Source organism: Catalinimonas locisalis, from assembly GCF_038039535.1.
Taxonomy (GTDB): domain Bacteria; phylum Bacteroidota; class Bacteroidia; order Cytophagales; family Cyclobacteriaceae; genus Catalinimonas.
Genome location: NZ_JBBPHP010000004.1, coordinates 57,672 through 173,014, shown reverse-complemented (window position 1 = coordinate 173,014; position 115,343 = coordinate 57,672). Strand labels below are relative to the sequence as shown.

At 44.1% G+C, this 115,343-nt stretch carries 86 protein-coding genes (2 of these 86 cut by a window edge); 50 read left to right on the top strand and 36 right to left on the bottom strand.

Translation table 11 applies throughout. The features are described from left to right. From nagB to WJR50_RS07955, 4 genes are all read right to left on the bottom strand, one after another. Positions 1-1,498: the 5' portion of a glucosamine-6-phosphate deaminase gene (gene nagB, locus WJR50_RS07970; RefSeq protein ID WP_341292721.1), read on the bottom strand. The gene continues 416 nt to the left of window position 1, outside the view; only the first 1,498 of its 1,914 coding nucleotides appear in the window; the start codon lies at positions 1,496-1,498; its stop codon lies off the left edge, out of view. A 239-nt stretch (positions 1,499-1,737) separates the two neighbouring features. After that, the gene (locus WJR50_RS07965; protein WP_341292720.1) at positions 1,738-2,406 is read right to left on the bottom strand and encodes a 3-keto-disaccharide hydrolase; all 669 of its coding nucleotides are present in this window, start codon (positions 2,404-2,406) and stop codon (positions 1,738-1,740) included. Between the two features lie 216 nt (positions 2,407-2,622). Next, complete coding sequence (locus WJR50_RS07960) at positions 2,623-3,195, bottom strand: hypothetical protein (RefSeq protein WP_341292719.1); 573 nt, start codon at positions 3,193-3,195, stop codon at positions 2,623-2,625. Between the two features lie 48 nt (positions 3,196-3,243). Next, a complete protein-coding gene (locus tag WJR50_RS07955; protein WP_341292718.1) occupies positions 3,244-3,444 on the bottom strand; it encodes a hypothetical protein in 201 nt (66 codons plus the stop codon). A gap of 352 nt (positions 3,445-3,796) precedes the next feature. Between WJR50_RS07955 and WJR50_RS07950 the strand changes: the two genes are divergently transcribed. After that, on the top strand, positions 3,797-6,364 hold the full coding sequence (locus tag WJR50_RS07950) for a PIG-L deacetylase family protein (RefSeq protein ID WP_341292717.1): 2,568 nt from the start codon (positions 3,797-3,799) through the stop codon (positions 6,362-6,364). 137 nt (positions 6,365-6,501) lie between these two features. On the opposite strand, the gene WJR50_RS07945 is transcribed toward WJR50_RS07950, so the two are convergent. The 5 genes from WJR50_RS07945 to WJR50_RS07925 all read right to left on the bottom strand — a co-directional run bounded on the left by WJR50_RS07945 (position 6,502) and on the right by WJR50_RS07925 (position 11,446). Continuing rightward, the gene (locus WJR50_RS07945; RefSeq protein ID WP_341292716.1) at positions 6,502-8,532 is read right to left on the bottom strand and encodes an alginate lyase family protein; all 2,031 of its coding nucleotides are present in this window, start codon (positions 8,530-8,532) and stop codon (positions 6,502-6,504) included. A 184-nt stretch (positions 8,533-8,716) separates the two neighbouring features. Beyond that, positions 8,717-9,112, bottom strand: coding sequence for a protease inhibitor I42 family protein (locus WJR50_RS07940; protein WP_341292715.1), 396 nt, complete (start codon positions 9,110-9,112; stop codon positions 8,717-8,719). Between the two features lie 9 nt (positions 9,113-9,121). Then, positions 9,122-9,325, bottom strand: coding sequence for a hypothetical protein (locus WJR50_RS07935; protein WP_341292714.1), 204 nt, complete (start codon positions 9,323-9,325; stop codon positions 9,122-9,124). A gap of 171 nt (positions 9,326-9,496) precedes the next feature. Further along, positions 9,497-10,384, bottom strand: a complete 888-nt coding sequence (locus WJR50_RS07930) for a carbon-nitrogen hydrolase (RefSeq protein ID WP_341292713.1) — start codon at positions 10,382-10,384, stop codon at positions 9,497-9,499. Between the two features lie 21 nt (positions 10,385-10,405). After that, complete coding sequence (locus WJR50_RS07925; protein WP_341292712.1) at positions 10,406-11,446, bottom strand: agmatine deiminase family protein; 1,041 nt, start codon at positions 11,444-11,446, stop codon at positions 10,406-10,408. A gap of 114 nt (positions 11,447-11,560) precedes the next feature. Here WJR50_RS07925 and WJR50_RS07920 point away from each other — a divergent pair, with 114 nt between their 5' ends. Next, positions 11,561-13,435: a DUF4139 domain-containing protein gene (locus WJR50_RS07920; RefSeq protein ID WP_341292711.1), complete on the top strand. Its 1,875-nt coding sequence runs from the start codon at positions 11,561-11,563 to the stop codon at positions 13,433-13,435. A 4-nt stretch (positions 13,436-13,439) separates the two neighbouring features. Here the strand turns inward: WJR50_RS07920 and WJR50_RS07915 are convergent, their stop codons facing one another. Continuing rightward, positions 13,440-14,276, bottom strand: coding sequence for an AraC family transcriptional regulator (locus WJR50_RS07915; protein WP_341292710.1), 837 nt, complete (start codon positions 14,274-14,276; stop codon positions 13,440-13,442). A gap of 62 nt (positions 14,277-14,338) precedes the next feature. Between WJR50_RS07915 and WJR50_RS07910 the strand changes: the two genes are divergently transcribed. From WJR50_RS07910 to WJR50_RS07885, 6 genes are all read left to right on the top strand, one after another. After that, positions 14,339-14,755 (top strand): DoxX family membrane protein, encoded by a 417-nt coding sequence (locus WJR50_RS07910; RefSeq protein WP_341292709.1) that lies wholly within the window; start codon positions 14,339-14,341, stop codon positions 14,753-14,755. Between the two features lie 5 nt (positions 14,756-14,760). Continuing rightward, entirely contained in the window at positions 14,761-15,555 is a 795-nt protein-coding gene (locus WJR50_RS07905; protein WP_341292708.1) for an SDR family NAD(P)-dependent oxidoreductase, read from the top strand. An 80-nt stretch (positions 15,556-15,635) separates the two neighbouring features. After that, a complete protein-coding gene (locus tag WJR50_RS07900) occupies positions 15,636-16,805 on the top strand; it encodes an MFS transporter (RefSeq protein ID WP_341292707.1) in 1,170 nt (389 codons plus the stop codon). A 7-nt stretch (positions 16,806-16,812) separates the two neighbouring features. Next, a complete protein-coding gene (locus WJR50_RS07895; protein WP_341292706.1) occupies positions 16,813-17,775 on the top strand; it encodes an aldo/keto reductase in 963 nt (320 codons plus the stop codon). Positions 17,776-17,989: 214 nt separating this feature from the next. Next, positions 17,990-20,224: an FUSC family protein gene (locus tag WJR50_RS07890; RefSeq protein WP_341292705.1), complete on the top strand. Its 2,235-nt coding sequence runs from the start codon at positions 17,990-17,992 to the stop codon at positions 20,222-20,224. A 205-nt stretch (positions 20,225-20,429) separates the two neighbouring features. Continuing rightward, positions 20,430-21,806, top strand: a complete 1,377-nt coding sequence (locus WJR50_RS07885; RefSeq protein WP_341292704.1) for an SPW repeat domain-containing protein — start codon at positions 20,430-20,432, stop codon at positions 21,804-21,806. A gap of 123 nt (positions 21,807-21,929) precedes the next feature. On the opposite strand, the gene WJR50_RS07880 is transcribed toward WJR50_RS07885, so the two are convergent. Continuing rightward, a complete protein-coding gene (locus tag WJR50_RS07880) occupies positions 21,930-23,579 on the bottom strand; it encodes an alpha-amylase family protein (protein WP_341292703.1) in 1,650 nt (549 codons plus the stop codon). A 297-nt stretch (positions 23,580-23,876) separates the two neighbouring features. Here WJR50_RS07880 and WJR50_RS07875 point away from each other — a divergent pair, with 297 nt between their 5' ends. Continuing rightward, a complete protein-coding gene (locus tag WJR50_RS07875) occupies positions 23,877-25,721 on the top strand; it encodes a restriction endonuclease (RefSeq protein WP_341292702.1) in 1,845 nt (614 codons plus the stop codon). A 62-nt stretch (positions 25,722-25,783) separates the two neighbouring features. Here WJR50_RS07875 and WJR50_RS07870 read toward each other — a convergent pair whose 3' ends face one another. From WJR50_RS07870 to WJR50_RS07855, 4 genes are all read right to left on the bottom strand, one after another. Continuing rightward, complete coding sequence (locus WJR50_RS07870; protein WP_341292701.1) at positions 25,784-26,899, bottom strand: endo-1,4-beta-xylanase; 1,116 nt, start codon at positions 26,897-26,899, stop codon at positions 25,784-25,786. A 98-nt stretch (positions 26,900-26,997) separates the two neighbouring features. After that, positions 26,998-29,169 (bottom strand): alpha-glucuronidase family glycosyl hydrolase, encoded by a 2,172-nt coding sequence (locus tag WJR50_RS07865; RefSeq protein WP_341292700.1) that lies wholly within the window; start codon positions 29,167-29,169, stop codon positions 26,998-27,000. 18 nt (positions 29,170-29,187) lie between these two features. Then, entirely contained in the window at positions 29,188-30,219 is a 1,032-nt protein-coding gene (locus WJR50_RS07860; RefSeq protein WP_341292699.1) for a LacI family DNA-binding transcriptional regulator, read from the bottom strand. 185 nt (positions 30,220-30,404) lie between these two features. Then, positions 30,405-31,454 carry a LacI family DNA-binding transcriptional regulator gene (locus WJR50_RS07855; RefSeq protein ID WP_341292698.1) on the bottom strand — a complete coding sequence of 350 codons (1,050 nt, stop codon included), beginning with the start codon at positions 31,452-31,454 and terminating at the stop codon, positions 30,405-30,407. Positions 31,455-32,116: 662 nt separating this feature from the next. On the opposite strand from WJR50_RS07855, the gene WJR50_RS07850 reads away from it, so the two are divergent. The 9 genes from WJR50_RS07850 (at position 32,117) to WJR50_RS07810 (ending at position 46,107) form a co-directional block, all read left to right on the top strand. Further along, positions 32,117-35,200 carry a SusC/RagA family TonB-linked outer membrane protein gene (locus WJR50_RS07850; protein ID WP_341292697.1) on the top strand — a complete coding sequence of 1,028 codons (3,084 nt, stop codon included), beginning with the start codon at positions 32,117-32,119 and terminating at the stop codon, positions 35,198-35,200. Between the two features lie 5 nt (positions 35,201-35,205). Further along, positions 35,206-37,017, top strand: a complete 1,812-nt coding sequence (locus WJR50_RS07845) for a RagB/SusD family nutrient uptake outer membrane protein (protein ID WP_341292696.1) — start codon at positions 35,206-35,208, stop codon at positions 37,015-37,017. Between the two features lie 380 nt (positions 37,018-37,397). Next, positions 37,398-39,326, top strand: a complete 1,929-nt coding sequence (locus tag WJR50_RS07840) for a ThuA domain-containing protein (protein WP_341292695.1) — start codon at positions 37,398-37,400, stop codon at positions 39,324-39,326. Between the two features lie 56 nt (positions 39,327-39,382). Then, complete coding sequence (locus WJR50_RS07835) at positions 39,383-40,831, top strand: Gfo/Idh/MocA family protein (protein ID WP_341292694.1); 1,449 nt, start codon at positions 39,383-39,385, stop codon at positions 40,829-40,831. A 74-nt stretch (positions 40,832-40,905) separates the two neighbouring features. Then, positions 40,906-42,336: a putative oxidoreductase C-terminal domain-containing protein gene (locus tag WJR50_RS07830; protein WP_341292693.1), complete on the top strand. Its 1,431-nt coding sequence runs from the start codon at positions 40,906-40,908 to the stop codon at positions 42,334-42,336. Between the two features lie 71 nt (positions 42,337-42,407). Continuing rightward, positions 42,408-43,394, top strand: coding sequence for a TRAP transporter substrate-binding protein (locus WJR50_RS07825; RefSeq protein ID WP_341292692.1), 987 nt, complete (start codon positions 42,408-42,410; stop codon positions 43,392-43,394). Between the two features lie 6 nt (positions 43,395-43,400). Further along, positions 43,401-43,877, top strand: coding sequence for a TRAP transporter small permease (locus WJR50_RS07820; RefSeq protein WP_341292691.1), 477 nt, complete (start codon positions 43,401-43,403; stop codon positions 43,875-43,877). Further along, entirely contained in the window at positions 43,877-45,175 is a 1,299-nt protein-coding gene (locus WJR50_RS07815; protein WP_341292690.1) for a TRAP transporter large permease, read from the top strand. The genes WJR50_RS07820 and WJR50_RS07815 overlap by 1 nt, the downstream gene beginning before the upstream one ends. 113 nt (positions 45,176-45,288) lie before the next feature. Further along, complete coding sequence (locus tag WJR50_RS07810) at positions 45,289-46,107, top strand: SDR family oxidoreductase (RefSeq protein ID WP_341292689.1); 819 nt, start codon at positions 45,289-45,291, stop codon at positions 46,105-46,107. Between the two features lie 26 nt (positions 46,108-46,133). On the opposite strand, the gene WJR50_RS07805 is transcribed toward WJR50_RS07810, so the two are convergent. Beyond that, positions 46,134-46,292 carry a hypothetical protein gene (locus WJR50_RS07805; protein ID WP_341292688.1) on the bottom strand — a complete coding sequence of 53 codons (159 nt, stop codon included), beginning with the start codon at positions 46,290-46,292 and terminating at the stop codon, positions 46,134-46,136. Between the two features lie 170 nt (positions 46,293-46,462). Continuing rightward, entirely contained in the window at positions 46,463-49,174 is a 2,712-nt protein-coding gene (gene cphA / locus WJR50_RS07800; protein ID WP_341292687.1) for a cyanophycin synthetase, read from the bottom strand. A gap of 90 nt (positions 49,175-49,264) precedes the next feature. Here cphA and WJR50_RS07795 point away from each other — a divergent pair, with 90 nt between their 5' ends. Continuing rightward, positions 49,265-50,182, top strand: coding sequence for a cyanophycinase (locus tag WJR50_RS07795; protein ID WP_341292686.1), 918 nt, complete (start codon positions 49,265-49,267; stop codon positions 50,180-50,182). Here the strand turns inward: WJR50_RS07795 and WJR50_RS07790 are convergent. Then, on the bottom strand, positions 50,157-51,098 hold the full coding sequence (locus tag WJR50_RS07790; RefSeq protein ID WP_341292685.1) for an isoaspartyl peptidase/L-asparaginase family protein: 942 nt from the start codon (positions 51,096-51,098) through the stop codon (positions 50,157-50,159). The genes WJR50_RS07795 and WJR50_RS07790 overlap by 26 nt on opposite strands. Before the next feature lie 285 nt (positions 51,099-51,383). Between WJR50_RS07790 and uxuA the strand changes: the two genes are divergently transcribed. Further along, complete coding sequence (gene uxuA, locus WJR50_RS07785; protein ID WP_341292684.1) at positions 51,384-52,607, top strand: mannonate dehydratase; 1,224 nt, start codon at positions 51,384-51,386, stop codon at positions 52,605-52,607. 197 nt (positions 52,608-52,804) lie between these two features. Here the strand turns inward: uxuA and WJR50_RS07780 are convergent, their stop codons facing one another. After that, positions 52,805-54,220: a sulfatase family protein gene (locus tag WJR50_RS07780; RefSeq protein WP_341292683.1), complete on the bottom strand. Its 1,416-nt coding sequence runs from the start codon at positions 54,218-54,220 to the stop codon at positions 52,805-52,807. A 78-nt stretch (positions 54,221-54,298) separates the two neighbouring features. Next, positions 54,299-57,058: a family 78 glycoside hydrolase catalytic domain gene (locus tag WJR50_RS07775; protein WP_341292682.1), complete on the bottom strand. Its 2,760-nt coding sequence runs from the start codon at positions 57,056-57,058 to the stop codon at positions 54,299-54,301. A 370-nt stretch (positions 57,059-57,428) separates the two neighbouring features. Here WJR50_RS07775 and WJR50_RS07770 point away from each other — a divergent pair, with 370 nt between their 5' ends. Genes WJR50_RS07770 through WJR50_RS07755 form a run of 4 tightly spaced genes read left to right on the top strand, consistent with a single transcriptional unit; the run spans position 57,429 to position 65,118 of the window. Then, a complete protein-coding gene (locus WJR50_RS07770; RefSeq protein ID WP_341292681.1) occupies positions 57,429-58,466 on the top strand; it encodes a FecR family protein in 1,038 nt (345 codons plus the stop codon). Between the two features lie 57 nt (positions 58,467-58,523). Continuing rightward, complete coding sequence (locus WJR50_RS07765) at positions 58,524-62,069, top strand: SusC/RagA family TonB-linked outer membrane protein (RefSeq protein WP_341292680.1); 3,546 nt, start codon at positions 58,524-58,526, stop codon at positions 62,067-62,069. Between the two features lie 19 nt (positions 62,070-62,088). Beyond that, on the top strand, positions 62,089-63,582 hold the full coding sequence (locus WJR50_RS07760) for a RagB/SusD family nutrient uptake outer membrane protein (RefSeq protein ID WP_341292679.1): 1,494 nt from the start codon (positions 62,089-62,091) through the stop codon (positions 63,580-63,582). Positions 63,583-63,642: 60 nt separating this feature from the next. Further along, positions 63,643-65,118, top strand: a complete 1,476-nt coding sequence (locus WJR50_RS07755) for a gluconokinase (RefSeq protein ID WP_341292678.1) — start codon at positions 63,643-63,645, stop codon at positions 65,116-65,118. Positions 65,119-65,151: 33 nt separating this feature from the next. Here WJR50_RS07755 and WJR50_RS07750 read toward each other — a convergent pair whose 3' ends face one another. From WJR50_RS07750 to WJR50_RS07730, 5 genes are all read right to left on the bottom strand, one after another. Next, a complete protein-coding gene (locus tag WJR50_RS07750; RefSeq protein WP_341292677.1) occupies positions 65,152-69,258 on the bottom strand; it encodes a chemotaxis protein CheB in 4,107 nt (1,368 codons plus the stop codon). An 84-nt stretch (positions 69,259-69,342) separates the two neighbouring features. Further along, positions 69,343-70,941, bottom strand: a complete 1,599-nt coding sequence (locus WJR50_RS07745) for a GAF domain-containing protein (protein ID WP_341292676.1) — start codon at positions 70,939-70,941, stop codon at positions 69,343-69,345. A 5-nt stretch (positions 70,942-70,946) separates the two neighbouring features. Next, the gene (locus tag WJR50_RS07740; RefSeq protein WP_341292675.1) at positions 70,947-71,519 is read right to left on the bottom strand and encodes a biliverdin-producing heme oxygenase; all 573 of its coding nucleotides are present in this window, start codon (positions 71,517-71,519) and stop codon (positions 70,947-70,949) included. Positions 71,520-71,959: 440 nt separating this feature from the next. After that, positions 71,960-73,327 (bottom strand): Gfo/Idh/MocA family protein, encoded by a 1,368-nt coding sequence (locus WJR50_RS07735; RefSeq protein WP_341292674.1) that lies wholly within the window; start codon positions 73,325-73,327, stop codon positions 71,960-71,962. A 146-nt stretch (positions 73,328-73,473) separates the two neighbouring features. Continuing rightward, positions 73,474-75,273, bottom strand: a complete 1,800-nt coding sequence (locus WJR50_RS07730; RefSeq protein WP_341292673.1) for an alpha-L-rhamnosidase-related protein — start codon at positions 75,271-75,273, stop codon at positions 73,474-73,476. A gap of 153 nt (positions 75,274-75,426) precedes the next feature. On the opposite strand from WJR50_RS07730, the gene WJR50_RS07725 reads away from it, so the two are divergent. The 3 genes from WJR50_RS07725 to WJR50_RS07715 all read left to right on the top strand — a co-directional run bounded on the left by WJR50_RS07725 (position 75,427) and on the right by WJR50_RS07715 (position 78,576). Beyond that, a complete protein-coding gene (locus tag WJR50_RS07725) occupies positions 75,427-75,654 on the top strand; it encodes a DUF3820 family protein (protein ID WP_341292672.1) in 228 nt (75 codons plus the stop codon). A 64-nt stretch (positions 75,655-75,718) separates the two neighbouring features. Further along, on the top strand, positions 75,719-77,827 hold the full coding sequence (gene recQ, locus WJR50_RS07720; protein ID WP_341292671.1) for a DNA helicase RecQ: 2,109 nt from the start codon (positions 75,719-75,721) through the stop codon (positions 77,825-77,827). Positions 77,828-78,057: 230 nt separating this feature from the next. Next, positions 78,058-78,576: a hypothetical protein gene (locus WJR50_RS07715; protein ID WP_341292670.1), complete on the top strand. Its 519-nt coding sequence runs from the start codon at positions 78,058-78,060 to the stop codon at positions 78,574-78,576. 29 nt (positions 78,577-78,605) lie between these two features. On the opposite strand, the gene WJR50_RS07710 is transcribed toward WJR50_RS07715, so the two are convergent. After that, positions 78,606-78,788 carry a hypothetical protein gene (locus WJR50_RS07710; RefSeq protein ID WP_341292669.1) on the bottom strand — a complete coding sequence of 61 codons (183 nt, stop codon included), beginning with the start codon at positions 78,786-78,788 and terminating at the stop codon, positions 78,606-78,608. Between the two features lie 243 nt (positions 78,789-79,031). Between WJR50_RS07710 and WJR50_RS07705 the strand changes: the two genes are divergently transcribed. From WJR50_RS07705 to WJR50_RS07685, 5 genes are all read left to right on the top strand, one after another. Further along, positions 79,032-81,479 (top strand): TonB-dependent receptor, encoded by a 2,448-nt coding sequence (locus tag WJR50_RS07705; RefSeq protein WP_341292668.1) that lies wholly within the window; start codon positions 79,032-79,034, stop codon positions 81,477-81,479. Between the two features lie 267 nt (positions 81,480-81,746). Next, a complete protein-coding gene (locus WJR50_RS07700) occupies positions 81,747-82,325 on the top strand; it encodes a fasciclin domain-containing protein (RefSeq protein ID WP_445223457.1) in 579 nt (192 codons plus the stop codon). 88 nt (positions 82,326-82,413) lie between these two features. Beyond that, complete coding sequence (locus WJR50_RS07695) at positions 82,414-83,316, top strand: DMT family transporter (RefSeq protein ID WP_341292667.1); 903 nt, start codon at positions 82,414-82,416, stop codon at positions 83,314-83,316. Positions 83,317-83,441: 125 nt separating this feature from the next. Further along, positions 83,442-84,401 (top strand): fasciclin domain-containing protein, encoded by a 960-nt coding sequence (locus tag WJR50_RS07690; RefSeq protein ID WP_341292666.1) that lies wholly within the window; start codon positions 83,442-83,444, stop codon positions 84,399-84,401. Between the two features lie 145 nt (positions 84,402-84,546). Beyond that, positions 84,547-85,248 (top strand): head GIN domain-containing protein, encoded by a 702-nt coding sequence (locus tag WJR50_RS07685; RefSeq protein ID WP_341292665.1) that lies wholly within the window; start codon positions 84,547-84,549, stop codon positions 85,246-85,248. 79 nt (positions 85,249-85,327) lie between these two features. Here the strand turns inward: WJR50_RS07685 and WJR50_RS07680 are convergent, their stop codons facing one another. The 3 genes from WJR50_RS07680 to WJR50_RS07670 form a co-directional block, all read right to left on the bottom strand. After that, positions 85,328-87,196: a cytochrome c peroxidase gene (locus WJR50_RS07680; RefSeq protein WP_341292664.1), complete on the bottom strand. Its 1,869-nt coding sequence runs from the start codon at positions 87,194-87,196 to the stop codon at positions 85,328-85,330. A 112-nt stretch (positions 87,197-87,308) separates the two neighbouring features. Beyond that, positions 87,309-88,799 carry a hypothetical protein gene (locus WJR50_RS07675; RefSeq protein WP_341292663.1) on the bottom strand — a complete coding sequence of 497 codons (1,491 nt, stop codon included), beginning with the start codon at positions 88,797-88,799 and terminating at the stop codon, positions 87,309-87,311. 341 nt (positions 88,800-89,140) lie between these two features. After that, positions 89,141-90,034: a Nif3-like dinuclear metal center hexameric protein gene (locus tag WJR50_RS07670; RefSeq protein WP_341292662.1), complete on the bottom strand. Its 894-nt coding sequence runs from the start codon at positions 90,032-90,034 to the stop codon at positions 89,141-89,143. Positions 90,035-90,489: 455 nt separating this feature from the next. Between WJR50_RS07670 and WJR50_RS07665 the strand changes: the two genes are divergently transcribed. The 8 genes from WJR50_RS07665 to WJR50_RS07630 all read left to right on the top strand — a co-directional run bounded on the left by WJR50_RS07665 (position 90,490) and on the right by WJR50_RS07630 (position 96,730). Beyond that, the gene (locus tag WJR50_RS07665; protein ID WP_341292661.1) at positions 90,490-90,756 is read left to right on the top strand and encodes a hypothetical protein; all 267 of its coding nucleotides are present in this window, start codon (positions 90,490-90,492) and stop codon (positions 90,754-90,756) included. Positions 90,757-90,829: 73 nt separating this feature from the next. After that, complete coding sequence (locus WJR50_RS07660) at positions 90,830-91,861, top strand: APC family permease (RefSeq protein ID WP_341292660.1); 1,032 nt, start codon at positions 90,830-90,832, stop codon at positions 91,859-91,861. Positions 91,862-91,895: 34 nt separating this feature from the next. Next, positions 91,896-92,516 carry a hypothetical protein gene (locus WJR50_RS07655; protein WP_341292659.1) on the top strand — a complete coding sequence of 207 codons (621 nt, stop codon included), beginning with the start codon at positions 91,896-91,898 and terminating at the stop codon, positions 92,514-92,516. Positions 92,517-92,548: 32 nt separating this feature from the next. Then, on the top strand, positions 92,549-92,965 hold the full coding sequence (locus WJR50_RS07650; protein ID WP_341292658.1) for a DUF3052 family protein: 417 nt from the start codon (positions 92,549-92,551) through the stop codon (positions 92,963-92,965). Positions 92,966-93,033: 68 nt separating this feature from the next. Beyond that, positions 93,034-93,609, top strand: coding sequence for a uracil-DNA glycosylase family protein (locus WJR50_RS07645; RefSeq protein ID WP_445223456.1), 576 nt, complete (start codon positions 93,034-93,036; stop codon positions 93,607-93,609). A 43-nt stretch (positions 93,610-93,652) separates the two neighbouring features. Next, positions 93,653-94,519 (top strand): sialate O-acetylesterase, encoded by an 867-nt coding sequence (locus tag WJR50_RS07640; RefSeq protein ID WP_341292656.1) that lies wholly within the window; start codon positions 93,653-93,655, stop codon positions 94,517-94,519. A gap of 19 nt (positions 94,520-94,538) precedes the next feature. Then, positions 94,539-95,318 (top strand): AAC(3) family N-acetyltransferase, encoded by a 780-nt coding sequence (locus tag WJR50_RS07635; RefSeq protein WP_341292655.1) that lies wholly within the window; start codon positions 94,539-94,541, stop codon positions 95,316-95,318. A 116-nt stretch (positions 95,319-95,434) separates the two neighbouring features. After that, complete coding sequence (locus WJR50_RS07630) at positions 95,435-96,730, top strand: enolase C-terminal domain-like protein (protein WP_341292654.1); 1,296 nt, start codon at positions 95,435-95,437, stop codon at positions 96,728-96,730. A 2-nt stretch (positions 96,731-96,732) separates the two neighbouring features. Here the strand turns inward: WJR50_RS07630 and WJR50_RS07625 are convergent, their stop codons facing one another. Next, positions 96,733-98,349, bottom strand: coding sequence for a glycoside hydrolase family 32 protein (locus WJR50_RS07625; protein ID WP_341292653.1), 1,617 nt, complete (start codon positions 98,347-98,349; stop codon positions 96,733-96,735). 190 nt (positions 98,350-98,539) lie between these two features. On the opposite strand from WJR50_RS07625, the gene WJR50_RS07620 reads away from it, so the two are divergent. From WJR50_RS07620 to WJR50_RS07610, 3 genes are all read left to right on the top strand, one after another. Further along, entirely contained in the window at positions 98,540-99,049 is a 510-nt protein-coding gene (locus tag WJR50_RS07620; RefSeq protein ID WP_341292652.1) for a hypothetical protein, read from the top strand. A gap of 21 nt (positions 99,050-99,070) precedes the next feature. Then, positions 99,071-99,955 carry a carboxylating nicotinate-nucleotide diphosphorylase gene (gene nadC / locus WJR50_RS07615; RefSeq protein ID WP_445223455.1) on the top strand — a complete coding sequence of 295 codons (885 nt, stop codon included), beginning with the start codon at positions 99,071-99,073 and terminating at the stop codon, positions 99,953-99,955. Between the two features lie 138 nt (positions 99,956-100,093). Next, on the top strand, positions 100,094-100,570 hold the full coding sequence (locus WJR50_RS07610) for a YcxB family protein (RefSeq protein ID WP_341292651.1): 477 nt from the start codon (positions 100,094-100,096) through the stop codon (positions 100,568-100,570). 147 nt (positions 100,571-100,717) lie between these two features. On the opposite strand, the gene secDF is transcribed toward WJR50_RS07610, so the two are convergent. After that, complete coding sequence (gene secDF / locus WJR50_RS07605) at positions 100,718-103,774, bottom strand: protein translocase subunit SecDF (protein ID WP_341292650.1); 3,057 nt, start codon at positions 103,772-103,774, stop codon at positions 100,718-100,720. 112 nt (positions 103,775-103,886) lie between these two features. Beyond that, positions 103,887-104,258 (bottom strand): hypothetical protein, encoded by a 372-nt coding sequence (locus tag WJR50_RS07600; RefSeq protein WP_341292649.1) that lies wholly within the window; start codon positions 104,256-104,258, stop codon positions 103,887-103,889. A gap of 253 nt (positions 104,259-104,511) precedes the next feature. On the opposite strand from WJR50_RS07600, the gene WJR50_RS07595 reads away from it, so the two are divergent. The 5 genes from WJR50_RS07595 to WJR50_RS07575 all read left to right on the top strand — a co-directional run bounded on the left by WJR50_RS07595 (position 104,512) and on the right by WJR50_RS07575 (position 112,242). Then, entirely contained in the window at positions 104,512-106,938 is a 2,427-nt protein-coding gene (locus WJR50_RS07595) for an alpha-ketoacid dehydrogenase subunit alpha/beta (RefSeq protein WP_341292648.1), read from the top strand. Positions 106,939-107,218: 280 nt separating this feature from the next. Beyond that, a complete protein-coding gene (locus WJR50_RS07590; RefSeq protein ID WP_341292647.1) occupies positions 107,219-108,358 on the top strand; it encodes a glycosyltransferase family 4 protein in 1,140 nt (379 codons plus the stop codon). A gap of 117 nt (positions 108,359-108,475) precedes the next feature. Then, positions 108,476-109,027: a dTDP-4-dehydrorhamnose 3,5-epimerase gene (gene rfbC / locus WJR50_RS07585; RefSeq protein WP_341292646.1), complete on the top strand. Its 552-nt coding sequence runs from the start codon at positions 108,476-108,478 to the stop codon at positions 109,025-109,027. A gap of 15 nt (positions 109,028-109,042) precedes the next feature. Then, entirely contained in the window at positions 109,043-109,858 is an 816-nt protein-coding gene (locus tag WJR50_RS07580) for a polysaccharide biosynthesis/export family protein (RefSeq protein ID WP_341292645.1), read from the top strand. Positions 109,859-109,860: 2 nt separating this feature from the next. Continuing rightward, the gene (locus tag WJR50_RS07575) at positions 109,861-112,242 is read left to right on the top strand and encodes a polysaccharide biosynthesis tyrosine autokinase (protein ID WP_341292644.1); all 2,382 of its coding nucleotides are present in this window, start codon (positions 109,861-109,863) and stop codon (positions 112,240-112,242) included. Here the strand turns inward: WJR50_RS07575 and WJR50_RS07570 are convergent. Further along, positions 112,239-112,841: a hypothetical protein gene (locus tag WJR50_RS07570; RefSeq protein WP_341292643.1), complete on the bottom strand. Its 603-nt coding sequence runs from the start codon at positions 112,839-112,841 to the stop codon at positions 112,239-112,241. The two genes, WJR50_RS07575 and WJR50_RS07570, sit on opposite strands and share 4 nt — an antisense overlap. 116 nt (positions 112,842-112,957) lie before the next feature. Between WJR50_RS07570 and kdsB the strand changes: the two genes are divergently transcribed. Beyond that, positions 112,958-113,701, top strand: a complete 744-nt coding sequence (gene kdsB / locus WJR50_RS07565; RefSeq protein WP_341292642.1) for a 3-deoxy-manno-octulosonate cytidylyltransferase — start codon at positions 112,958-112,960, stop codon at positions 113,699-113,701. Between the two features lie 81 nt (positions 113,702-113,782). After that, positions 113,783-114,259, top strand: coding sequence for a DinB family protein (locus tag WJR50_RS07560; protein ID WP_341292641.1), 477 nt, complete (start codon positions 113,783-113,785; stop codon positions 114,257-114,259). A 151-nt stretch (positions 114,260-114,410) separates the two neighbouring features. Here WJR50_RS07560 and WJR50_RS07555 read toward each other — a convergent pair whose 3' ends face one another. From WJR50_RS07555 to WJR50_RS07545, 3 genes are all read right to left on the bottom strand, one after another. Next, on the bottom strand, positions 114,411-114,743 hold the full coding sequence (locus tag WJR50_RS07555) for a DUF5615 family PIN-like protein (RefSeq protein WP_341292640.1): 333 nt from the start codon (positions 114,741-114,743) through the stop codon (positions 114,411-114,413). Next, complete coding sequence (locus WJR50_RS07550; protein ID WP_341292639.1) at positions 114,740-114,967, bottom strand: DUF433 domain-containing protein; 228 nt, start codon at positions 114,965-114,967, stop codon at positions 114,740-114,742. The genes WJR50_RS07555 and WJR50_RS07550 overlap by 4 nt, the downstream gene beginning before the upstream one ends. Positions 114,968-115,321: 354 nt before the next feature. Next, positions 115,322-115,343: the end of a ligand-binding sensor domain-containing protein gene (locus WJR50_RS07545; protein WP_341292638.1), read on the bottom strand. 1,070 nt of this gene lie beyond the right edge of the window; the window shows 22 of its 1,092 coding nt (coding positions 1,071-1,092); its start codon lies off the right edge, out of view; its stop codon occupies positions 115,322-115,324.

Genomic DNA, 115,343 nt, shown 5'->3' with positions numbered 1-115,343 from the left:
TAATCTGAATATCTTCTTCACCTAGCGGCTTCTTACGTACCTTTCCAGTCTCGTAAAAAGGCATGTCCATGAAATAATAATTGTCTTCAGGGATACCACAGTAGCGGCAAGCCGCTTTCGCTTCTCCACGACGAATCAAGCCCTTAATCAACTGTACAGGGCGAGGATCTACCTCACCAGGAAGCTTACTCTCAGTAGCTTTGAAAACTTCGTTAAATAAAGCATCTACTTTTTCATCTTTCAGGTCAAATACCTCTTTGAAATCTTTGGCAAAGTCGGCAAAACGAAGAGCGTCCTCATCAAATACCGCAATATTTCCTGACGTCTGATAAGCTACATGCACATCATGTCCCTGATCAACCAGGCGAAGCAAAGTACCTCCCATAGAGATAACGTCGTCATCAGGGTGTGGGCTGAAAATTAGTACGCGCTTAGGGAAAGGCTGTGCTCTTTCGGGGCGCTGGCTATCATCGGCATTGGGCTTACCACCTGGCCAGCCAGTAATGGTATGCTGCAATTCGTTAAAGATGCGAATGTTGATGTCATAAGCCGGACCATGATCAGCAATGAGATCACTCATACCATTCTCATTGTAATCCTCAGGAGTCAGTTTCAGTACGGGTTTGTCTACTTTTTCACACAGCCAGACTACTGCTTTGCGGGTAAGTTTCTTGTCCCAATGGCATGGCCCTACCAGCCAGGGCGTTTTGGCCCGGGTAAGCTCGGCAGCAGCAGCTTCGTCAACAATCACTTGGGCATTAGCATGATCCTGTAAGAAAGTAGCGGGAATCTGATCGGTAACAGGACCTTCTACTGCCTTTTGGATCACGGAAGCTTTTCCCTCTCCCCAGGCCATCAGGATGATCTGGCGAGACTCCATAATAGTTTGTACACCCATGGTAATGGCTCTGCGAGGGACAAATTCCTCTCCGAAGAAGTCGCTGGCAGCGGCAGTACGTGTGATTTTATCCAGGGTGATCAAACGGGTGCGGGACATTTCTCTGGATCCTGGTTCGTTGAAACCAATGTGTCCGGTGCCACCGATACCCAAAAGCTGGATATCAATACCTCCCGCTTCTTTGATCTTGTTTTCATAAGACACACAGTACTCACTGATTTTCTCAATGGGTACGGTACCGTCCGGAATATTGTAATTTTCCGGATCTATGTCTACATGATCAAAGAGGTACTCTTTCATGAAGCGCACATAGCTTTGCAGCTTGTCCGGTTCAATAGGATAGTATTCATCCAGGTTAAAAGTGATTACATTTTTGAAGCTAAGTCCTTCTTCCTTATGCATCCTGACCAGCTCTTCGTACACTCGGGTAGGAGAGGAACCGGTAGCCAAACCCAGAACGGCTTTTTTACCTTGCTGTTGTTTTTCAACAATCAGGTCTCGTATGGTCTTGGCAATTTCTTTAGATGCAAGATCGGAATCCTCAAAAATAGCCGTAGGGATTTTCTCAAATTGCTTTTCTAATGCAGTAGCTTGGTCCATTTTTCTGATCGATTAGATTGAGTGAATTGCAAAATTAGCCACTTTTTTTGATAAAGCGGTATAGAATAAAAAGAATCAGAATACTACTCAAAATGAATTTTGAACTAAGTGTTAAGAATAATATTCTGAAATAATTTAAATTATAGTATTTTATTTTCCTTTATTTTTGAAATAAAGGTTGAATTTGGAATTTGGTAGTTATTTTCCCGAAGAAAAATTGGGTCTTCAGGAGTGAGCCTCTACATTTCTTTCACCTGTAAATCTCTCCACCTTACCTTGATTCCGCCTCCATCATGGATTTGTAGTGCGATAGAACCATTAGCTTCGCCAATTTTTTCATCTTCCAGCACTACCATTTCCTCACCGTTCAGATAAGTACTCACTTTGCCGCCAATTACTTCAATGCGCATCTTATTCCATTCGCCCATCTTCAATATATCCTCTTTCTCTTCAGGAATCTGCTCCAGCCAACCCCGGCCATACGACTCATAAATGCCTCCGGTATCGTTACCGGGAGGGGCTACTTCAACTTGCCAGCCACTTATTTTAGTCCCATCCAGAGAAGAGCGAAAGAATACCCCACTATTACCATCAGCTTCCTGTTTAAACTCCAACTCCAGGATAAAGTCTTTGTAAGATTTGTCAGTTGCCAGGTAACCGTAAGCTGCATCCGGGCCGCTTTCACAAATGATTTGTCCGTCTTCTACATACCACTTTTCAGTACCATGAATTTTCCATCCATCAAGGTTCTCACCATTAAAGATCGGTTGAAACTCAGCTTCTTCGGCAGTAGTGCTCACTGCTTCTGTACTGCTGCTTTCATTTTCTGAGGTGTTGTCGTTGGAAGGCTGCTGGCAGGCAAACATACTGGCTGCCAAAGTGAATGCTAAATAGCTTGTTTTTGTCATGCTTAGTTCAAATGAATTTGAAAAGATAATTTTGTACTGCCGAGCAAACATTGAAATTCAGACTGTTGACTGAAATAACAATCAAAAACGATAAGCTATAAGCTTATTCATCTGGATCTGAGCAGTGCTCATACAATGTTTGACTCATAAGTGGGGGTAAATTAAAGATTTTGCTACTGATTAGAAAACAAAATCGCTGCGAGTATGCGTCCGGGCTTACTGAGAAGAAAAACTAAACCAGTTTTGAGTAAGGGCTTTGGTATGTTTGACCGGGTATCCAAAAAGACGTTCGGGCATTTTTCCATCAAGAAGAAAAATAAACCCATCCCTTTGCTCCGGCATGCGGTCTATCCAGTAAGCAATGTAATTTTCTCCTTTTTCATAATTTCTCACGTCTATGGCTGCCAATTGATTATACAGTCTTTCTTCGTTGAATGAGGTAGCTTTATCTAGTGTTTGTTGGGTGAGTTGCTCAAAATAAATATAGCGCTGCTGGAAAAAATACTGTTCTGCCCGCGCTGTAAAAGCCTTATGCACAAAAGGGTAAGGGGCCAGTAAGAGCAAAGACAGTATACCGGCCAGCAACCTGAAGCGTGTAGCAGAAAAACTACTGACCACCAATACCAGAATCAGTAATAGCATAAACCATAAGACCAGCTGAAGGTGAAAAAAGAGAAAGGCGTCGTGGTAACTGTGGGTAAGCGGTCGGGAGTATAACTTAAATAGGGCAAAAAGCAAGAGAGCACTTCCTGAGATACGAATCAGCCACTCTGTCTTTTTACCCATCATGATACTCTGAAAATAAATTTGTAATGCTTAACTGTATGTTTGACCCGGTCACCGCGACCCGGTCACCATGAAGTGATCGCCATCATGCACATCCTCCTGTAGTGGCAAGGCCTTACCATGGGCATTGGTCACCATTTTTCTTTTGGATAAGATGTCTCGGAAAATGGACTCTGAGTATTTCATGATCGCATCGCCTACATTCGCCCCTCTGAATAAACGAAGAGGCTGTTCATTTACAAAAACAGTCATAATATCGCTGTGATTTTAAGCGTATTAGAAATATTAATGATAAAAGAATACTGATGATTAAGGAAGATAAGCATTGAGAAGTTCCCTTTGTATTGCATCTTTCAGCAGAGGTAGGTAAGCTTGTAGATTGGATGAAGCGCTTGGCCGATAATCTGCTCTGAATGTAGATTTTACTAACACAAAATCTATCATAATCGTAAGAAAGCTAAAGATTAATACTCTGTTTGTGTGCTTATTGCGCTGCAATTATCCAAAAAAAAGAAACTTCAGGCAAACGTATAAGTAGAATTTCTCTTCTGAGATTAATTCTTAAATTTGTTAATCTCCCGAATTAGCTAAAAAATCATTTTGTATGAGTACAAAGTATCGTGCTAGTCTCCTGACTTTACTATTTTTCCTGACATATCATTTTGCGGCCATTGCCCAGGCTCCTGAAAAACTCTCGGCAGCTGAGATTCAGTTGGCGTTGAAAAAGTTGAATACTCTCGGCACCGCCCTCTATGTAGCCGCTCATCCCGATGATGAGAACCAGGTGGTGATCGGTTACCTCTCTCAAACCAAACTCATGAACACCGGCTATCTCGCGCTTACCCGTGGTGATGGAGGGCAAAACCTCATCGGTCCGGAGATCAGAGAGAAGCTAGGCGTATTGCGTACGCAGGAGCTGATTCAGGCGCGTAGTGTGGATGGTAGCAAACAATTCTTCAGCAGAGCTATTGACTTTGGTTACTCCAAAACTGCTGAGGAAACACTGGAACTGTGGGATAAAGACAAAATCCTTTCTGATGTAGTTTGGGTGATACGCAAATTTCAGCCGGATGTAATGATTACCCGCTTTCCTCCCGATGAGAGAGCAGGGCACGGTCACCATACTACTTCCGGTATATTGGCGGAAGAGGCTTTTGACCTGGCTGCTGATCCGGAGGCTTTTCCTGAGCAGCTTGAGTATGTGGATGTCTGGCAACCAACACGTCTGGTATTCAATGAAAGCAGCTGGATGACCGAAGATATTGAGAAAAAAAGTGTAGGCAACGATTCTATCCTGAGCATAGACCTGGGCGTATACAATCCTCTACTAGGCAAGTCCGTAACTGAAATAGCTGCTGAAAGCCGCAGTAAGCATCAGAGTCAGGGCTTTGGGGCTACCGGCTCCAGAGGGGCAGACGTTGAGTACTTCAGGCATGTAAAAGGTGAGATGGCAAATGATGAGCTTTTTGATGGGATCAATACCAGCTGGTCCAGAGTAGAAGGGGGAGAGAAGGTTGGTCAGCTATTGGCCCAGGCTTATACGGCTTTTCGTCCTGAAAACCCTGCGGCGGCAGTACCCAAACTGATGGAAGCTTCTGAAGCACTAAACCAACTGGAAGATGGCTACTGGAAAGAGGTGAAAAGAAAAGAACTGGACCGGGTCATCAAAGCCTGCCTGGGCCTGTATCTGGAAGTACGCAGCGGTACCAATGCGCTGAGCCGACGTTTTCGTTCTAATTCACGTTCAGGTATAGCTGAGTACTCCACCACACCCGGAGATTCAGTAGTATTCAATGTAGAAGCCATCAATCGTTCGGATATATCAGTACAGTTAAAAGAAGTATCTTTTACCAGCATCAACAAAGACACCACAGTCAATACAGCACTTGAGAATAATAAGTCGCTGGAATACAAGACAGATGTGCTGATTCCTGATAATCTGCCATATTCCGGTCCTTACTGGCTACGCAAGCCTCATGACGGATTCAGCTTTACGGTAGACGATCAGCAGTTGATTGGCCTGGACGATACCCCTCCGGCGGTAGAGGCTATCTTTGAACTCACGGTTGCAGGTAAGCCACTGGATATAAAAGTACCGGTGGTATACAAAAGAAATGACGCCCGTTCGGGTGAAACCTATCGCCCCTTTGTCATTACACCACCCGTCTATGTGGAAATAGAAGGTGATGTGCATGTGTTTGCCGAGCAGGAAGCCAAAACAATCAATGTAACTGTAAAGGCAGGTAAATCAGGAATTGAAGGAAAAGTATCACTGGACCTTCCTGATGGCTGGGCATCTGCTCCTTCTTCTTTTGATTATAGTATCGGCTTGAAAGGGCAGGAAGAAGAGTTTATATTCAGCGTGCTTCCTCCGCAAGGACAGAGTGTAGGAGAAGTAAAAGCTGTGGCTGAGCAAAATGGAAAAACGTACGACCAGAGTATGCTTACCATTGCTTACGAACATATCCCTACTCAAACGCTTTTTCCAACCGCCTCAGCACAATTGGTAAAACTGGACATCCGCAAAGAAGGTGAAACCATAGGCTACATCATGGGTGCCGGAGATGAAGTGCCTAAGGCATTGGAAGAAATTGGCTACAGCGTATCCATTCTGGGAAGTGAGGATATGGATGTAAACCAGCTAAGTAATTATGATGCGATTATGATCGGTATACGAGCTTACAATACTGTTGGCTGGTTAAGGTATCAGAACAATAAACTGCTGCAGTATGTAGAAAACGGAGGTACACTGATTACCCAATACAATACCGGGCATATGCTGCTGACGCAGGATTTCTCACCTTACAAACTCAATATCTCCCGTGATCGGGTAGCCGATGAAAAGGCTGAAGTACGTTTCTTGCAGGAAGATCATCCGCTGCTGAATACGCCTAATAAAATTACCAAACAGGACTTTGAAAACTGGGTGCAGGAGCGAGGCTTGTACTTCCCTGATGAATGGGACGAAGATAAGTTTGAAGCGGTACTCTCTATGAATGATCCAGGAGAAGATCCCAAGCAGGGTTCGCTACTGGTAGCCAAATATGGAAAAGGTTACTATATCTACTCCGGTTTATCCTTTTTCAGAGAACTACCTGCCGGTGTACCGGGAGCATATCGCCTGCTTACCAATATGATTTCCATTGGCAAAAGTCCGGAAACCGGAAGGTAGTCATTCATAAATAATATCTAGGATTATTCTATTCCGGGCGTACCATCGCTTAAAGGTACATTTACAGTAAGGGGATTCGTCCCCTCTTCTGTTATTTGTACCTGTACACCTTCTTCTGTGATGTTGATGATTTCTGCTTATACTTTTGGTACTTTACCTTTAGCGGGAATAAGAACCCAGGCAAAGGTAGAAGATTCATCAATATTGGCAGTATATACCATTGTAGGGTTGGGTACTTTCTTGCCATAGTCAGCGCTGTACCAGCCTTGCTTGTAGGGTTCTTCCTTTCCCTGAACCATTTCTACCTTCCACTCAGGAACTCCAATCGGTACAATGCGTAAATTACCCTCTCCTTCATCTGTACTCACCACTTCTTTGCCCTCTATGCTGACTGTACAATGGGGGGCATAGTGCCAGAGAGCTTCCAACTGATGGGGACCATCCGTATCAATATGGTCTACCACTACCCAGTATTTGCCTTTCACATAGAGCACTGCACGGCTATGTGCCACCTCACCTTCCACACCATAGTAGCCCGAAGAGAAAGTACCTCGTGCATAGTCAAACTCAGGCGTAATTACGTAGTCTGTGCCTTCTTTAAGCGGATTTTCTACCATTGTTGGCCCTCCGTTTTGTGCTTTACCATCTACCAGGATAGTGTTATGAGAGAATGTACTACGGAAGTACCCTCTCCACATGCTGGGGTCAAAACTGAAGTAATCTTTATGCGTAAAGCGGCCGCCATCCACCAAGAGGTCTCTGCCATATGCAGCTATGGATATATGCAGCTTATCACTGTGCTGATGCCCTGTACCGAAAGGACCGACATCGAAGAAAGCCCAGTGGGCATCACCATCCCAGCTATTGCGCATCACGTTGATGCCTGCCCAGGGAAACACTGTGGTAGCCAAACCCTCAGGTTGTACACCTTCCGCCCCATTGGTTGCGATCCACTGCCAGTCAGGACGGTCGTAAGTCTGAGCTGCCGTAAGTACCCGGGGCCGCAAGTCTTCGCGATCTGAGTCATTGTTGAGCGGTTGATGCCCATCGGGACGCATGGCATAAGCCATATAATTGTACATCTCCTCAATCCTGCGGAGGTAGCTCTCAGGTACTTCACGTCCCGCATGATTGAAATTCTGGGCAACGGATTCAAATCTACTCAGAGCTACCCATTGAGTTTTGGTAGACAACTCAGTTTGTACACCATCAGGATAAACCTGGCGGTTAATTTCTTTTTGCATGACTTCCAATGCATATGCTGCCCAGGCATCAGCATCTTTGAACTCAGGAAAAGCTAATCCAGCCAGGGCGAGGCCATTCATTTCCATGGTAGTCCAGTTGTGACCCTGCTTATGATAATTTCTGAGGTAATAAGTCTGCTCAGGTATACTGGCCAGCATGAGCAGACGTACTGCCGGTGTGAACGCTTCCGCCTGCTGAAAACCGTAAAAGGTCTGCGGCCAGGAAGCACCTAACCTTTGTCCAGCTTCCAGGTCACGCCACTGCACCTCTCCTATATCTCTCCAGTCCAATTCGTCTCCAGAGTTAAGCACCAAGTAGATAGAATCTCCTTTGGGAGGGAGTGGATGGTGAACCACCCAGTCTTTTAATAACTGATCGTACTTTTCAGCATACTCTGCTTCTCCGCTTTTTTGCCAGGCTTCCAGCAGTATGGGAAGGTATTTCTGTCCATTGAGTGAATAGCCAAACTCATCATCTTGTTCTGGACCACGATAGTCCCAGTCCCAGCCGCCGCTTTCTTTCAGTCGCACTGCTGCTGTTACTCCACTGAAGCTGACCGTATCATGGATAAGCTGGATAGCTTCTTTGTTTACCTCAGTAGCAGCCATATCAACAGAACCATTTCTCAGCCAGGAGCCTGAGTCAGCATTTCGGTAATAATTTACGATTGCTTCTCCTGCTACCACCGTATCACCCGCCTGCAATGCTTTTTCCACCTCTTGCATTCCCGGATAACTAAGATCCAGCGCTTCAATGAGGGTGCGCATTCTGTCAGGATAGGCTTCCCAGAAATCTTCTACTGACTTTAGCTTCTGCCAGTTGGAAGGATGGTCACTAAAGTTTTTGGCATCAGAGGGTTGAATAAAAGTATTGAATAATAAAAAGGTGATAAGTGTGGAAAAAAACCGGAAAGGTATTCGCATATTCAAATTATTTAGGTTGTTGCGTAGCATTGTCTTCTGCTTTCTGGACTTGACAAAAACACGTAAGTCCTTGAGCATATCGTAAAAAATAGAAAAAAGCTGGATGAATGGGAAATCAGTCTGGAAAAAAGGTGGCTAAGCGAATATGATCTGGGAGATTTACAATAGATTAGGAGATGAGGGACTATTCAATGACCTGCAGTTTGAGTTCATAATGACGGATTGCCTCATTTTCCCAGGGACGTTTGAACTCAAACTTGACAGTATGGCTACCCTGAGCAGACGCCTGCATTTTAAAAATCTGAAGCTGTCTGCCCCCGGGCAGAGGTTTCTCATCTACCATGCTATGGCCAAGTATCTTTATTGCAGGAAACTCTTCTTCATTTATAGTCCACTGGTAACCGTTTCCTATATGGGTAGGTAATTGGATAGAAAATATCCTCGTATTTACGATCTCAACTTCTTTCTGATGATCGGCTTCTGTAAAGGTAACAGGAGCTGTTACGGGAGAGGAATGATCAAAACTCAGATTGATCATGATGGTAAGGACAACATACATGAAAAAAAAGATCTTGAGCATAGGAGTTCTTTATTTATGGTTTTGGTCTGACAGTTGGGGTGTAATCTGCTGTACATGTTTTTTGGGATGAGTAACATAGGCATAGCCCTCACCAGTGGTTTTCTGTACTGATGGTATTTCCTCATGCCTGCCCCAACAGGAGAGTAAGGCGATAATACCAATCGCTATCAGTTTAGTCGTAAAGCTTTTGTAAAAGTTAGTCTCGCGTGTCATCACTAAAAAGTTTAAGGTTGATAGTCTAGTGAAAACCTAAGCGCTTAGCGTTTACTGTTTAGTAGACATGCGAGGAAAGGTGTAACCTGAATAGAGAAGAATTTTTTTGGAGTAAAAAAAATCCGGACCTTATAAGTCCGGATGTATTCTTCGTAGATATTTTGATCTGGATTAATCCAGAAATCTTTGGGTAAGGCCGGAGAAGGCATCTATCCGGCGGTCGCGGAAGAAGGGCCAGATACGGCGAACATCTTCCGAGCGGCGCATATCTACCTCTACCACCAGATTTTCTTCAACTTGATTACCTGCCTGTATCAGAAACTCGCCTTGTGGGCCGGCTACAAAGCTATTGCCCCAGAATTGGATACCATTGGTATGTCCTGATGGATCAGCCTCATGCCCGATACGGTTGACAGAGATCACCGGCAGGCCATTGGCTACGGCATGTCCGCGCTGGGAGATCACCCAGGCATCCTTCTGTCGCTGCTTTTCATCATCAGGATCAGTAGATTCCCAACCGATGGCAGTAGGGTAGATCAACATATCTGCTCCGGCCATCGCCATGAGGCGGGCAGCTTCCGGATACCACTGATCCCAGCAGACCAGTACACCTAGTTTACCAACAGAAGTGTTGATCGGCTGAAAGCCTAGGTCACCGGGCGTAAAGTAAAACTTTTCGTAATAAGCCGGATCATCAGGAATGTGCATCTTGCGGTACTTGCCCGCAATGGAGCCATCCTTCTCAAACACTACAGCAGTGTTATGATAAATGCCAGGAGCTCTTTTTTCAAAGAGAGAAGTTACCAGCACGATGCCCAGTCGACGCGCTACTTCTCCAAAACGCTCAGTAGAAGGACCGGGAATTGGCTCAGCCAGTTCAAAGACATCCGTCTCTTCTGTCTGGCAAAAGTACAGACTGTTATGTAATTCCTGCAAGACCACCAGTTGTGCTCCCTGGGTAGCGCAGGCTTCAATATTATGAATTAATTTGTTGACGTTGGCTTCTACCTCCGCCTGATTGGACTGTTGTACAAGGCCTACTTTAATGGTTTTGGTCATTGGATGTTAGGTATTAGACTTTTACTCATTAGCAATCATTCCTGCCGGATACTGCATGCTAATGCAATGCAAAGAACCGTGTTGCTGAATTAATGGTTCGCAGTTGATACCAATAATTTCATGTTGAGGAAAAGCTTTTTCCAACGCCTCTTTTGCCTGCTGATTCTTGACTGCATTGGCATAAAAAGGTAACAATACGGCTCCATTGATAATCAAAAAATTAGCATAAGTAGCTGGCAGCCGATGCCCCTCTTCATCCAGAGCAATATCTGCCATAGGCAGAGGAATGAGGCGATAAGGCTCACCTTCCAGCGTGTTGAATTTCAGCAGTTCCTGCTCCATTTTTTGCAACGCTTCAAAGTGCGGATCATCCTGCTCCTGGCACTGTACATAGACAATGGTCTGCGGATCGCAGAAGCGGGCCAGCGTATCCACATGGCTGTCGGTATCATCTCCTTCCAGGTATCCGTAGTGCAGCCACAGTACCCGTTTGAGGTGGAATATTTTTTTGAGTTCAGCTTCAATTTCCTCTTTGTTGAGGTGATCGTTGCGGTTAGGTGCCATCAGGCAGTCTACCGTCGTGAGCAGCGTCCCTTCACCATCTGACTCCAAAGCGCCACCTTCCAGCACCATATGCTGACAATTGCGATAATGGACTTCTGCTGTAAACAGCCCATTGGTATACATCCGCCGGGTAAGCAGATTATCATGGTTGGCAGCAAACTTTAGGCCCCAGCCGTTGAAGCGAAAATCCAGTATCACAGGCTTGCCATCTTCTATCAAAGTAATCGCCCCATGATCTCTGGCCCAGGTATCATTGGTCGGCAGGCTGTGCAGGTAAATATTTTCCTGCTTACAATTATGCAATTCTGCTTTTACTGCATCTATATCATGACAGATAATCAGCAATGGCTGGCGCTCGGCTATGGCCCGGGCAATTTCTACGTAACAGCGTGTCACTTCGCTCAGAGAAGCCTGCCAGTCGGTAGCTTCATGGGGCCAGGTAAGTTGCACGGCACTCTGTGGATACCACTCCGCCGGAAAAAATGTGCTTGTGTTCATGGGGTGAAATTAAAGATTACAAATTTCAGAATAAAAATTAAAAGACATGGAGCATAGGGAATTTGTTTTCAATGATCATTTTATAATATTGTAAAGAAATACTTTAATAAAATCATGAAAAAGCTTCTAATATTAGGAATTATCGTACTGAGTATTTTTGGAGAAAGCGTTGCCCAGGAGCTTAACGAAAAGAAGACAGACTCCGACTTAGATTCGGTAAAAGTATTCTTACAGGGAGCACAGATACACCGGAGTGCTCAGACAAGGATTGCCGCAGGAAAATCTACTATTGTGCTTCAGGCGCTTTCTCCTTATATCAATCCGCAAAGCATACAGGTCAAAACTACGAGTGATCTGCTGGTGCTCTCTGTTAATCATCGGCTGGATTATCTGGGAGAAGAAGCAAAAAGTGCGCTTCAGGATAGTGTGGATGCAGTAGAGGATAGCATCAATGTGGAAACGGCTATGCAGGGGGTATTGGATGAAGAACTGGAGTTTTTGAAAAAGAATAATGAGATCGCGGGGACAGAAAATGGACTTTCGCTGAGTAATCTGAAAGAGGTAAGCGATTATTACCAGCAGCGGATGAAAGCGATCAGGTTGGAGAAACTGGCTATTAAAAACCACATACAGGAGCTTCAGGAAAAACTTGATAAGCTAAAAAGGCAACTTGCACAATGGAATGATAATCAATCCGCCCGGGGAGAAATTGTCATTACAGTAGACAGTGAAAGTGCCCAGACAGTAAATTTGGTTTGTTCCTATATGGTGGCGAATGCAAGCTGGTTTCCTGTCTATGACCTGAGAGCTAAAGATGTGCAGAGTCCGGTAGAGCTGATGTACAAAGCCCGTGTGCAGCAAAATACCGGAGAGGACTGGAAAGATGTAAAGCTTGCTTTCTCCAATGCCAATCCCACCGCAAGCGGAGATATACCGGAACTGACACCCTGGTATCTGGATTTCAATACATCATATCCTCAGAATTTACAGATGCTCTACACTCGTGTGAATCCCGGTATAAGGCAGGTAAGTGGTACGGTTAGTGATATGGAAACGGGAGAAGCCCTCCCGGGAGTGAATATTTTGATTAAGGGTACATCGGTGGGAACGGTCACGGATGTCAATGGAGAGTATAGTATTTCCATTCCTCAGGGAGCTACTACTTTATCCATTAGCTACATTGGTTACAAGACGCAGGAAGTACCCATTGCCAATGAAAGCATGAATTTCATGCTGGAACCTGATGTGCAGCATTTGAATGAAGTCGTGGTTACGGGATATGATGTTTCTGAACAACTTCAGGGAAGAGTTGCTGGCGTTCAAATCCGAGGTAAATCCACAGCTGAAGCCGAGCCTGTCCCTACTACTCAAATAGAAAATCAGACCAGCGTAGAATTTAGCTTAGATATTCCGTACACTGTAAAATCAGATGGAAAGAGCTACACGGTAGACCTGGCAAAACTGGAAATACCTGCCGAATATGAGTACCAGTGCGTACCTAAATTAGACAAAGATGCTTTTCTCATAGCTCGCATTACGGATTGGGAACAATACAATTTGCTGGAAGGAGAAGTAAGCCTCTTTTTTGAGCATACCTATGTAGGCAAGTCCCTGCTGGATGTACGCTTTGTCAAAGACACGCTGGATGTTTCGCTTGGCAGAGACAGGAATGTAGGCGTAGAGCGAATCAAAGTGCATGATTATACCAAAAAGCGTTTTATAGGTTCCAGACAGGAAGAGAGCCGGGGCTGGCGCCTGGAAGCCAAAAATAGCAAAGCTCAGGATATCCAACTTATCGTGTATGATCAAATTCCAGTTTCCAGAGTAAGCGATATTGAAGTAGAAGCCGAAGAACTTAGCGGAGGGAAACTTAAGGAAGAAACAGGCATTGTACAATGGGATTTGTCACTCCCTGCAAAATCTTCAGAGAGCAAAGTATTAAGGTATAGTGTGAAATATCCAAAAGACAGAAATTTGGTATTGGAATAGCTACCTACTCCCTTAGCTCGCTCATGCTTTTGCCGGCTTTGCTTTTGATAAATTTGTGGAGATGGCTTTCGTCTACAAAGCCAAACTCTGAAGCAATCTGCTTCATGCCGGTCTGGCTGTATTTTAGTCGTTGCTCAATGAGTTTGTAACGGTAATGGCTGACATAGTCACGAAGGGTGGTGCCTACTTTCTCTTTGAAAAGCATGCCTATGTAATTGGGGGAGTAATGAAAATGATCTGCCAGGTTTTTCAGGGTGAGCTTTTTGGGATCATAGATGTTCATTTCAACATAGCCCATAATCTCTTCAGCTATGCCGGTGGCAGGCTGAGCAGGTTTTTGCAACGTATAAGCCTGGCTGTTACGCTTGATAATGAGCATCACTACCGAAAAAAGCTGGAAAATAATCTTCTGGTTCAAGACATTTTTCTGATGGTACTCCTCTACAATGATCAGCAGCAGACTCTTTATGAGTGTCTGATCCGAGGCTGAGCTTAATAAATTACCCTTTTTTCTTTCAGGGCTATACAATAGCTGGTCAAGATCGCGATTCCATAGCTCAGGCACAGGTAAGTCATGGTGATGATGAAGGTACGACTTGGTAAATTTGAAATAGATAAAACGGGTACGATCAACTACTTTAAACTTATGCGCGTCTTCTGGTCCCAAAAGAAAAAGGTGCCCTGGTGCATAAGTAGACTCTACACCATTCAGGTGATGAGTGCCTTTTCCGCTGACGATAAAGATCAACTCAAAATGGTTATGATTGTGCAAAGGGTGGGACCATTTGTCTACTTCAAAATCGTGGACCTGTAAGCTGTCAAACTGCTTGTAGCGCTTCATGATACATATTTACATAATTACCTTAGATATTTACAAGAACTGTTGGAGCTTACTGGAGTTTAATGAACAAAGAATTAATCATTATGCAGCAAGAAAATATAGCCTATGCCCTGGCTCGTTTACCCATCGGTTTCAGTTTTTTCGGACACGGACTGGTACGCATTCCTAAGCTCACCACTTTTGCTGAAGGGATGGCGGAGTCTTTTACCGAAACCTGGCTTCCCTATGGTTTTGTATTAGCCTTTGCTTATGTGCTGCCCTGGGTAGAACTGCTGCTGGGCATAGGCTTGTTGCTGGGTTTTGCCATGCGTAAATTTACTTTTGCAGGTGTTATGCTCATCTGCATTTTAATTTTTGGTTCCAGCTTGCAGGAGAGTTGGTCGTCAGTGGCTACTCAGATGTTCTACGGGCTGTACCTGTCTCTGCTCTATCTTTTTGCTGACTACAATGCTTATTCAATTTTTAAAGCACAAAACTGACACTTATGGACTTACAACTCATAGATAAAAAAGCGCTGGTTACCGGCTCTACCGCGAGTATTGGCTTTGCCATCGCTAAACTGCTGGCTGCCGAAGGTGCGGAAGTAATCATCAATGGCAGAAAACAGGAAGATGTGGATGAAATCGTGTCGTCTATCCGCAAAGATACCGGAAACGAAAAAGCAAGTGGTATCGCGGCGGATTTCTCCAAAGCTGATGAAGTCAAAAATCTTATCGCTCAACTTCCCGATCTGGATATTCTGATCAATAACGTGGGCATCTTCAATCAGGTAGATTTTGAAGAAATCTCTGACGAAGAGTGGTTTGAAGTATTTGAGGTAAATGTGATGAGTGGTGTCCGTCTCGCGCGTCACTATTTTCCACGTATGCTAGAAAAAAATGAGGGGAGAATCATTTTTATTTCCAGCGAATCTGCCCTGAACATCCCTACAGAGATGATACACTATGGCATGACCAAAACCGCTCAGCTTTCAGTTTCCAGAGGACTTGCCCGTTTATCCAAAGGAAGTAACGTTACTGTCAATGCGGTACTTCCCGGTCCTACGCTGAGCCGTGCCAATGTAGCAGGGCTGAAAGAAGAAGCTGAAGCATCAGGCAAAAGTCTGGAGGAGGTGAAGAAAGCATTTTTTGAAGAAAGAAGACCTACTTCGTTGATTCAGCGCTTTGCTGATATTGAGGAAGTAGCTAGTATGGTGGCCTATGTGGCAAGTCCACTTTCTTCGGCAACAAATGGCGCAGCTTTGAGAGTAGATGGAGGAGTTGTCAACGCTATTTTTTAGCTTTGCCAATAGAATATAGAATAGCCCAACAGAGGCTTAGAAGAATAAGAGTAATATAAACCAACAAAAAGAGTAAAAAGATGAACAAAGCACTAATAGCCCTGGCTATTGGCGGGTTTGGTATTGGTATGACCGAATTCGTAATTATGGGAATTCTCCCGGATGTGGCAAAAGCACTGGAAATCACCATCCCTCAGTCTGGACATTTTATCTCTGCCTATGCGCTAGGAGTGGTGGTAGGCGCACCATTATTGACAGGTTTGGGGAGTAAGTGGCCCGCACACAGGATGTTGTTTTACCTCATGGTATGGTTCACCATTTTCAACACATTATCCGCTTTTGCCAACAATTATGAGTCCCTCTTAGTTTTTAGATTTCTGTCAGGCTTACCGCATGGCGCATTTTTTGGCATTGGGGCTGTGGTGGCAGGAAAGCTTTCCAAGCCTGGCAAGGAAGCACAGGCTATTGCCATCATGTTTACCGGCTTAACGATTGCCAATGTGATAGGCGTGCCATTAGGCACTTACTTTGGACATGAGTTTAGCTGGAGTGTGGCTTTTCTGATGGTAGGTGTAGTAGGAATTATGGCGATGCTGGGCATTAAATTTTGGATGCCGGAGCTGCCGCAATCTTCCTCAGGAGGCTTTCGTAACGACCTGAAGGTACTCAAGCGTCTGGAGTTATGGATGGTAATCCTGCTGACTACCATAGGTACGGGAGGATTTTTTGCCTGGTATAGCTACATCGCACCCCTCATTACCGAAGTCGCCGGTCATCCGGAGCGAATGGTAAGTTATGCGATGATACTGGCGGGCGTAGGCATGGCTATTGGTAACCTTTTGGGAGCCAAAATGGCCGAAAAGTTTTCGCCTATTCATGCGGTAGTCTTTGCGCTCATGCTGATGGCAAGCGTACTGATAGCCAATACATTTTTGGCGGGGGATCGCATTGCCGTGCTGGTCATGACATTTATCATAGGAGTAGTAGCGTTTTGTATTTCTGCCCCTATACAGATCACGATGATCAAAACAGCGAAAGGCTCAGAAATGCTGGGCTCGTCTATGAACCAGAGTGCTTTTAACATGGGTAATGCTTCTGGAGCTTATCTGGCAGGTCTACCCATTGCGCTGGGCTATGGTTTTACTTCCGCTGATCTGGTGGGCGCTACCCTGGCAGGGGCTGGTGTGTTCATAGCCCTGGCCATTATTCTGATCAGAAAAAAGAAAATGAATTTAGTACCTGTAAACTGAAAATATTATGAAAAAGAGAAGATTAGGGAATACCGATTTATATACTGCACCCATCGTATTTGGGGGAAATGTGTTCGGCTGGACACTCAACGAAAAAGAGTCTTTTGAAATGCTGGATGAGGTACTGGCATTAGGCTTTAACACCATTGATACTGCCGATGTATATTCTCGCTGGGCTGAAGGTAATCAGGGAGGAGAATCTGAAACCATCATTGGTAAGTGGATGAAAGATCGTGGTAATCGCGATCAGGTCAATATCATTACCAAAGTAGGAGCAGACATGGGACAGGGCCATAAAGACCTGACGGAAGAATATATCCTGAAAGCCGCTAATGCTTCTCTCAAAAGATTGCAGGTAGAACAGATTGATCTCTATCTTACGCACTGGGATGATAACCGAACTCCGGTAGAGGAAACATTAGGAGCTTATCAGAAGCTCATTGAAATGGGTAAGGTTAAATACATCGGAGCTTCCAACCTTACGCCCGAAAGGTTAACCGCATCGCTGAAAGCCAGTGAACAGCATGGATTGCCTCGCTACGAAGTTTTTCAGCCAGAGTACAACCTCTATGCCCGTCAGGGATTTGAAGAAGGTGTAGCGTCTATCTGCAAAGAAGAAGGTTTGGGCGTGATCTCTTATTTTTCACTAGCCAGTGGGTTCCTGTCGGGTAAGTATAGAAGTAAAGAAGACTTTGAAGGAAAAGCCCGGGCCATGTTTGCCGAAAAATATCTGGACGAAAGAGGAGAAAATATTCTTGAAGCGCTGGATGATGTAGCTGCCAGGCATAACGTAAGCCAGGCAGGAGTGGCTTTGGCATGGCTGGTCAATAAGCCTATCGTTACTGCGCCTATCGCCAGTGCTACCAAAAGCAAGCATCTGCAGGCTTTCATAGAAGCCAGCCAACTTGAGTTAAGCGAAGCAGATATGGAGCAGTTGGATGAAGCTTCAGCCTATGCAGAAAAAGCATGATCCTTAAAAATATCTGAATCATACTATTCCTCGGCCTTAGGTCGGTGAATATTTTTTTGGCGCAAATAGTTGTGAAGTAAATCAAAGCACCAACTGCTCCATCTTTTTCTTATCTTAAATTCACGCCAGGTTTTATCGTTGATATTTTCAACAACCAAATTCTCCCTCATAAGTATCATAAAAGAAGTTAGCGGCTATAGTATCATGAGCAGATATGGTTAAAGCAGTTCAGGGCTTTGTCAAAAGCATTGATTTTTTTAAAAGTGTTACCCTTCTTTTTGCCATCCTTGTCCCATTAGGTGTTTTCAATATTCTGGATGAGATAGGGCTGGCGGTGAGCGTGGTGATGGGTGTTTTTATGTGTTCGCCCAGCGATGTACCCGGGAGCATGCGACATATGGCTTTAGGTATTTTGGTAAGCAGTATTATCGCTACTTTAACCACCCTCATTATCCATCTTTCATTTGGCTGGACATGGACGGTACTGCCGGTACTGGGCTTCATGGTTTTCGCTAACTCTATGATAGCTGTGTATGGGTTCAGAGCTTCTCTGGTGAGCTTTTCAGGTTTGTTAGCGATCATACTGGCCTATGCCCGCCCTACATCGGGTACAGCGCTTTTAATCCATGCCGGACTAATCTTGTCAGGAGGCATGTGGTATCTGGGCGTGACTTTGCTGGCCCATGCATTGGTACACCGAAGACATAATCAACTGATTCTGGCTGAGTGCATGTCACTTACCGCTAAGTATTTAAAAACGAGAGGCAAACTGTTAGAAGCGTCAGCGCAGAATACTGAGCTTCAGGATGAGCTATTTGTGCTACAGACTGACATTAATGAAAAGCATGAAAAGCTGAGGGAGCTCTTTGTGGAGGATAGAGTAAGATCCGGAGCCTCGTACTCTGCCAATAAATATATCCTCATCCTGATTGAGCTGATTGATATTTTGGAGCTGGCTATCTCCAATCCTGCAAACTATCAGATCATCAACAAGCACTTTCAGGGGCAGCAGAGAACGCTGAAGCCTTTTGTGGAGATTATTAATGTCATATCGCAGCGGCTTGATGTAATAGCCGGGATTATATCGGGAAGCAAACGTAAGTTTACCGAGTCTGATATGGATGAGCTTTATGAGCGTGCGGAGGAAATGATTACGACATATCTTAAAGAAAATCCTGCTTCCCAAGCCACCGAGGGGGCTGTAATCCTGAGAAACTTACTGGATTACGAGCAAAAGCAGCAGCAGAAAGTAGAGAGTATTGAGAGAGTGTTACAGGACCTGGTAGACCAAGAGCAACTGATGCGCAGAAGCAAGGATGTAGAAAAATTTATCACCCATCAGGATTATGACCTGAGTGTGATTCGGCAAAACCTTAATGCCCGGTCCACTATCTTCCGACATGCAATACGACTAACTTTTACCGTGCTTTTTGGCTATACACTGGGCACAGTCCTGCCCATTCAAATGCCCTACTGGATCATGTTGACCATTATCGTGATCATGAGGCCCAGCTATGGACTGACCAAGAGCCGCTCTATCAAACGTGTCTACGGTACTTTGATCGGGGGAGCTATTGCGCTGGCTATAGTTTTGCTTACTCAGAATACCTACGTTTATGGCGTGCTGGCAGCGGTTTCCCTGGTTTTTGCTTTCTCACTGGTACAAAAAAACTATGGAGGTTCAGCTATTTTCATCACATTGATTGTGGTTTTCCTCTATGCACTCATCAAGCCAGATGCACTTAACGTGATTCAATACCGGGTGGTAGACACGGCTCTTGGAGCTGGTTTATCCTTTCTGGCAAGCCTGTTCTTCTGGCCGAGCTGGGAGTTTATGAATATTCATACTGTGATTGCAGACAGCATCAAAGCCAACCGCCAGTACTTTCAGGAAATAAGTACATTTTACCAAAAGAAAGGAGATGTACCTACATCCTATAAGCTGGCTCGCAAAGAAGCTTTTCTGGCCATCGGTAACCTGAGCGCTGCCTTTCAGCGGATGAGCCAGGAGCCAAAGTCCAAAAGGTTGAATCATGCTAAAATTTACGATATGGTGGTGCTTAATCATACCTTTCTTACGGCAGCAGCGGCTATGGGCACTTTTATTCAGAATCATGTTACCACTGAAAAATCCCAGTATGTACAGGCATTTATTGATAGTACTGACGACCATCTTGAGCGTGCGCAGGCTAGCCTGAATACTGACAAGCCCAAAGAAGATTCGCTTCAATTTAACCTGGAAGAAGCCAAATCTTATCTGGAGCATCAGTTTGATGAACTGATCAGGAAAGATGAAATGGTTTTTTCAGATAATACTGCTACTAAAACCTTGGAAAAACATGATCAATTGCAGGAAGCTGGCCTGATCAGTACCCAGCTTCACTGGCTGAATTCGCTTTCGGAAAGCATACAAAACATAGCAGAAGAGCTTACAAAGCCTAAGCTTTAGCTTTCACTTTCTGTGTATAAAAGTAGCTTCTGATATTCTGTATTTTTACGTTGATCAGCTTTATGCGATGGCCACTACTTTACCGGATTATAAGTAAAAAGCAGCTTCAACAGTCTCCCACTTCTGATAGAGATACCAAACAAAGTGTGTTTGATTTTGTAATTATGACTACTGCTTAAGCTCTTGAACATAAATTTTTTAAACTATGGATCTTACTTTTCGCCACCTATTTTTTGTCAATAAGAGCATGTTTCCTCAGGAAAAGCAGGAAACTTATGAGGAACATCACAGGAAAACAAGCTGGGTTTATTATGCGACTATGGCCTTGGGCTTTTGGCTGATTGCCGCGCCTCCTACCTTTGGGTACACAGTACCAGCAATGATATGGAATGATATCCTGGTTGGATTCCTTATGGTATTGCTTAGTTATTTTGCAATCAAACCCTATAAGTTATGGGCCCAATGGGGAATTATTTTTTTGGGAATCGGACTGTTTGTGGCTCCCATGGTTTTTTGGGCAGAAGAAGGCGCTGCTTTACTTAATGATTATCTGATAGGTACGTTAGTCATAAGTTTTAGCCTTCTTATTCCTCGCCAGCCAGGAATCAAGTTATTTGCACCTCCTGGTCCTAATGTGCCTCCTGGCTGGAGTTATAATCCATCGGCCTGGAGTGAGCGCGTGCCAGTCATCTTTTTCGCCTGGGTAGGTTTTTTTGTCGCCCGCTATATGGGAGCTTTTCAGCTGGAATTTATCAGCTCGGTTTGGGATCCTTTCTTTGGAGATGGCACACGCAAAGTGCTGACCTCAAATGTGTCAGAGTCCTTTCCTGTTTCAGATGCTATGTTGGGTGCTTTTTCCTACATTCTGGATATACTCATGGGCTATGCAGGTGGGATTCACCGTTGGCGTACTATGCCCTGGGTTGTTATCATTTTCGGTATTCTGATTATCCCCCTGGGAGTGGTCAGCATTACGTTGGTGATCCTTCAGCCCGTAGCAGTAGGAAGCTGGTGTACCCTCTGCCTGACAAGTGCCACAGTTTCTCTCCTCATGATCCCTTTTACCCTGGATGAGGTGTTGGCTTCTGCACAACTACTGAGATATGAGAAGAAAAGAGGGAAATCTTTCTGGCAGGTATTCTGGTTTGGTGGCACCATGGAAGGAGGGGAAATCAAAGAAAAGATGAATCCTGTGGTACTGTTAGACAAGACCGTGAAAACCATGATCCACGACCTATTGCTCAAACCCTGGAACTTGTTTCTGGCAGTGGCAGTGGGTATCTGGGTAATGGCTTCTCCGGGAGTACTAGGTTTCACTGGCTCAGTGGCAGATAGCAATCATCTGGCAGGGGCAATTATCGTAACTTTTGCTGTCATCAGTATGTCAGAGGTAGCCCGTACCCTCAGGTTCTTAAACATTCTTTTTGGCCTCTGGCTCATCGTCTCTCCCTGGATTTTGGGTGCTGATCAAGATATTGTGACGTGGAATGGTGTGATCAGTGGTCTTGTGCTGATGGCCCTGGCTTTTTATAAGGGTATCATTGAAGATGAAAGAGGAGGCTTTGGTAAATATATCAAGTGATGAATAATGAGTAATGGATGATGAAGAGTGTGTAATGATTATACATTTATCATTCTTCATCAATCACTCATCATTAATCATAAAAGCTAGGAAAACTTTGAAGGTAGAAAAGAATTAAGCGGCTTACAATGAGGTAGAACCTTTATACCTGTCTTTCTTTACCCTGCCCTGAAACCAGCGATAGCCCAGAGGGTTTATTTTGACTTCTCTGCTACCGTTGAGCAAATCATAATTGGCATCACCAAAAATATCTACTAGTCTTTTTACTTCATCTTCTCCCAGATCAATATTGATGACCGCTGCTTCATCAGTCAGGTTGTGAACTGCCAGTGCAATCTCGTCTTCCAGCTTGCTATAATGGCACAAAACTCCTGAATGGGAAGTAGGGATAATGGCGTATTCCCCTCTTCCAAATTCAAGGCATTTGGTACGCATCCTGATCAATTTGATCATCCAGTTAAGGAAGCTGTCGTTATCCTTGTATTGTTGTTCCACGTTTACTTTATCCTTTCCATATTCGCCTTCGGTGATCAATGGCTTAATAAATTGATCTTCCGGTACTGCTGAAAATCCTGCACCTTCTTCTTTTGACCATTGCATGATAGTCCGGACACTATCTCTTCCTTTTTGTGACAAATCATCACCCATGCCTATTTCATCTCCATAACGAATGATGGGTGAGCCCGGCATGGTAAACAGCAGACTGTAGGCCAGCTCAATCCTTCTCCTGTCATTGTCAAACATAGAAACCAGTCTTCTGCGTATGCCTCTGCCAAATACCCGCATATTCTCATGGGGAGCAAATGCCTCAAATACGGTTTGCTTCTCTTCTTCACTAAGCTGACCCAGGTCAAGTTCATCGTGGTTGCGCAGAAAGTTGGCATACTGCTGAAAATTGTTGGCACGGGGAAGCATGTTTAAACCATGCTCTATGGGAGCTTTCTGCTGCCTGGCAAGTGCCAAGAAGATGTAGTTGGCGGAATAAAAATTGAGCAGCATCTGAAATTTGTCATCATTCCCAAAAAAATCATTGTATCTATCTGGCTTTACATCGGTTTCTCCCAGCAGTACTGCTTCGCAGCTAACCTCTTCGGCATACTGCCGAAATTCTCTGATAATCTGGTCGGGGTCTTCCAACTCTATGTCTCCCTTATTTCTGGCAATGTGAGAAAGCGCATCTACCCGAAAGCCTGAGACGCCTAGCCGTAACCAGAAGTGCATGATGCGCCTTACTTCTCTTCTTACCTCAGGGTTGGTAAAGTTGAGATCCGGTTGAAAATCGTAAAAAGTATGATAATAATATGCCTCTGCTTCTTCATCGTATTTCCAGTTGCTCTCCTGCTGTTTGCCAAAGACAATATTATCACTGTGTTGCTCAGGTTTTACTTTAGACCATATATAATAATCTCTGTATTTAGAATCAGGATTTTTTCGGCTTTTCTGAAACCAGTGATGTTGATTGGAGGTATGGTTAATAGGCAAATCCAGGATAACTCTCAGGCTATGTTCCCCTACCAGATCCAGGAAATCCATAAAGTCGCCCATATTTCCCAACCGGCTGTCTATGGCAAAGTGATCTGTCACATCATAGCCATTGTCTCTGTGGGGACTTTGGTAGATAGGTAAGAGCCAGATTGTTTTTACCCCCAGTGAAGCAATATATTCCAGCCTGTCTCTCAGCCCTATAAAATCTCCGCAGCCATCCGCATTATTGTCCTGAAAAGCATCAACACTTAGAGAATAGATGATTGTGTTTTTGAACCAGTAGCGCATAAGTTAAAAAAGTATAAATAGGTTAACATGGAAAAGTACTTTTTATACAATGTGGAACAAGAATTGTTCGTATATTACTTACAGGTATCGGCAAAACCTTAAGTCATCTCAAAGTATAGCTTTGATCATCATTTTTTTAAAGTAATCGTACAGTGTTATTTTTTTAAGAGGTTTTGATAGGATGCCTATTAGCGTTGATGCCTTGCTTTTAATGAATACTTAGTGAACCATTATTCGTTCATTAGCAGAAATAATCCTATTTTAGAAGAATTTTTAATGCTTAAACTTCCCCATCCAATGTCTCAGCAGCAGGGTAATGAACTTATAAGAGTCAAACAGTACACCTCTCCAAGTGAAGAAGGCACAGTCTTTACAATAGAACTGGTGCATATAGGTTTGCATGCCCACAAAATATTTTCATCTGTTGACCATCCAAAGATAGTCCACGAGGTGAGAGACCAGCTGGATGCATGGGAGGAGCAGTGGCATAAGTTACAACATGAACCAAATGATCGAGCAGATTTACTGTCACTTTCTGAAACAGATAACTTATGGAAAGAAGGATCAAATAAGAGCAAGGAAGAATCCGCTGCATTAGAAAACCAAGGGGAGACCAACAAAGGGCAAGTGGAAAGCTCTCAGAGAGAGATAGATATTCAAGAACCCGAGGCTTTGACCGAGGTAAGCCGAGATAGGGTAGATAGCATACATGATATTCTGCCCCTAGCCCTTGCGCAAGAAATCAGAGTGGATTGGGAAAGCTTAAAAACGTTTGGAGATTTTATAGAACTTCCCCCAGTAAGACCGTCAGGCTCTATTCCCACCGAATATCCTAAGGAACCTGATTTTTATGATTATGAATTCAGGCCAAAATTAAATTTGATAGATAAGACGATCTCTCCCCTAAAGACAAAAAAAAGAGATAAGGCCTACAGAAACTTTCAGGTCGCTTATAAAAAATGGAGGGAAATGTGTGCTATGATTGACAAAGAAAATGAAGAGCGGAAAGAGAGATATGCACAGGAAGAGCAGGAGTGGGAAAAAGAGGTGAAGGCCTGGGAAGCTAAAAAAGAAGCTTTTTTAAATAAACAACAGCAAGAGCACGCCCAGATTGATAAGTTAAGGCAAGCTTATGAGCATAAAGATTCAGCCGCTATCATTGAATACTGTACGATGGTATTGGAAAAAATGTCTTATCCTGCCGGGTTTCCTAGAGATTACAAGCTGGAATACAGCCGTCATGAACAATGCCTGATGCTGGAACATGCCATGCCTTCTCTTGAGGAGGTTATCATGCAAAATGAAGGGGAACAATCATCTTCAGCCATGGGAGGTGCGAAAGTTCATTTGAATAATAGCCAGCTAGTGGCATTGTACAACACTGCTTTGTGTGGTTTTTCATTGGGTATCCTGCATACTTTGTTACAGGCAGATGAGGCGGAAGCTCTTCATCGGATCAAGTTTAATGGTTGGCTGGCATCCATAGAGGAGGAGGGAGATGAAGCGTTCAAAGAATGCGTCATTTCACTGCATACCTCCAAAGCTGAATTTATGGAGGTTAAACTGGGAGATGAAGATCCTGAAACTTACTTTGAGCAATTGGGAGGGCTTACCCATACGCAACTACATGCGCTAAACTCTGAAAAGGCATCTGATCCGGAACCTGATTCAGAGGAAAATCAAATAGATGCATCTCAGCAAGAAATTTCTGAAGAGGATGAATCTAATAATCTTTTGGTTATACCCTGGGAAGAGTTTAAGGGGCTAATTATGAATGTTTTTGAGCAGGAATTTAATGTGCCGGGAGGAGAAGTAAAACTTATTCAGGAAGCAGATAACAGTGTTTTGAAAGCCATAGCTTTTGATCCCGATCCTATCAGAGGAGGTAAAATTGTTATTTATGCGCAAAGAGAGAGAGAAGCAATAGGTATATCAATTATACAGACTCTATTCAAGCATGTGATGGATATCAAGGCCACAAAAGGGATATTGATTACTACTACTGAATATGAGGAAGATGCTAAAGCTTATGCCAGAGATAAGCCGGTTTCTTTATTGAATGGGAAGCATCTGATTTCTCTGCTCGATAAACATGGACATGATTATCAGATTAATTTCCATGAGATCAGAAAAGTAGACTGATGACTTCCGTTTGTATTTCACATTATTTCAGATGAGTAGCGGTGGCTTAAACAAAACGGGCTTTATTTTTCTTTTCCAGCATTAATTACTGCCTCAAAGGCTGCTTTAGGCTGGTAATCTCGGCCAAAAAGCAGGGGGTAGTTGGTCCTGCCGCGAATGGGCCAGTTGTTGAGCCATGAATGATGGTCTGCCACTCCCCAAAAAGTGACTCTGCTGATTTTATCCCTATGCTTGTGAAAAAGCGCGAAGAGATCAGCATAACGATCCGCTAACTGTTCTTGTACAGCATCTGGTAGTCCATCGGGATAGGGATTATGCTCTGACTTTTCGCCAAAATTTTCGTTCAGGTCAGCTCCCTGATTTCCCGGCCGAGGAAGTACCTCAATATCCAATTCAGTGACCATTACTTTTACGCCTAATTCGGAGAAGGCAAGTATACTGGCTTCAATCTCATCTATAGAAGGTAAAGTAAGGCTATAATGTCCCTGCATGCCGATGCCATCTACCTGAACACCTTCTTCCTGTAGTTTCCTGACAAGGCGAATGGCTCCTTCTCTTTTTGAAGGTTTCCATAGATTATAATCGTTGTAATACAATTCCGCATCAGGAGCGGCTTCATGAGCAAATGTAAAAGCCTTAGAAAGATAATCTTCTCCAATAATTTCCAACCATTTTGTTTGCCTCAGGCTGCCATCCTCATTCAGTGCTTCGTTTACCACGTCCCAACCGTCAATTTTGTCTTCGTACCTTCCTGCCACAGTAGAAATATGCTGTTGCATACGAGCTAGCAGCTTTTCTTTGCTTAGCTCACTTCCTTTTTCACCTTCAAATACCCAGCCGGGGGTCTGTTGATGCCAGACCAAGGTGTGGCCAATGATGAACATATCGTGTTTTTCACCCAATGCAACATAGTTATCTGCGGCGCTAAAGTTGTATTCATTTGGCTTGGGATGTACAGGCCCCCACTTCAGCATATTTTCGGGAGTGGTGCTGTTAAAATGTAAAGCAATAAGGTTGAGTGCCTTGGTATCTTCCCCCGCTGCCTGCTGATAGTTGATGGCTGCTCCTATAAGAAAGTCATCCTCAAAAGCCTCTTTTAGGGAGCGACTTGCCAGGAAAAATCCTGCAGTAAGTACGGCAAGGACAAGCAGGATCATGTTCTTGAAAGAAAAATTCATAATCAAGATGTTTAAAAATGAGTGAATTACTTCATAGCGCCTTAAGTCTGCTTAGATAGGCTTTTCCTTTTTCTGTTATGCGAAACTACCACCTCGGATTACCATCGGGGTCTTATCCCCGGGGCAAAAGGAAAACTTAGGTTCTGATAGTATTCCAGCGATTCTTCCGGTTTTTCTACCCCTTCAGGAATGGGTAGTTTAGAGAAAGTCTGAAAGTAGCTCAGGCAGGCATCTTTCCACCAGTCTGCTTCCTTCTCCTGTATTTCCAGAAAAGCTTTCACATGCTGAAAGCGCTCCTGGTCAATCTCACTTTCCAGACTGTTCCATTTCTCCTGCATCTGACGAACAGTATCTACTCCTGCCTGATAGTGAAAAGCAATTTCATCCCACAAAATGTTGTTGGACTTCATGGTATAATCCCAGTCCAGATGATGAAACCAAAGCAGGTACATGTTGGGACAGAGTTCCGGATCACCAAACTTCTTCGCTACCGGAGGAAAATACTGGTCTACCGCATTACTGCCGGTTTCGGTACGGTCAAAGCCTATTCCTTCTTCATCGGCCTGATGGTAATATACCGAAGTCCAGTCAGCACGTGGCATTTCCGAGACCCAGGGGCCGGGGCCGTAATGATGCCCTGCCCCCATGATATGGTGTAGTCCCAGGGGTGTCATATAATTGACAACGGCTTCATGAGAGTTGAGCATCATTGCGCGTATGCTTCTCATAGCACCCACCTCATTGGAGAAAGTCATGCCTATCCATTCATTGGCAATATCTCTTGAAGATATATTGATGTCCCAGGCCATTCTGCCAAAGGCATACCAGTTTGCCTGACCAAAATGATGGCCAGTCCAGTTACGGTCAGTACCTATGTTGGCTACTCCGGCCATGCCGGTAAGCTGATAGTCATGCAGGCTTCCATCTATTACTTTGGCTACGGTAGAACCTTCCCCTTTAGCATAAGTATCGGATTGAAGCACCTCTTCAAACAAGGGGGCTAAAAAGACGAGATGTGTTCCCTGCCCCAGGTATTCCTGCGTAATCTGAAATTCCATCATCAGTGGAGTCTCAGGCATAGCTCCGAAAAGCGGGTGGAAAGGCTCTCGGGGCTGAAAATCTATGGCTCCGTTTTTAACCTGAACCATTACATTGTCCCGGAACTCACCATCCAAAGGTTTGAATTCGTTATAAGCCTGCTTGGCCCGATCTTCAGGCTCTTCCTCGCTATACACAAAGGCTCGCCACATCACGATGCCTCCGTGTTCGGCTACGGCATCGGCCAGCATATTGGCGCCATCGGCGTGCGTTCTGCCGTAGTTTTGCGGTCCAGGCTGGCCTTCGGAATTGGCTTTGACCAGAAATCCTCCGAAGTCAGGAATGTATTCATAGATTTCATCTGTTTTTTCGTTCCACCACTTCTGCACCTGTGGGTCCAGCGGATCAGCGGTTTCCAGTCCGCCGATCTCTACCGGAGCACTGAAGCGGGCAGTAAGGTATACTTTGAGTCCATAGGGGCGAAATACATCCGCCAGAGCAGCGGCTTTTTCCAGATAATGAGGGGTGAGTACCAGTGCATTGGCATTGACATTGGTCAGCACAGTACCATTGATGCCGATAGATGCATTGGCACGGGCATAATCAATGTAGCGGGGAGCGATGTACTCAGGAAGTCTGTGCCAGTCCCAGATGGAGAAGCCGGCATAACCTCTCTCTACTGTTCTGTCCAGATTGTCCCAGTGGTTGAGTACCCGATGCATTACATCCGGTGAGCTTTGGATAGACAGGTTATCAATGGATTGATGCGTTTGCAACAGACGTAAATAGTGGAATACACCGTATAACACACCTACTTCACTTTTTGCGGTGATAATAGTGGCAGAATGACCATTGACGCTCTTTTGTGTAATGATAAAGCCTTCATCGGCCAGTTCATCCAATTGGGAATTAAGATTGAGCGAGGCAATGAGGGGAGAAGAGTCGGGAGTGCCAGCCAGCAAAATGCCATCCTGCTCTACTGCTTCTACCGCCGGCGTGTATTCTCCCAGCAGACCGCTCAAGCCCATCTGCATTTCATTTCGGATTACCTCCAGCGTAGGAGACTCACCCTCAACTAACCATCCGTTAATGGCCTCATTGTAGGAAGCCAGCAGTTGGGTGTCCTTAATCTGATCATATCTAAGCCAAAGGCGATAGCCATCCTCAGCCTGTAAATCAGTGAAAGAAAAAAGTGAAAAAATCAGGATAAAAAAAAGTGAACTTACTCTCATTGTTTTGGTAGATAAAAGTCAATGAATGATTTTTCTAAGCGATGATTCCCTTACTACTACTTCATGCCGTAAGACAATGGTATTCAGGTTAGTGGCTGGTAGTTTGTTGAGCCGGTTGATCAGCGTGCTGGCAGCCAACTCGCCCATCTCATACCCAGGATAATGTACAGTGGATAAAAGCGGATCCACCAACCTGGAAATAGGATCATCATTAAAGCCTATCACGGCAATGTCTTGAGGCACGCGGATACCTGCTCTTTTTAGCTCACTCATGCAGGCCACTGCAGAAGTATCGTTAGCAGTAAAAATACCGTCAGGAAGTGTCTCCATATCAAGTATTTGCTGAGCGGCTTTGATGCCCAACTGACCTCCCCGGATGTCAATAATGACCAGGTCCGGGTCATAGCCTATCTGTTGATCTTCCAGTGCTTTTCTGTAACCCTCGTGGCGATCAGCATATACATTAGACTTTAGGTTACCGCTGATGTGCACTATTCTTCGGCAGCCCTGATCCAGCAGATGTTTAGTAGCATCGTAGCCTGCCTGAAAGTTGTCTATGATAATACTGGTACAATTCGGGTCATCAAATACCCGGTCAAAGAAAATAAGCGGAATCTCTTTTTTGAACAGGAAATCAAAGTGCTTGATGTTTTGTGTATCCCCTGCCAGCGAGACCAGCAGGCCATCTACCCGACTGTTGTACATGGTAGTAACATTGGCCAGCTCTTTCTGAACGGATTCCAGCGATTGGCTGATAAGCAGATTATAGCCTGCCTGATTAGCTACTTTTTCAATGCCAGCGATCACGGAAGACATAAAATAACTATTGAGGTGAGGCACCACTACGCCAATGGTATTGGTTCTTCTTTTTCTCAGGCTACTGGCAAAAATATTATGCTGATAGCCCATTTTCTGAGCGGCTTCTACGATTTTCTTTTTGGTTTCTTTTTTGATTGCCGGGTGGTCTTTCAACCCCCTGCTTACTGTAGCTGCAGAAATATTCAGGGCTTTGGCTATATCATAAATAGTGATTTCTTTCTTAGTATTCATTTTAACTTAGAGTATCTGGAGGAAGAGGGTTACAACAGCATATTTTCAATAAATATAAAAATCGTAAAAATATCCATTAATACTACATCTTTTTTGCAATCGGTTTAATTTTGTAGCGTTACCTATGCTTTAGCAATAAGTGTAAGTTGTTTACAGTGCATAATCCACTTTATATTGTCAATATACTAAGTAACTTTTTTAACAGCTGCTTTATTCTTCAGAGAAGAAGCGCGCTGTATGAGTTCAGTCTTGAGCACAATCGTTTGTGACTGGACGATATCTGTGTGCTCTCTGTTCTTAAGAACCTGTTGCGCTGCAATTCTTCCCATATCAAAAGCAGGGTGGGAGATGGTGGTCAAGCCAGGTTCTATAATAGATGAAATAGGATCATCATTAAACCCGACAACAGCCAACTCTTGCGGTAAACGCACTCCTTTTTGCTTGGCATATTGTATAGCACCTACCGCAGCCGAGTCGTTGGCAGAAAATATACCATCAGGCGGTTCAGCCAAACATAGTAGGTATTCAGTACTTTTTTGTCCTTCTTCCATGCTCAGTTTACTATGTACAATTAGATGCTCATCAATGGGAAGATTGTGGGCTTTCAGAGCATCGATATAGCCTCTCTGTCTTCCATCGTAGATATTGCGATGTTGTGCACCTCCAAAGTGAGCAATACGTTTGCAACCCATGCTGATCAGATGCTCGGTAGCTTTGAAGCCCGCTGCATAATTGTCAATAATCACCCGATCCGTCTGTAACTCGGTAGTAATTCTGTCTATGGACACCATCGGGATATCATTCTGAAGAAAAGGGTAAAAATGGTCGTATTCTCTGGTTTCCATAGCGAGAGAAACGATTAGCCCGGCTACCCTGCTGGAGTAAAGCGTTTGTGCATTGGCTACTTCTTTCTCATAAGAATCATGGGTCTGCGAAATAATCACATTATAACCTTGCTTATTGGCACTGTCTTCTATACCGCTGATCAGGGAAGCAATGAAAGGTCGGTTAATCAAAGGCATGAGTACGCCTATAATGTTGGTCTTGTTTTTTCTTAGGCTGGAGGCTACTGAATTAGGTTGATACCCCAGTTGGCGTGCTAATTTCTTTACAGCCTGAGTAGTCTCCTTACTGATGCTGTAATGGTTATTCAAGGCGCGGGAGACAGTAGTAGGGGAAACCTCAAGTTTTTGGGCTATATCGTATATAGTTACTTGCTTATTGGTTTTTTTCATCGCTTAAGATTTGTTGGTTGTTGTCATGCTATGCATACCGTTAAAGTCCTCACTTCTCTGTCACCAGCTAAGTCTTTTTCATCTAACATACAAAAACTTATCTCAACAAAATAAAATTTTCACTTTCCTTAAGCTGGGTAAACCTCATAGATAAACGGATTAATAATCAAATGTAGAGGATTATTTAAAAAATATACACAATCGTTTGTGTTAATAATAATTATTTATTTATGTTTATGATTAAAATCACATAAATAGCTATATATATTCATTTATTTTGTAATGATTTAATCAATAAGTATAAATAGTAATTAATAATTTAAAACAATGGATTTCTAATTATGCGTTAATTTTTATCTATCGATAAACTAAGTATCTATGACTACTCGCTTTTGCCTCATTTTTAGGGGTGTAACCACAGATTTTTCATTGGAAAGCATAGTATTTAAGTGCTATTCAAGCTTGTTAGGAGGTCTGAATCCTCATTCTTTGTCCGCTGACACTCCAATTTTTACTTTTTACGCAACCGATAATCTTTTAGTGAATAAGCTTGCGGATTAAAGTCAACAGGTACTGAAGAGTCTGTTTATCATTAGCTTGATGAATAGCTTTCAATACAGGACTTAAGCACAAGCTTTATGCAACTACTTAAAATTTACTATATGAAAAGCTTATTACTTTCTTGCCTCTTATGGGTAGGGCTGATACCCTTGGTCATAGCCCAGCAGCAGGTTTCTGGAACAGTGACCGATGCTTCAAGTGAAGAAGCTTTGCCCGGTGTAAATATACTGGTCAAAGGCACTTCCAATGGCACCATCACTGATGTAAACGGAAACTTCAGTTTACAAGTACCAGATAGCGATGCTACACTGGTTTTTTCTTCTATTGGTTATGAAGGACAGGAAGTTATTGTGGGAAATCAATCTAACTTCAACATAGCGCTTACACCTGATTTGCAGACACTCTCCGAAGTAGTAGTAGTGGGTTATGGTACTCAGGAAAAAAGCGATGTAACCGGAGCCATTACCCAGGTTTCCGGTGAGTCTCTAAGAGAAGTGCCTGCGGCCAACTTTACCCAGGCTTTGCAGGGACGCGCTGCGGGTGTGGAGATCACTTCCACCTCGCCCCGACCCGGCGGCGATGCACGGATCCGTATTCGGGGCAGCCGATCGCTTACCGGCTCCAACGATCCTCTCATCGTGTTGGACGGGATTCCCTTCAACGGCTCCATCAATGACATCAATGTCAATGACATTGCCTCCATCAACGTACTGAAAGATGCTTCTTCCACCGCCATCTACGGGTCCAGAGGGTCCAACGGGGTGATTATCATTACGACCAAAAGGGGACAGACCGGTGAGCCTCAGTTGTTTTATGACGGATATTACGGTCCTACTTCTGCCATTGACAAGTATGATCTGATGAACGGTCAGCAGTTTGCTGATTTTCGGGCAGCAGCGGCAGAGGGTGGTTCTTCCTTTACATTCACACCCGACGAAGAGGCCAACCTTGCCGCCGGAAGGAGCACTGACTGGCAGGATCTGCTCTACCAGAATGGCTTCATGACCGATCATAATATTGGAGCCAGGGGAGGAACCGAAAACACGCAGTATTATCTTTCCGCCGGATACTTCAAGCAGACTACCGTTCTGCCAGGACAGGCATTCACGCGTTTTTCGGTGACGGGTACCATTGACCAGCAGATTAATGACCGTGTGAAGATTGGACTTAATACCATGAACCAGTTCAACATCAACGATGGGGAGAATATTTCCCTCATGTTTCCACTGCTCACCCTGAGTCCCTTATACAATGCTTACAATGAGGATGGCACCATCAAAACCTATCCTGCCGAATTTAGTGCCAATCCGGAAACTATCAACCCTCTGCTGATCAACCGGGAAAATGAGTGGAAGCAACAGCGCAGGAGACTGCGGACTTTCAACAGCCTGTATGGCGAAGTAAACATCACAGAGGGCTTGAAATATCGCCTCAATGTAGGGCTTGACTTGTTCCAGGATAATTTCGGCACCTATTCAGGTTCAAACACTCCCTTCAGAAATGGATCAGTCAATGCAGCCGATATTGAAAATACCAACAGTTGGAGTTATACCATTGAGAACCTGCTGACCTATGACAAGACTTTTGCCAACGATCATCAGCTGAACTTAACGGCACTCTATAGTATACAGGAAATAGAGCAGTACAGAAGTGGTGCCAATGCCCAGGACCTTCCGGCTGACTATACTTACTACTATAATCTGGGACTGGCTAATACTTCCTCAGTTCCGGCCAATGTATCTTACTACTCCAAATCAGCCATCCTTTCCTACATGGGCCGTGTGAACTACAGCTATGCAGACCGCTACCTGCTGACAGTGAGCTATCGTGCCGATGGTTCTTCAAGACTGGCCCCAGGAAACAAATGGTACTATTATCCTGCTGCCGCATTGGGCTGGAACATTAGCAACGAATCGTTCATGAGTGGATTAAATGCCATCTCCAGCCTGAAGCTGCGCCTTGGCTACGGAATTACATCAAACCAGGCAGTAGATCCCTATGCTTCGCTGGGTTCGCTGACCTCTGAACCCTACAATTTCGGAGAAAGAGGTTTGTACGGCTATTATGTAAACCAGCTACCCAATTCTTCCCTTTCATGGGAATTTACTACCACCACCAACCTGGGTCTTGACTTTGGCTTATTAAGAGACAGAATCACAGGTAGTCTTGAGCTTTATAGGCAACAAACTGAGGATATCCTGCAAAGTGTTTCCTTGCCGCCTACCTCAGGGGTGAGTAGTGTGGTAAAAAATGTGGGTGAGTCTGAAAACAGAGGGGTTGAGTTCTCCCTCAGTTCGGTAAACATTACCGATAATACCACAAATGGTACCGGATTACGGTGGACTACCGATTTTAACTTTTATCTGAACAGAGGAGAAATTACCTATCTGGCAGGTGGCGTAGACCGGAACATCAACAACGGTTGGTTTGTAGGTCAGCCCATTGATGTAATTTATGATTTTGAAAAAATAGGTATCGTACAAACCGGCGAAACAGAGCTGCCGGATGGTTTTGAGCCGGGAGAAATCAAAGTCAGGGATCAGATTACGGTAGATACTGACGGAGATGGTGTAGCGGACGCGACTGATGGTGTCATCAATGCCGACGACCGGATCATTCTGGGAAGCCCTCAGTCCGATTGGGCTGGCGGTATGTCCAACAGTTTCTCTTACAAAGGATTTGACCTTTCGTTTGTGCTCTTCTGGAAAGTGGGGGGTACGCTGGTTAGCACGGTGTATCAGGCGAACCAGTCCAACCCGATCAACAGCCTGGAAGGAAGACGTAACGGTCCCCGGGTAGACTACTGGACTCCGGATAATCCTACCAATGCCTTCCCGCAACCCGGCACCGGTCAGCAGCCTGATTATGGTTCTACTTTGGGATATTATGACGCCTCTTTCATGAAGGTCAGGAGTATCAATCTGGGATATAATCTGCCACAGCGTTGGTTTGGAAACAGCGGAATCAATTCATTGCGCGTGTATGTACGGGCGCAGAATCCCTTCCAGGCTTTCTTCTCTGACTATGTGAAAATGGGTGGTATTGACCCTGAACCCACACAGTCTATTAACGCTGGTGATAATACTACCACCAATACTCCGGGCTTTGGAGCAGGCAGTCTGGTAGTAGGGCTTAATACCCCTCCAACCCGGGCTATTTTGTTTGGTGTCAACCTGAAATTCTAATTCTTATGAAATTAACAACAAAAATATATACAAGCCTGGCCATCGTACTGGCGGTAATGATGACCAGCAGTTGCGAAGACCGTCTTGACGAGCAACCTCGTTCCGTACTTACGCCTGATTACTTCAGAACATCGGCCGGATTGCAGGCAGGGGTCACAGCCGCCTACGCACGTTTCAGGTATTTTTATGCCAACGAAGGGGGAATGAACATGACGGTGTACGGCACCGATGAGTATACCCATGCTCAACAGACCACTAATCCACCCCTCAATGTGTATGATGATCAGTTGAACCCTATTCTGGGAGATCTTGGAGCGGCCTGGAACAATGCTTATCCGGCGATCAATACCTGCAACGGTATCATTGAACTGGGTTCCGAAGCCACTGATCTGGAACCAGCAGAGCGCAATGCGCTCATTGCCGAGGCCAAGTTTATTCGGGCACAGTGGTATTTCATACTGGTGCAGCTCTTTGGCGGTGTTACCCTTGACCTGGGATCGGGACCTTTGCGGTTCAATACCAGCACGGAGAACCTTGCTACACGGGCTACACTGGCAGAAAGTTATGATGCTATCGTAGATGACCTGGTATCCATCACCGATGGAGGAGAAGATGATTTGCCGGATGCCAGACCCACCGATCCCGGTCGTGCCTGGAAAGCCAGTGCCTTGCACTTATTGTCTAAAGTATACCTGACCAGAGGCTGGTCGGATGCTGCTCAATCGGACGATTTCCAGAAGGCGTATGATACGGCGATAGAACTGATTAACAATAAAGCTACTTATGGAGTAGATTTGCTGCCCGACTTTGCCCAGGTGCATGAGCAGGGAAATGAGTGGAGTTCCGAAATCTTATGGCAAGTCAACTGGATTGACAATGTTATCTTCAATAACAACACTGCTTTTGGTGGACCAGGCTATCAGAACAGGAGTAATTTCTTTTTCAACCCTTTCTACGAACAGAATACACCTGGTGTCGCGCGAGATGTGGGGTATGGCCGGGTGTGGGTGAGATACTGCCCAACCTCTTACACCACCAACATTGCTTTTGCCGACAAGATCAATGATACCCGTTATGACAAGAGCTTTAGGACGGTCTGGTACGTAAACGATCCATCCCGCAACAATCCAAAGGGCCTTGAGCTAGGAGATACCGCCATCTGGATGGTGCCGGATTATCTGGCCGACGAAGTGGAGCCCACCATCAATGACAGAAGATACGTGGTTTTCACGCCTACCGAAGCCACCGATCCGGTTGCCTATTTCGGTGAAGGCACCAATTACGAGGATTACGATGGGTACAATGAGCAAAACAAGTACTACCCGGCACTGCTTAAGTTCCTCTCCACGCAACCGCGCGAAGGTAATGATCCCAATGTGACTTCGGTCCGCCCCTTCATTGTCTACCGCTTTGCCGAGACCTATCTGATTGCGGCTGAGGCTGCGCTCCGACTGGGAGATACGCAGGAAGCAGCAGATTTGATCAATGTGATCCGGACAAGGGCAGCGGCTCCCGGTGCCGAGGCCATCATGACCGCCAACACCCTGGCCGATCTGCAAAGTGAGGGCATAGACTATATCCTTGACGAACGCACCAGAGAGTTGGTAGGCGAGCAGATGCGATGGTTTGATCTGGTACGGACCGATAAATTGATTGAGCGCGTCAATCGCTACAATGACTATCCTGCACGACCTGGGGCCATCATTCCTGATCCTCAGCCCTTTCATACGCTGAGACCTATACCACAGGGACAGATTGATGCCTCAGTAAATCCAGAAGCTGAAAATGGACAGTATCCTCAAAATCCTGGGTATTGATAAAGAGTCTCTTGTTGTACAGTAAAGCTGAAGAAAAAAGATTGAGTAATAGAGCACGTTGTTTATCCGCCAGAAAAATGTCTGGCGGCTATTCTTTTTTTAGCCTATCTGATACTACAACAAATGGTTTTCATGCTCCAAAAGATAAATTTGCATCTTGAATAATGGAGGTGAATACAGGCTCTAAATTTTGCTATGAAATGCAGACAGAAATGGGCAATCGTTTGCATTCCAAAATAAGCATGCTATATTCAGATTTTTATGGTGCTTTAGCACTAACTTGTAAGATACACAACAACCTCAACATACGGATCATGTTTCATTCAGGAAAAATCGCGTTCCAGTTTTTTATTCTCTGCTTATTATGGAGCTTTTCAGGTATGTGCGCTTTACTTCAAGCGCAATCCCTTCCCGACATGTACATTACGGTGGATGCCGGTAAATATCATCGTCTGAATACCCCTGTTTCAGCTTCTTTAAATGACTTTCCACTGCATCTGGCAGATTATGATCTGCAACTGGTAGAAATTACCAATGGGCAGGAAAAGCCGATGGCTTCTCAACTGGAAACCGGCTATCAACCTCAACTGTACTGGGTACTGACAGGAGAAACACTACCCGGAAGCAGCAGAACTTTTAAGCTCAGCTTTATCTCCAAAAATACGAGCGAAAACGAAATCGGCTCCAAAGTGACTACCGAAGATACGGGTGAATCAGTGAAGCTAAAAGTAGAAGGCAAGGAAGTGCTGGCCTATCATTATGGGCTTACCCCCGAACCGGAAGGTGCTTCGCCTCTTTATCGCCGTGGGGGATATATTCATCCGCTGAAGTCTCCCGAAGGTGGCGTGCTTACCCGCGTACAGCCTCCCGACCATTATCATCATTACGGCATTTGGAACCCCTGGACCCATACCGAATACAAAGGTGAAGAAATTGACTTCTGGAATATCTACAAAGGCCAGGGTACAGTGCAGGTGAAAGATGTGCCTTTCGTAACAGAAGGTGATGTATACGGAAAAGTAACTGCCCTGCACGAGCACGTAGTTTTAGATACCCTCAATGCGGAAAATAACGAAGTTGCCCTGAATGAAGAATGGGACATACGGGTATGGAATACCGCTCCCGGGGCAGAAGTATTTCTGGTAGATTTTGTTTCTACCATGAATGCTCCTAACAGTCCGCTCACCATCAAAGAGTATCGCTACCAGGGATTTGGCTTCCGCGCCAATGCGCAGTGGGATGATCAAACGGCTACGCTGGTCACCTCTGAAGGTTATGGCAAATCCGATGGCAATGGTACCCGTGCCCGCTGGTGTTACATTTATGGACCTACTGATGCAGGTAAAGCAGGCGTTTTGTTTATGACTTCTCCGGTCAACTACAACTATCCTGAGCAACTGCGTATCTGGCCGACGGGTGCTAATGATGGTAAGGAGAATGTATTTTTCAACTTCAATCCTGCTCAGGATAGAGACTGGACACTGCAGCCCGGCAAAGAATACAGCCTTAAGTACCGTATGATGGTCTATGACGGAGAAATTGACAGTGCTACTGCCGAACGCTACTGGAATGATTTTGCTAACCCGCCCAAAGTTGAGCTAAGCGTAGTGCCTTCACTGGAAGGTAAAAAAGTGCTGGTCTACACCAAAAATGGTGAAGGCTTTGTGCATGATAATATTCCTGCTAGTATTGAAGCCCTCAAAAAGCTGGGTAAGGAAAATGGCTTTGAAGTGGTAGCTTCTGATGATCCCACGCTGTTCACTGAAGAAGATTTGCAGCAGTATGATGCGATGATCTTTTCCAATACCAATAATGATGTTTTTGACACCCAAGCCCAGGAGAAAGCTTTTCAGGAGTATATTCGTTCCGGAGGGGGCTTCGTAGGCATACATTCTGCCAGCGGTTCAGAGCGCGACTGGCCCTGGTTTGCCCAGATGCTGGGTGGTCGCTTCCTTCGTCATCCTCCCCGTCAGGATTTTGATGTGCATGTACTGGATAAAAACCATCCTTCTACTTCCTTTCTGCCCGATGTCTGGAAAGTAGAGATGGACGAATGTTATTACCTGAAGCATCTGAACCCTAGCAATCATGTGCTGCTGGCCGCCGACCTGACTACCGTAGAAGATGAAAAGAGAGGAGAATACCCTGATATTATTTTCGGAGATCAGTTTCCGCTGGCCTGGTACCATGAGTTTGATGGTGGACGCCAGTGGTACACAGCATTAGGTCACCGGATTGAACACTACTCCGACCCTACCTTTATGCGCCATATTCTGGGAGGTATCCAATGGGCAGTAGGAAGTGATTAACCCTGTAAAAATTCAAACTGAATACTAATAAGATTGATAGCCTAAACCTATACAACATGCAACAGAAGAATAAAAAAAATCATATCAGTAGAAGAGACTATCTCAAGAAGTCTGCGATTGGGGTAGCCGGAGCATTTGCAGTGCCTACCATCGTACCTTCTACGGTTTTTGGAAAAAATGCGCCCAGCAATAAGATCAACATTGGTCAGATTGGCTTCGGTAGAATTGCCCGGGGACACGACCTACCGGAAACGCTAAAATATGATGTAGCCAGAGTTATTGCGGTGAGTGATGTGGACAGCAAACGTAAAGAAGATGGTAAGCGCTTCATAGAAGGATGGTACGAAGAAAACAAGGGCAAGAAAAACTATGTGGATGTACAGATGTATGACGATTACCGTGAGATGCTTGCCAACTCTGACATTGATGCAGTCATCATCAGTACGCCTGACCACTGGCATGCACAGCCCGCCATTGAAGCAGCACTTGCCGGCAAAGACATTTATCTACAGAAGCCTACTTCTCTCACCATAGAAGAGGGTAGGGCAATGAGTAATATTATGCACCGCACCGGACAGGTATTTCAATTAGGTAGCCAGCAGCGCTCCATGGATCCCTGGCCTCAGTTTAAGAGGGCCTGCGAACTGGTGCGCAATGGCAGAATCGGAGAAGTACATACCGTAAAGGTAGGCTTGCCCGGAGATCCCGGAGGAGAGGAAGAGCCGCAAATGCCGATTCCTGAGAACCTGAACTATGACATGTGGCTGGGTTCTACGCCTTATGTTTACTACACTGAGAAGCGGGTACATCCGCAGGCACCTTATGGTGAAAATAAGTCTCCTTATTCACGTCCGGGTTGGTTACGCTGTGAGCAGTTTGGTGCCGGTATGATCACCGGCTGGGGCGTTCACCACATTGATATTGCACATTGGGGTATGGGCACTGAGTATACCGGTCCGGTAGAGGTGGAAGCTACGGCTAGCTTCCCTAAGTCTGGCTTGTGGAATGTGCACGGAGATTTTAACGTGACAGCGAAGTATGACAATGGGGTCACCATGCTGGTGAGTGGTGATTATCCCAATGGTGTACGCTTTGAAGGCTCCGAAGGCTGGATATTTGTGTCCCGGGGTAATGTGGCGGTCACTTCTTCTGATCCTAACTTTGGCACCTCCGAGGCCTTTGCTGCCAGCGACAGAAAAATCCTGGAATCTGAAATCGGAGAGGATGAAATCCATCTGTACGAAAGCCCTGAGCAGCATGGCAACTGGCTGGACTGCATCAAGAGTCGTAAGGAGACGATTTCTCCGGCTGAAGTAGCGCATCGTTCATGCAGTGCCTGCCTGGTGTCACACATTGCGATGAAAATACCCCGTAAGCTCTACTGGGACCCGGTGAATGAGCGTTTCAAAAATGATGATGAGGCTAACTCTATGCTGGCCCGCTCACAGAGATACCCCTGGGGCTACAAACATATTGATGCGCTGAAAGCTACTTACGCAAAATAAGTCTTTGATTTTACGATGGCCTGTATAGGTTTGTGAATTCTTACCTGTACAGACTATTTTGTAAAGAAAAAAACATGAACCTACGACAACCATTCCTTGCACTTGCTATAGCTATGATGTTACTGGCAGGATGCGCTGGCCCACAGGAAAACGAAAATTCTTCCGAAGAAACTAGTCCGATGAACAACTTTACAGGAGCCCCCGGAGAAGTGAAACTGATGACCCTGGACCCTGGCCATTTTCATGCGGCCCTGGTGCAGAAGTTTATGTACGAGCAGGTAGACTCAGTAGTACATGTGTATGCACCGGAAGGGGAAGATCTGCAAATGCACCTCCAACGTATTGAAGGCTTTAATACCCGCGAGGAAAATCCTACCACCTGGGTGGAAGAGGTATACACCGGACCGGACTTCTTTGAAAAAATGATGGAAGAGCAGCCCGGCAATGTGGTGGTACTTTCCGGAAACAACGCCAAGAAAACCGAATATATCAAAGCTTCGGTAGAGGCAGGGCTCAATGTGTTGGCAGATAAACCTATGGTTATTAAGCCCTCAGAATATCCCGCATTAAAATCTGCACTGGAGACTGCGCAGGAAAATGGTGTGCTGCTGTATGATATCATGACCGAGCGTTATGAGATCACGACCATGCTGCAGAAAGAACTGGCGCAGGTGGCTGAAGTCTTTGGCGAACTGGAAAAAGGTACCCCTGAAAACCCTGCCATCTCTAAAGAAAGCGTGCACCACTTTTTTAAATATGTGGCTGGTAGCCCACTCATTCGTCCCGCCTGGTTTTTTGATACTGATCAGCAGGGTGAAGGTATTGTAGATGTATCAACCCACCTGGTAGACCTGATCCTCTGGGAATGTTTTCCCGAAGAAGTCATTGATACCGCCAATACTGAAGTGGTAAGTGCCCGCCATTGGCCCACAAAACTAACACCTTCACAGTTCAATAGAGTAACCGGCCTCAATGAATATCCCGATTACCTGCAAAAAGACATAGAAGATGATTCGGTGCTGAATACTTATGCCAATGGTGAGTTTGTGTTTACCACTCGCGGTGTACATGGCAAGGTATCGGTCATGTGGAATTTTGAGGCCCCTGAGGGTGCTCTGGATACTCACTATTCTATGATGCGGGGCAGCCTGGCTAATCTGGTCATCCGTCAGGACGAGCCGCAGAATTATAAGCCTACGCTCTATGTTGAGCCTACCGCTGCCGTGGAGGATCAGCAGGAATTTGAGCAGAAACTGCAATCGGCAATGGAAACACTTGGTGACAAATATCCGGGACTGAGCATGCAAAAAGCTGAAACGGGCTGGGAGGTCATCATTCCTGAAGAATACAAAGTAGGACATGAGGCGCACTTCTCTCAGGTAACCCAAAAATACCTGGATTATCTGGTAGAAGGTGAACTGCCGGAATGGGAAGTAGCCAATATGATCGCCAAGTACTACATCACCATGAAGGCTTATGAAATGAGCAGAGCGCAGGTGAAGTAAAAACCTTTTCATAGTAGCTGACCTGGAATTTCTCTTGAGTAGATTATTGTGTGTATGAAAATTATATGTAGATGAGTAAAAAATTCGTGATACAAAAAAACTGTTGGCTTTTCGTACTGCTAATATTTTTTGGCTGTAAGGACAATGAGGACGTGCGGGTACTAAGACTAGGTCATGGCTTGTCAGCCGACCATTCTGTGCATAAGGCAATGGTATTCATGGCCGAACGTCTGGAAGAAAAATCTCAGGGTAAAATGCAACTTAAGATTTATCCGAGTGAGCAGCTGGGGGCGGAGAGAGAATGTCTGGAGATGCTGCAGTTTGGTAGTCTCGCCATGACCAAAGTATCAGCTGCTGTAATGGAAAGCTTTGCGGAAGAATATAAAGTGCTGGGATTACCCTACTTATTTGAAAGTAAAGCGCATGCCTTCAAAGTACTGGACGGAGAAATTGGCCAAGAAATACTCCAGTCAGGGGAAAAATATTGGCTTAAAGGTTTAGGCTTTTACGATTCCGGCTATCGTAGCTTTTATACCAAAGAACGTCCTATCAACACGCCTTCAGATCTGGAAGGCATGAAGGTGAGGGTGATGAAAAGTAATACTGCTATTGAGATGGTGCAGGCCATGGGAGGTTCACCTACCCCTATCTCCTGGGGTGAACTGTATACCGCCTTACAAAGTGGTGTAGTAGATGCTGCTGAAAATAACCCGCCCAGCTTTTACCTTTCGCGTCATTACGAAGTCTGCAAATACTATTCTATTGATCAACATACACAGGTGCCGGATGTGTTTCTCATCAGCCAGATTGTCTGGAACAAACTGAGTGAAGAAGAGCAGCAGTGGGTGCTGGAAGCAGCGCAGGAATCAGTAGAACGGCAGCGGGTATTGTGGGAAGAATCAGAGCAGGAAGCGATGGAAGCCGTAAAGGCTGCCGGAGTGGAAATCAACTATCCCGAAAAAGCCCCTTTCCAGCAAGAGGTGCAAACTGTGTACGAAGATTTTAGAAATAACGAAAAACTATACTCCCTTATCCAAAGAATCAGAGCGGTACAATAATACACTATGAGATTTAGATACATAATAGACCAGATTGTAAGATGGATATTGATCATATTGATGACGGTGATCGTCTTGGATGTGAGCTTACAGGTAGTGAGCCGTTATTTGTTCCAATCACCCCTGGGCTTTACCGATGAGCTGGCGGGCTTCCTTCTTGTTTGGGTAGGACTTTTAGGCTCAGCTTATGCCACCGGAGAAAAACAGCACCTCGCCATTGACCTTATTTCAGGCAGCTTGACTCCCAAAACCAAAAGGTATATGGATCTGCTGATCAACTTTTTCGTAGTGGCTTTCGCCCTGGGCGTACTAGGCGTAGGCGGAGTATGGTTGGTATATACCAGCTTCATCTTCGGACAGGTATCCGCTTCTCTGCAGGTTTCCCTGGGTTATGTCTATCTGGTAGTACCCATTTCCGGGCTGCTCATCGCCTACTATTCAATTGATAATACATACAACGAACTACACACAGCAACGCAATAATGGAGGTTTTTGAAGTCTTAGTACTGGTCATCACTTTTGTCTTTTTTATCGCTATCGGAGTACCTATCGCCTACTGCATCGGTCTGGCGGGTATCATCACAATGTTATTGTCCATAGATTATTTGCCTGCTGTTACCACTTTTGCTCAGCGAATGGCGACCGGTTTGGATAGCTTTACGCTTTTGGCAATTCCCTTATTCATACTGGCAGGACAGTTGATGAATACCGGAGGAATCGCCACCCGCCTGATAGAGTTTGCCAAAGTAATCGTTGGCCGTCTGCCGGGAGGTCTGGCAGTGGTAAATATTCTGGCAAATATGCTTTTCGGAGCCATATCCGGTTCTGCCGGAGCTGCGGCATCTGCTATCGGTACCATTATGCATCCTCGTATGAAGAAGGAAGGCTATAATGAAAATTTCAGTGCAGCAGTCAATATTTCATCGGCCACTACGGGCTTAGTCATTCCTCCCAGCAATATTCTGATTATTTATTCGCTGGCGAGTGGTGGAGTTTCTATCGCAGCCTTATTCCTGGCTGGATACATTCCCGGCGTTTTAACAGGTATTGCCCTCATTGGCTTTGCGGCCGCGCATGCCTACCGGCATAATTATCCAACCGGTGATAAAGTGCCCTTGAAAGAAGGTATCTACAAATTACTGGCGGCTTTGCCTAGCTTATTGCTGCTGGTGATCATTTTGGGTGGTATCGTAGCAGGAGTATTTACCGCAACTGAAGCATCAGGTGTGGCGGTGATTTATTGTCTGGTACTGGCTTTTATCTATCGGGAAATTAGCTGGAGTGATCTGCCGGGAATTCTGATCCGAACCACCCTGACTACCTGTATTGTACTGCTGATGGTGGCTGCTTCCATTGGCTTATCCTGGGTAATGGCTTTTGAAGAAATTCCTCAGAACGTAAGCGAAGCACTTCTACAGCTTAGCGACAGCCCTTTTCTCATTCTGCTCATCATTAACATTATACTACTCTTTGTGGGGGTATTTATGGATATGACGCCAGCGGTACTGATCTTTACACCTATCTTTTTACCGGTAGTAACGCAACAGTTGGGCATAGACCCGGTACATTTCGGTATCGTGCTGATCATGAACCTTTGTGTAGGCTTATGTACGCCACCGGTAGGAACAGTACTGTTCATCGGTTGTAGCGTAGCCAATATCAAAATACAATCAGTCGTCCGGCCATTGTTGCCCTTTTTTATTGCCATGATCATCGTACTGATGCTGGTAACCTACATACCGGAGATCAGTCTTTGGCTACCCAGACAATTTGGATTTTAGAAGTAGAGAGGAGGAAGTAGGGGGCTGGAAGCTTGAAGTTTTGATTTATTTTCCTCTTCGGACTTCCTACTTCCATCTTCCAGCCAAATCATTAAAACTTAAATAAAAGAAGCATGAACAATAACCTATTTGACGTAAAAGGAAAAGTCATCGTGATTCCCGGCGGCGGAGGTGTACTGGGAGGCGCTATGGCGAAAGCATTACTGGAACAGGGGGCCAAGATCGCGATTCTGAGCTTGCATGAGTCTTCTGCCAGTAAAAGAGTAGAAGAGCTGAAAGCCTTGGGAGACGATGTAGTTGGATTTGCCTGTGATGTGACCTCCAGAGAAAGTCTGGAAGAAGTCAATCAGAAAATTTTAGAGAAATGGGGAAGAATAGATGTACTGATCAATGCGGCCGGGGGCAATATGCCGGGGGCTACCGTATCTCCTGAGCAAACCGTCTTTGATGTATCGGTTGATGCACTGAAGAAAGTCCTGGACCTCAACCTGATGGGTTCGGTATTGCCTACGCTGGTCTTTGGGAAGGCTATGGCCGAGCAAAAATCCGGCAGTATCATCAATATTTCTTCTATGGCGGCTACCCATTCCATTACCAGAGTGCTGGGCTACTCTATCGCCAAGGCAGGAATAGACATGTTTACCAAATGGATGGCGATGGAAATGTCCATGAAATTTGGAGATGGCATACGGGTGAACGCAATAGCTCCCGGCTTTTTTATTGGTAAGCAAAATGAAAGACTATTGACCAATGAAGACGGTTCATTGACCCAGCGGGGAGAAACCATCATCAAAAATACGCCCATGCAGCGTTTTGGAGAGGCGGAAGAACTAAATGGTGCAGTGCTCTACCTGTGCAGTGATGCTTCCAAATTTGTGACGGGTACCATTATTCCGGTAGACGGAGGGTTTAGCTCTTTCAGTGGAGTTTAGAAAAGACTTTTCAAGATCATGATGTACTAAAAAGGGGTTTTAAAGCTGTCTTTCATATGATGGGTGCTTTGAATAGCTTCCAAAGCACCGGCTATATTCTTCTCATAACTGGCTTTGATTTCTGATAACGTACGAATATGATGCTGAATGGCAATATGAGCAGGTCTTTCCAAAACTTTTTCCATAACATAGATTTTACACAACTTACGTAAGTGAGGTCTGGATTGGATTTCACTTGAAAAATAAATTAAGAGGTGTTGGTCTTAGGAAAACCAGCCTAAACTTTAGAACGATTCCTTAATGTTTGTGATGTATATCATCCATAAATCAATTCATATGGTTAAGTATCACTACATTACGGGATTGGAGGCTCCGGTTTTAATTCAGTAGTACTGAATGCTTCATCACTTATTCCCATGACATTCTGAAGCTCTTGGGCTGAAATCTGATATAGTCTTTGGGCTTCTTCTTCTTTATACTCCATTACCTTTGCCACGGCTTCTGCAATGGCATCAGTACAAAGTACAATCAGTGAACCCGGCTTGGCATTATGAATAGCATGGTCAATTGCTTCAGCCTCGCTGGGAATTATGCTTATTTTTTTGTGCTTGTCTATCTTATGAATGCCTGCAATCAGCATCTCAGAAATTTCATCCTGGGTTTTGCCCCGCAGATCCCGATCTATCCGAATGATGATTTCGTCAAACATTTCAGAAGCTATACGGCCAACTTCCTCGGTATCCTCTCTGCGCCGGTCTCCAATGCCTGTAATGATGCCTACTTTATGATTACTCTCCAGCTTGTTGATCAAACCTTGCAGAGCCCTGAGACCGGCAGGGTTGTGGGCATAGTCCAGCAGAAAGCGAAAGTTTTTGAAGGTAAACATATTGAGTCTGCCGGGAGTCTGTGAAGGAGAAGGTGCAAAAGATTCCAGCGCTGACCGAATGTCTTCAATAGTAAGCTTATTGATGATACCTGTGAGTACGGCGGGTAGTAAATTCTGAATCATGAAGGTCGCCTTTCCTCCAAAAGTCAATGGAACATTGATGGCTTTAGTTACCCTGAGTTTCCATTCTCCTTTGCAGATGGTGATGTACCCGTTTTCCCAAACTGCGGCAAGTCCGCCCTTATGGATATGCTCCTGAATACGAGGGTTTTGTTCGTTAAGAGAAAACAAAGCTACCTGGCATTCCAGGGATTCACCCATTCCATACACCAGGTCATCATCTGCATTGAGGATGGCATACCCATCTTTATGCACTGATTCCGGTATCACAGATTTTACGCGGGCCAGCTGCTCCATGCTATGTATGCCCTTTAGCCCCAGATGATCAGCACTGATATTGGTCACTATCCCGATATCACATTGGTCAAATCCCAGTCCGGCACGCAACAAGCCACCGCGTGCTACTTCAAGCACCGCATAATTAACGATAGGGTCTTTGAGTACAAACTGAGCACTTTTCGGACCGGTACAATCTCCCTTCATCTGAAGGTGATTGTTCACATAAATACCATCGGTAGTAGTAAAGCCTACTTTGTAGCCGTACATTTTCATCATATGGGCAATAAGCCGGGTAGTGGTAGTTTTACCATTGGTACCGGTGATGGCCACGATGGGAATACGGTAAGAAGAGCCGGGAGGGTAGAGCATGTCAATGACTGGGGCCGCAACATTACGAGGCAGACCGTAAGTAGGAGATAAGTGCATACGAAACCCAGGAGCAGCATTAACTTCCAGTATTGCACCTCCTGTTTTTGCCAGAGGAAGGCTTATATCTGTAGTCATGACATCAATACCACATATATCCAGGCCGATGATTTTAGAAATTCGTTCGGCCATGAACTCATTTTCAGGATGCACTTTATGCGTGACATCAGTCGCAGTGCCTCCGGTGCTCAGGTTGGCGGTATCTTTCAGCTTAAGCAATTTTCCCTGGGGCAGTACAGTTTCTAAAGTATATCCTTCAGCCTTCAGTATGTTTCTGGTCATGGAGTCTACTTTGATAGCGGTAAGCACTTTTTCATGCCCATAGCCTCGGCGTGGATCCAGGTTTATCTCGTCTATCAACTGCTGAATGCTGTCTTTGCCATTTCCTACTACATGGGCTGGTGAGCGTTTGGCAGCGGCTACCAGCTTGTGATTGATGACCAGTAAACGGTAGTCGTCTCCTTCAATATGCTTTTCTATTATCACTGCTTTGGAGACCTGCTGCGCTTCAGTAAAAGCCTGCCTGGCCGTTTCCCAATGAGTAATATCCGCGGTGATTCCCCTTCCGTGATTTCCATTGATAGGCTTAATTGCCAGGGGATAACCAAGTTTCTGGACCGCTGATTTTAGCTCTGCCATATTATGGATGATGCTTCCTTTGGGTACAGGTATTTCAGACTGTTCCAATAAGTGTTTGGTATCGGTCTTATCACATGCCAGTTCTACGCTGATGCTGCTGGTTTGGCTGGTCACGGTTGCCTGTATTCGCTTCTGGTTAGCACCATAACCCAGCTGGCATAATGACTGTTGGTTTAGCCTGATCCAGGGAATTCCTCTGGATACCGCTTCGTCAATGATAGCACCGGTGCTGGGACCAAGGCGTTCCTGCTCCCGCAGTTCTTTCATTTTTTGGATATCCTCTTCCAGGGAATAGGGCTGCTCAGCGATCAGGGCTTCTGCAATGCGTACGGCAGCTTTGGCTGCATAGCAACCCGCTTCTTCTTCCATATAAGCGAATACCACCTGATATACTCCTTTCTCTCCATAGGAGCGGGTACGGCCGAAACCCACGTCCATTCCGGCCAGAGTCTGTATTTCTAAAGCGATATGCTCAATCACATGCCCCATCCAGGTGCCATCTTTTACCCGGAGAAAAAAACCACCCGGAGCACCCTCGGAGCAATGGTGCTCATGCAATGAAGGAATCAAGGTTTTTAACCTGTCATAAAAACCTTCAATAGTATGCGTTGGCCTTTCTTCCATCTCTTCCAAATCCAGCGTCATGACAATCAGCTTATGCCGACGGATAGACCAGTAGTTAGGCCCTCGCATCACATTTATGTTCCTTATCTGCATGTAAGTTTAAGTTAGACTTTCATAGTTTACTAAATATACAAAAGCTAGTTTTACGGTAATTGTTAGATATAAAATTTTATACGATAAATAATGATGAATTCCAAAGTTAAGGGAACTATTATACCCATAGGTGGAAATGAGGATAAGGGAACACACAGGGATGAGTCAAATCAATTGAATTTTGTACAGAAAAGTATCCTGGCACGCGTCATAAAGGAGTGTAATAAGCCGCAACCTCTGATCGTCGTGATTACTACAGCTTCCAGTATTCCGCAAGAGGTGGGGGATAAATATAAAGCGGCCTTCGGGCAGTTTGATGCTATCAAAGTGCACATTTTGGACATACGTGAAAAGGCACAATGCGAAATTCCTGAAAATTTATCATGGATAGAGAAAGCAGATTGTGTAATGTTTTCTGGTGGAAATCAATCTAAAATTACCCGAATTATTCGTGAGAGTCCCTTGCATCATCTGCTGATGAGGCGCTATAAGGAGGAGAAGGGTTTTGTGATCGCGGGTACCAGTGCCGGTGCTATGTCTATGTCGGCAGACATGATTACCGGGGGTAAATCTACGGAAGCACTCTTTAAAGGAGCGGTTAAAACCGGGCTGGGGATGGGATATATTCCTGACCTGATTATTGATTCCCATTTTATACAGCGAGGGCGTTTTGGGCGATTGATGGAAGCGGTAGCCCGTTTTCCACATTTACTCGGAGTAGGTCTGGCCGAAGATACGGGTCTGGTTATCAAAAACTGCAACGAATGCGAAGTCATTGGCTCCGGTATGGTGGTACTGGTTGATCCTTCCCAACTGACACACAATCATGAAGAAAGTTTGGAAGAAGGCACGCCTATGTCACTTTCCAACCTTATTGTACACGTACTCTCGGTGGGTGATCATTTTCGCCTGGATAGCCGTGAACTAGAAATCTTACCCATGAATATTGATGCCAAGCGGCTCTTAGAAAAGCCATATCCCATTAAGCTTCGTCGTAAATTGCGATAATCTCACGGCTTGCGGTTTTGGAAGCACGGTACATTCCTTCGGTATTAAAAGGCATGCTTATGTTGCCCTCGGCATTGACTGCCACCAAGCCTCCATCACCCCCCAATTGGGGAAGTCGCTCCATGACTACTTCCCGGCAGGCTTGCTCCAGTGTATAGTTTTTATATTCTATGAGGCAAGAGACATCATAAGCCACTACGCCTCGTAGAAAGTACTCACCACTGCCGGTACAGGATACTGCGCAGGTCTGATTATTGGCATAGGTGCCTGAGCCAATGACAGGGCTGTCACCAATGCGACCCCAACGTTTGTTGGTCATGCCCCCGGTAGAAGTTGCTGCAGCGATATTACCATAGCAATCACAAGCTACGGCACCTACTGTACCCATCTTCTTGGGTGGCTTCTGAGAACGATCAACGGAATGATCTAGCTGAAAAGCGTCGGTATCTTTGATTTTTTGCCACTGATCAAAACGAAACTGATCGTAAAAATAGGCTTCATCGGCAAACTCACATTGCATCTGGCGAGCAAACTCTATAGCTCCGGAACCTGCCATAAATACATGTTCTGATTTTTCCATCACGAGGCGGGCCAGCCGGATAGGGTTTTTTATTCCGTAAACTAAAGATACCGCTCCTGCATTTCGCTGCCGCCCATCCATGATAGAAGCATCCATTTCGTGCTTACCCTGGGCCGTAAATACTGAGCCTCTTCCCGCATTAAACAAGGGGCAGTCTTCCAATATACTTACCGCGATTTCTACCGCATCAAGGGCGCTTCCCTGATGATGTAAATGCTGATAGGCCATACGTACTGCATCCTGTAATGCATCAGTATAACGAATTTCCAGCTCGGGTTTCATTTCGGAACGAAGAATAGTTCCCGCGCCTCCGTGGAGGGCAATGGCGATAGACATGGCTTTAAATCGGCTAAAAAATGAAGTAAAATTTAATGACCACCAAGCTCAATATCCTATAATAAGCTAAGGTGAGGGATTGGCTGTCTATATATACATTTAAACAGGCTTTCTGTTAGCAATTTCAAAAAATAATTACGTAAACAGGGGGAGTTCAGACATTTTTATGCATTGATAAGGCTTCCTTTACCTTTATCCAAGGAATAGATATCTTGCAGGGTATAACATGAAAAGAGCTTAAGGCTCTGAAGCTTTAGCAGTAAACAACCTACACCAATAGATACAATGCATATGGACAGTGAGCAAAAATTACACTCCAATCAGTCAAAACTATTCCCCACCTGGCGCTGGTTTGGTCCGGACGATGCCGTTACACTTCCTGAGATCAGACAGGTGGGTGCCGAAGGTATAGTCACTGCATTGCACCATATCCCCTGCGGAGAAGTATGGAGCATTGAGGAGATCAGCCGGAGAAAGGAAATGATTGACAATGCCGGATTCCGATGGAGCGTGGTAGAGAGTGTCAACATCCATGAAAGTATCAAAACCGGAGCCTCTGATCGTGACGATTACATAGACAAATACCAGCAGACCTTAATCCATCTGAGTAAGTGTAACATCAAAACCGTCTGCTACAACTTTATGCCGGTGCTGGACTGGACCCGTACCCAGTTGCAATACCAACTGGATGATGGCTCGTATGCTTTGCGCTATGATCCGGTAGCGCTGGCTGCTTTTGAACTATACATTTTGAAGAGAAAGGAAGCCGAAGAAATCTATACCGAAGCGCAAAAGCAGAATGCGCATGCATACCTGCAAAAGCTTTCCGAAAGCGAAAAAGATACCCTGCAGCAAACCATCATGGCCGGACTACCGGGCACCGACGAAGTATTTACGCCCGAAGAGTTTATGGCCCATCTGGAACGCTATAAGGATATTGGTGAACAGCAGCTCAGAGAAAACCTGGCTTATTTCCTAAGCAAAATCATTCCGGTAGCCGAGGAGTATGATATCAATATGTGCATTCATCCCGATGATCCTCCTTTCCCCATACTGGGCTTACCCAGAGTAGTGCGTACCGAAGAAGACCTGAAGTATATCCTCAATAGCGTGCCTTCCATGCACAATGGCATCACCTTCTGCACCGGTTCCTTAGGTGCCCGAAAAGACAATGATTTACCCGGCATCGTCCAGCGTTTGGGCGACAAGATTCATTTTCTGCACCTGCGAAACGTACAGCACAATCTGGATGGTAGCTTTCATGAAGCTGATCATCTGGCGGGCAGTACCGATATGTTTGCGGTGATGAAGGCAGTGATTGAAGAGCAGCAAAAAAGACTGCAAAGTGGCAGGGAAGATGTAGCCATCCCTATGCGACCCGATCACGGACACCAGTTCCTCTTTGATGCCGACCGCAAATTCTATCCTGGCTACTCCGCTGTGGGCAGGATGAGAGGACTGGCCGAACTCCGGGGTTTAGAGCTGGGCATTCGCCGTTTAATCACCTGAAAATCCATACGCTAAAGCGAAGCTATTTCTAAGAAAAGTACAAATATGCATCTGCTGAAGCTATGATGGAGAAAAAACGAAGGATCCATGGACAAACAGTGGAGGTAAGTAGGACTTAGGCTGAGAGGAATTTATACGAAATGTACAATTCCCCCTTTCTTACTTTAACCAACATCTGCCAATAGAAAATCTATGCTTCAGGGCGTATAGGGCACAGTTTGCCTTTCATCTACCTCATAACCCCATTCTGCAATATACTCCATTCCCGGACGAAACTCATCCCCCTGGGCTTTTAGCTTTTGGGTAAGCAGGGCATCCAAAGCAGCCTGTAGCGTATCATATTCGGGCTCATCAATGAGATTGTTCATCTGATAAGGGTCCTGCTGGTTATCAAACAATTGCCAGGGACCTTTCAGGTTGCGGGTGTAGGTATAGCGCAAAGTGCGTAACCCCCGGTATTCCCTCCCTCCGTGGTCAAAGCGGTTCCACTGTCCGAAAGGCTGTACACAACTCAAGACAGTAGCGGTATCGGGTAGAGGCGCCTCTCCTTGGAGAAAAAGGCTGTAATCCTGTCCTTCTACGGTTTCAGGGATTTCTATCCCGCTCAACCCCAGCAGGCTAGGCATGATATCGTAGGAATTGATCAGTGCTTTATATTCACCGGAAGAGAGTTGTGGCGCGCGAATGAGCATGGGAATACGGATGGACTCTTCATAAGCCTGCTGTTTTTTATAGGCCCGGTGTGAGCCCAGCAAGTCACCGTGGTCGGAAGTGAAGAGGATGATTGTATTATCAGCAATGCCTGCTTCTTCAATGGTCTGTAAAATTTCGCCTACCATATCATCCAAAGCGGTGCAGTGAGCATAATAGCCAGCCAGATCTTTGCGCACTTTCTCCTCCATATCAGGAGGTACATTAGGGTGAAGTTGTAGCGCTGCAGGATCATACATATCCTGGTACTTTTGAGGAGCTGTATGATAAGGGGCATGAGGTGTACCCCAGCTTAAGAATAGCAGAAAAGGACTTTCGCCCTCCGCCCGCTCCCTTATGTATTGCTGGGCGTCTTGAGCTTGCGCTATGGCGTCATAACCTTCCCAGAACTTTTTCTCAGGAGAATCACCAGCGTAGTAAGCCGAATTGTTGTAATTGTGGGTACATTCTAAAGCTTTCCAGTACTGAAACCCCTGTCGGCGGCCTCCCGGAGGGATGAAGCTACTACGTCCGTTGCCATCCAGATGCCATTTGCCGATGTAGCCCGTTTGATAACCGGCATTCGCATAAACTTTTGCGAGCGTAACAGCATTAGTATCCAGTTGCACATCGTTCATAAAAAGTCCGTGAGTTAATGGCCTTTGTCCGGTCATCACAGATGCACGATGGGGTGTACAGACCGGCATGCCGGATACGGCAAGACTTACATTGGTGCTATTGGCAGCCAACTGATCAATATTTGGCGTTTGTACATTAGTGTCACCAGCATAGCCAAAAGCCTGCGCTCTCCACTGATCGGTATGCAGAATGATAACATTAGGCTTTGACTTCTTCTGGCAAGAGATACTCAGTAGTCCAGTCAGCAGGAGAAGGCAAAAACAAAAGCTTTTTCGGATATTCATGAACGTAATAGGTTGATGTTCAATACTAGAATGTAAAATAATTTCTTACGACTTTAATCTTCAATCTTCCAGCATTGGCTATTTTAAAGGCTTGAGATTTATACGGGAAGTAAAAGCATAGTCACCAGAGCCTAGCTTCAGTACTACTTTGCCTTTTTCCATTCCTACCACTTCAATTTCGGTGAGACTGGAGAGGTCTTTACCATTTTCTTCCACACTTTCAAGCGTATTGGTGGGTACATATACGGTAGCAGTAGTATTGGCAGGAATACTAATATTCATGCTAAGCTTTTTCCCATTCAGTTTCCACCGAGAGCTTATTTTACCATTGATAGATTCATAGCTGGCATTAACGTATTCCATGCTGGGATCAATGACTGGCTTGATGATCAGTTTGCGATAGCCGGGGCCATCAGTATCTATTCCGGCAGCGTGCATAAACATCCATTCCGCAATAGACCCATAGGCATAGTGGCTGAAGGAATTCATGGCTGCATTCTGACTGCCACCGAAACCTTCTTCTAGGGTATAGCTGTTCCAGCGCTCCCAGATAGAGGTACTTCCGTTGACTACCGAGTACCCCCAGCTTGGATATTCTGTTTGCTGAAAAAGAGCATAAGCAAGCTCAACGTAGCCATATTGGGTAAGGGCCAAGACCACGTGTTTGGAGCCCAGAAAGCCGGTGCTGAATTTATTGCCATTCTCTCTAATCTGCCTGGCCAGACGAGCTGCCCCCAGCTCCGCCAAAGCTTCAGGATAAAGTCCCATGTAAAGTGCCAGCGCATAAGAGGTTTGTGTATCTTCGGTAGTGCTACCATCAGCTTTGATGTACTTTTCTGCAAAAGCTTTTTTGATATTTTCAAAGAGCTGCTGATAGTGGCGAGCATCTTCTGTTTTACCCAGTGCCTCTGCCATCTCTGCCATCAGTCTGGCATCGTAGCCATAATATACCGAACCTATAAAATCGTGGGAAGTCGCTTTGCCTACATTGAGCCAGTCGCCAAAATTGTTACCTCCTCCGGGGCGTAGATAGTTGTCACTGGCGGCAGCCTGAAACGCCATAAACTCCTGCATACTGGGATATAGCTCTTCCAGGATACGGGTGTCCCCATAAACCTGGTACATGGTATGGGGAATGATGATGCCGGCATCCATCCAGGCCGGTGAGTACTGATCGGGACGTGAGTAGGGGAAAGGGGCAAAGTTAGGATAAGCGCCGAACCACCGCTGGGCATCTTTGAGGTCTACCAGCCATTTCTTGAAGAAAGCGGCCACGTCGGCATTGTAGGTAGCGGAGCGTGCGTAAATCTGCGCGTCGCCTGTCCAGCCCAGTCTTTCGTCACGCTGAGGACAGTCGGTCGGTACTTCAAAATAGTTGGCAAACTGGGTAGTAAGAATATTTTGATAGAGCTGATTATTCAAAGGGTTGGAACATTCAAAGGTACTTCTTTGCGGGGTGTCAGAATTCATCACGATGCCAGTGATTGTACCACTTTGTGGTGCTTCGGGCAGTCCACTCACCTCCACATATTGAAATCCATGATAAGTGAACTTAGGCTCCCATACTTCTTCCCCATCGCCTTTGAGAATGTAGGTGTCGGTAGCCCTTGCCTTGCGCAGATTTTCGGTCATGAGGGTACCATCAGCGTTGAGCATCTCTCCAAAGCGCAAGGTGATTTTCGTGCCTTCCGCCCCGCTCACCTTGAGGCGGGCCTTACCGGCAATATTTTTGCCCAGGTCAAAAATATAGGTTCCTTCTTCCGGTTCGGTAATTTCCAGAGGCGTAATTTCTTCCTGATACTGTACTGTTACTCCCGGATAAGCCTCCACTTTACCGCTGGAGTAAGTATCCAGTTTGACGTTCTTCCAATCCTGAGCGTTAAAGCCTGCCTGATCCCAGCCTTGCTGCTCCATCCGGGCGTCGTAGGTTTCCCCCATGATGATATCCGCTTCGCGGATAGGGCCTTCGCTGCCCTGCCAGGATTGGTCCGAAGCAATGATCTGTCTGCTGCCATCTTCATATTCAATTTCCAACTGGCCCATAAAGGAAGGGGTTACTCCATAAAACTCTCGCACCTTATCCAGCCTGACCAACAGCGCATAGCCCAGGTAGCCTGAATACCATCCATCAGAGATGATGGCGCCTATCGCATTATTACCTGATTTTATCAGATCAGTGACATCATAAGTATTGTAGTAAACCCTTTTATTATAATCTGTCCAGCCGGGGGTAAAGTAGCTTTCACCCACCCTTTGACCATTGATATGCAGCTCATACAGTCCCTTAGCGGTGGCATATACTTTTGCACTTTTGACAGGCTTGTCAGTGTTAAACTCCTTTCTCAGATAGCGGGCCGGTGGCAGATACAGTTCCTGATAAAGGTCAGTAGTATCGTAGCCAACATCGTGGGTGATCCAGCGAGCTTGCCAGTCAAAAAAGCCCAGGAGACCCATGCTCCAGTGGGCAGGTTCACTCCAGGCAGAGGCATTTCCGTCCTGATCCCAAACTCTGACTTTCCAGTAGCAGTCCTGCCTGCTTTCCAGGGATTTGCCTTCATAGCTGATCTGATTAGTGACCTGTGAGCTAATTTTCCCGCTATCCCATAAATCTCCTTCATTACCCGCTAGCTTTTCGGGGGTAGAGGCTACCAAGATATGATAAGCAGTTTGTTGCTGATTGCGAAGTCCGGAAGTCACAATCCAGCTTAGCCGGGGTTGAAGGTCATCTATGCCCAGTGGATTTTCGCGGTATTCACATCTTAAAAATTCTGGCTGTAGGTCAGCCATAGCAAGGGTAGACATAAGTATGCCTGAGCATAAAAGGCTAAATAATTTCATTTCAGGTTGTCTGCGTGTAGGTAAATGCAATCATGATTCAGCCCATTTTCATTCAGTATCATAAAAAAGAAGATGAGCTGATGCTAAAAAATATCAAGACCAGCTTGTTTTTCCTAGTCATGGGTATTGAAAAAATTAGATTAGACGATTGATAAACCTAAACCAATATTTACGGTTCTCAAAAAGAGCATAGCCATAGAGAGGATGTATTTGTTTGAGTTTCCTCCGGTTTTCAGGTATTTTCTTTGTTTTTGTACTAAATTTAGAAGTCAAAATGTATGAATATTGAAAAAATAAAAAAATACTACCTCCTTTTTGAAGGTGTTTACCCTTATCAGGAACACTTTCTTTCAAAGAGCTTCAAATACTGATGAAATACGAATATTTTCATGTTAACGATTTTGTGACTGATCATTTCTTTCAGCAGTGGGTCAGGTCACCCGATGAGTTCACCAATAATTTCTGGGAGCAATGGCTCAGAGATCATCCGGACAAAAGGGATATTATCCAACAAGCCAGAGTGATGGTCAAATCCATGGAAATTGAAGAGGTGCAGTACAGTGAGAGTGACTTTCAGGAAGTAAAACACAATATCAAGGCTCAGCTTTTTAATGATAGAGCTCAGCCATTCTCAAAAAAGAATAATACTTTTTCTCCCTCTACACATCTAAAATGGGTTAAATTAGCTGCTGTCGTAAGCGGGCTTATACTGCTGAGTGTTGTTCTGCTACAGCAGTGGTTGCCTCAGACTGAAACTTACAGTACCGGAAATGGAGAGCAGAGAGAAGTAGCACTCCCTGATGGCTCGCAGGTCTTTCTCAATGCCAATACTACTCTGGAAATAGCTGAAAACTGGAATGAGTGCAGAGAAGTATGGCTGGATGGAGAAGCTTATTTTGAAGTGGCAAAAAAGAAAAAAGCGCACTCGGAAGAAGAGTTCAGAAAGTTCACTGTGCATGCTCAGGAGATAGATATAGAGGTTTTAGGTACAAGTTTCAATGTGTTTGACAGAAGAAATGTTACCTTGGTGATATTGCAAGAGGGTGTGGTAGAGCTTAAAAAGAAACAGGCACAGGAACCGGGTCTTAGGATGGAACCCGGAGAGTTGGTGAGCTACTCTAATCATGATCAGTCTTTTGAGCGGAAAAGAGCTAACATACGCACTAATCTGGGTTGGAAAAATGGGAAGCATACCTTTGAAGCTACGCCCTTAAGAGCAATAGGTCTGATCATAGAAGATATTTATGGGTTGGAAGTAAGGCTTGCGTCTGAAGAGCTGGGTAGGCGAAGGTTTAGCGCTAGTGTAACTTTTGGTGAGCTTGATGTACTTCTTAACCTTATTGCCGAATCTATGCAGATAAATATTGAACATCAGGATGGAGTGATTACAATCAGTAAAAAACACTGATGAAAGTATAAGTACAAGAAGAGATAGGTCTCATACTAACAACAACCTAAAACCTACATGATGAGTCCGTTTTTTTATTCCAGAAAGAGAAAGCTTCTCTTTTTTATTTTCTGCTGTTGCAGCATTGCTGCTTTTTCTCCCTGCCTCACTTTCGCAGATACTGATACCAAAACTCATTTTCTTTTTCAGAATAGCATCCCGCAGGATAAAATTTCTCTGAAGGAAGCACTGAGTCGCCTGGAGGCCCAGTTTCAGCTGAGGTTTGCCTATGATGAAGCTTTGGTGGAAGATAGGGTTTTATCAGCCTCGGATTTTGAAGAGATAATAAGTGCAGAGGAGACTTTTCTTAAAAAACTGAGGCAGTACCTGGCTCCTCTAAGCCTGGAAATCAACAAGGTAGGTGATTATCTGGTGGTTATGCAAAGCAAGCAAAATAAAGATAATAAGGAGATAGGCCGAATTCAACAACAGGGACAGTCACTGAATGAGGAGTCTCAGCAATCTCAAGAGGCAAGAAGCCTGAACAGGGCAAGCCACAAACGGATTGAAGAAGGAATTAGGCTAAGAAGCGTAAGCGGGAGTGTATCGGATGAAGATACAGCTATGCCTCTGCCGGGTATCAATGTGCTGGTGAAAGGAAGCAGTAAGGGAACCGTAACCGATGCAGAGGGTAGGTATCAACTGGAAATAGGAGAAAAGGCCAGCACCCTGGTTTTTTCTTCTGTTGGTTATACCACCCAGGAAGTAGAAATAGGTAATCAAGCCCATATTGATATTAAAATGACTAGTGGTTTGCATTCCCTTTCTGAAGTGGTAGTAGTAGGCTATGGTACCCAGCGTACCGAAGAGGTAACAGGCTCAGTGGTAACTGTCGACATGCAGAGCGTAGAGGATTTACCTGTATCCGGCCTTGACCAGCAACTGGCAGGACAGGTAGCAGGGGTTCAGATCAGTACCTCTAATGGCATACCGGGAGGAGGCCCCCAGGTACAGATCAGAGGAGTAGGCGCGGTAGGTGCGGGCAGCCAGCCCTTATATGTCATTGATGGATTCCCCCTTTCTTCTACTTCTACTGAGCGATTCAATCCTATGAATGATATTCCTCCTGAGGATATCGCCTCTGTTTCAATCCTGAAAGATGCTTCTGCCACCGCTATATATGGTTCAAGAGGAGCCAATGGTGTGATCATGATTACCACCAGGCAAGGTGAAAGTGGAGGACCACGCTTCAGAGTAGGTGTTTATAATGGCTGGCAGACGGTAAGCGACCAGGCTCGTCCCGACCTGATGAATGCTCGTGAATTTGCCCAGTATAGAAAAGAAGCGATCATGGATCGTATCCGTTTTGAAGAAGGGCGTGAACCCACCGAGGCAGACATACCAGAGATATACAGAGATCCCGAGCAGTTAGGAGAGGGAACGAATTGGTTTGACGAAATTACCAGAATAGCTCCTATCCAAAATGTTAACCTGAGCTTCGGTAGGGGAAATGAAAAGCTTAATTCTTATTTTTCTGCCGGCTATTTTCGTCAGGAAGGGGTGGTGCTGGCTACCGGTTATCAGCGTTTTACCTTTAGAGTTAACCTCGGAGCCGAGCTGACAGATCGTTTGAAAGTAGGTATCAACCTCGCTCCATCCTATTCATTGAGGAAGCGGTCTGTTACCGGAGGCTTAGGAAGAGGAGAAGAAGGTTTTGGCGAGGCATTGGTAGCCAGTCCGATCTCACCGGTATACCATGCAGATGGCTCTTACAATATGATGATCTCCTCTCCGGGTACTTTTGAATACCCAAATCCGGTAATGGTTTTGAAGGAAATAGATGATGACAGAACCCGTGCCCGCACTTTGATGAATACTTTTGCAGAGTATGAAATTGCTGACCACCTTACCTTCAGATCTACCTTCAATACAGACTGGCAGCATGAAGATGAAGATTACTTTCATCCATCCACGGTGGGTTATGCTTTTCAGCCTCCGCCCACTGTGCCTTCTGCCAGATATGTGCGCAATACATTTTTTAACTGGCTGAACGAGAATACGCTGAGCTATCAGGGTGAGTTCGGCAATGGTCATTCCCTTAGTACTTTGCTGGGATATACCGTACAGAAGCAGACATTAAAGAGTAGTAAATTTATTGGAGATGATTTTCCTGATGATGAAGTCAAAACTTTGAATGCTGCCGGTAGAATTACCGGAAATACATTTGAAGAGGAATGGGCTTTGCTCTCTTTTCTGACACGGGTAAACTATAATTTCAGGAATAAATACCTGCTTACGGCTACTGTCAGGCGAGATGGCTCTTCAAGATTTGGAAACAACAATCGCTGGGGTACTTTTCCTTCCGTAGCCCTGGGATGGAGATTATCCGACGAACCTTTTCTGAATCACATGGATTGGCTGAGCGAATTAAAAATCAGGGCTTCTTACGGCCTGAGTGGTAATTTTGATATTGGCAACTACACCTATTTCAGCCAACTGCTTTCCAACGATTATGTATTCAATGAAAACCTGGCTGGAGGGAGAGTCATGAGCACATTGGGGAACCCTGACCTAGGCTGGGAGAAAACCCGAGAGATGGACATAGGCTTGGATATTGGCTTCCTGAATAACAGAGTGTTTTTTAGTGCCGACTATTACAAGAGAAACACCGAAGACCTTTTGCTCAATGTAGAAATTCCCACCTCTTCCGGTTATGGGCAGGTTACTGAAAACCGGGGAGAAGTACAGAATCAAGGGTTGGAACTGAGCTTATCTTCACGAAATCTGGTGGGTGCAGTCCTAAGCTGGAGTTCTAATTTCAATATAGCATTCAATAAAAATAAAGTTTTGGCACTGGGGCGTAATGCTGCGCCTATCCTGTCGGGAAAGACAGGCGAAAAGAGTCCCACCCATATCACCAAGGTAGGTCTGCCCCTGGCTATGTTTTATGGTTATGTGTTTGATGGTATATATCAAAATGAAGAAGAAGTAAAGGAGGGACCCTCTTTTGCTGGAGCAATACCCGGCAACCTACGTTTTAAAGATATGGATGGTGATGGGATGATTACTCCCATTAAGGATTTTGATATTATTGGCAGTCCGTATCCGGACTTTATTTTTGGGCTTACCAATCAACTGTCCTACCGGAGTTTTGATCTAAAAATCATCATGACCGGTTCAGTAGGTGGTTCAAGAATACGGGCTTATAATGAGTATCTCAATAATATTGATGGTGTTTTTAATGTAAAAAGAGAGGTAATTGATCGCTGGCGTTCTCCTGAAAATCCGGGAAGTGGCCTGGTTCCTACGACCAACGGTTCAGGTAGAGCAAGGGTAATGTTCAGAGATGTCAGCTCGCTTTGGGTAGAAGATAACTCCAATCTGAATGTAAAAAACGTTAGCGTAGGCTATACGCTAGCTGAAAATGTAGCTGATGGTGTATTCCAGCATGCCAGATTGTATCTCAGTGTGCAGAATGCCCTCTTATTTACAAAATACAAAGGTAATCCTGAGGTGACCAATTATGGTGATCGTGCAGGAGGAGGAGCATTAGTGCCGGGGCTTGACTATTCGCCATACCCTGTACCCCGGGTATATACATTAGGAGCTAAACTTAGTTTTTAGCACATCTTATTTGCGAAGTATGAGAAACTTGAGCTATTTTTTATGTACTCTCCTGATCACTGCCTGTACAGATATGCTGGAGGTGTCCCCTGTTTCATCGGTTAGCGGAAATACCTATTACAAAACTGAGCAACAAATATTAGGCGCAGTAAATGGTGCCTATGGACATTTACAGACTTTTTATAACACTGCCGATAAGACTAACTTCTGGGCAATGACCGAGATGCGCTCTGATAATACTACTTATCAGTTTAACGAAGCAGACAGAGGTGAGCAACAAACTGAAGAGTTGGATGAATTTCTGATCACTACTGATAATTATGATGTGCAACGCAACTGGGATGTGATGTATCAGGGCATACAGCAGTCTAACATTATCCTTAACAGAATTAATGATATAAGCTTTGAAGACCCTTTGCTTAAGGCACAGTACAGTGCTGAAGCCAGATTTATGCGAGCCCTGTATTATTTTCATCTGGTACGCTTATATGGAAAGGTCCCTCTCATCACAAGGGAAGTAAATGTACCCGACGAAGCATTTACACAAGCTAGAGCTTCTGTGGAGGAAGTATATGCCCTGATCATCAATGACCTGGAGAATGCGATCTACAGCCTTCCTGATGCTTATGATGTGGAGAATCGTGGACGTGCTACCCGTGGAGCGGCACTAACGATGCTGGGTGAAGTTTACTTAACCTTAGGTAATTATGAGTTAGCCATTACAACACTGGATCAGGTAACTCAGCTTCAGTACGACCTGTTAGCAGATTATGCCGACATATTTGATCCCGCAAACAAGAACCATCAGGAATCAATCTTTGAAATCCAGTTTAATGCTGAACTTGAGGGAGAAGCGAGTAAATATGCGTATCGCTTTGTTCCTTTCAACTCTGCTGCTGATATCATTGGTTTTACGGATTTAGGCAAAGGACATGCGGGCTATAATATTCCTACCAGAGATATACTGATGGCTTATGAGGCAGGTGATCAACGGAAAGAGGCATCAATAGCATTTTATGTTTCAGAAGATAACCACCGATATGATGTAGCTATAGGAGACTCAATTCCCTACATCAAAAAGTTTGTACATCCCTTTGAAGAGCGTGGCCGTACAGATGAAAACTGGCCGGTATATCGTTATGCTCATGTATTGCTCATGCTGGCAGAGGCTTATCTAGAAGTGGGAAATAGCAGTGCAGCACTTGGTTATCTCAATCCGGTACGTATCAGAGCAGGATTAGGGCCTTTGGATGAAGTAATGAATACGGAGGAACTTAGAGAAGCCATTTATCACGAGCAGAGAGTAGAGTTAGCGTTTGAAAATCATCGCTGGTTCAATCTATTACGGACGGGCAGAGCTATAGCAGTGATGAATGCCCATGGTAAAAACCAGAAAGCTTTACAATCCCGGCTTAGTGATGCAGCCTACAATGTGCATGAATACATGCTTCTTTACCCTATACCTCAAAGAGAAGTCAGGTTGAATAACTTTGAACAGAACCCCGGTTGGTAAAAGCCAGGTAGCAAAGAGAAATGCATTTCAACTTCTGATGACAACTCTTATCTTGCCACAATGAAGGAGATTTCAGATCATGAGCAGGTTATTATAGGGCTTGACGTAGGTACTACCGGGGTTAAAGTGCTGGCTGCTAATCCTTTGGGAGAGACGATAGCTGTTGCGGAGGCCACCTACTCCTTGTCTCAGCCTGAAGTAGGATATAGAGAACAGAATCCCGAAGAAATTCTGAAGGTCACTGAAGATGTACTAAAGCAGGTCTTGGACCAGCTAAGCAGGCCAGTGATGGCTATATGTTTTGGCGCAGCCATGCACAGCCTTATCGCAGTGGATAAACAGGGTAAACCTCTGACACCAGCCATCATTTGGGCAGATGTTCGTAGTAGCGCCTATGCCTCAAGCTTAAGAAAAACCGAAGTCGGCAGGCAGATCTATGAAGCCTCCGGTGCTCCTATACATGCTATGCTGCCCTTATGCAAAATAGCCTGGCTAAGAGATCATCAACCCGCGCTTTTCAAAAAAACGCACAAGTTTATAAGCATTAAGGAGTATTGCATTGCGCAGTGGTTTGGTCAGTATATCGTAGATTACGCGATAGCCGGGGCTTCTGGATTGTGGAGCAAAAAAACATGGGAGTGGAACAAACAGGCCCTGGATTGGGCAGGAATAACAGAGCAGCACTTATCTCAGGTAGTGGCCCCGACCTATCAATTAGGCAGACCGACTTTTAGAAATTTTGACCATCCGTACATCACTGAAGATACCAGATATATCCTAGGAGCCAGTGATGGGTGTCTGGCTAACCTGAATGCCAGCGGCTTTAACCAAAGAGAAGCTACCCTGACGCTGGGAACCAGCGGAGCCATCCGCGTTACCGCCCAAGATACATCGCCTGACCCTGCCATGAGCATATTTGATTATTACCTAACGGAGCAATATCATGTAATTGGAGGGCCAACCAATAACGGAGGTATTGTGCTGGACTGGCTGAAGCAGAAATTTTATCCGGACATTACAGACACTGCTATCATTTTGCAAAAAGCTGAGGCGGTAAGTGTCGGAGCAGCAGGACTAATTTGTCTGCCTTACTTTTTTGGGGAGCGGGCTCCCTTGTGGAGAGAAGATGTTTCGGGCAAGTTTTATGGTGTACAAAGTCAGCATGGAAGAGACCATTTTGCCCGTGCTGCTTTGGAAGGCATTGTGTTTAACTTGTACGGAATTGCTCAAAGCCTTCAGGCGGCTTCTGCCAATCCGATTCAGGGGCTGTGGACAGATGGTGGCCTTACCCAGTCGGATTTTATGGCTCAACTGATAGCCGATGTTTTCAATCTGCCGGTATACCGCTCCGCAAGCACCCATGGCGTGGCTCGGGGAGCAGTACTTCTTGCCGCTTATGCGCTAGAGATTACCGCAATAGACGAAGTGCTTCCTGAAAAGAAAAATGTCTTTCTGCCAGATGAAGAAGCCCATAAAGTACTCTCAAAGGCCTATGAAAAATTTGTGCGTTTAAGAGATGAATGGAAAGAGAGCTAAAAGAAAAAACATGCGCCTCACAACTTTTTATTTTCAGCTTCCGGTATCAGGGCTTTCTTTTTTGATAAAAATCTTGAAGATGGTTCCTTCTTCTTCTTCGCTTTCTACTTCTATAAACCCGTCCTTATTTTCTACCATACGCTTTACCATATAAAGGCCAATCCCAGTTCCCTCTACATGCTTATGAAAACGTTTGAACATTGAGAAAAGCTTTTTCTGTTGTCTTTCGTTCATGCCTAGTCCATTGTCTTCCACCTCCAGCACTACATAATTGTCCTCCTCATAAGAGCGTATGTCTACTACTAACTTACGTTCAGGAGATTTATACTTGATGGCATTGCTCAACAAATTGTAAATGATACTTCTCAGGTTGATTTGAGAGTAATACAGCTGATCTACCTTCAGGTCTTCATGGATTTCCGGATTTTCTTCTTCAATAGCGTGCTTGATATCCTCTTTCACATTTTCCAGTGTTTCTTTGATGGAAACAAATTCACTAATGCTGTCAGGATTGCGCTGTACCTTGGTAATTTCGGCGAGTGCTTTGAGCGTATTCTTAAACTTTTGTATGGAGGTATCCATTTTTTCCAGCACCATGTCACTTCTCTTGCCATCACCACTTATTTCATTTTTCAGAATAGAAATAAGGCTCTCAAGATTGGTAATAGGTGCTTTCAGGTCATGGGAAGCGGTGTAGACAAAGTTGTCCAGATCTACATTGATACGCTTCAGGTTTTTATTGCTAAGTGTCAGTTCTTCCTGTACTTCTTTTAGCTTGCTCACATCAATCATGGAGCCCAGCACCCGGTAGGGCACCCCATATTCATTATGAAGAATATAGGCACGATTGTATACGTAAGCGTAAGAGCCATCTGCTTTTTTAAATCGGTGTTCAAATGACCATTGCTTATCTCCATGATTAATTACTTTATCCAGATCATTTTTCACCTCTTCTACTTCTTCATTGTGCAGATAGCTGAACAGAGCATCAATGCCTGGTTCAAGCTTTTCCCGCTCATAGCCAAAGATTTCTTCAAAGGAGTCGTTCCACCAGAACTTGTTGGTAACCATATTCCAATCCCAAATGGCATCATTGGTAGCCTGTGCTACCAGCCTGAACCGCTGTTCGCTTTCTGTAAGCGCTCGGGTACGGTCTTCTACTCTCTTTTCAAGCTCGGCATTGAGGCTGCGCAGCTTCTCTTCTCCTTTCTTTACCTCCTCATAAGCCACAAAGAGTTCCTCTTCGGCCTCTTTCTTTTCCTGTATATCGGAGATGGTCATGGCAACCCCTTTTTTCATGGGAGCAGCCAGTACTTCTATCCATATATTCAGCCCTTCGTGCTGATAATGTATCTCCTGGCGCAATACTCCTCCCTGGGAGACGATTTTCTTCATTTTTTTGAAAACGCCTTCTTTCTGCATGCCAGGCATTTCTTTTAGCAGGCTTTTACCAATCAGATGATCAGGCTCCTTCCCGATGATATTCTTGATTGCTTCATTGGCCATTGTCCACCTGAAGTCCACAATATTATCCCCTTCATAAATACAGTCAAAAGCCATAATACCATTAGGAGAGCTTTCCAGTACTCCACTCAGCAGGTTATTGAGTTGCTTGACACGGGTGATGTCTACAAACGTAATTACTGCACCGTCTACTGATTTGTCCTGACGGATATAGGGCAATATGCGCATCAGGTAATACTGGTTGTTGGTTACTTCCAGTTCTTTTTCTATTACCTCGCGAGTCTCTATTACTGAGCGAATGTCTTCTACGAAATGATCATACTTAATATTGTACGATAAATGATTGATAGGACGACCCACATCAGAATCAATGAGGTTAACCTGTTTGGTTACTTCAGGAGTATACTTTCTAATGATTAGCTCTCTATCTACGAACACTTGCCCTATATCTGAGCTACTGAAATAGTTGTTGAGGTCATCGTTTAGCTCAACCAGTTCCTTAATCTTGATCTGGTGTTCGGCGTTGACAGTATGTAACTCTTCATTAAGGGACTGCAATTCTTCATTGGTACTTTGTAGCTCTTCATTGGATGATAACAACTCCTCGTTGCTGGATTGCAGCTCCTCATTAGAGGTTTCCAGTTCCTCTACTGTAGTTTGTAAGTCTTCCTTGGTTTCTTTCAGTTCTTCTTCCAATTCGGTCAGGCGGTCTATGTTTACCTGATTGTCGTAGCTATCAGAATCATCATGGACGAATTGCTCTGTTTTTTCTTCCCGGAACAGTACCAGCAAAAATTTTTGCTCGTAATGGTGAGGTGACAGGTAGGGCTTTACTACCAGGCTGATGGTACGCCGCTCTTCTCCTTTTCCAATCCGTATGCGTTTGGAAACGATCTTCTCATTTTTGGAGATTGCCTTCCTCAAAGACAGCGTTAGGGCAACAGCGATCTCCTTGGGTACCAGCTTAAGCAGGCTCATACGCAACTGGTTTTCGTGCAGGTGCAGAAATTTTTTATAGTCACCAAGCGCCTGCAGCAAATCATAGTTTTCGTTGATAAAAACCGCGGCATAGCCTAACTCTTCTATCATGGCTTCGTGAAAAGCCTCTTTCATTTTAACCTCTACCGAAGATTTTTTGGGCTGTACATTGGGCGTTTTCTGAATCTCCTTGGGCTCATTGTTAATTTCACGGCCTTCAAAAATGAAAGACTTACTTTTATTAGTGGTCTGGTAGATGTTCCACTTTTTGCTAATCACTTTCAGGGAGTCCTTGATAGACCCTGCACTTTCGCTGGAGCCAAGGAATAAATATCCCCCCACATTAAGAGAGAAATGAAAAGTTTCCAGCACTTTCTTTTGGAGTTCACTACGCATATAGATCAGCATATTGCGGCAGCTAAGCATATCCATCTGACCAAAGGGAGGGTCTTTGATAATATTATGCTGTGCAAAAATGACCATCTTCCGGATATTCCGGTTGACGATATAGCTTTTTGCGTCTTTAGTGAAATGTGCGTTCAGCTTATCACGGGGCATGTCATTCTCTATACTTTGTGGATAAACTCCTTTGGCAGCGATTTCAATTGCCCGGGAATCCATATCGGTAGCAAAGATCTTCACATTCAGCTGTTTCCCCAACCGCTCCAGGTGCTCATTAATGAGAATCGCCAGCGTGTAAGCTTCTTCCCCGGTACTACAGGCAGTTACCCATATCTTCAGTTGTTCATCATTCTGTTTTTTGTTGATCAGCTCAGGAATTACCTCGTCTCTGATGACTTCAAAAGCAAAAGGGTCTCTGAAGAAGCGGGTCACTCCTATGAGAAACTCATTGGCCAGCCTGTCTACCTCATCAGGGTTATTGAGGAGATAAAGGGTGTATTCTCTAAGCTCATTGATACCTGTTTCAGACATCCGCTTAGAGATTCTTCTTTCCAGCGTCTTTTTTTTGTAGCAGGTAAAATCGTAGGACGTACTATCCTTGATGAGTCTCAGGATTTTCTGGAAAGGGTCCAATCCATCAAGCTCATTCAGGTTATCGTGACTATGCTGTTTACGCACTACCTGAGGGTAGCGCAAAATTTCCTCAGACATAAGCTCGGGCGGAAGGATAAAATCATAATTGCCCGAAGCAATGGCATTGTTAGGCATTCCGTCAAATTTGGCAGTAGCAGGGTCCTGAACGATGACCATACCTCTACGTTCTTTGATAGCCGCAATGCCTTTGGTACCATCGGAGCCTGTACCTGAAAGCACTATGCCTATAACTCGGTTGCCTTTATCCTCTGCTAGGGACTCAAAGAAGACATCAATGGCATTATTGGGAATGGAAGAAGAGGGTTTATCAATAAGGTGTAGTCTTCCATTTCTGATTACCATATTGTTTTTGTTGGGAATCAGATAAATACAGTTGGGTTCTATCACCTTTCCTTCTTCTGCTTTAATAATTTTGAGCTTAGTGTGCTTGGCCAGAAGCTCATCCATTAAACTTTTATAATTAGGAGAAAGGTGCTGGATTACTACATAAGAAAAGCCGTTTCCTTCCGGTATATTGTCAAAGAGTTCATTAATGGCCTCTAAGCCTCCCGCTGAAGCACCCACACCCACAATGAAATGGTTTTCCTGCATTGCTTCAGCTTCTTTGTTGATTATCTGATCAGAAGCTTTTTTATTTTGCATGAATTCAACTTAAAAAAATAGAGCCTGATAACATTTAATGGTTAAGTAAAAGTAACTAAAAAGGGTTTTTGGCTGTGTAAAGGGCTATTCCTGCAAATCCATTAACACCTTTTCCAGTAATACTGTTCGGAGATTTTTTGCAACTTCTATCAATTCTTCTTCCCAGGGTTGGGCCGTGAACTCCACTTTCTCCTGCCATTTTTTAAACGAGTTTCGCGGATGATATCTTTTACCATCTTCTTCAAAACGAATTGCTTCATTGGGATTTCCACCCCAGTTAACGGTCTGTACAATTTCAGGCCTGAAAAGCAAAAGATAACCTTGTGGAGAATGAGAAAACTGAATAGCCAGCAAGCCACTACCTACCTCTTTATAGGTGATAGCCGTCCGTACATGATCAGATAGAGATGAGGTGATGAACATTTTCTCCTTATTGAAAAGCCTAAGCCATTTTATAAGCTCCTGAGCCTGCTCTTTTGAAGGTATTTTGCCCAATCCTTCATATTGATTACCCCAGAACAGGGCAGCGCCACCCGCACGAAAAAGCTTTAGAAGTATATCGGATTCCATTAAAACTTCATGATCAAACTCTTTATGTTTATGGATCAGCTCTAAAAGTTTTAATTCTAATGTACGTCTGCTGCTAAAGTAGTTCAGCCTCTCCTCCCTTTCCCGTGAGGCCAATTGAGAAGAGATGAGTTCTGAAAGGACCTCAAAAGAATAACGCAGCTCAAAAGGGACATGCTTGGGAGTAGTATGGTGGCAGGAGATAAGTCCCCACAACTTTCCATCTACAATAATGGGTGTAGACATGGATGCCTGCACGTTCATATTTTTCAGATATTCTACATGTACCTGAGGAACACTCCTGAGGATGCAGTCCGAAATATCTGTAAAACCATTAATTAATGGGTTAACAATAGGGAATAGCCTGACAGGCTCAAAATTTACATCGGGAATTAGCCGGTAAGGATTCTTAAAATACAGCTCTCTTGCCTGTTTGGGGACATCCGAAGCAGGGAACTTTAAGTTAAGATAGGGCTCAAGATCGCCATTTTGTGCTTCGGCAATGACAGTGCCGTTCCACTGTAAGTCAAACTGGTAAAGCATGACCCTATCAAAACCTGAGAAACTTTTAATTTCATTAGCAGCCATCGCACCAAATTCAGCCAGGTCTTTTGCCTGCTGTAGCGTAGCCATAATGTATTTGATCTCCTGATAAGCACTGATAAAGGTGATATCGGTAGTTTCGTCTTCAATAAGCTCCAACTCCACTAGCAGGTACTCCTCATGAAAATGAATGACCCCTGCAAATCGCTGGAGACCCTCTGATGTTTCAAGGTGAAGGATGTGGGGAATATTATTATTCAGCTTTTGTCGCTCTATTTTTTGCTGAAAAGCTTCAAAACCATTGTTGGCAAACAAAGAAGCAAAGGGCTTGTCAATGATCTCTTCCAAAGCTTGGCCCAGACTTGTACTTACATTTTCGCTGATCTGTACTATCTTATAGGATTGGTTAAGCAGAATTAACATACCATGCGGCTGAATCAGGTTGAGAAAGTTAAGAGGGATACTTCCACAAAATTCGGAGTCTCTGGAAGTTCGGTCACCTAAGCCTTGACTCTTGGAAATTTGAGCGTTCTCCTGATTACCAGGATTTTGTTCGTGATCTTTTTTATTCATTTTTTTCATAAACTAAGCCAGGTATTAAGCTTGGAAAAAGTGTTTTGGGCGCTGGAGATAAGCTGCTGATGTGTAGTGCGTTGAGTACTAAAAAAGCATAAGGCTTCCTGAAACTGTTTCCAGCGTTTGCCGGTTTCTTTGCCATAGCCATAAAAAAAAGCTGTACCGTAAGAAGGTGTATATCCAAGCGTCTTTTCCACATGACGTGAGATCATTTGCCCTCCTAACGTTGAGCCTTCCATGACATATAGTGCGCCCATTGCACTGTCAATGTTGGAAATTGAAGGAAGGTCATGACAGATGGTGGGGATATGCTCCTTATGATCTTTATCAATTTTTTCCAGGTCCTGTAGCAGCAACTGAGCTTTTCTGCGCTCTTTATAATCTTCAAGATAGTTTTCAGGTGAGTATTGGCTTATCACTTCTTCCAAAGGAGAGAAAAAGCCATAGAATTTTTGCAAAATGGTGGTGTACACCGCAATTGACAAATGGGAGGAAGTAAGCTGATGAAGCAAAGGGTGTGATTCCAACTGCTTGTGTTGAGCAGATGTTTTTTCTTTCAAATCTTGTAGTACCATAAAAAAAATAGCGCTAAAACCATGCAATTAAGTAGCCTAAAAAAAATAATACAAGCGTGTATATGCTTTTCTTATATAAAAAGATAAATATGCTTATAAAAGCAAAAGGCTAAAAGTAGTTCATTTCTTATTTATCTAAAACACAATTTTGAATAAATTGGGATATTGGTCCGTTAATAGCCATAACCCAATTTTACTACAATAAGCAAATTTATATTTATTGCTTATAAGTTCTTGCAAGTTACAATTTATATCATCTGGCAGTCAGTGCTCATCCATGAGTGAGGTTTCTCCTGCATTAGGAAGTTGCAGCCAAAAAAATGCTACGTTTTTTGAGAGAATATGATGGGGGAAGGAATGTAACTTTTGCTCTATTGCCTAAAATCTAATCTGCGTAGTGGATGGATCAACACTACGCAGAAATCATATAAGTTAACTTTTTATACACTTTTAGGGTCAGGGTGTGTCCAGGGCTGACGATAAGATCGTTGTAAAAGTCCGTTAGCTTCCCGATCATCAATAATCTGCTGCTTTTCTGGATCATATACCAAAGGGCGACCGGTTTCCATGGATAAGTTGGCCAATATACAGCTTGCTGTAGAAATATGGCCTTCTTGTATGTCTGCTACCGGTCTGCTGTTGTTTTTGATAGCAGCAAGGAAATCCAGCATATGTAAGCGGGTAGCAGGCGCTGCATTGAGTTCAATATCCTTTTCCGTTAGGTCTTCAGGATATTTTTCTTTTTCGTATAATACACCAAAATGAATTTTCTCTCCGTCACCATAAGGGATGAAATCAGCCTGCATAGTGCTGCCTTCCAGTGTGCCTTTTTCTCCGTACAGCTTGAAGGACCAGGGGTATTCAGGGTCAGCAGGAGTGCCCCAGCTACGGTGCTGCCAAACACAATTCAGTTCATCATATTCAAACACTGCTGACTGAGTATCAGCAATATTAGATTTGCCATCTTTTTGTACATAAATCCCCCCCTGGGAAGAGATACGTTTGGGCCAGCCCAGGTCCAGCATCCATCTTACTGTGTCCAGCATATGCACACACATGTCGCCCATAATGCCATTGCCATATTCCATGAAGGTACGCCACCATCTGCGATGAGGAAGTCCATCATAAGGGCGCATGGGGGCGGGGCCGGTCCACATTTCATAATCAAAGAAGGAAGGTACTTCCTGCACCGGAGGGTTGCCGTTAGCCCGCATATGAAAATAGCAGCACATCTCCACATGCGATACCTTGCCAAGTAAGCCAGCATCTACCACTCCCTTTTTGGCATCTATCAGGTGAGGAGTACTTTTGCGCTGGGTACCCACCTGCACTACTTTGTTGTACTTCCTGGCTGCAGCCACCATAGCTTCGCCTTCCATTACATCCACACTGATCGGCTTTTGTACATACACATGATTACCTGCCTTCACTGCATCAATCATTTGCAGTGCATGCCAATGGTCGGGAGAACCTATAATTACGATATCTAACTCTTCCTCGGCCAGTAACTTTTGATAATCATTATAAAGCCGGGGTTTTTTACCGGATTTTTGGCGCTGGCTTACCAGATCGGCTGCTTCCGAAAGCATATTTTTGTCCGGGTCACAAAGCGCCATTACTTCTACCGGAGCTACCTGTATCAACCTGAAAAGGTCACTTTTGCCATACCACCCGGCACCAATCAAGCCCACACGTAAGGGCTTATCCTGAAAAATGACATCCAATCCGCCAGGCCCCAGCGTAGAGAGTGCCAGAGATGCCGATGCACTTTTGAGAAAGTGACGGCGATTAATATTAAAATTCTTCATCAAAATAGGTTTTAGGTTATTTGTATTGCTAAGGTTCTGTGTATAAGCATATTGATGCTTTGTAATAACCTGTAAAATATATTTTTCAGATTAATAATCATAAAGCAGCGCTTGATAATTGAGCAGATTTCCATCAATGGCAGGGATTAACGAATAATCTTTATCTCCTCAGGCGCTTCAATGGTGGATTGCACTTCTCCCTGATCATCTTTTTCGTGTTTCACTTTTACGATACCATAAGGGGTAGGAAAAGTGCCTTCTGCCCAATCAAGGTCTCCCAAATGGGGAATAATCTGAATGGTTTTGCAGGCTGGCTCTATTACCTGTATCCCCAGCACATGCTCGCTCAACCAGGGAGTGGGGCCTGCTGCCCAGCCATGACAAAGGCTTCTGCGATAACCGATATAGCAGTATTCGCCAAAATCTCCGTGTATGTCTCTGGTCTCCTCAAAATTAATCTCGTCAATAGCGCTGGAGTTTTTTGCCATTTCCAGGTCAAAATCTTCCCAGAAGGTAGTTGCACCTTTGTCCAGCATACCTCCCCAGTAAGTGCGTATGATCTCCATAGCTCCTTCATAGTCACCGGCCTGCGCCATAGCTTCCAGCATGTAGTATCCATAAAAAGTAGAGAAGTTTTGTGCACCATTTTTAGCAATCACTTCCTGGTTAGCTTGTTGAGCAGGTAGGAGCTTAGCCAGTGCCATGAGAGCAGCAGCCTGCTTGGCTCCTACATGGTCGGGTACATATTGCCTTAGACGCTGAACTGCCGCACGACATTCTGCCTGCATTTCATGATTTTCTAAAATTCCAGTGAGTTCCTCTCCGGCTTCCAGCGTCATGATGAGCAACGCCTGTAAGCCCGCGTGTACTGCCTGGGGATTTTCACTGGAAGGCCAGTCCAGAAAGCGGTTGCCATCCAGATTTTCCCGGTTATTTTTATCAATATAACTTATCAGCTTCTGCAAAAGCTCATTCAGGTAACTTTCCTGCTCTTTCAGATAAGCCAGGTTGCCATGAAACTGGTACCAGTCACGATGAATCATGATCCACCACATAGAGTAAGAGCTGATACCATTCATCCATTCGGTGGCAGGGGTTACATCGCGGATCAGGTCCAGGCTTTTAGGCACCACTTCATTGTAGCCAAATACAGTGTTGACAGTCATTACTTCCGGATGCAGGTCTCCTACCCATACCAGGCGGTCACGTTTGATACCATCCCAAAGGTAATTTTGCATGTTGAGGTGAACCGTATACGCACCGGTTTCCCATATTTGATTCAACCTTTCATCACTGGACTTGAAAGATCCCAGGTAGGGAATATCGCGGAAGATGAAAGCAGCCCGTGCTTCTCTCAGTCTCAGGTCAGCATTTGGCGTAAGCACGTCTATGCGGACGAAGCGGAAGCCGGTATTGCCCACTTCTACTTTGCCCAACCAGGGTACATCTATGGTAAAGTCACGTAGTGCATGATCGTTGGTCGCATTTTGATCGGTATAAGGTTCGGCCATAGCTTCCATCGCTGACTCTCCAAATCTTAGACGTACTTTGATAGGTTTTTGATCTTCAGTAGTAAAATAGGTCACCAACTGCAGTCCTCCGTGCAGCTCTTTGCCATAGTCGAGCAGAATGGAAGCGGTATGATCTTCACTGCTGCGCAGCAGGCAGGTACCTTTTACATTACTCAGATCAGACTGCCCGTTCCCTGCTTGCAATAACACTTCAGGGTTTTGAATGTGCTGCTTGTCATCGGTTGACTGCCACAGAATTTTTTGAGGGGAAAGAAATACTTTGGTGCGCTCATCTTTTTTTGCCATCTGCTGATAGGCATCTGAGAATACCGGAGGTAGCTGGGCATGAACTTGTGAGCAGGTAAAAACAAGGAATAAAAAGCTGAAAAGCAATTTTTTTAGCTGCTCAGGTGGAGGAGTAAATATAAAAAACATGGATCAGGTTGTTGGATAGCAATCGCTTATGACAAACTATAAATTTGTTGATCAAGATCAGGATAAATCAACTTCAAACCAAGCCTATGGTTGATAAGTAGGCGTAAAATCATAACTTTGTAAGCTGCCTCGCGCAAGTGGAAAATTAATTTTATGGAAGGATTACAACCACAGATACTGGAAGATTTGGTAAGGGTAAGAATGCCCTTTGGTAAGTATAAAGATCGTCTGATTTGTGACCTGCCGGTAAGTTATCTGGAATGGTTTGCCAACAAAGGCTTTCCCAATGGAAAACTGGGCATGTTGCTTTCCACCATGTTGATCGTCAAAAGTAACGGACTGGATTATCTGCTGGCTCCGTTGAAAAGGAAACCTCAGTAATCTCCTGTATCCGCCGCCAAATTTATTAACTTGCATCCCTTTTTCACGGAACAGATTTCAAGGCATGGCAGCGGATATTCATCAACTTCTCAAAACTTATTTTGGCTACGAAAATTTCCGGCCTCAACAGCAGGAAATTATCACGCATACGCTTAAAAAACGGGATAGCCTGATCATCATGCCCACCGGTGGAGGTAAATCCCTATGTTACCAACTTCCTGCTTTGGCTTTGGATGGACTTACCCTGGTCATTTCTCCCTTGATTGCTCTGATGCAGGATCAGGTAGATGCTTTGAAAGCCAATGGGATCGCTGCCGCCGCGCTCAACAGTAGCAATACAGCAGAAGAAAAGAGGGAGATCAAATCCCAGATGGATGAAGGGATGCTGAAATTACTGTACATTTCCCCTGAACGTGCCCTGAACCCTGCCTTCATTAATTTTATCAAACACAGAAAAGTCAGCTTTATAGCCATAGATGAGGCACATTGTGTATCTATCTGGGGAAATGATTTCAGGCAGGAATACACCCGCCTGCCGGAGCTGATGCAGCATTTTCCCGAAGTACCTTATATGGCGCTTACTGCTACTGCCGATAGGGCTACACAAACCGATATTGCCGAGAAATTGGCACTGAGAAATCCGCAGAAATTTCTATCCAGCTTTGAGCGGAAAAACCTTCATCTTCAGGTAGCGCCAGCCATTCAAAGGTTACATTCTATCAAGGATTATGTAGTAGAGCGAAAAGATGAGTGTGGTATCATCTATTGCTTGAGTCGAAAGTCTACGGAAAAAATATCCAGTGCGCTCCGCGAAGTGGGCATCAAAGCGGCTTACTATCATGCAGAATTGAGTGGTGCGGAGCGAAATCGCATACAGCAGGCTTTCCAGCAGGATGAAATCAAAGTAATCTGTGCGACCATCGCTTTTGGGATGGGAATAGACAAATCAAATATCCGCTATGTGCTACACTTCAATCTCCCTAAAAATATAGAAAGCTACTATCAGGAGATCGGCCGGGCAGGCAGAGATGGTCTGGCAGCAGATACTATACTTTACTTTAGTTTTCAGGATGCACAGATTCTGCGCCAGTTTATAGATGATAGCGCTGCTGATGAGTCCTTTAAGATTGTGCAGCGCTCAAAGCTCAACCGTATGCTGGAGTTTGGTCAGGCAACTAGTTGTCGTACCAATATGATCTTAAGCTATTTTGGAGAACATCGCTCGGAGGCCTGTGGTCACTGTGATAACTGTCTTAATCCTCCTGAGCATTTTGATGGCACTGTCCTATGTCAGAAGGCTTTATCAGCAGTAAAGCGACTTAATGAAAGTGTAGCAGTAAATATGTTGGTGGATATTTTAAGAGGATCGGAGAGAAAGGAAATTATGAGCCAGGGCTACGACCAGATCAAGACTTTTGGTGCCGGTAAAGATATCAGTCGTGAAGATTGGCTGAGCTATGTTGGCCAAATGATCAATCAGGGCTTACTGGAGATTGATTTCACGGATTATAACAAACTGCTGGTAACGCATATAGGAGAGCAGGTATTGTTTGAAGGACAAAAAGTGAAGTTGTGCACCCCCAGTCACACACCGCTTAAAAAAGCAGAAAAAAGTAAGACTGCTACCTTTGAAGATGCTCTTTTTAACCATCTGCGTGATGTGCGGAAAAATCTGGCAAACCATGAAGATGTACCTGCTTACGTGATCTTCAATGATTCTACCCTCCAGGAAATGGTAGCTGAGCGGCCGATGTATCTGAGCGATATGGCCTCTATTTCCGGAGTGGGGAAACACAAACTGGAAAAATATGGAGAGATTTTTCTGGCTGCCATTCAATCCTTCGTGCTAAAAGAAAGTACTCCCAAAAATATTAAAGGAAAGACCTATCTGGAAACTTATGCTATGCTTAAGGAGGGGCAATCGCCGGAAGAGATAGGAGAAAAAAGAGGGCTGAATGTGCTTACAGTATACAGTCATATTGCTTACCTGTATGAAAAGGGGGAAGCAGTAGATATTTCTGCCTATATCAGTGATGAAGAGATCAACGAAATCATGCAGGCATGGTATAAACTTGATAAATCTGAGGTGCTAAAAGATATTTTTATTCAACTGAAAGAAAAGTATCCCTATTACAAAATCCGACTTGCCCTTTCTTTTATTAAACGAGCCTAACTGGCTTACTCTTTTTCTGAGTACTCAAATAATTAAAATTATGCTCAATCAGACATGGCTACCGTAAGTTTGATTTGAAATTAATATTAGTAGTTTTGTACTAATTATTTCATGTAAAATTACGCATCAAATATAGCTGAAATAGCAAGATTGATAATTCAAGTATTAGTAAATATAATTTTTATAATATTTTTTTGTACTTTAATGCTTGAATTAGTTGATCTTATATTATGAGATATTTAAGCTTTACCTGGATTTATACTCTTGGATTATTTATACATCCTTTCGTATACAAGCTGTCAACAGATGCTTTTGTGACGCCCCCTAATCATCAGATATTGGGTAAGTGGTATTTGAACAGTCAGGAGATGCTTATCAATGGAAAAGAAATCCATCAGCATTTTGAAGAAATGGCAGCACAGGTATCAGCTAAATCCGGCCATGCAGTTGATCCTTCTTTGTTAGCAGACAAATTCAGGAAGGGATTTCAGGGTATTCCTGAAGGTACAGTCTTTGAGTTCAACGAGGATTTTTCCTATAGAATTGTAATGCCTGATAATCAGGTGCAGCAAGGTTTCTGGCGTATCAAAAATGCTCTGACCATTGTACTCAATGCTCAGGAAGAAGAAATGTATCTGGAAATTAGATCCATAGAAAAAGACGCTGCCACAGTGGCAATCAAAGAAGAGAAAAATACCGGCGGGAGCAGGTATGTAAAGATGGAGTTAATCATAGATCTTACTCGCTAAACTCCCAGCCTTACTCGCATTTATCTCCCTTAAAACTTCACATCTTTTGTTGGAATCTCATTGAGTGTATCAGATAATTCTTTCAGGCGTTTGTAAATAGATTGCAGGCTTTCCCGGTCAAAGTCTTTCTGGCTCAACATAGCTGACATTTCGGCTAATAAGTCATTAGAGATCGTTTGAGAAGCAATGATCTTTTCTTTAGCATCACTCATAAGTCTAAAAAATTTGGGGTTCTCTCTTTCTTTAATACTTTTTGGTTCAATATTATGCGCTGCCATCTTGTTTTAACAAGGCTGACATAGTATAGCCTGATAACCAGAGAAACAGCCTTATGTTCGCCTCATTATGTTTGTATTTTCATACCATTCTGTCTATTAGTACGTTATATTCAGCAAAGGCGGAACGATTCCTATCACTAAGCCTTTATAGTAGTACCAACTAATAGAGGAACAATCATGAAAAAATATAGAATAGCACTCATCAGTGGATTGCTCCTTTTTTTCGGTCTTTCAGCCTTCATCTGGAAGGAAGATCCGATCAAAAGTCTGATGAATACCATAGAGCAGAAGTTACAGACCTACAGGGTTAATTATCATCCTGAAAAAATTTACGTGCAATTGGACAAACCTCAGTATGTAGCCGGAGAAACAGTGTGGTTCAAAGCCTATCTGGTAGATGCTGCTACCAACGAGCCTGTTTCGCAGGAAGAAGTAGTGTATGTGGATATACTGGATAAGCAGGGCGAGAAAGTAGAAAGTATCAAGCTTAAGTCAACAGACGGGAAAATTGCAGGAAGCTTAAGTTTATCGGACTCGCTGCTAAGCGGTGAGTACCAGATGGTAGCCTATACTGACTGGATGCGCAATTTTGACAACGAACCATTCTTCCGCAAAGCCATTCGTGTGTGGGAAGTTAACACTGAGCAGGAGGCATTGCAACAAAACAGTACCGATCAGGTGCGTAAGCTGGCCGATTTGCAGTTCTTCCCTGAAGGTGGAGAGTGGGTAGCAGGTATAGAGTCAACTATCGCCTTTAAGGCTATTGACCGTGAAAGTCTTGGCGTAGCGGTAAAAGGTGAAATACAGGATGGTGAGGGTAATACCATTACCACTTTTGAGAGCCTTCATGCCGGTATGGGTGCTTTTATGATGCTGCCTGAAGCGGGAAAGAAGTATGTAGCCATACTTACTAAAGCGGATGGAAGTACTGAGCAATATCAGCTTCCTAAAGTACAGGAAAATGGATACATATTATCTGTAGATGAATATGCCGGGCAGGATCAGTTGCTGATTGATGTCAAAAGTAATGTAATAGAGCGTGAAAACTTACTGCTGACTTTAGTAGGAAATGATAAAGTGTTGCACTCAGAAGAATTGCTTCCTCAAGAAGAGGAGCATCAGATCAGTATTGCCAAAAATGAACTACCCGCCGGAATCAATCGTATTACGCTGACTACTGCTGAAGGTGAGCCTTTAGCAGAAAGATTGGTATTTTTGCATCCGGAACGTCAGCTCAAACTGAATGTTAAAATGGATGAGCCTCAGTATCTTACAAGAGAAGAGGTCAGCCTAACTGTGGAGACTGCTGATGCTACAGGTAATCCTGTGCCTGCTAACTTATCTATGGCAATCACTGACAAAGAACTGGTGCCTGAGGATATGGAGAAGAAAAACATTTTCTCTCATCTACTATTAACCTCTGACCTCAAAGGGTTTGTGGAACAGCCAGACTATTATTTTAATGAGGTTACAGATGAAAAGAAACAGGCTCTGCGCAATGTGATGATGACACATGGCTGGCGTCGCTTTGCCTGGGATGAAGAACTACCGCAGATGGCCCACACCCAAAAAGCAGCCTTATCTATTGATGGTAAACTGGTAAAAGAGAATGGTGATCCTGTTGAAAACGGAGAAGTAATCCTTTATGTGAAAGACCAGCACCAGATATTTCTGGTAGAAGAAACCGACGAAGAAGGTAATTTCTCTTTTGAAGGTTTTGATTTTGCGGATAGCGTAGAACTTGTCATACAAGGCACAACCGCCAAAGGTAGCCGTGATGTAAAAGTCATGATGAACGAAGGAGGTTTTATGCCTCAGTGGAGCGAAGAAGCAGAATTTATCGCTCCTGATCAACTGCTTGCTACTACTGAGCAATTTGTAAACCGAAGCGCCAACCAGGCTTCTGTAGAACAATCCCAGTTGGGACTGAAGGAAATGTTGCTGAAAGAAATTGTGGTGCAGGAAAGAAGGGAACAGATTGTGGAACCTTTCAAACTGCATGGCAGAGCGGATGTGGTAATTGATGCCAAGACACTACCTATAGCACCTTCCGGAAATATTCTGGAATCATTGCAAGGCCGGATACCAGGTGTGCAAATTTATCGCTCCGGTATGTTTGATTATCGTGCCGTAATCCGTGGTTCTGGCTCCCCACTTTACCTGATTGATGGCGTGCCAGTAGATGCCTCAGCCATGACTATGGTAAGTCAGTACGATCTGGACAGAATTGAAGTGCTCAAAGGTCCTTCTGCTGCCATCTATGGTGGCCGGGGAGGAGGTGGTGTGATTGCCCTTTATACCAAGCGCGGTGGTCCACAGTATGAAGAAGCTGAACCTTCAGATAATATTATTTTGCATACTGCCCATGGCTTTCACAAGGTAAGAGAGTTTTATTCTCCCAAATATACTGCTGAGGGTAAAACTGATCTGCCAGATTACCGCACTACTCTGTACTGGAACCCTAATGTACAGACCAATGAAGAAGGTAAGGCTACGGTATCCTTCTATACTGCTGATAGAAATACCACTTATCGGGTTGTAATGAATGGACTGACTGCTTCGGGCCTTCCCGGAAGTGCAGAGTATGATATTGAGGTAAATACTCCTGAGGCAGTTTCTCCATAAAATAATAGGTAAATTCTTAAGAATGAAATCCCGGGCTATAGGTTCGGGATTTCTTTTTTTATCAGATGTATGGTAATTTTCTTATGAGTTTTTCTTCAAATTGAAAAAGAATTTTTGTGTTAAATTAAACGATATTAGTATTATTCGCTAAATAATTTGTATTTGTTAAACTATTTAAAAAATAAATTAAACAAAATTAGCCATACCCATAACATTAATTAGCTACTCAGGTTCTGCTTCTATATTTTCAACTAAACTAGTGAAATAATGAAGAAGCAAATTTTTTCTTTAATGACAGCAGGGATGTTTGTAGCGTTTGCTGCTTGCGCAAGTGGAGGCAACGATAACGCCACTACTGATGCTGCTAATAATGACAATACTACTACGGAAAGCACTTCGGCAATGGAAACTATGGAAGAGCCTTCTCAGTCCATGGACATTGTAGATCTGGCTGGCTCACAAGATAACCTTTCTACCCTGGTTGCTGCTGTGGAAGCAGCAGGATTGGTAGAAACCTTAAAAGGTGAAGGTCCTTTCACAGTATTTGCGCCTACCAATGAAGCATTTGCTGCATTACCGGAAGGTACGCTGGAAATGCTCCTTAAGCCAGAAAATAAAGATAAACTGGTCGCTATCCTTACTTATCACGTGGTATCAGGATCAGTAGAATCTAGTGCTCTGTCTGATGGAATGGATGTAGCTACTGTAGAAGGGAGCGACATTGCTGTGGAAATAGAGGGTGAAAGCGTAATGATTAATAACGCCTCTGTTGTAAACGCTAACGTAGGTGCTTCTAATGGAGTAGTTCACGTAATTGACAAAGTGATTTTACCACCAAACATGTAATTAGCAGGTTCACACATAAAGTGCAAAGAGCAGTACGATTTTATTGTACTGCTCTTTTTTGTTTTAACACTTTCTGTCAAATTGCGGTATGAAGCATCCTTATCTGCTGTTAGTCGGTGCCACATTGTTCTGGGCTGGCAATGTTGTGTTGAGCAAAGCCATATCCACCGATATACCTCCGATAAGTCTTGCATTCTGGCGTTGGAGCATAGCATTGGTAGTAATTTCAGGTTTTGGAGGGAAAAAAGTGGTGCAGGATTGGGACAGAATTCGCCAAAACCTTCCTATTCTGTTACCGCTTTCATTGCTGGGTATCACTGCCTTCAATACCATGATTTATCTCGCCCTTCAGACCACCACAGCACTCAATAGTCTACTTTTACAGTCTTTTCAGCCGGTAGTAGTCGCGGTCTTATCCTATCTTTTTCTAAAGGATCGTTTGAAAAAATGGCAGGTATTGGGCATAGTCATCTCTTTATTAGGTACGTTGGTATTAGTGGCTAAAGGAGACTTGAGTACACTTTCAGATACAGGTTTTAATCGGGGAGATCTTTGGATTATCGCTGCTGTAGTATGTTACGCTACCTATACGGTCTTACTCAAGTTTCGCCCTCCTATACATCCACTGAGCTTTCTGATGGTTACCTTTTTTCTAGGCACTTTGATGTTGTTACCCTTTTACATTTGGGAACATACCTATGCTGAGCCTATAGTCTGGAACTCAGCAGTTTGGATGACAATCGCTTACTTAGGAATTTTTCCGTCATTTATCTCTTACCTCTTTTTCAATGAAGCGGTGCGTAAGGTGGGAGCCAATACAGCAGGCTTATTTACCCATCTGATTCCACTTTTTGGCAGTTTGATGGCTATACTTTTTCTGGGAGAAACTTTTTATACCTTCCATGCAGTAGGCATTTGCCTCACTTTCAGCGGAATTTACCTGGTAATCAAAAACAAAGTTTCTCCAAAAAAGAAGAAACAATTGCAATAAAACAGGGATTTGAAGAAAAACCGGTCTAAATCCGGATTTTTCTGCTTTACTCCGAACGATTACCCACTTTCTCTTGTAAAATAGTTACAAAACGGAATATTTTTTGAATTAATAAATTTTTTCATATGACTTTGAATATAGAAAAAAACAGGATTTTTCGTGTTTTATCTATTCTACTTGCTCTAAGTATGGGAGTAGTATTGATGAGTTGCGAAGATGACGAAGAAGATATTATTGATAATGGTGAGAGTAACCTTACCATTTATGAAGAGATTGCAGAGAGTCCCGATTTTACATTGCTAGCCGCAGCCATTGATAAGGCAAATCTGACGGATCAGCTGAATAGCGAAGGAAGTTTTACGCTGCTGGCTCCGTCTGATAATGCTTTTATCAGTGCAGGTATTACCAATCTGGATAACTACAGTGCTGATGAACTGGCGAATATCCTTGAATATCATGTCATTAATGAAGAACTGCTGATAGAAGATTTTGTAACATCAGAAGAAGAGGAGACACTGAACGGGACGCTTTATGTGATCCCCACTGAACAAAGCATTTATCTGAATGCTAACGCACAATTTGTGAGACCAGTAAATGTTGATGCTACCAATGGTGTGATTCATGTAGTGGATAATGTACTTGAGGAGCCTCAAAGTACTGTGGCTGATATCATTGGTGATGATGAAGACCTGGCGATCTTGCAGCAAGCTATTGCTCAGGCAGGCATCAGTGATGTATTGACCCAGGAAGGTCCTTATACTATTTTTGCACCCACTGACGCAGCCTTTGAAAAGCTGTTTGATGAATTGGGCGTATCTTCTCTGGCAGAGCTTTCCAACGATCAGTTGACTAATATTCTTCAGTACCATGTAATTGAAGACAGAACTTTTAGCCCCGAGCTGGAAGCAGGTAGTCAGAGTACCCTGCTGGGAGAAAATTTCACCATTACTTTTGACAATGCGATTCTACTGGTAGATGATAATGACATAACCGAGAACGCAGTGGTGGTAGCCGGTGACCGCCTAGGGAATAATGGGGTAGTGCATTATATTGACGAAGTGATGCTACCTTCTGACGCAGAATAAACCCATTGCATATCCATAGTAAAAGCCGTATCGTCTTCAGATGATGCGGCTTTTTTATTTATCAATATGTTTGTAATTAAAACGGTATAATAACCTTTATAACCTTAACTACCGTATTGTAAAATAACATTAAACCCTAAATACTATGAGAACATTAACCTTTCTATGCTTAGCTACGCTGCTGAGCTTTTCACTCACTGCTCAGAACCTGGAACAGCGTAATATCGGTGATTTTGAGCGCATTGAATTTGAAGGTAGAGGTGATCTGATCCTGACGGAGGGAAATACACCTGCCCTGGAACTGGAAGCCAGTGGTGATGTAGATATGAGGCGTATCAAAACCTTTGTCCGTGGGAATACACTGTATATTAAATACGAGCGGGATGATGATGTCTGGGATATGCATCCCAAGATTATCGTCTATCTGTCATATCGTAGACTACAGGAGATCAAAGCAACCGGTATTGTAGACGTGAAAACGGAATCACCCATCAGAAATTCAAACTTCAGATTTACCGCAGAGGGAATGGGGAAAAGTAATATTGAGGTAGCCGTAGACAGAATTGAGGTGCAAATAGCTGGTACAGCCGATGTAGAACTCAGCGGTGTAGTAAACCGGGGAAGCCTGATACTGGAAGGTACTGGTGAACTGGATGCTTTTGAAATGAAAGCAGCCTCTATTGATGCTGAAGTCAATGGTACGGGTTCTCTCTTTGTCTATGCAACCGAACGCCTGCATGTAGAAGCCAATGGCTTTGGCGCACAGGTAAAGTACAAAGGAAATCCCGCAGACAAAGTGATAGACAAATCCGGATGGGTATCTGTCAAGCAGGTGAGCAGCCGATAAACATAAAACTCCCTGCCAGATAAAATGACAGGGAGTAATTTTGAAAAATAATGTTGATAGTGAAGGTAATTGTCTGCAATTAACGATGTAAAGCGATATTTTCCGGTACAATAATTCTTCCTGGGCGGGAAGTCATACCGGTGGTATCAGTGAGGGCATGCAGAAAGCTTATCAGATCCTGCTGTTCCTGTTTGCTCAGGTTTAAGGGGTCAGGAGGCAAAGTTTGGTGTTCCAGTGCAATCCCAATACCTGCGCCGCCCCCACGATTGTAAAAATCAATCACTTCTTCTAAAGTCTTATACACGCCATTGTGCATATAAGGAGCCGTTAAGGCCGTATTTCGTACAGTAGGAGTTTTAAAAGCAAACTTCAGCAATTCTCCCCCATAAATTTTATGTTTGCCTTCATCCGGGTCTACTGTGGCAGTGAGGGTGTCGTTCTGTTGCGGAACGCCCAAAACCTCAGATTCCGTATCCAGATAAAGTGGGGGAACCGTGCCATTAAACAGTGGCAGAAAATGGCAGGTAGCACATTTCGCTTTGCCCATATATAGGTTAAATCCCCTGATCTGTGCCACCGTCATGGCGCTGTCGTCACCTCTCATGTACTGATCAAAGGGTGAATTAAGGCCATTGAGCGAACGCACATAGGAGGCAATGGCTTTCTGAAGATTCTTAGCCGTGATGCTATCTCCTTCAAAAGCCTCCTGGAAAAGCTGCTGATACTCCGGGCTGGCGGAGAGCTTACGGGCGGCTTCCTGTACTGAGCCATGCATCTCATCCGGATTAGCCACCACATCAGCTACCTGCCCTTCCAGGAAATTCATGCGGGAATCATAAAACTGTAAACGCTGGAAAGAGGAATTGATAACGGTAGGGGCGTTGCGACTGACTTCATCATGACCGTTTAGCGCCAGACTTTTAGTCAGGCCATCGGTGAATGCTTTTTCCGGCTGGTGGCAGCTCGCACAGGAGCGACTATTATTTCCGGAAAGCAAAGGCTCATGAAAGAGTATTTTGCCCAATGCCACTGCCTGCGGCTTTGCGTTGCGATTGAAAGGGGGAGCGAAAAAGTCAGTATTAAACGCCTGCTCGCTAAAGAAAGAAGGCTCTTTCAGATTGACCGCGGTAAGCCACTGAGTATTGGGTATCTCCAGCGCTTGCTGAAAGGCGTGCATTTCCCGCGAAATGACATCCAGATGTTCGGTGATAAAAGTAAGGCGGTCAAAATCATTAAAGGAGTTATTGTCACCCAGAAATTGCTGCGCCTTTGCTATCTCTGCAAATAGTTCTTTTGCCTCAGTCTGCTGTTGTTCAGCATAGATATTCAGTATCTCCTGCATCCCCTCCAAAGCAGCTCTCGCTTCGGGAATAGACTGAAAAGCCACGGGCGAATCAAAGCCGCTGATGCCCAGACTCATGATGCGGAGCAGTTCCAGCCGCAGGGCCTCAAAAATATTGCTGTCTGACAGCAGCAAGCCCTCAATATCGTTCTGGTATACTTTAAGATAGCCATGCAGTATGGACATCTCTGTAGCGGCCTGGTCTCTGGCTTTCGGATCAAATTCAGGGAATAAATATTCTTCTACCACCTGGAAGCCGGTAGCATACCATATTTTGCGTTCGGCAGCATGCAGATCGTGCTTATCTATGGCCGGGCCGTTTAGCTTTTTGGACAACTCAGGATTGTATTGCTCCATCAGAGGCTCTACTTTTTTGTACGCCAGTCGCGTAGCTTTGAAAGCCTGCTGTAATTGTGCTTCATCCGTACTATGCTTGATCAAACTATCCAGATGGGCGCTCCTGATGAGTAGCTGGTTCAGGTTTTGGGTATAAAGTGCTTTGACCCGCGCGCTAGTACTTTGCTGATTTTCTTCTTCGGGCTGAGTACTACAGCTATAGAAAACAATGACAAACAAATAAGTATAGTAGTATAATTTTGAACTCATAGGACATGAAGATTAGGTTTTATCAAAGAAGGAGTGCTGATGTAGCACTCCTTCAGCGGAGCTCCTTCCGGAATTCCATTTGGGGTAATTTTAGATTGTGTGGACTTTAGTTTTAGTAATCCAGTCCGCGGACTACGAGGATCTGGCTTCCCTGATTTTCATTAGGTCTGATGCTTCCACCATCTACCCCTTTGAACTCTTCACGACGCCAGGTATGAGGCTGTATGCAGAGCAAAAAAGTAGGTTCAGTTTCACCGATGGTCTCAGTGATGTCAATCATGGCTCCGTATTCCCAGGCACCGAAGCGGACGCCATCTGTTCCAAAATATTCTGACAATTCAGCATTGTCGCGGAATAAATTGGTCTCAAAAACAGTTTTAAGTGCTTTGGTTTTCAGGTTGTACTGATACAGATAAGCATCATGTGTTTCTCTTCCTTCACCTTCACCATCCTCGGTATAACCATTAGGGTCTTCCTGAATGTAAAGATAGTTCTCAGTAGCCATGATGTTGTCAGGGTTCATGTACAGGCCGAAAGCATCACTAGAGGGGTCATCTCCATCTAATAATACTTCCAATGTGCCTTTCATAGGATCAGAAGGGTTAAGGCGCAAGCGGTAAGTACGACCCCACTTAGAGCGAGAGCCATCATCAGTAAGCTGTCCGGTTACTTCAAAGTATACATTATTGTTAGCAGAAGGACCGCCTTTTCCATAATCCAAATCCTCAACACGGCCAAAAGCAATAGAGTGGAGTGCTTCAGAAGCCAGGTTGTTCTGCTCTCCGGTATTGGTCGCGGCATTTTCAATCTCAACAAATTCTACTTCGTAAGATAAACCCTGTTCCATATCAGTTTCTACAGGATTCTGATCTACACGGCGTAGCACGTATACTTTACCACTGTGCAGGTCACCCTGGCCTTCGCTCATGTACATGGCGATCTGTCCGCCCTGAGGACCGCTGTCATCATCACCGATAATGATCATGGTCTTGCCTTTGGTAACCGTAGTAGGCAGTGGAAGGGCGTTCTCAGCATTCCAACGCCCTAGAGCAGGCAATACCTGGGGAATACTGGCAGTAGCCGCGTCAGAGAAAGGGCTTACGCCATGCGTCTGTGACTCAGGACCACTCTCACCGGCAGTGAGGAAGATGGGGCCAAAACCGTGTTCTTCGGGAGTAGCCAAACTTGCTGAGCACATACGAGTACCCGCTCCGGAAGAATTAAGTACGTAATCACCTTTTACCGGCTTAAGGTTTTCATCCAGATAGATTCTGCTTACTGCATAGTTATCTTCATTGTTAACCAGATACACATAACCATCCGCGGTCTTGATCAAGCCGGCACCATCGGCTGAGCCACCGAGGGTGTACTCAGGAGATTCAGCAAGTTTGTCAGTGCTGCTGATAAGCGTGTAGATTTCAACATCTTCAAAGCCAGGTAACTTCTTAAGCATATTAGGTTCTACCGAATAATCCTGATACTTAATACCAGACTTACTATCATCATCTTCGTCCTTTCCGTCCAGAATTTCGTCAATGATTTCATGGCAGCCGCTCATGAGGAGTAAAGCGGGTGCAAGCAAAAAAGATAGACTTTTTTTCATCTTGTTTGTAAGGTTTGTAGTTGTAAAAAAGACTGTACCAAAGCTACATTTTAGGCGGGCAGTGCCTGTTAAGGGAGGGTTATGCTTCTGTTAAGATGTAGGCGCGAAAATGAAGCTTTGAGAAGGAGAGTTGCTACAAACAGTAGTAAAATGAATAGCTAATATTAGTAGTCCTTGTACTATTAGTAGTCAATTTGTAGTTGCAAGTAGTAGGTAAAAGGTTTAAATAGAATTTTTTGGTGTCAATACTTTTAACACAAAAATAACCCCTTTAACCAAAAGATAATCCTGCTTTAGGCTGGTTGATGAGAAAGTTTAAACAGCATATTATATAAGAAATTTTACTCCGCGGTCCAGAGGGGATTGCCTGCCGGAACAAAGATGACAGGTACTTCTTCAATAAACGTGTCCATCCATTCGGCGCAGTATTCCATACCGGGTTCCTCCGAGTCGGCATGTCCCATCACGATCAGGGCCTTCCGGATACCCGCTTCCAGCCCGTCCCGCACATATTCTACCGTTTCCCACTCGGCACTTTCCCCGATGATCAGCACGTCAATATCCGATTCGCGTATCATCTTCACCTGCGGACGCATACCGTAAGCGCCCGGCAGTATGCCCACACGGCTGATTTCCATACCGGCAGGGCCTACTACCCTTACGGTGCTGGTGTTGAATTTTTTACGAAGTTCACTGGCCAGTGCTCCCAGATTGGTGGCAGGGATGTCAAAAATCTGCTGTTCGCCATCCCGGTACTTGTCCCAGTCAAACGCCCTGACCACACCCACGAAGATGCCATCGGGTTCGGTCATATGCCAGTAGTCGTGGAAGCGCCAGACCACCATATTATTGTCCTGGATAAACTTCATCTTCGCCTGGTAAACCGGATCATCTTCAAAGTAAGTCTTATCATCCAGGTGGTTGTAAAAAGTAGGCTCATGGGTGATGATCAGGTTAGCGCCCTGCGCATGCGCCCGTTTGAGCACATCCAGCGTAGCCATAAAGGTGGTAGCGATACCCGTCACTTCCTGCTCCCAGTCTCCCGCCTTGATAGTGTCTACCCCTCCCGGCTTCCACTCTACCGTAAGATTTTCCTTGATACGTTCAATCACATCCCGAGCTGTCATGGCTTTAGGCTTAGTGTTTTCCGCAGTGGCCGACACATAGGGCTGTGACTGGAGAATGCCAGAGCAGAGACATAAGAGAGCAGGGAGAAGTAGGCGTAAGCTGCGCATAGGTCATCAGGTTTAGTAGCAGCCCATAATATACGGAGGGAAGCCAAAGTAAGCCAAATCTTACGTCAAATAAAGTAATGTGTCAGTGCAAAGAAAACAAGAGGTAAAAGAGAGTACAAAACTTCAAGAATAGTAGCAAGGATTTGTATAAGCAGTTCCCGGTAAGCACTGAAAGAGCTTTTGATCTGGCTTTTTTACTGTTTTACCGTCAATTTCTGTAGAGGTAAGAAAAATTGAATTGAGTACAGTATATCTATAAGGTGTAGCAATGAAATGTGGTTTAGGAAGCTGCTGGGGTACTTTTGGGTAAAACTTAAATGCTACTGAACTACCGTAGCTGGTGTAATAAAAAAGTTAGCGGAACACGGAGCTCATGGATTCGTGTTCCGGCGAGTTTGCCGGAAGGCTGAGCCCCTGGATTCATGCTTCGGTAACTTTTCCGAAGCACTGAGCCGATGGATTCGTGCTTCGGTAACTTTGCCGGGAGGCTGAGGAAGGGGATTTGCGCTTCGGAGAAATTACCGGACCGCAAAGCAGGCGGTTTCGTGCTCCGGCAGGAACTCCGCAAGGCTGAGGAGCCTTCTCCGAGTTCCGGCAAAACTTTTTTGATTGCTAAGAGGGCTAATCATTGCTCTGTTAAGATAAACCCAAGACAAATACGTTTCTTTAAGCTTAAAAAATCTATATTTTCTTACAGGGCAGGAGGTGGGGTAGGGGAATGAGTTATCTTGAAAGTAATTACGTAAAAATGATGTGCAATTTAGTAAGAGTATAAGCAAAAAGAGCTTGTTCCAAATGGAGAAATCACGTTTATTATACTATATCAAGCTGCTTGCGATCCCAATAGCGGCAGCCTTAATTCTGCGTTTTGTTTTCAATGTAGAAAGCTGGGAGGATATATGGACCGTGATGTCAATCTCTTTCTTTTTGGGACTTCCTTATCTGGTGGGTGTAATAACCATTTATCTTTCTAAAATTGAGAAGGTTCAGAGTAGGATATATCAATTCTTTTTTCCGTGGATACCTATATTAGCTTTCTTCCTGATTACTTTGATTTTATCTCTGGAAGGATGGGCTTGCTGGATCATGATACTTCCCATATTCATGATTTTATCAGGTTTAGGTGGCTTAACCGCAGGATACATAAGGCTAAAAAAGTCTAGCACTCTCAACAGGTTACAACTTTCCGTTGCGATAGTTTTGCCGCTTATAGCTTCTCCTATTGAGCAAATTGTTGGACCGGGTAGATCCACTTTCAAAGCCAATACTTCTATTGAAATTAATGCATCTAAGGAAAGAATCTGGAAGCATGTTACCAGGATTTATGAAATTTCTGAAGAGGAAGATAGAGGAATCGTTAGCAAATGGCTTGGCATCCCGAGGCCAGTACGAGCAGAGCTAAATTATGAAGGTTTGCATGCGGAAAGGAAAGCAATGTTCACTGGAGGTTTAATATTCACAGAAACGGTTACTGCTTATGAGCATCAGCGTTTTATGATGTTTCACATAGAACCCAATACAGGAGAGATACCTTCTACTACCTTTGACGAACATGTATTGATCGGTGGGCAGTATTTTGATGTACTCAAGGGAACTTACGAACTTAAGGAAATTGGAAATGATCAATATCAACTCAATTTGTGGAGTGAGTTTGAGGTGAATACCACTTTCAATTTCTATGCTGGCTTGTGGGCTAACTGGATCATGAAGGATATCCAAAACAATATCCTGAATATTATCAAAACCAGGTGTGAAGCACATACGGAGATTAGTGGAAAAAAAATACTCTCAAATAGAAATCCCCGTAGAGAAGAAAGACAAAGGTAATAGAAACTATTTTTTCAGGATTAATGAAAAGCATATGATGAGCTTTCTTAAGAGTATATGGAAAAAGAAAATAAAGATTGGCTCATTCTTCGGCGCTACTCCCAATGAACTAAAAAAGTTTAGGCGTGGTCTGGGCGAATCTGCCATCCAGGAAAAAAGCATAGCGATCAAGCATTATCCTTTTGACCCTTCCCAGGTTTATCCTGATAAAGTAATACCGGCAGATGAAATCAATGAGGTTTACCTGGATACCTACCCTCCCACGCTAAAGTTAGGAGTAGAATTGATCTTTATCAGCAGAGAATCTGTAGGGCTATTAAAAGAATTTGCGGAGCGGAATAACATCCCAATAGGCAAAAGGAAAGCTAATTGGGACTGGATAAGCGAACCCTATCTGGATACTGAATTTGACCACGAACAGCAGGAAAGAAGCATCGCCTTGCTTGTGTCAAACGGTATTTCAAAGCATGAAACCGAGCGTTTAAGAGCAGAAATTGCCAGGCAGATGTACAAATATAATTTTGACACCATGCTTTGGGAGTGGGTTAATCTGGGATTGTATGATGTGCTCATGGCCATGAGCGCCAAATACACTAGTAAAGAATTTGAAAGGTTTTACTGGAAAGCTATGGAGGTAGAGCAAAGAACTCAGTAATTTATATTCATCCGCCTTAACCTAATGTTAGCATGCCGCAAACCGCAGGATACTCAGGATCGCCCCTGGAGAAAAAGCTTGACCTCAAGTCAGGCTTTGTGATCAGGCTTATCAATCCTCCCGACCACTATTTTGAGCTGTTTCAGGCCTTTCCCACCGATATAGAAATTCAATCCGATACAAAATCACCCAAAGATTTTATCCACTTCTTTACTAAAGAGAGAGCTGAGCTTGAAGAAAAGCTTCCCAGGCTAAAACAGGAGATCAAAGCAAATGGTATGATCTGGGTAAGCTGGCCCAAGAAAGCTTCCCGAGTGCTTACTGATATTACTGAAGATACCATCCGAGGCGCAGCCTTATCCATCGGACTGGTAGACGTAAAAGTATGCGCGGTAGATACCATCTGGTCAGGGCTGAAGCTGGTAATTCCTGTAAAGGACAGGAAGTAGGGCAGTAATAGGGTTGCTCTGGATGCTGTTTATCTTTTGTTATCTTCGCCGGGAACGGAATAATGCTTATGCTGGAAGATTTATTAAAGGAAGTGAGGCAGTGTACTGTATGCGAACCCCATCTGCCCCTGGGAGCCAGGCCAGTCTTGTCTGCCCATCCGAAAAGTAAAATACTGGTAGTAGGGCAGGCTCCCGGTACCAGAGTACATGCCAGCGGCACTCCCTGGAATGATCAGAGCGGCAAGACCCTGAGAAACTGGCTGGGCGTAAGTGATGAGGCGTTTTATACACCCGAAAAATTCGCCATCCTACCTATGGGTTTCTGTTATCCGGGAAAGGGGAGGTCAGGGGATCTGCCTCCCCGTAAAGAATGCGCGCCCCTATGGCATGCCGCGCTACTGGAGCGTATGCCGGAGCTGCAAATGACCCTGCTGATTGGTCAATACGCCCAGAAGTATTATCTGAAAGATCATGGTAAGAAAAACCTGACGGAAACGGTCCGCAGCTTTGAAGATTACCTGCCCGCTTGTATTCCTCTGCCGCATCCTTCCCCCCGCAATCGCTTCTGGCTGAAGAAAAATCCCTGGTTTGAGGAAATCCTTATTCCGCAACTGCAGGATCGTGTGAAAAAGATTTTATATTGAGGCTCAGCTAAAGAAACACAACCCATAACAAGCTCATTAGTCAGTGAAAAACTTATGCTTACCTCATATTGTTTTGGCATGCCTGCTGATACTGGCTGCCTCCTGTAGTCCTAAGAAAGCGCAGAGCACCTACTTTCCTCAACAGCAGGTACTGGTGAAGCAAATGCCGGAGAAAGACAATCTATGGGTATTTATCATGGCTGGTCAATCCAATATGGCTGGTCGGGGACGCGTAGAGCCGGAAGATACTATTGCTCACCCCCGAATACTCACCATCAATCAGCAGAATGAGTGGATACTGGCCAAAGAACCGCTACACTTCTATGAGCCTGAGCTCACTGGTCTGGACTGCGGCTTAGCTTTTGGCAGAGAACTGATCAGGCATGTGCCCGATTCTGTCAGTATTGCGCTGATACCCTGTGCCGTAGGCGGCAGTGCCATACAGCAGTGGCTGGGAGATTCTACCTTCAGAGGCGTACAGCTCATGCATAATTTTGAAGAGAAAGTAGAGCTGGCCAAGCAGTCCGGTCATATCAAAGGCATACTCTGGCATCAGGGAGAGAGCGACGCTACCGATGAGCTGATTCCGCTGTATCCGGCACAACTCACTAAACTGGTAAATACTTTCAGAACGTATACAGGCGATGCTGATCTGCCAGTGATGATTGGAGAGTTGGGGCCTTACACCATTCCTAAGGAAAAACAGATGCGATGGAACAGTATCAATCAGCTGATTCATCAGTTTGCGGCTTCGGACCCAAAGGTTGGAGTAGTGAGTAGCCATGATCTGAAGCATAAGGGAGACCATGTGCATTTTGATTCGGAGTCGCAGAGAACTCTGGGCAAAAGATTCGCGGAAAAATACCTGGAAATAGCAGAGCCGCCTACGGGAGCTTACGGTAAGCCCTGAATTCAAAAAATATACATTAATGTATAGCCAAGAAGACCTTATACAGGATATAGAAAGTCTGGACATTGACGCCCAGGGTACATTGCTGATTCATTCCTCCATGAAAGCTATAGGTGAGGTAGAAGGTGGTGCAGAAACCGTACTGGATGCCTTTATTGCCTATATGCAAGACGGATTGCTGATTTTTCCTACCCATACCTGGCATGAAGACAATAACAAAGATGGGATCTACAATCCGCTGAGCGAGCCTTCCTGTGTTGGGATATTGAGCAACCTCTTTATGAAACGTCCGGGAGTGGTACGTTCTCTGCATCCTTCGCATTCGGTTGCTGCCCTGGGCAAAGATGCGGAATCCTATACCGAGGGCGAGGAAAAGAGCCGTACGCCCTGTCCAAGAGAAGGCTGCTGGGGCAAGCTCTACGACCGGGACGCGCAGATACTGTTTCTGGGTTGCAGCCCCAAGTCCAACACCTATATCCATAGTGTGGAAGAGTGGTGCGACGTGCCCGAACGACTAACGGAAGATTATCATCCTTATCAAATTATCAAGCCAGATGGTAGGGTGTTGGATTATGCGCAACGCAACCATAACAAAAAATACGGCGATGTTTCCAGGAATTATGACAAGCTGCTGAAGCCCTGTTTATATCATGGCATTGTACACGAAGGAAAGATAGGCGATGCACATTCTTATCTTTGCGAGGCCCGCCCTATGGCTGACCTTGCCCTGGCTTTTCTGGAAAGAGAGCCTCAGCTATTTCTGGATGATAGCCCTATCCCGGAGGATTGGTATAAGTAGGGGGTGTAAACCTGTGATAAGTTTATGGTTTCATAGATGGATGAATTGCACTATATTATAGCTGCTATCTGATATATTGAGCCTTTGGCTTCATTACTAATACAACGCAACTACCTATGACAACACGCAGGCAATTTTTGTCCAGCCTTAGCCAGGCTTCGGTGCTGGCTTATCTGCCACCATCCACGCTTTCGCTCTTTGCTGAACAGCAGGATAATAATGATACTTTGATAGAAGAAGTAGAAATTGTGAAAGTCAGTGGCCCTTACAGCAGCATGCGAGGAGTGAACCGTCAGTATCAGGTGCAGCCTGTACATATCTATCCTGATCAGCGCCCCCAGCCTTATCGCGATCAGCCTAACCCTACAGAATCCTCAGGGACTATTAGCCATCACTACCTTAGAATCAGGACAAGAGGCGGTATTGATGGTCTGTACGGTTATCTGGACCCAGAAACCATAAGCCCAATCTTGCAGCAATTCCGTGCTTTTATGATAGGCAAGGATGCACTGGCGGTAGAAACTTTATGGGATCAGCTGTATAGGCGCAATCGCCACTCCAGGGCGGGGCATTATATGATGGCTTTGAGTGCGGTAGATAATGCGCTCTGGGATGTTAGGGGTAAGTATTTTGATGCTCCGGTTTATCAGTTACTAGGTGGGCCTACCCGAGATGAGGTACAGGTATATGGAAGTTGTCTGGGGTATACGGTAGAAAAAGGTAAAGCTGGCCCCCGAGCTAAGCAGTTATATGATCAGGGGTTCTTATCCCAGAAGTGGTTTCTGGCTTATGGTCCGGGAGATGGTAATGAAGGTCTGAAGCGAAATATTGAGCTGGTAGAAGAACTGCGCGAAGCGCTGGGCTATGATGCCCAACTGATGTTTGATGCTTTTATGGGCTGGGATCTACCCTTTGCGGAAGCCTGGGCTAAAGCAGTAGAGCCTTATCGCCCTTACTGGATTGAAGAAGCATTTCCTCCTAACCGGTTGGATAGTTTCGTGCAGTTGAGTCAGAGCACCACAGTACCAGTAGCTACCGGAGAACATTTTTACAACCGCTGGGAAGTACTCAATTTCCTCAAAGCCCATGCGATACAGGTGGTGCAGGCAGACCCGGAATGGTGCGGAGGGGTGAGTGAACTGCTGAAGATATGTAACCTTGCCTCCTCTTTCGGAGCCAAGGTTTTCCCTCATGGGCATAACATACATGCTGCGCTGCAGGTGGTGGCAAGTCAGTCACCGGAAGTATGTCCGTTGGTAGAATATCTGATCAATCATGTAGGTTATAAACTACACTTTCAGAAAGATCCTTTGCTGACAGATAATGGCAAGCTTGCCCTACCCCAGAAAGCAGGCTTCGGCATTGAGCTGGATGAGTCTAAAATTGAAAGCGAAGAGATACTGACTGGCTAATACTACTCTGCTTTCTGCTTATTGGCGGATAGTGGGTTCCAGATAGAATTTACCTCCCAAATATCCAGTGACTTCAAGGTTACCGTGCCACCAATGGCATAAATTTCTACTCCATCCTGCGAAGGATCAGGAAAGATACGGTTGGTCATGGCTACGTATCCATCATTGCCAAATACTTCTACCACGGAGTGGTCTACATAAATGTGCAGGCTTACCGTGCCGTCGTCAGTAGGCATAAGGGCTACCGTACGCTCGCTAAAAGTATCATGAAAGCTGGTGTCACCGGATTGCGTCCTGTCCATGAAGAGTGACTGGGTAGCTACATCGTAGCTAATGGTGGTTTCCTGCCCTTCCCCTTTGAAAACCTTTACGCCAAACTCACCGGCGAGTGCTTCCGCTTCGCTTTGGGTATCAATGGCCTCGTAGGCAAACTCAGCGATAATTTCCAGTTGCTTTCCCTGAATATTTTCCAGTGATAAATAATTATCTCCTTCCTGTAGCTGCACATTTTCGTCATGCACATGCTGTTGGCGAAGCCTGGTGAGTTCTTCTACCGGAGTTTGCGTCAGCCGTGTGCCTTCGGGAAATTCGTGGAGGTCAAGTTCTCTTACCAGAGATTGTGCAGAGCGCCAGGGTGAGGTAGGTATCTCCTCACCGTATTGCCAGTTGTTGATCCAGCCTATCAGCAGTCGGCGTTCGCCAGGCACATTGTTCCAGGTGACACCCGCATAGAAATCACGGCCATAATCAAGGGTCAACATAAGATCATCGGTATTGGTATTGGTAAACTCTCTTCCGTTAAAGTCTCCCACAAAATACTGCATGGAAGAACCTATGCTATCTGTATTGTAAGAGACAATCAATACCCACTTTTCCTCTCCCGTTTCGGCTACTTGCAGCGGGAAAAGGTCGGGACATTCCCAGATACCATCTACAAAACCCTGGGGACCAAATTCACTCATCATCTCCCAGTCAGTGAGGTTCTGCGACTCATAGAAACGTATCTTCTGCTCCTGCGGAATAGCTACCGACATCACCCACTTTTGTCCTTCCTCGTACCAGAAAACTTTAGGATCGCGGAAGTCCTTCATGTTTTCATCCAGTACAGGATTACCTTCATATTTGGTCCAGGTACGCCCTCGGTCATTGCTGTAGGCGATGGCCTGGTTTTGCAGAGCATCGGTGTGAGCGGTGTAAATAGCAACTAAGCAACCCTCGGGAGATTCGCAAAGACCGCTGCTGTTATTTTGGTCCACCACCGCACTGCCGGAGAAGATCATGATGCCATCTTCCATTTCCAGAGCGATGGGCAGATGTTCCCAATGCACCAGGTCAGTAGATACAGCATGCCCCCAGCTCATATTACCCCATTGGATGCCCTGAGGATTGTACTGATAGAATAGGTGATATTCTCCATCAAAATAAACCAGTCCGTTAGGATCATTCATCCAGTTCTCTTGAGGGGAGAAGTGATAGGCAGGCCGATAAAGCTCCTGATAGTAAGCGCTGTCTATTGGGGAAGCTTGTACCTCTTGCTCTACAGCAGTCTCAGGCGGTTGGCTGCAACTCCATAGCGCGAGTGAAAGTAAAGTAATGCAGCCTATGTAAAAGTGTTTCATGGTCGGTAAGGTATCAGCGTATGCTTAACGAAAGCAGATGAATCTGCTAATTTAGAGTGAATATTTTGTTCATTAACAAATGAGGCTTAAAAAAGTAAGGGGATCTAAGAAGGATTTTGCTTAATTATCGTTCAATAAGTGATAAGCAAGCTTGTCTCAAGTAAAATAGATGTTTTTTGAAGTGATTGATATGATGATATTCCGACTTTTGTTATGTACACTGATGTTTAGTCAACCTGCCTGTAGCCAAAAGAGCGATAAGCCTGTACTGCTGATGAATCCCAGTGTGCATATTGGTAATGGGGAAGTAATAAAAAACGCCGTCCTGGCTTTTGATGATGGGAAAATCACTTTGCTGGCGGATGCTACCCGCATTCGTTTGGATATGAGTGCTTTTGAAGTGGTAGAAGCTTATGGTCTGGACGTATATCCTGCTGCTCTGCTGGATAGTTTACCTAGTGCTGTTGCAGAGGGAGACTCTCTGTTCTACACCGAACTTAATCAGGGGATTATGCTTGCAGCAGACCAAATTACCGCTGATTCTCCTGTGCATAAACTGGAAGAGGGAGCCGAAGCTACTTTTGTAGTTACTGAAAAGCCGTTGAAAGAAAGTGTCGCTCAAATCCGATATCTGGTGGTGAAAGGCAGGCTGAAGCGGGAAAATAGCGTATCTTTGCGCTTATTAAGCAGTGAACCCTAACAATCTGTCTGCTTATTTTTTATGAGTACAAAAGAAAGTATTAAATCTGTGGAACTCGCTTACCTGACTGAAGAAAACATCCGTAAATTTATCCAAAGTGCGCTGGAAGAAGACATAGGCGAAGGCGATCATTCTTCTCTGGCGGCCATTCCTGAAGAAGCCAAAAGCCGGGCAAGACTGCTCATCAAGGGAGAAGGCATACTAGCGGGCGTAGCGCTGGCGCAGCAAATCCTGAAAACAGTAGATGCTGCTCTGGAAGTTGAAACTTATCTTGAAGATGGACAGGCAGTGAAGCATGGGGATGTCGGTTTCGTAGTACGCGGAAGTGCACGTTCTATCCTTTCAGCTGAAAGACTACTGCTCAACTGTATGCAGCGCATGAGTGGTATTGCCACTTACACCCATTTGCTAAAAGAACTCATCAAGCATACCAATGCCAAGCTACTGGACACCCGCAAAACTACGCCCAACTTCAGACTACCTGAAAAGTGGGCAGTAGCTATTGGGGGAGGCACTAACCACCGTTTTGCTCTTTACGATATGATTATGCTCAAAGATAACCATGTGGATTTTGCCGGAGGCATAGCTCAGGCCATACAGCGTACGCAGGCTTACATGGAAAAACTAGGCAAACCTTTGAGAATTGAAATTGAGACTCGCAACCTGGATGAGGTCAAAGAAGTATTGGCTACGGGGGGCGTAGATATTATCATGCTGGACAATATGAGCCCGGAACTGATGCGGGAGGCAGTAAACCTGATTGGAGGCAAGTACGAGACGGAAGCTTCCGGTAATATCAATGAGCAAACTATCAAAGCAGTGGCGGAAAGCGGAGTAGATGCCATATCAGTTGGAGCGCTTACCCACTCTGTCAAAAGTATGGACATCAGCCTGAAAGCTTTTTAGCGAATTCTGGAAAAGTTATTGTTTAGGCTGTTCTATATTGATCCAATAGCCTCTCTATTCTGTCAGAAGTAAATTTTTTCGTAAGAAAAGTTTATACTTGCAACCTGATTCTAAAAAATTCAAATCGTTCTTGTAAAAATGATTGTAAAGACAAAAAAATATAAGCTGGAAACAGGAACTTATATCAAGCTGGCGATGCTCAACATTGTCAAAGAACAGTGGTGGGTATTTCTGATCGCAGTCGCCATTGCCTGCGGAGCATTTTTTATCTGGTCGTGGTGGTGGATTATCGGAGCGGGTATCGCTTTAGTGCTCTATTTCCTGTTTTGGCTGATTCAGTTTGCCGGAGTAACTCAATTGGAACAGAATAAAATCCTTTTTGAAAGATTGAGCTATGAGATCAATAGCCAGCAGGTGATGATCAAAGTGAATCCCAAGCAGGGGATGCCCTTGAAGTGGGAGATGATCAAGAAAGCTCAGATTGGTAAAGATTACTTTCTATTGATTGTCTCTAAAGCACAGTTGGTGCATTTACCTTTCCGTATTTTTAATACCGAAAACGAGAAAAAGTTTGTAGAGACTATATTAAAAAGAAAAGGTTACGTGAAGCAGTAGATTACAGATTGAAAATGTAAGATCACAAATTGCAGATTCAGGTCAGTTCTCTTTAGTTATTCTTAATACTTAGATATTAAAAAAGGGGCTTAGAATTTTCTAAGCCCCTTTATTTTATGCTGCTCTCAATGGAGCAAGTCGTTCAGCTTATACTTTTTGCTTCTTGTCAGCTGCAGCTACTGCTTTTCTTCTTCTTGAAGAAAGGTCAACCACTACAGGAGAAGCGATAAAGATAGATGAGTATGTACCCACCAGAATACCGACTAATAAGGCAAATGAGAATCCTCTCAATACCTCACCACCGAAAAGGAGTAGTATCAATACCACTACCAAAGTAGTCAGTGAGGTGATCAGTGTTCTGGACATTACATCATTTACCGACTGGTTAATTGCTTCTTTTGTATCCGCTTTGGGCTTAAGACCCAGTGTTTCACGGATACGGTCAAATACAATCACGGTATCGTTGATGGAGTAACCCACAATTGTCAGCATAGCCGCAATGAATACCTGATCCACTTCATAACTGATGCCTATTAATCCGGCAATGGCATAGGCAGAAAGTACGAACAATACATCGTGGAAAAGGGCGATTACTGCTCCCAGGCCATACTGCCACTTGCGGAAACGTACCAGGATGTACAGGAAAATAGCGATCAGCGCCACTACAATTGATTCCTGAGCGGCTTGTTTGATATCATCCGCGATGGTTGCACCTACTTTGGATGAACTGGAAATCGTAAATGCATTTTCGCCCAGGTCGGCTGCATTATCCTGAAAAGTACTTCCGGTAAACTCTTCAATTCCACTGATAAGCTGGGTTCTTACCGTATTGTCAGCCTCAGTAGATTCATCATCTACCAGGTAGCTGGTGGTTACCTTAAGCACATTGTTAGCGCCATAGGTTTTCACCTCCACACTAGCATTTTCAAACTCATCGTCAAATGAAGTTTGCAGATCGGATGGTACTACAGACTTATCAAAAGTAATGACATAAGAGCGTCCTCCCTTGAAGTCAACTCCTAAATTGAGTCCTCCTTGTGTTAAAAGTACCACCATACCCAGCACAATGAAGCTGCCTGAGAAAATATAGGCTAACCTTCTTTTTGACATAAAATCAAAGTTAAGGTTGGTAAGCATATTAGCTGAATAAGGCAGTGAGAAGGATACTTTGCTCTCATCACCCTTGCGAGTCATCCACTCCATGATCACACGGGTAATGAATACTGCGGAGAAGAATGAGCAGATAATACCGATCATCAAAGTCACTGCAAAACCTCTTACCGGTCCCTGTCCCATTACATATAAGATTACTGCCGTAATGAATGTAGTAGCGTTGGCGTCAATAATGGAGCTGTATGCCTTGCTATAACCAGCGCTGATGGCTGCTCTGAGTTTGGAACCAGCCCTGAGTTCTTCACGGATACGTTCAAAGATCAGTACGTTGGCGTCAATGGACATACCGATAGTCAGTACAATACCCGCAATACCAGGCAGTGTAAGCGCAGCGTTCAACTGAGCCAGAATACCCAGGATAAAGAAAATATTAAATACCAGCGCAATGTTAGCCACCAGACCCCCTTTAGCATAGTATGCCAGCATGAATAGTACAACAACTGCCAAACCGGCAAGGATAGAAGTAATTCCCTGCTGCTGAGCTTCTTTACCCAATGAGGGGCCAACGATAGCTTCTTCTACAATACGGGTAGGCGCAGGTAAAGCACCAGCCTCCAGAATGTTGGCTAAATCCTGTGCTTCAAGAATGGTGAAGTTTCCTGAAATGGAAGAGTTACCATTAGGAATCTCACCTTGTACTACCGGAGCGGAGTATACACGATTATCCAGGATAATAGCTACTCTACGTCCGATGTTGTTAGCAGTAAGGCGTTTCCATTTGCGAGCACCTTCAGCGTTCATGCGCATGCTCACGGCCGGGCGAGAAGCCTCATCATAGTCCTGACGGGCATCTATAATTACCTCACCTGTAAGTGGTGCCTGACCTCCACGTCCACGACGTACTGCATATAATTCTAATAATTCGGTATCTGTACCATCCTGTTGTCTAGGCTTTACTTCCCATACAAAATGAAGATCCGAAGGAAGGAGTGACTGTACATCGTCACGCTGAATAATATCGTTGATCTGAGCAGTGTCCTCTAAATTGTAAACTAATCCGTAGCTTAAAGGAGCTTGTAACAGACTAAATAGAGGAGATACTTGAGAATTAAGCAATGAATCTTCAGCAGTACCCTCTTCTCCTAATTGCTCTTCAAGATCAAGGCTATCTTGGGTGCTTTCTGTGGTATCAGTCTGAGTTTCATCTTCTTCGCCTTCAATAAGGGCAGAAAGTTCTTCCTCATCAGGTATTTCTCCACCTTCCTGCTCCAAAGCTTCCAGGTCATCAGTACCCGCTACCATACCTTCTGCTACCAGCATATTATTGATTTCCTGCAATGAGTTTACAAATTCTCCGGGTTCCAGTACTTCCACAAATTCCAGCTTGGCTACACCTTGCAAAAGATTTCTTACCCTTTCAGGATTATCTACGCCGGGCAGTTCAATCTGTATGCGACCCTGGTTCTGTAGGCGCTGGATGTTAGGCTGTGAAGTACCAAAGCGGTCTATACGCGTACGAAGAATGTTGAAAGAACGATCAATCGCGTTGTCTACCTCTTCATTGATCACTTCCAGCACTTCCTCATCTGTAGAACTGAAGCTGATACGGTTACGGGTGGCTGAGTTTACAAAAATACTGCTCAGCTGTTTATCAGGAGCTACTTCGTTAAATGCTTCGTAGAAAAGCGCAGTAAATCTTTCCTGACTATTGGCACGACGCTGTCTGGCAAGTTCCAGTGCCTGAAGAAAATCTTCATCTTTGCTGTCGCCCGATAGGTTTTTGATGATCTCAATTGGAGATACTTCCAGCACTACGTGCATTCCTCCCCGCAGGTCCAGCCCCAGGTTGAGTTCAGTTTCCTTTACTTCCTGATAAGTGAATTTGGCTCCTACCAGGTTATATACAGGCTCTTTCCAGATAGAGTCCAGGTATTCCTGTTTTTTAGCAAAGTCAATGTTACCTTCTGCTGTAGTAGCATACTCAGTAGCGTTTTCCTGTACGTTATTAGATACCAGGGTAAACGATAGGTAGTAAATGCATAACAGTGAGATAATCACCGTCAGAACAACTATTCCGGTCTTGTTACGCATGATTAAAATAAGTTAAATAGTAAATAGCTTGTTTATATATAAATAAGAGAGTAGGCTCATCTAATGCCTGATCAGGATAGATGAACAGTAGTTTTTCTAAGAAAGATGTGGGCTAGGGTGCGTTGGGAGAAATAAAGGTTCGAAAGAGAATCCTGAAATAACTGCTTTGAGGAAGCGGTAAATCTATGTCTACACTTTCAACGATTTCTTCAATCAACTCTAGCTTTAATATTGCAGAATAAATTACAGCAATCTGTATTTTATAGATGGGTACTATAGCTTCATAGGCTGCTGAAATGAAAGAGACTTGGTCGGAAGAAGATTCTTCTTCAGAAGACATATCCTGATAATGACTGACATCAGTATCAAAGCCCAAGCCCTGAATCATGAATGGCCGGTAAGTTGTAACCAACAGCATCATGATTGCCGTTAAAATAAATAGACGTTTCCCTCTGCCAGACAATATCGTTCGTAGCGTGCTCATAAAATTTGTGAGTGCAAAATTATGTATTCTTGTGTTAAACACAAAAACATAAAATGAATATCCATTAATAAAAAAAATATTAAAAATGTCTAAATAGATATTGTATATACTACAATTTTTAGTAAACAATGACGCTTAACCCTAAGATAATGGTGGACATGATTGGTTGCAGCTTTGTATAAAATCCGCTTTTTGACTATTTTTGGAAGTGGTAAAAAGCGTTGGATTGAAGAGAACAACTAAACCCTTTAAAGTGGAATCTACTAAGACATACCAAGAAGATATTACCCATAAACTTTCTATAGAAGAGATTCTTAACGACTATCGTATTGCCTGGGAAAGCCGGCATGCCAGCCTGATAGGTCGTAAGGAAGTGTTTATGGGAAAAGCTAAGTTTGGCGTATTTGGGGATGGTAAAGAAGTAGCACAGATTGCTATGGCTAAGGCATTCCGCAAAGGTGACTTTCGCTCTGGATACTATCGCGACCAGACATTTATGTTTGCGTTGGAAGAGATAACCATTCAACAGTTTTTTGCCCAGCTCTATGCCCATGCCACTCTGGAAGCAGATCCTTCTTCCGGTGGAAGGATGATGAACGCTCACTTTGGCTCTCGGATGGTTGATATGCAAAGTGGAGAATTTTACCGACAGACAGATAATTATAACTCAGGCTCTGATATTTCGCCTACGGCAGGACAGATTCCTCGTGCAGTAGGTTTTGCATACGCTTCCAAACTTTATCGGGAGAATCCTGCCCTTCAGGGAGAAGCATTTGAGGCTTTTTCCAATCATGGAGATGAAGTAACATTCGCTACTATCGGGGATGCTGCTACTTCCGAAGGTATGTTTCTGGAAACTGTCAATGCGGCAGGAGTACTTCAAATTCCTTTGATATTGTCTGTATGGGATGATGACTTTGGTATTTCTGTACCCAAAGAATATCATACTACCAAATTAAGTATCTCAGAAGCCCTTTCGGGTTTTCAAAGAACAGAAAATGAGCCTGGCCTGGAAATTTTCAGAGTAAAAGGATGGGATTATGAGAAATTGTGTGAAGCTTATCGCGTAGCGTCTAATATTGCCCGTAGTGAACATGTGCCGATTCTGATGCATGTGGAAGACCTGACACAACCACAGGGGCACTCCACTTCAGGCTCTCATGAGAGATACAAAACTAAAGAAAGGCTGGCCTGGGAGCGAGAGCATGACTGTAATGTGAAAATGCGGGAGTGGATACTGCAAAATGGTTTTGCAACAGATCAGGAGTTGGATGCTATTGAGCAGCGTGCGTTTGAAACTGTAAGAAAGGCCAAAAACGATGCCTGGAAAGCTTATCGCTCCGAATTGGATGCTGAACTTAAGCAGCTTTCAAATCTGGTGCTCAGGGTAGCTGAAAAGAGCCCACAAAAAGAGAAAATCAAAGAGGTGCATCAGGAGCTTAAGAAAACCTTGGCTCCTATCCGTCTGGATGAGGTGAAAGCAGCAAAAAGAACCCTTCGTCTTACTGCAGGCGAATCAAGCGAAGAGCGTCAGGAATTACTCAATTGGTTGAAAAAAAGCGAAGCGGATAATTACGATAGATTTAATGCCCATCTTTACAGTGAGACTGCTGCTTCTGCACTCAAGGTAGAAGAAGTAAAACCTGTATTTGATGAAAATGATAGTCCTGTGGACGGCCGGGAAGTCTTGCAGGCTTGCTTTGATCATATGCTTAAGCGTGACCCTCGTGTATTTGCCATTGGTGAGGATGTAGGTAAAATTGGTGATGTAAACCAGGGATTTGCTGGCCTGCAGGAGAAGCATGGTGAGATCAGAGTGACCGACACCGGTATTCGGGAGAGTACTATTATTGGCCAGGGCATAGGTACAGCGATCCGGGGGTTACGACCTATCACGGAAATTCAGTATCTGGATTATATTTTCTATGCCCTTGCTACGCTTACTGATGATTTGGCTTCGCTCAGATATAGAACACGGGGTGGGCAGGGAGCTCCCTTGATCATTCGTACCCGTGGGCATCGTCTGGAGGGTATATGGCATTCGGGTTCGCCTATAGGTTCAATTTTGCATAGCCTGAGAGGAATTTATCTGCTGGTGCCTAGGAATATGGTGCAGGCAGCAGGTTTTTACAATACTATGTTAAAAGCTGATGATCCGGCTATCATTGTTGAGTGCCTTAATGGTTATCGCCTAAAAGAAAGGATTCCTACGAATCTTGATGATTTTACTGTACCGCTCGGGCAACCAGAAGTAATTCGGGAAGGAGAAGATATCACCCTCGTTACGTATGGTTCTATGTGCAGAGTGGTAATGCAGGCTGCTGAGCAGTTAGACAAATTCGGCATTAGCTGTGAGGTAATAGATGTTCAAACCTTGCTTCCTTTTGATATCAACCACACTATCCTGGAATCTATAAAGAAGACCAATAGAGTGATTTTTGCCGATGAGGATGTACCGGGAGGTGCTTCAGCTTATATGATGCAGCAAGTACTGGAAGAACAAGGCGCTTATCGCTTCCTTGATTCTGCTCCCCAAACTATCAGCAGTGCGCCCAATCGTCCGGCCTATGGTTCTGATGGCGATTATTTTTCTAAACCTAATCAGGAAGATGTGTTTGATACGGCCTATGCTCTTATGGCTGAGTACGACCCCAATCGTTTTAAAGACCTCTATAAATGAGGAAAATATAGCCAAACTTACATGAAGAAGACCTTGGATAAAACTATAGGGTACTGTCTTTTGTTACTTTTTTATAGGATTGATTAAGGTTTTTCCTCGTTTAAGCTGCATTAGATAATTTGCAATGATTTGTTATTTTTTACTTTATCTAATAAAGTTACTTATGCCAATATAAATCCTTTTTGTAGGAACATCTTTTTTTGATGATAAACTATAAATTGCATTATTATTGCGATTTCTCTCGCTTGTAGAAATAATTTGAAAAATTTTTCTGTGTTATATGAAAATAGCTATTGTACTCAATACTTCCTGGAATGTATATAATTTCCGTCTAGGGCTTATCAATGCGTTGCGGGAAGATGGGCACGAAGTAGTTATTCTTGCTCCTCATGATAAATACAGTGACCGTATAGAAAGCCTGGGATATCAATTTCATTCTATCAAAATGGATAGTAGAGGAGTAAACCCTATCAAGGATGCAGGCTTGGTAGTGGAGTTATATAAATTGTATAAGCGAATATCTCCTGATATTATCCTGCACTATACTGTTAAACCTAACATTTATGGAAGTTTGGCTGCTCGTGCAGCAGGTATCCCTATGATCAATAATGTATGTGGCTTAGGTACTGTATTCTTGAAAAAAGGCTGGGTATCAGTAGTAGCTAAAACTTTATACAAAATCGCATTCCGTTTTCCTCATAAGGTGTTTTTTCAAAATCATGACGATTTCCAGCTTTTCGTAAAAGAGCACCTGATCAAAAGCAAAATTGCTGATACAGTTCCGGGGTCCGGAATTGACCTGAAGAAGTTTGAGCCCACTCCATTAGCAGAAGAAAATAGGGAGAAGAAGTTTACCTTTCTGGTAATTTCCAGGCTTATTTATGACAAAGGAATTATAGAATATGTTGAGGCGATTAAAAAGCTGAGGGACCTGGGGGTTGATGCTAAATTTCAGATACTGGGTGCCAAAGATCCTATCCATAAAAGAGGGATTCCGGTTGATATCGTTGACCACTGGATAGAGGAAGGTCTAGTGGATTATCTTGGTACTACTGATGATGTGAAATCCAAAATAGAGTTAGCAGATTGTGTAGTATTACCTTCTTATCGGGAAGGACTTCCCAGAACTTTGCTGGAAGCAGCAAGTTTGGGTAAGCCTATTATTACTACCAATACCGCTGGCTGTAAGCACGTAGTGGATGATAATGAGAATGGTTTTTTGTGCGAAGTACGTTCATCCGATGATCTGGCCAAGAAAATGCTGAAAATGTTGGAGCTAAGTCCTGCGGAAAGGAAAGTGATGGGAGAAAAAGGGAGAGTCAAAGTAAGAACCCAATTTGATGAAAGTATAGTGATCAGCAAGTATCAGGAGGCAATCAATCACCTGGTAGTAAATCAAAGTAAAAAGCTGATTGCTTAATCTACGTAAATCATTTTAAGGTAATTTCACCATCAGGCCAATGTTTTTTGCATTGGTTTTTTTGTTATAAATTTAAAGCTGAATTTTAGCAAATAGATTCAAATAAGACTATAAAGTATGCACTTAGAGACAACAAATATTGAGGGACTGGTTGAGATTATCCCAAATGTTTTTGGTGATGAGCGAGGCTATTTTCTGGAAACATATCATGTGGAGAAATTTAAATCGTTGGGTTTGGATTATAATTTCTTACAAGCAAATCAGTCATTTTCTGTGAAAGGAGTACTCCGAGGGCTGCATTTTCAAAATGCTCCATATCAGCAAGGTAAACTGGTAAGAGTAGTAAGCGGAAAGGTACTGGATGTTGCAGTAGATTTACGTCCCGGTTCCTCTACCTACGGGCAGTACAAAACCTTTGTACTTGATGGTAAGCGCAGCAATATGGTGTATGTACCTGAAGGTTTTGCCCACGGTTTTGTAACCCTGGAGGATGCAATATTTACTTATCAGTGTACTAATGTATATAACAAAGCTTCTGAATCGGGTATCATCTGGAATGATCCTGATCTGCTAATTGACTGGGAACTTAAAAAATATGGTATAAGTGAACCTATAGTTTCAGAAAAGGATTTAGCTTTACCATCGTTTAAACAAATTGCCCAGAAGTAAAACTAACTGATACTCTTGATTCAAACATTAATAGGGCCTTTCAAATACGTTGTATTGTTCCTGTGTGCTACAGGGCTGCTTAGCGGTTGCGGAATTTATAAGAATAGGATTCTCTTTCGTACTGAGACTGAGCTGATTCCTGAAAATGTACTTCTGGCAGTTGAGGATGCAAAGAGCAATTATACTTTGCAGGAAAACGATTATATTGAAGTAGAAGTCTATACCAATGAAGGTGAACTAATAATTGATCCTAATAATGAAATCAGACGTGAACTCAATTCAGGAGCTGGCAATCAACAATTCAGGACGCAGCAGCAACAGCCACAGTTTCTGATAAGAGAAGGTGGAATGGTAAAGTTACCGCTGATCGGTGATATTGAACTGGAAGGATTGACACTCTATGAAGCGGACAGTTTGCTGGAAACTGAGTACTCTGCTTACTATGAGGATGCTTTTGTGATTACTCGTTATGTTAATAAAAGAGTAGTGATATTAGGCTCAACAGGGGGGCAGGTAATTCCTTTACAAAATGAGAATACTAATTTGATTGAAATACTTGCACGAGCTGGAGGGGTCGGGACACAATCCAGAGTTGATAAAATCCGTTTGATTAGAGGTGATCTGAACGATCCAGAGGTCAGAATCATTAACTTATCAACGGTTGAGGGAATGAAAGAAGCTTCACTGAAAGTATTACCCAATGATATTATATATGTACAGCCAGTGCAGCGGGTGACGAGTGAGGCTGTACGAGATATTTCTCCGATTTTAAGTTTGATTACCAGCACTTTAACCTTGATTGTGCTGATTAATAACTTTAGCAATAATTAAGTATGAGGAATGATCAGTATGATATAGAAGAGTCTACTAATGAAAATAGTGTATTTGAAGGGCTTGACCTGAGCAAGATATTTCTGACTTTAAAGAAGAATATTATTTGGGTTTTGCTGATCATACTTTCTACAAACATACTTGCCTACCTCTACATAAGGTATACCCGCCCGGTATATGAGTCAACTTCTATCCTAAGACTGGACATTAAAAGTGAGGCGAATATTCTTGGTTTTGGAAATCTGAATCAAAATCTGGATAACCTTGCCGGGGAAATAGAGCTTCTGAAATCAAATCTTTTTTTCAGCAAAGTAGTGGAGGCCATTGATATGGATATCAGCTATTATGCTTATGGAAGAGTACTTTTTCAGGAACGTTATGGCAATTCCCCCTTTAGAGTTGAATATGAACTCAAAGACCGCTCGTTTTATGACAAGCCCATTGATATTGAAATTTTAAATGATGAGCAGTTTATACTTTCTTATCCTTTGGGAGGAGAAAGGTTTTCTCGCGCCTATGAATTTGGTGAAGAAATAGAACACCCCTCTTACCGCTTTGTAGTAACGCTTACCGAGCACTTTCGTCAGGAGTTTAAGGGAACAGCCTACTATTTTACAATCAATAGTGACCAGTCATTGGTCAATTATTTATCCAGTAACATGATCGTTGAGCCTGTGAATTTTAAGGCAAATACCATCAAAGTAGGTTTTCAGGGATATGATAAGCAGAAAATAAGGGATTTAGTTACAGTAATAGACTCTGTCTACCTGGAATATACTAAGGAGAAAAAAAATCAGGCTACCGAGCAGAAATTAAGCTTCCTGGATGAGCAGTTGGGAGCAATTGAAGACCGTCTTTCCAAATACGAGAACTACTTTGAAAACTTTACAATTGATAACAAAACTAACAATCTACAGTCTGAGATAGGAAAAGCAATAGTGAAAATGGAAGAACTGGATGCAAGGAAGTTCCAGATCCAAAACACATTAGAATCAATTGAAAAACTACGTCAGAAAGTAGAAAATGAAGAGTTGGTTCTCACTGAGCCTACCAGTTTTGTTAGCTATCCGGAAGATATATTAAAATATGTCCAGCAACTCAACACTCTGCTCAACGATAAAGAACTGACTTTAGCTTCTTATAAAGAGTCATCTATTGCTGTCAAGCTAAAAGACCAGAAAATAGATCTTATCAAAGAGGATATCCTCGGTCTCATACAAACCTATGATACTCAGCTTCACCTACAACTGGAAGAAATAGCAGAAAAGAAGCAGGAGATAGAGGAAGATTTTGTGCAGTTGCCATCCAAAGGCACACAGTATGGCAAAAATCAACGCTATTATAATCTTTATGAAAGCATCTTCCTTTCTTTAATTCAGAAGAAGAATGAACTGGAAATAGCAAAGGCAGGGACTGTTACTGACTTTGTGGTATTACTTCCGGCAACTATGCCTGGCAATCCTGTAGCGCCTGAAAAAATTACTATTCTCGGGGTAGGGGCGATAAGTGGAATTATTCTTAGCCTCATGTTTCTGGCGGTGGGTTATGTGCTGAATGATAAAATCAGCAGTCAGAGTGAACTGGAAAAACTGACACGTGCTTCAATATTGGGCAGTATTCCGCTCAATAAGAAAAATACTGCATCCGAGGGGCTTGTCATTGACAAAATGCCTAAGTCTGCTATCAGTGAAGCTTTCCGTTCGGTGCGAACCAATATGCAGTTTATGGGTTTGAGAAATGAAAAGAAAGTCATTTCTGTAACTTCCACTGTAGGATCTGAGGGAAAAACATTTGTAGCCTGTAATCTGGCTTATGTGATTGCTCTGTCTGGGCAAAAGGTGCTTATCGTGGATCTTGACCTCCGTAAACCCAAGGTTCACAAAGTCTTTTCTACCAAGAATGGAGAAAAAGGTGTTAGTACCCACTTGATAGGCAAGTATGCATTGGAAGAATGTATTACAGAAATAAAAGAGGGTAAGTTGGATATTATCCCTGCCGGCGCTATTCCGCCTAATCCTTCGGAACTGATCGTAAGCCAGGCGTTTGAACGTATGCTACATCAGCTTAAGGAAATATATGACGTGATTATCCTGGATAGCCCACCCGTAGGTTTGGTAACAGATGGTGTCTTGGTGATGGAGAAAGCCGATATTCCTCTCTATGTATTTCGGGCCGATTATTCCAGGAGAAATTTTGTGCGCACATTCAAGAAGCTTCACAATACCGAAAAGTTTTCTAAGCTAGCCATCATTCTGAATGGTCTCTCCTCCACCGGAGATAGAAGCTACGCCCACTCCCGCTATGGTTATGGGTATTTTGGTGAAGAGGAGAAAAAAGGAGTAGTAGAAAAAGTAAAGAGCCTCTTTAAAGGAGAAAAGGTTTAATATTGAAGGAGTCCTCTGGTAGAATAAAAAACGCTGTCCTTAAAAACCATCTTTTGTCTTCCCTGGGTTTCATATTCGGTAAGCCTTAAGTTTCCCTGTAACTGATCAAAGTGCAACGACATGCTTCTGTAAGTGCTGTAAAGAAGATTTTCTTCACGAAAAAGAGTTTCTACATAACAAGGGTTAGAAGTAGAGTCTTTGTAAACAACCTTCATATAGGGAATTTCTGCCTCTTTCTCATTCTTGGCCCGGTAAATCTTTGCTTGCAAATTCTCCTCTTCCAGTGTACTGTCGGTGATTGTATACTGTCCACGTAATACAGGCTTGTTAAGGTCCGCATCTACATATAACTGTAACGCTTCGGCCCAGGCAGCACTGTCTTTTTGCATTGTCTCTGTTTCTGTATTTTTGCCAATACTTGCAGTAATTTCAACCTGAGGATTCAGCCTGTCCAGGAGAGTAATTTGCTGATTGATCACCCCTTTTAAATCAAAATAAGGGGTAGCCTCAAGCATGCTTTCTACATCGCTTTCTTCAGACTGGCATCCTACGGTGATTAATAAAAGAATTATTCCGAGCTTGAACTTTAATTTATGCATATTGCGGAAGCTAATCGGCCATTGTTTTCGTACAACAAACCATGTGATATATATCAAATACTAACCTTAGCAGTTAGGGTTACAAATAAACAGTAAAAAAGCTAAATAATAAGGATTTGAAGATACTAGGCATTATTCCCGCCCGCTTAGCCTCTACGCGTTTTCCAGCCAAAGCCCTGGCTGATATCAAAGGTAAAAGTATGGTGCAGCGCACCTTTGAACAGGCTTCAGCAGCTAAAAAACTAGAGAAAGTAATTGTGGCCACCGATCATGACGATATCCGGAAGCACGTAGAAGATTTTGGTGGTGAAGCGGTAATGACCTCCGAACAGCATCCTTCCGGTACCGACCGCTGTCGCGAAGCGCTGGATAAGCAATCCACAGACTATGACTATGTGATCAACATACAGGGAGATGAGCCTTTTATCCACCCTGATACCATAGATGAACTGGCAGGCCTGCTGGATGGAGAAACACAACTGGCTACACTGGTCAATGAGGTGAAAGAAGCCCCGCTGCTTTTCAACCCCACTATCATGAAAGTCATCTTCAATAAGCATATGAACGCGATCTATTTCAGCAGGGAATGTATTCCTTACCTGAGAGGCTATGATAAAGCTGAATGGCTGGAGCACCATACGTATTACAAACATGTCTGTATCTATGCCTATCGTGCCGATATTTTGAGGGAAGTAACACAACTACCGATTTCCAGTCTGGAGAAAGCAGAATCACTGGAGCAGTTGCGCTGGATAGAAAATGGCTATCCCATCAAGATAGGGATTACAGCACACGAAAGCATCAGCATAGATACTCCGCAGGACCTGGAAAGGGCCTTAAAAGTCATGGGGATGCAGTAATAAATTTTAGCCTATTATGTATACTCAAAGCTTTTCATGTAAATTTATGAAGCTTGTAACTGATCAAACTCAAACAATCGTATGAAAGAAATAGCCTATACCCGCAAAGGAAGAGAAAACTTTATGAAACTACTGGATGCCCTGGATGAGCATGCGCTGAATCATATTCCTCCCGGATTCAACAACAATATCATCTGGAATTTTGGACATATCATCGCCACCCAGCAGATCATTTGTTATAAACTATCCGGTTTGGAGATGCATGTAGATCTGGAACTAATAGATTCCTACCGAAGAGGAACAAAACCCAACGGACATGTAAGTGGAGAAGAGATAGAAAAGCTCAAAGCACTGGCAATCTCTACTATTGAACAACTTCAACAGGATTTTGAGGCACAGCGTTTTCAGCAGTATCATGAGTACACAACCAGCTTTGGCGTAACTTTATCAGATATTCAGGAAGGTATTCGCTTCAATGCCATGCACGAATCTCTGCACCTGGGCTATGCCATGGCTCTGCGAAGGGTAATCATGAAAGAAATGAAACCAGCACAGTAATCTATGGCAGCCTGCCGCTATACAAATCAAGTAAGCTATCTCTGCCAGATTTTTGAAATCTGGCAGCGCTCCGCTGAAGCCTAGCCCGCTACTGGCAGTAGCATACTGAAGCTAGGGGGCTTTGGGTGACCCATGGAACAGGATACACTTCTTATAAAACGTCTGTTTCTTTTATATGGATAATGTGACCAGGGATGGTTTTAGTTAATGCAGTGTTAATTGAAGGCACTAAAGGTAGCAAGTCATCCAGATCATTGCTCACTGCTGACAATACAATGAGACAGAGACTGAGGCCACTTAGGTTTTGTTGATGCTCAATGCCACGGTCCATCGTCAGCATCACATCAAACTCTGCCGCGGCTTTCTGCAGCAACTCCCCGTTTTTAAAACCACCCCAACCACATTCAGGCACTGTAATGGTCTCAGCATTGAGCGACCGTTTGAGCTTGCGAGGTAAGTTTTCATCCAGCAATACCCGAATCATGAATCTGACGAATCGGAGTGAGCCATCAGTTCCTGACCTGCCAATTCAAGTAGTGCTTCGGCTTGTGCGAAGCTTACCGTAGGAAAATCATCACGAAAGTCTTCAATACGCTTACCTTTGCGCAGGTAAACCAGCAAAGTATTAATGGGTACGCGGGTGCCTGTAAACACCGGAGTGCCTCCTAAAATCTCCGGATCACTATGGTAAATCTCGTTTCGTTTCATGGTATGTTGATTAAGCATTGAAGTTTTTTTAAATTTTTATTTGTTATTCATCGGCCCGAACGCAACATATTTATATGCTACAAACCCAAAGGTTGCCACAGAGGCCGTTGCCACGGTGGCCATCTCCACAATTGCTAGTGCTATTAATATAATTTTCTTTGCATCCGTACTCCTAAGATAGTTATTTTAGAGATGCAGGTCATCGGGATACTTGCGACTGGCTTAAGTTTATTTCAACTTCCGAAATGGAATTGAAGTCTACAGATACCGTCAAATTAAAACTTGACTTGATTCAAACCTTCAGTTCCATTACGGCAGTAGCATACTGAGGATAGTGGGATTAGCACTAGTTTTTTACTTGACATTCGGGAAAAAT

Bases quoted from the DNA above. Each gene is read 5' to 3' on its own strand.
- WJR50_RS07965 (WP_341292720.1), bottom strand. From the start codon at position 2,406: ATGACAAAAACAAGCTATTTAGCATTCACTTTGGCAGCCAGTATGTTT.
- WJR50_RS07960 (WP_341292719.1), bottom strand. From the start codon at position 3,195: ATGATGGGTAAAAAGACAGAGTGGCTGATTCGTATCTCAGGAAGTGCT.
- WJR50_RS07955 (WP_341292718.1), bottom strand. From the start codon at position 3,444: ATGACTGTTTTTGTAAATGAACAGCCTCTTCGTTTATTCAGAGGGGCG.
- WJR50_RS07950 (WP_341292717.1), top strand. From the start codon at position 3,797: ATGAGTACAAAGTATCGTGCTAGTCTCCTGACTTTACTATTTTTCCTG.
- WJR50_RS07945 (WP_341292716.1), bottom strand. From the start codon at position 8,532: ATGCGAATACCTTTCCGGTTTTTTTCCACACTTATCACCTTTTTATTA.
- WJR50_RS07940 (WP_341292715.1), bottom strand. From the start codon at position 9,112: ATGCTCAAGATCTTTTTTTTCATGTATGTTGTCCTTACCATCATGATC.
- WJR50_RS07935 (WP_341292714.1), bottom strand. From the start codon at position 9,325: ATGACACGCGAGACTAACTTTTACAAAAGCTTTACGACTAAACTGATA.
- WJR50_RS07930 (WP_341292713.1), bottom strand. From the start codon at position 10,384: ATGACCAAAACCATTAAAGTAGGCCTTGTACAACAGTCCAATCAGGCG.
- WJR50_RS07925 (WP_341292712.1), bottom strand. From the start codon at position 11,446: ATGAACACAAGCACATTTTTTCCGGCGGAGTGGTATCCACAGAGTGCC.
- WJR50_RS07920 (WP_341292711.1), top strand. From the start codon at position 11,561: ATGAAAAAGCTTCTAATATTAGGAATTATCGTACTGAGTATTTTTGGA.
- WJR50_RS07915 (WP_341292710.1), bottom strand. From the start codon at position 14,276: ATGAAGCGCTACAAGCAGTTTGACAGCTTACAGGTCCACGATTTTGAA.
- WJR50_RS07910 (WP_341292709.1), top strand. From the start codon at position 14,339: ATGAACAAAGAATTAATCATTATGCAGCAAGAAAATATAGCCTATGCC.
- WJR50_RS07905 (WP_341292708.1), top strand. From the start codon at position 14,761: ATGGACTTACAACTCATAGATAAAAAAGCGCTGGTTACCGGCTCTACC.
- WJR50_RS07900 (WP_341292707.1), top strand. From the start codon at position 15,636: ATGAACAAAGCACTAATAGCCCTGGCTATTGGCGGGTTTGGTATTGGT.
- WJR50_RS07895 (WP_341292706.1), top strand. From the start codon at position 16,813: ATGAAAAAGAGAAGATTAGGGAATACCGATTTATATACTGCACCCATC.
- WJR50_RS07890 (WP_341292705.1), top strand. From the start codon at position 17,990: ATGGTTAAAGCAGTTCAGGGCTTTGTCAAAAGCATTGATTTTTTTAAA.
- WJR50_RS07885 (WP_341292704.1), top strand. From the start codon at position 20,430: ATGGATCTTACTTTTCGCCACCTATTTTTTGTCAATAAGAGCATGTTT.
- WJR50_RS07880 (WP_341292703.1), bottom strand. From the start codon at position 23,579: ATGCGCTACTGGTTCAAAAACACAATCATCTATTCTCTAAGTGTTGAT.
- WJR50_RS07875 (WP_341292702.1), top strand. From the start codon at position 23,877: ATGTCTCAGCAGCAGGGTAATGAACTTATAAGAGTCAAACAGTACACC.
- WJR50_RS07870 (WP_341292701.1), bottom strand. From the start codon at position 26,899: ATGAATTTTTCTTTCAAGAACATGATCCTGCTTGTCCTTGCCGTACTT.
- WJR50_RS07865 (WP_341292700.1), bottom strand. From the start codon at position 29,169: ATGAGAGTAAGTTCACTTTTTTTTATCCTGATTTTTTCACTTTTTTCT.
- WJR50_RS07860 (WP_341292699.1), bottom strand. From the start codon at position 30,219: ATGAATACTAAGAAAGAAATCACTATTTATGATATAGCCAAAGCCCTG.
- WJR50_RS07855 (WP_341292698.1), bottom strand. From the start codon at position 31,454: ATGAAAAAAACCAATAAGCAAGTAACTATATACGATATAGCCCAAAAA.
- WJR50_RS07850 (WP_341292697.1), top strand. From the start codon at position 32,117: ATGAAAAGCTTATTACTTTCTTGCCTCTTATGGGTAGGGCTGATACCC.
- WJR50_RS07845 (WP_341292696.1), top strand. From the start codon at position 35,206: ATGAAATTAACAACAAAAATATATACAAGCCTGGCCATCGTACTGGCG.
- WJR50_RS07840 (WP_341292695.1), top strand. From the start codon at position 37,398: ATGTGCGCTTTACTTCAAGCGCAATCCCTTCCCGACATGTACATTACG.
- WJR50_RS07835 (WP_341292694.1), top strand. From the start codon at position 39,383: ATGCAACAGAAGAATAAAAAAAATCATATCAGTAGAAGAGACTATCTC.
- WJR50_RS07830 (WP_341292693.1), top strand. From the start codon at position 40,906: ATGAACCTACGACAACCATTCCTTGCACTTGCTATAGCTATGATGTTA.
- WJR50_RS07825 (WP_341292692.1), top strand. From the start codon at position 42,408: ATGAGTAAAAAATTCGTGATACAAAAAAACTGTTGGCTTTTCGTACTG.
- WJR50_RS07820 (WP_341292691.1), top strand. From the start codon at position 43,401: ATGAGATTTAGATACATAATAGACCAGATTGTAAGATGGATATTGATC.
- WJR50_RS07815 (WP_341292690.1), top strand. From the start codon at position 43,877: ATGGAGGTTTTTGAAGTCTTAGTACTGGTCATCACTTTTGTCTTTTTT.
- WJR50_RS07810 (WP_341292689.1), top strand. From the start codon at position 45,289: ATGAACAATAACCTATTTGACGTAAAAGGAAAAGTCATCGTGATTCCC.
- WJR50_RS07805 (WP_341292688.1), bottom strand. From the start codon at position 46,292: ATGGAAAAAGTTTTGGAAAGACCTGCTCATATTGCCATTCAGCATCAT.
- cphA (WP_341292687.1), bottom strand. From the start codon at position 49,174: ATGCAGATAAGGAACATAAATGTGATGCGAGGGCCTAACTACTGGTCT.
- WJR50_RS07795 (WP_341292686.1), top strand. From the start codon at position 49,265: ATGATGAATTCCAAAGTTAAGGGAACTATTATACCCATAGGTGGAAAT.
- WJR50_RS07790 (WP_341292685.1), bottom strand. From the start codon at position 51,098: ATGTCTATCGCCATTGCCCTCCACGGAGGCGCGGGAACTATTCTTCGT.
- uxuA (WP_341292684.1), top strand. From the start codon at position 51,384: ATGCATATGGACAGTGAGCAAAAATTACACTCCAATCAGTCAAAACTA.
- WJR50_RS07780 (WP_341292683.1), bottom strand. From the start codon at position 54,220: ATGAATATCCGAAAAAGCTTTTGTTTTTGCCTTCTCCTGCTGACTGGA.
- WJR50_RS07775 (WP_341292682.1), bottom strand. From the start codon at position 57,058: ATGAAATTATTTAGCCTTTTATGCTCAGGCATACTTATGTCTACCCTT.
- WJR50_RS07770 (WP_341292681.1), top strand. From the start codon at position 57,429: ATGAAATACGAATATTTTCATGTTAACGATTTTGTGACTGATCATTTC.
- WJR50_RS07765 (WP_341292680.1), top strand. From the start codon at position 58,524: ATGATGAGTCCGTTTTTTTATTCCAGAAAGAGAAAGCTTCTCTTTTTT.
- WJR50_RS07760 (WP_341292679.1), top strand. From the start codon at position 62,089: ATGAGAAACTTGAGCTATTTTTTATGTACTCTCCTGATCACTGCCTGT.
- WJR50_RS07755 (WP_341292678.1), top strand. From the start codon at position 63,643: ATGAAGGAGATTTCAGATCATGAGCAGGTTATTATAGGGCTTGACGTA.
- WJR50_RS07750 (WP_341292677.1), bottom strand. From the start codon at position 69,258: ATGCAAAATAAAAAAGCTTCTGATCAGATAATCAACAAAGAAGCTGAA.
- WJR50_RS07745 (WP_341292676.1), bottom strand. From the start codon at position 70,941: ATGAATAAAAAAGATCACGAACAAAATCCTGGTAATCAGGAGAACGCT.
- WJR50_RS07740 (WP_341292675.1), bottom strand. From the start codon at position 71,519: ATGGTACTACAAGATTTGAAAGAAAAAACATCTGCTCAACACAAGCAG.
- WJR50_RS07735 (WP_341292674.1), bottom strand. From the start codon at position 73,327: ATGAAGAATTTTAATATTAATCGCCGTCACTTTCTCAAAAGTGCATCG.
- WJR50_RS07730 (WP_341292673.1), bottom strand. From the start codon at position 75,273: ATGTTTTTTATATTTACTCCTCCACCTGAGCAGCTAAAAAAATTGCTT.
- WJR50_RS07725 (WP_341292672.1), top strand. From the start codon at position 75,427: ATGGAAGGATTACAACCACAGATACTGGAAGATTTGGTAAGGGTAAGA.
- recQ (WP_341292671.1), top strand. From the start codon at position 75,719: ATGGCAGCGGATATTCATCAACTTCTCAAAACTTATTTTGGCTACGAA.
- WJR50_RS07715 (WP_341292670.1), top strand. From the start codon at position 78,058: ATGAGATATTTAAGCTTTACCTGGATTTATACTCTTGGATTATTTATA.
- WJR50_RS07710 (WP_341292669.1), bottom strand. From the start codon at position 78,788: ATGAGTGATGCTAAAGAAAAGATCATTGCTTCTCAAACGATCTCTAAT.
- WJR50_RS07705 (WP_341292668.1), top strand. From the start codon at position 79,032: ATGAAAAAATATAGAATAGCACTCATCAGTGGATTGCTCCTTTTTTTC.
- WJR50_RS07700 (WP_445223457.1), top strand. From the start codon at position 81,747: ATGAAGAAGCAAATTTTTTCTTTAATGACAGCAGGGATGTTTGTAGCG.
- WJR50_RS07695 (WP_341292667.1), top strand. From the start codon at position 82,414: ATGAAGCATCCTTATCTGCTGTTAGTCGGTGCCACATTGTTCTGGGCT.
- WJR50_RS07690 (WP_341292666.1), top strand. From the start codon at position 83,442: ATGACTTTGAATATAGAAAAAAACAGGATTTTTCGTGTTTTATCTATT.
- WJR50_RS07685 (WP_341292665.1), top strand. From the start codon at position 84,547: ATGAGAACATTAACCTTTCTATGCTTAGCTACGCTGCTGAGCTTTTCA.
- WJR50_RS07680 (WP_341292664.1), bottom strand. From the start codon at position 87,196: ATGAGTTCAAAATTATACTACTATACTTATTTGTTTGTCATTGTTTTC.
- WJR50_RS07675 (WP_341292663.1), bottom strand. From the start codon at position 88,799: ATGAAAAAAAGTCTATCTTTTTTGCTTGCACCCGCTTTACTCCTCATG.
- WJR50_RS07670 (WP_341292662.1), bottom strand. From the start codon at position 90,034: ATGCGCAGCTTACGCCTACTTCTCCCTGCTCTCTTATGTCTCTGCTCT.
- WJR50_RS07665 (WP_341292661.1), top strand. From the start codon at position 90,490: ATGGATTCGTGCTTCGGTAACTTTGCCGGGAGGCTGAGGAAGGGGATT.
- WJR50_RS07660 (WP_341292660.1), top strand. From the start codon at position 90,830: ATGGAGAAATCACGTTTATTATACTATATCAAGCTGCTTGCGATCCCA.
- WJR50_RS07655 (WP_341292659.1), top strand. From the start codon at position 91,896: ATGATGAGCTTTCTTAAGAGTATATGGAAAAAGAAAATAAAGATTGGC.
- WJR50_RS07650 (WP_341292658.1), top strand. From the start codon at position 92,549: ATGCCGCAAACCGCAGGATACTCAGGATCGCCCCTGGAGAAAAAGCTT.
- WJR50_RS07645 (WP_445223456.1), top strand. From the start codon at position 93,034: ATGCTGGAAGATTTATTAAAGGAAGTGAGGCAGTGTACTGTATGCGAA.
- WJR50_RS07635 (WP_341292655.1), top strand. From the start codon at position 94,539: ATGTATAGCCAAGAAGACCTTATACAGGATATAGAAAGTCTGGACATT.
- WJR50_RS07630 (WP_341292654.1), top strand. From the start codon at position 95,435: ATGACAACACGCAGGCAATTTTTGTCCAGCCTTAGCCAGGCTTCGGTG.
- WJR50_RS07625 (WP_341292653.1), bottom strand. From the start codon at position 98,349: ATGAAACACTTTTACATAGGCTGCATTACTTTACTTTCACTCGCGCTA.
- WJR50_RS07620 (WP_341292652.1), top strand. From the start codon at position 98,540: ATGATGATATTCCGACTTTTGTTATGTACACTGATGTTTAGTCAACCT.
- nadC (WP_445223455.1), top strand. From the start codon at position 99,071: ATGAGTACAAAAGAAAGTATTAAATCTGTGGAACTCGCTTACCTGACT.
- WJR50_RS07610 (WP_341292651.1), top strand. From the start codon at position 100,094: ATGATTGTAAAGACAAAAAAATATAAGCTGGAAACAGGAACTTATATC.
- secDF (WP_341292650.1), bottom strand. From the start codon at position 103,774: ATGCGTAACAAGACCGGAATAGTTGTTCTGACGGTGATTATCTCACTG.
- WJR50_RS07600 (WP_341292649.1), bottom strand. From the start codon at position 104,258: ATGAGCACGCTACGAACGATATTGTCTGGCAGAGGGAAACGTCTATTT.
- WJR50_RS07590 (WP_341292647.1), top strand. From the start codon at position 107,219: ATGAAAATAGCTATTGTACTCAATACTTCCTGGAATGTATATAATTTC.
- rfbC (WP_341292646.1), top strand. From the start codon at position 108,476: ATGCACTTAGAGACAACAAATATTGAGGGACTGGTTGAGATTATCCCA.
- WJR50_RS07575 (WP_341292644.1), top strand. From the start codon at position 109,861: ATGAGGAATGATCAGTATGATATAGAAGAGTCTACTAATGAAAATAGT.
- WJR50_RS07570 (WP_341292643.1), bottom strand. From the start codon at position 112,841: ATGCATAAATTAAAGTTCAAGCTCGGAATAATTCTTTTATTAATCACC.
- WJR50_RS07560 (WP_341292641.1), top strand. From the start codon at position 113,783: ATGAAAGAAATAGCCTATACCCGCAAAGGAAGAGAAAACTTTATGAAA.
- WJR50_RS07555 (WP_341292640.1), bottom strand. From the start codon at position 114,743: ATGATTCGGGTATTGCTGGATGAAAACTTACCTCGCAAGCTCAAACGG.
- WJR50_RS07550 (WP_341292639.1), bottom strand. From the start codon at position 114,967: ATGAAACGAAACGAGATTTACCATAGTGATCCGGAGATTTTAGGAGGC.